Source organism: Paraburkholderia sp. GAS82, assembly GCF_050436285.1.
GTDB classification, from domain to species: domain Bacteria; phylum Pseudomonadota; class Gammaproteobacteria; order Burkholderiales; family Burkholderiaceae; genus Paraburkholderia; species Paraburkholderia phenazinium_B.
Genome location: NZ_JBNDLX010000011.1, coordinates 225,204 through 317,558 on the forward strand (window position 1 = coordinate 225,204; position 92,355 = coordinate 317,558).

General features: G+C 62.2%; 82 protein-coding genes, 1 pseudogene and 1 riboswitch (1 of these 84 cut by a window edge). Of the genes and pseudogenes, 36 read left to right on the top strand and 47 right to left on the bottom strand.

Annotated elements, in window-relative coordinates:
* The 15 genes from tagF to tssB all read right to left on the bottom strand — a co-directional run.
* On the bottom strand, positions 1-105 hold the 5' portion of the coding sequence (gene tagF, locus P3T17_RS30415) for a type VI secretion system-associated protein TagF (RefSeq protein ID WP_429410383.1). The gene continues 1,269 nt to the left of window position 1, outside the view; the window shows 105 of its 1,374 coding nt (coding positions 1-105); it begins with the start codon at positions 103-105; its stop codon lies off the left edge, out of view.
* Complete coding sequence (gene tssM, locus P3T17_RS30420) at positions 102-3,686, bottom strand: type VI secretion system membrane subunit TssM (RefSeq protein WP_429410254.1); 3,585 nt, start codon at positions 3,684-3,686, stop codon at positions 102-104. The genes tagF and tssM overlap by 4 nt, the downstream gene beginning before the upstream one ends.
* A 4-nt stretch (positions 3,687-3,690) precedes the next feature.
* A complete protein-coding gene (gene icmH / locus P3T17_RS30425) occupies positions 3,691-5,094 on the bottom strand; it encodes a type IVB secretion system protein IcmH/DotU (protein ID WP_429410256.1) in 1,404 nt (467 codons plus the stop codon).
* A complete protein-coding gene (gene tssK, locus P3T17_RS30430; RefSeq protein ID WP_429410258.1) occupies positions 5,091-6,428 on the bottom strand; it encodes a type VI secretion system baseplate subunit TssK in 1,338 nt (445 codons plus the stop codon). Before tssK ends, icmH begins: the two co-directional genes overlap by 4 nt.
* Before the next feature lie 108 nt (positions 6,429-6,536).
* Positions 6,537-8,090, bottom strand: a complete 1,554-nt coding sequence (gene tagH, locus P3T17_RS30435) for a type VI secretion system-associated FHA domain protein TagH (protein WP_429410260.1) — start codon at positions 8,088-8,090, stop codon at positions 6,537-6,539.
* Positions 8,087-8,635, bottom strand: a complete 549-nt coding sequence (locus tag P3T17_RS30440) for a DUF6931 family protein (RefSeq protein ID WP_429410262.1) — start codon at positions 8,633-8,635, stop codon at positions 8,087-8,089. The genes tagH and P3T17_RS30440 overlap by 4 nt, the downstream gene beginning before the upstream one ends.
* A 2-nt stretch (positions 8,636-8,637) precedes the next feature.
* Positions 8,638-10,524: a type VI secretion system tip protein TssI/VgrG gene (tssI, locus tag P3T17_RS30445; RefSeq protein WP_429410264.1), complete on the bottom strand. Its 1,887-nt coding sequence runs from the start codon at positions 10,522-10,524 to the stop codon at positions 8,638-8,640.
* A 132-nt stretch (positions 10,525-10,656) separates the two neighbouring features.
* A complete protein-coding gene (locus tag P3T17_RS30450) occupies positions 10,657-12,186 on the bottom strand; it encodes a hypothetical protein (protein ID WP_429410266.1) in 1,530 nt (509 codons plus the stop codon).
* Between the two features lie 63 nt (positions 12,187-12,249).
* Positions 12,250-14,952: a type VI secretion system ATPase TssH gene (gene tssH, locus P3T17_RS30455; protein WP_429410268.1), complete on the bottom strand. Its 2,703-nt coding sequence runs from the start codon at positions 14,950-14,952 to the stop codon at positions 12,250-12,252.
* 84 nt (positions 14,953-15,036) lie between these two features.
* Positions 15,037-16,053, bottom strand: coding sequence for a type VI secretion system baseplate subunit TssG (tssG, locus tag P3T17_RS30460; RefSeq protein WP_429410270.1), 1,017 nt, complete (start codon positions 16,051-16,053; stop codon positions 15,037-15,039).
* Entirely contained in the window at positions 16,017-17,903 is a 1,887-nt protein-coding gene (tssF, locus tag P3T17_RS30465; RefSeq protein WP_429410272.1) for a type VI secretion system baseplate subunit TssF, read from the bottom strand. The genes tssG and tssF overlap by 37 nt, the downstream gene beginning before the upstream one ends.
* A 5-nt stretch (positions 17,904-17,908) precedes the next feature.
* Entirely contained in the window at positions 17,909-18,412 is a 504-nt protein-coding gene (tssE, locus tag P3T17_RS30470; RefSeq protein WP_074268806.1) for a type VI secretion system baseplate subunit TssE, read from the bottom strand.
* Between the two features lie 59 nt (positions 18,413-18,471).
* Positions 18,472-18,975, bottom strand: a complete 504-nt coding sequence (locus P3T17_RS30475; protein ID WP_074268807.1) for an Hcp family type VI secretion system effector — start codon at positions 18,973-18,975, stop codon at positions 18,472-18,474.
* 107 nt (positions 18,976-19,082) lie between these two features.
* Entirely contained in the window at positions 19,083-20,576 is a 1,494-nt protein-coding gene (gene tssC / locus P3T17_RS30480; RefSeq protein ID WP_429410274.1) for a type VI secretion system contractile sheath large subunit, read from the bottom strand.
* 9 nt (positions 20,577-20,585) lie between these two features.
* Complete coding sequence (tssB, locus tag P3T17_RS30485) at positions 20,586-21,104, bottom strand: type VI secretion system contractile sheath small subunit (RefSeq protein ID WP_429410276.1); 519 nt, start codon at positions 21,102-21,104, stop codon at positions 20,586-20,588.
* Between the two features lie 318 nt (positions 21,105-21,422).
* On the opposite strand from tssB, the gene P3T17_RS30490 reads away from it, so the two are divergent.
* Genes P3T17_RS30490 through P3T17_RS30500 form a run of 3 tightly spaced genes read left to right on the top strand, consistent with a single transcriptional unit; the run spans position 21,423 to position 24,699 of the window.
* The gene (locus P3T17_RS30490) at positions 21,423-22,367 is read left to right on the top strand and encodes a hypothetical protein (RefSeq protein WP_429410278.1); all 945 of its coding nucleotides are present in this window, start codon (positions 21,423-21,425) and stop codon (positions 22,365-22,367) included.
* Positions 22,364-23,254: a c-type heme family protein gene (locus P3T17_RS30495; protein WP_429410280.1), complete on the top strand. Its 891-nt coding sequence runs from the start codon at positions 22,364-22,366 to the stop codon at positions 23,252-23,254. Before P3T17_RS30490 ends, P3T17_RS30495 begins: the two co-directional genes overlap by 4 nt.
* A gap of 14 nt (positions 23,255-23,268) precedes the next feature.
* The gene (locus tag P3T17_RS30500; protein WP_429410282.1) at positions 23,269-24,699 is read left to right on the top strand and encodes a serine/threonine-protein kinase; all 1,431 of its coding nucleotides are present in this window, start codon (positions 23,269-23,271) and stop codon (positions 24,697-24,699) included.
* An 11-nt stretch (positions 24,700-24,710) separates the two neighbouring features.
* Here P3T17_RS30500 and P3T17_RS30505 read toward each other — a convergent pair whose 3' ends face one another.
* The gene (locus P3T17_RS30505; RefSeq protein WP_429285786.1) at positions 24,711-25,550 is read right to left on the bottom strand and encodes an oxidoreductase; all 840 of its coding nucleotides are present in this window, start codon (positions 25,548-25,550) and stop codon (positions 24,711-24,713) included.
* Between the two features lie 279 nt (positions 25,551-25,829).
* On the opposite strand from P3T17_RS30505, the gene P3T17_RS30510 reads away from it, so the two are divergent.
* The gene (locus P3T17_RS30510) at positions 25,830-26,378 is read left to right on the top strand and encodes a carboxymuconolactone decarboxylase family protein (RefSeq protein WP_074268813.1); all 549 of its coding nucleotides are present in this window, start codon (positions 25,830-25,832) and stop codon (positions 26,376-26,378) included.
* Between the two features lie 146 nt (positions 26,379-26,524).
* Here the strand turns inward: P3T17_RS30510 and P3T17_RS30515 are convergent, their stop codons facing one another.
* Both P3T17_RS30515 and P3T17_RS30520 read right to left on the bottom strand, forming a co-directional pair.
* Positions 26,525-27,025, bottom strand: a complete 501-nt coding sequence (locus tag P3T17_RS30515; protein ID WP_429410285.1) for a GNAT family N-acetyltransferase — start codon at positions 27,023-27,025, stop codon at positions 26,525-26,527.
* 28 nt (positions 27,026-27,053) lie between these two features.
* The gene (locus tag P3T17_RS30520; RefSeq protein ID WP_429410287.1) at positions 27,054-27,824 is read right to left on the bottom strand and encodes an SDR family oxidoreductase; all 771 of its coding nucleotides are present in this window, start codon (positions 27,822-27,824) and stop codon (positions 27,054-27,056) included.
* 109 nt (positions 27,825-27,933) lie between these two features.
* Between P3T17_RS30520 and P3T17_RS30525 the strand changes: the two genes are divergently transcribed.
* Positions 27,934-28,341 (top strand): winged helix-turn-helix transcriptional regulator, encoded by a 408-nt coding sequence (locus P3T17_RS30525; RefSeq protein ID WP_074268815.1) that lies wholly within the window; start codon positions 27,934-27,936, stop codon positions 28,339-28,341.
* Positions 28,338-29,129, top strand: a complete 792-nt coding sequence (locus P3T17_RS30530; protein ID WP_429410289.1) for a phosphate/phosphite/phosphonate ABC transporter substrate-binding protein — start codon at positions 28,338-28,340, stop codon at positions 29,127-29,129. Before P3T17_RS30525 ends, P3T17_RS30530 begins: the two co-directional genes overlap by 4 nt.
* 20 nt (positions 29,130-29,149) lie before the next feature.
* Here the strand turns inward: P3T17_RS30530 and P3T17_RS30535 are convergent, their stop codons facing one another.
* The 4 genes from P3T17_RS30535 to P3T17_RS30550 form a co-directional block, all read right to left on the bottom strand.
* Positions 29,150-31,171 (bottom strand): acetyl/propionyl/methylcrotonyl-CoA carboxylase subunit alpha, encoded by a 2,022-nt coding sequence (locus tag P3T17_RS30535; protein ID WP_429410291.1) that lies wholly within the window; start codon positions 31,169-31,171, stop codon positions 29,150-29,152.
* 81 nt (positions 31,172-31,252) lie between these two features.
* Positions 31,253-32,038 carry an enoyl-CoA hydratase/isomerase family protein gene (locus tag P3T17_RS30540; RefSeq protein ID WP_429410293.1) on the bottom strand — a complete coding sequence of 262 codons (786 nt, stop codon included), beginning with the start codon at positions 32,036-32,038 and terminating at the stop codon, positions 31,253-31,255.
* Between the two features lie 31 nt (positions 32,039-32,069).
* Entirely contained in the window at positions 32,070-33,677 is a 1,608-nt protein-coding gene (locus tag P3T17_RS30545; RefSeq protein ID WP_429410295.1) for a carboxyl transferase domain-containing protein, read from the bottom strand.
* A gap of 103 nt (positions 33,678-33,780) precedes the next feature.
* Complete coding sequence (locus P3T17_RS30550; RefSeq protein ID WP_429410297.1) at positions 33,781-34,962, bottom strand: isovaleryl-CoA dehydrogenase; 1,182 nt, start codon at positions 34,960-34,962, stop codon at positions 33,781-33,783.
* A 209-nt stretch (positions 34,963-35,171) separates the two neighbouring features.
* Between P3T17_RS30550 and P3T17_RS30555 the strand changes: the two genes are divergently transcribed.
* Positions 35,172-35,930, top strand: a complete 759-nt coding sequence (locus P3T17_RS30555) for a TetR/AcrR family transcriptional regulator (protein ID WP_429410385.1) — start codon at positions 35,172-35,174, stop codon at positions 35,928-35,930.
* Positions 35,931-35,943: 13 nt separating this feature from the next.
* On the opposite strand, the gene P3T17_RS30560 is transcribed toward P3T17_RS30555, so the two are convergent.
* Together P3T17_RS30560 and P3T17_RS30565 are read right to left on the bottom strand one after the other, a co-directional pair.
* Complete coding sequence (locus P3T17_RS30560) at positions 35,944-37,116, bottom strand: 4-hydroxybenzoate 3-monooxygenase (protein WP_429410299.1); 1,173 nt, start codon at positions 37,114-37,116, stop codon at positions 35,944-35,946.
* 177 nt (positions 37,117-37,293) lie between these two features.
* Positions 37,294-37,935: a glutathione S-transferase family protein gene (locus P3T17_RS30565; RefSeq protein ID WP_429410301.1), complete on the bottom strand. Its 642-nt coding sequence runs from the start codon at positions 37,933-37,935 to the stop codon at positions 37,294-37,296.
* 257 nt (positions 37,936-38,192) lie between these two features.
* Between P3T17_RS30565 and P3T17_RS30570 the strand changes: the two genes are divergently transcribed.
* Positions 38,193-39,002 carry a DUF72 domain-containing protein gene (locus P3T17_RS30570; RefSeq protein ID WP_429410303.1) on the top strand — a complete coding sequence of 270 codons (810 nt, stop codon included), beginning with the start codon at positions 38,193-38,195 and terminating at the stop codon, positions 39,000-39,002.
* On the opposite strand, the gene P3T17_RS30575 is transcribed toward P3T17_RS30570, so the two are convergent.
* The gene (locus tag P3T17_RS30575; protein ID WP_074268824.1) at positions 38,991-39,869 is read right to left on the bottom strand and encodes a LysR family transcriptional regulator; all 879 of its coding nucleotides are present in this window, start codon (positions 39,867-39,869) and stop codon (positions 38,991-38,993) included. The genes P3T17_RS30570 and P3T17_RS30575 overlap by 12 nt on opposite strands.
* A gap of 223 nt (positions 39,870-40,092) precedes the next feature.
* Here P3T17_RS30575 and P3T17_RS30580 point away from each other — a divergent pair.
* From P3T17_RS30580 to P3T17_RS30600, 5 genes and pseudogenes are all read left to right on the top strand, one after another.
* Positions 40,093-40,554: pseudogene (locus tag P3T17_RS30580) on the top strand (alkene reductase); the annotation flags it as partial.
* A gap of 61 nt (positions 40,555-40,615) precedes the next feature.
* Positions 40,616-41,605: a zinc-dependent alcohol dehydrogenase family protein gene (locus tag P3T17_RS30585; RefSeq protein ID WP_429410305.1), complete on the top strand. Its 990-nt coding sequence runs from the start codon at positions 40,616-40,618 to the stop codon at positions 41,603-41,605.
* Between the two features lie 278 nt (positions 41,606-41,883).
* Positions 41,884-42,513 carry a DUF3331 domain-containing protein gene (locus P3T17_RS30590; RefSeq protein ID WP_429410307.1) on the top strand — a complete coding sequence of 210 codons (630 nt, stop codon included), beginning with the start codon at positions 41,884-41,886 and terminating at the stop codon, positions 42,511-42,513.
* Between the two features lie 390 nt (positions 42,514-42,903).
* Positions 42,904-43,650, top strand: a complete 747-nt coding sequence (locus P3T17_RS30595; protein WP_429410309.1) for an SDR family NAD(P)-dependent oxidoreductase — start codon at positions 42,904-42,906, stop codon at positions 43,648-43,650.
* Between the two features lie 250 nt (positions 43,651-43,900).
* The gene (locus P3T17_RS30600; RefSeq protein WP_429410311.1) at positions 43,901-44,296 is read left to right on the top strand and encodes a DUF427 domain-containing protein; all 396 of its coding nucleotides are present in this window, start codon (positions 43,901-43,903) and stop codon (positions 44,294-44,296) included.
* Between the two features lie 105 nt (positions 44,297-44,401).
* Here P3T17_RS30600 and P3T17_RS30605 read toward each other — a convergent pair whose 3' ends face one another.
* The 3 genes from P3T17_RS30605 to P3T17_RS30615 form a co-directional block, all read right to left on the bottom strand.
* Positions 44,402-45,157 (bottom strand): SDR family oxidoreductase, encoded by a 756-nt coding sequence (locus P3T17_RS30605; protein WP_429410313.1) that lies wholly within the window; start codon positions 45,155-45,157, stop codon positions 44,402-44,404.
* A 65-nt stretch (positions 45,158-45,222) separates the two neighbouring features.
* A complete protein-coding gene (locus P3T17_RS30610; RefSeq protein WP_074268830.1) occupies positions 45,223-45,624 on the bottom strand; it encodes a nuclear transport factor 2 family protein in 402 nt (133 codons plus the stop codon).
* Positions 45,625-45,763: 139 nt separating this feature from the next.
* Positions 45,764-46,681, bottom strand: coding sequence for a LysR substrate-binding domain-containing protein (locus P3T17_RS30615; RefSeq protein ID WP_429410315.1), 918 nt, complete (start codon positions 46,679-46,681; stop codon positions 45,764-45,766).
* A gap of 287 nt (positions 46,682-46,968) precedes the next feature.
* A riboswitch (glycine riboswitch) is annotated at positions 46,969-47,082 on the top strand.
* Positions 47,083-47,123: 41 nt separating this feature from the next.
* Between P3T17_RS30615 and P3T17_RS30620 the strand changes: the two genes are divergently transcribed.
* The 3 genes from P3T17_RS30620 (at position 47,124) to P3T17_RS30630 (ending at position 50,278) form a co-directional block, all read left to right on the top strand.
* Positions 47,124-48,356, top strand: coding sequence for a D-amino acid dehydrogenase (locus tag P3T17_RS30620; protein ID WP_429410317.1), 1,233 nt, complete (start codon positions 47,124-47,126; stop codon positions 48,354-48,356).
* Between the two features lie 99 nt (positions 48,357-48,455).
* A complete protein-coding gene (locus P3T17_RS30625; protein WP_429410319.1) occupies positions 48,456-48,989 on the top strand; it encodes a MarR family winged helix-turn-helix transcriptional regulator in 534 nt (177 codons plus the stop codon).
* Positions 48,986-50,278 (top strand): MFS transporter, encoded by a 1,293-nt coding sequence (locus tag P3T17_RS30630; protein ID WP_429410321.1) that lies wholly within the window; start codon positions 48,986-48,988, stop codon positions 50,276-50,278. Before P3T17_RS30625 ends, P3T17_RS30630 begins: the two co-directional genes overlap by 4 nt.
* 25 nt (positions 50,279-50,303) lie before the next feature.
* Here P3T17_RS30630 and speB read toward each other — a convergent pair whose 3' ends face one another.
* From speB to P3T17_RS30645, 3 genes are all read right to left on the bottom strand, one after another.
* Positions 50,304-51,269 carry an agmatinase gene (gene speB, locus P3T17_RS30635; RefSeq protein ID WP_429410323.1) on the bottom strand — a complete coding sequence of 322 codons (966 nt, stop codon included), beginning with the start codon at positions 51,267-51,269 and terminating at the stop codon, positions 50,304-50,306.
* A gap of 133 nt (positions 51,270-51,402) precedes the next feature.
* Positions 51,403-52,890, bottom strand: a complete 1,488-nt coding sequence (locus tag P3T17_RS30640; protein ID WP_429410325.1) for an aldehyde dehydrogenase — start codon at positions 52,888-52,890, stop codon at positions 51,403-51,405.
* A 91-nt stretch (positions 52,891-52,981) separates the two neighbouring features.
* Positions 52,982-53,533, bottom strand: a complete 552-nt coding sequence (locus tag P3T17_RS30645; protein ID WP_074268837.1) for a cupin domain-containing protein — start codon at positions 53,531-53,533, stop codon at positions 52,982-52,984.
* Positions 53,534-53,954: 421 nt separating this feature from the next.
* Between P3T17_RS30645 and P3T17_RS30650 the strand changes: the two genes are divergently transcribed.
* From P3T17_RS30650 to P3T17_RS30720, 15 genes are all read left to right on the top strand, one after another.
* Positions 53,955-54,176, top strand: coding sequence for a hypothetical protein (locus tag P3T17_RS30650; RefSeq protein ID WP_429285803.1), 222 nt, complete (start codon positions 53,955-53,957; stop codon positions 54,174-54,176).
* Between the two features lie 303 nt (positions 54,177-54,479).
* Positions 54,480-55,271, top strand: a complete 792-nt coding sequence (locus P3T17_RS30655) for a gamma-glutamyl-gamma-aminobutyrate hydrolase family protein (RefSeq protein WP_429410327.1) — start codon at positions 54,480-54,482, stop codon at positions 55,269-55,271.
* Positions 55,272-55,302: 31 nt separating this feature from the next.
* Complete coding sequence (locus tag P3T17_RS30660) at positions 55,303-56,637, top strand: glutamine synthetase family protein (RefSeq protein ID WP_429410329.1); 1,335 nt, start codon at positions 55,303-55,305, stop codon at positions 56,635-56,637.
* Positions 56,638-56,672: 35 nt separating this feature from the next.
* A complete protein-coding gene (locus P3T17_RS30665; RefSeq protein ID WP_429285805.1) occupies positions 56,673-58,109 on the top strand; it encodes an aspartate aminotransferase family protein in 1,437 nt (478 codons plus the stop codon).
* A 79-nt stretch (positions 58,110-58,188) separates the two neighbouring features.
* The gene (locus tag P3T17_RS30670; protein WP_074268842.1) at positions 58,189-59,322 is read left to right on the top strand and encodes a polyamine ABC transporter substrate-binding protein; all 1,134 of its coding nucleotides are present in this window, start codon (positions 58,189-58,191) and stop codon (positions 59,320-59,322) included.
* A 204-nt stretch (positions 59,323-59,526) separates the two neighbouring features.
* Positions 59,527-60,693, top strand: a complete 1,167-nt coding sequence (locus P3T17_RS30675; RefSeq protein ID WP_074268843.1) for an ABC transporter ATP-binding protein — start codon at positions 59,527-59,529, stop codon at positions 60,691-60,693.
* Positions 60,690-61,646 carry an ABC transporter permease subunit gene (locus P3T17_RS30680; protein WP_429410331.1) on the top strand — a complete coding sequence of 319 codons (957 nt, stop codon included), beginning with the start codon at positions 60,690-60,692 and terminating at the stop codon, positions 61,644-61,646. The genes P3T17_RS30675 and P3T17_RS30680 overlap by 4 nt, the downstream gene beginning before the upstream one ends.
* The gene (locus P3T17_RS30685; RefSeq protein ID WP_074268845.1) at positions 61,643-62,554 is read left to right on the top strand and encodes an ABC transporter permease subunit; all 912 of its coding nucleotides are present in this window, start codon (positions 61,643-61,645) and stop codon (positions 62,552-62,554) included. Before P3T17_RS30680 ends, P3T17_RS30685 begins: the two co-directional genes overlap by 4 nt.
* Before the next feature lie 37 nt (positions 62,555-62,591).
* Positions 62,592-64,175, top strand: a complete 1,584-nt coding sequence (locus P3T17_RS30690) for a DUF3138 family protein (protein WP_429285808.1) — start codon at positions 62,592-62,594, stop codon at positions 64,173-64,175.
* A gap of 69 nt (positions 64,176-64,244) precedes the next feature.
* Positions 64,245-65,537: an NAD(P)/FAD-dependent oxidoreductase gene (locus P3T17_RS30695; protein WP_429410333.1), complete on the top strand. Its 1,293-nt coding sequence runs from the start codon at positions 64,245-64,247 to the stop codon at positions 65,535-65,537.
* Complete coding sequence (locus P3T17_RS30700) at positions 65,537-66,841, top strand: NAD(P)/FAD-dependent oxidoreductase (RefSeq protein ID WP_429410335.1); 1,305 nt, start codon at positions 65,537-65,539, stop codon at positions 66,839-66,841. Before P3T17_RS30695 ends, P3T17_RS30700 begins: the two co-directional genes overlap by 1 nt.
* Before the next feature lie 178 nt (positions 66,842-67,019).
* Positions 67,020-68,039 carry a DUF2891 domain-containing protein gene (locus tag P3T17_RS30705; RefSeq protein WP_429410337.1) on the top strand — a complete coding sequence of 340 codons (1,020 nt, stop codon included), beginning with the start codon at positions 67,020-67,022 and terminating at the stop codon, positions 68,037-68,039.
* Between the two features lie 133 nt (positions 68,040-68,172).
* Complete coding sequence (locus P3T17_RS30710) at positions 68,173-68,517, top strand: hypothetical protein (protein ID WP_429410339.1); 345 nt, start codon at positions 68,173-68,175, stop codon at positions 68,515-68,517.
* A 140-nt stretch (positions 68,518-68,657) separates the two neighbouring features.
* A complete protein-coding gene (locus tag P3T17_RS30715) occupies positions 68,658-68,792 on the top strand; it encodes a hypothetical protein (RefSeq protein WP_429285813.1) in 135 nt (44 codons plus the stop codon).
* A 427-nt stretch (positions 68,793-69,219) separates the two neighbouring features.
* A complete protein-coding gene (locus P3T17_RS30720) occupies positions 69,220-69,456 on the top strand; it encodes a hypothetical protein (protein ID WP_074268851.1) in 237 nt (78 codons plus the stop codon).
* A 43-nt stretch (positions 69,457-69,499) separates the two neighbouring features.
* On the opposite strand, the gene P3T17_RS30725 is transcribed toward P3T17_RS30720, so the two are convergent.
* Genes P3T17_RS30725 through P3T17_RS30740 form a run of 4 tightly spaced genes read right to left on the bottom strand, consistent with a single transcriptional unit; the run spans position 69,500 to position 75,865 of the window.
* A complete protein-coding gene (locus P3T17_RS30725; RefSeq protein ID WP_429410341.1) occupies positions 69,500-71,650 on the bottom strand; it encodes a heavy metal translocating P-type ATPase in 2,151 nt (716 codons plus the stop codon).
* Positions 71,647-72,849: an SPFH domain-containing protein gene (locus P3T17_RS30730; RefSeq protein ID WP_429410343.1), complete on the bottom strand. Its 1,203-nt coding sequence runs from the start codon at positions 72,847-72,849 to the stop codon at positions 71,647-71,649. The genes P3T17_RS30725 and P3T17_RS30730 overlap by 4 nt, the downstream gene beginning before the upstream one ends.
* Positions 72,846-73,919: a protease modulator HflC gene (gene hflC, locus P3T17_RS30735; protein ID WP_429410345.1), complete on the bottom strand. Its 1,074-nt coding sequence runs from the start codon at positions 73,917-73,919 to the stop codon at positions 72,846-72,848. Before hflC ends, P3T17_RS30730 begins: the two co-directional genes overlap by 4 nt.
* A gap of 50 nt (positions 73,920-73,969) precedes the next feature.
* Entirely contained in the window at positions 73,970-75,865 is a 1,896-nt protein-coding gene (locus P3T17_RS30740; protein ID WP_429410347.1) for an SPFH domain-containing protein, read from the bottom strand.
* Positions 75,866-76,381: 516 nt separating this feature from the next.
* Here P3T17_RS30740 and P3T17_RS30745 point away from each other — a divergent pair.
* Positions 76,382-76,660, top strand: coding sequence for a hypothetical protein (locus P3T17_RS30745; protein WP_074268854.1), 279 nt, complete (start codon positions 76,382-76,384; stop codon positions 76,658-76,660).
* A gap of 66 nt (positions 76,661-76,726) precedes the next feature.
* Here the strand turns inward: P3T17_RS30745 and P3T17_RS30750 are convergent, their stop codons facing one another.
* The 11 genes from P3T17_RS30750 to P3T17_RS30800 all read right to left on the bottom strand — a co-directional run bounded on the left by P3T17_RS30750 (position 76,727) and on the right by P3T17_RS30800 (position 88,270).
* Positions 76,727-77,071 carry a superinfection immunity protein gene (locus P3T17_RS30750; RefSeq protein ID WP_074268855.1) on the bottom strand — a complete coding sequence of 115 codons (345 nt, stop codon included), beginning with the start codon at positions 77,069-77,071 and terminating at the stop codon, positions 76,727-76,729.
* A gap of 109 nt (positions 77,072-77,180) precedes the next feature.
* On the bottom strand, positions 77,181-77,459 hold the full coding sequence (locus P3T17_RS30755; RefSeq protein WP_074268856.1) for a hypothetical protein: 279 nt from the start codon (positions 77,457-77,459) through the stop codon (positions 77,181-77,183).
* A 167-nt stretch (positions 77,460-77,626) separates the two neighbouring features.
* Positions 77,627-78,286: a glutathione S-transferase family protein gene (locus P3T17_RS30760; RefSeq protein ID WP_429410349.1), complete on the bottom strand. Its 660-nt coding sequence runs from the start codon at positions 78,284-78,286 to the stop codon at positions 77,627-77,629.
* A 142-nt stretch (positions 78,287-78,428) separates the two neighbouring features.
* Positions 78,429-79,670 (bottom strand): ATP-binding protein, encoded by a 1,242-nt coding sequence (locus tag P3T17_RS30765; RefSeq protein ID WP_429410351.1) that lies wholly within the window; start codon positions 79,668-79,670, stop codon positions 78,429-78,431.
* Between the two features lie 256 nt (positions 79,671-79,926).
* Positions 79,927-81,351, bottom strand: a complete 1,425-nt coding sequence (locus P3T17_RS30770) for an MFS transporter (RefSeq protein ID WP_429410353.1) — start codon at positions 81,349-81,351, stop codon at positions 79,927-79,929.
* A gap of 137 nt (positions 81,352-81,488) precedes the next feature.
* Positions 81,489-83,132, bottom strand: a complete 1,644-nt coding sequence (locus P3T17_RS30775; protein WP_429410355.1) for an FGGY-family carbohydrate kinase — start codon at positions 83,130-83,132, stop codon at positions 81,489-81,491.
* Positions 83,133-83,134: 2 nt separating this feature from the next.
* Positions 83,135-83,863, bottom strand: coding sequence for an SDR family oxidoreductase (locus P3T17_RS30780; RefSeq protein WP_429285822.1), 729 nt, complete (start codon positions 83,861-83,863; stop codon positions 83,135-83,137).
* Between the two features lie 138 nt (positions 83,864-84,001).
* Positions 84,002-85,285, bottom strand: coding sequence for a sugar ABC transporter permease (locus P3T17_RS30785; RefSeq protein ID WP_074268861.1), 1,284 nt, complete (start codon positions 85,283-85,285; stop codon positions 84,002-84,004).
* Between the two features lie 14 nt (positions 85,286-85,299).
* Positions 85,300-86,103: an ATP-binding cassette domain-containing protein gene (locus P3T17_RS30790; protein ID WP_074268862.1), complete on the bottom strand. Its 804-nt coding sequence runs from the start codon at positions 86,101-86,103 to the stop codon at positions 85,300-85,302.
* 73 nt (positions 86,104-86,176) lie between these two features.
* Positions 86,177-87,235: an ABC transporter substrate-binding protein gene (locus P3T17_RS30795; RefSeq protein ID WP_074268863.1), complete on the bottom strand. Its 1,059-nt coding sequence runs from the start codon at positions 87,233-87,235 to the stop codon at positions 86,177-86,179.
* A 78-nt stretch (positions 87,236-87,313) separates the two neighbouring features.
* Entirely contained in the window at positions 87,314-88,270 is a 957-nt protein-coding gene (locus tag P3T17_RS30800; RefSeq protein ID WP_429410358.1) for an AraC family transcriptional regulator, read from the bottom strand.
* Between the two features lie 297 nt (positions 88,271-88,567).
* On the opposite strand from P3T17_RS30800, the gene P3T17_RS30805 reads away from it, so the two are divergent.
* From P3T17_RS30805 to P3T17_RS30815, 3 genes are read left to right on the top strand one after another with little or no spacing between them, the layout of a single operon-like run.
* A complete protein-coding gene (locus P3T17_RS30805) occupies positions 88,568-88,918 on the top strand; it encodes a hypothetical protein (RefSeq protein WP_429410360.1) in 351 nt (116 codons plus the stop codon).
* A gap of 28 nt (positions 88,919-88,946) precedes the next feature.
* Complete coding sequence (locus tag P3T17_RS30810; RefSeq protein ID WP_429410362.1) at positions 88,947-89,204, top strand: hypothetical protein; 258 nt, start codon at positions 88,947-88,949, stop codon at positions 89,202-89,204.
* A gap of 32 nt (positions 89,205-89,236) precedes the next feature.
* On the top strand, positions 89,237-89,761 hold the full coding sequence (locus P3T17_RS30815) for a ThuA domain-containing protein (protein ID WP_429410364.1): 525 nt from the start codon (positions 89,237-89,239) through the stop codon (positions 89,759-89,761).
* 254 nt (positions 89,762-90,015) lie between these two features.
* Here P3T17_RS30815 and P3T17_RS30820 read toward each other — a convergent pair whose 3' ends face one another.
* On the bottom strand, positions 90,016-90,321 hold the full coding sequence (locus P3T17_RS30820; RefSeq protein ID WP_074268876.1) for a DUF4148 domain-containing protein: 306 nt from the start codon (positions 90,319-90,321) through the stop codon (positions 90,016-90,018).
* A gap of 1,381 nt (positions 90,322-91,702) precedes the next feature.
* On the opposite strand from P3T17_RS30820, the gene P3T17_RS30825 reads away from it, so the two are divergent.
* On the top strand, positions 91,703-92,355 hold a 653-nt coding region (locus P3T17_RS30825; protein ID WP_429410366.1), incomplete at its 3' end, for a hypothetical protein.

Consider the following 92,355-nt stretch of genomic DNA (forward strand, 5'->3'; position numbering starts at 1 on the left):
CTGGAAATGCCGGTCCCAGTCATCGATGAAGGCCGGGGCCAGCCGTCGCTGGACAAAATCGCCTGCACCCGGCAGCTTGCCGTAAAAGCCGACGCCGCCTGTCATCGCGGACACCTGAATTCCCGTACCTCGCCGTTGAGGAACGGGTTCTCGAGGCTCGCCGGCTGGATCGGCAGTTTCACCGTGTGCCCGTCGAAATCAAAACTGGCGAGATAGCGCAGATCGCCCTGCTTCTGCAGATGCGCAGCATCGAGCGCATGGAAAAAGGCCCAATCGCCGTCGTACTTCAACGGTGCACCGACCGGCTGGCCAGATGTATCGAACGCCGTCACGACCACGTGCCCAGGCTGCGGACCGGGCCACGTCATCGTCATGCTGGCCGTACCGTTGGCGGAGTAGTCATACTTCTGCCCGTCGATCTCGATCGAAAGCTTCGCGATGGACGGATCCAGTTGTGGCGCGAGCAGCGTGAAGCCAACCGCAGGCTGTGCACCGTTGCGGAAATAGATCTGGCGGATCGCGTCAGCAGCCTGCGCTTCGCTCAGCACCGAAGCGGGACCCGCCAGCACGCCGGGTTTCCAGCGCCATGCCCGCCCGCTCGTATCGACGAATTTCGCCAGCGTCGATTTGAAGAAGCCGTCGAAGCGGCCACCATTGCCGAACAGATCGGTGAAATTCTGCAACGGAATGTCCGAGGCGCCGTTCGCCGCGAACGGATAGCGCCCGTCCACCATGCGCGTGCAGTCGTTGCCGGCCGCTGCGCGGAACTGATCGGCAAGCGCCGCACTGTTGCCGCTCGCAACAAGCGACGCGCTCTTCGTCGCCACACCCGATACCAGCGAGGCGACCTGCGGTGGCAGCTCGCCCGTCTCCTGGCGCGCTGCGAGGACCGCAGGGTTGTTCTGCGTGGCGGGGTCGCTCAGATCGGACATCGATAGCAAACTCTTGCTCAACTGGTCGAGCACACCGATCGTGTGGTCGAGCGGTGTCGAACCGGGCGTGCCCGCGCTCAACTGGTTCAGCTGCGCGAAGTGCGCCTCGATGGCGGCGCCCGGCCGGGTGCCGCTTGTCCCGCTCGCCGTGTCCACGCCGTTCGCCGCGACAGCAGGCGTGCCATTGGGCAGCGTGGCGCCAGCGCCGCGCAACTCGCTGCCGAGGCGCGTATTGAGCGCCCTTCGCGCCGCGAGGTTCTCCCCGACCGTCTTCGCCTGCGAAGCGGCTGCAGCCTCGGCTGCGCCCGATGCGGCCTCATCATGCGCCGGACTCCGCAGCATGTCGCTGGTGTTATCGCGCACCAGCTGCAGCAACGCCTTGAGCGGCGAGCCAGGACCAGACAGTTTCGCGGCCACGGCACTTGCGCTCTGGATATCGCTGACCGGTTGCAGTTGCAGGTCGTCAAGCAGGGCATCCCATGCCTTGATGTAGTCCTGCTCGTACAACGCCAGCACCTGCTGGGCATAACGCGAGCGCGCCAGCGGCTCGACGCGGCCCGCATTGAATACCCAGTAGTCCTTGACGAAGCGATCTACCGACTGATCGATCCCGCCGTTCACTTCGGCCGCGAAATACGGCTGAGTGAAAAGCGCCGGAAACGGCTGCGATAGCGGCGCACCGCTCTTGCGGCGAAACACGTTGCCGAGCAATCCGAGCGTCTGATCGAGCCGCACCGGCGGCACGCCGGAATGCGCGGCATCGAGCTGGACGCTGCCGTACACGAGGGTCGCCAGATCGGCGGTCTTGAGCGTCGCACGCGCCTGATCGATCAGTGCAGTATCGAGCGTCAACGCGCGCGGCTTCTGCGAATCGTCGACCAATGCCGAGAAGTGCCGGTCGAGTGCGCTCTGGATCGCGGGGTCCTGCGGGAACAGACGCCGCCATTCGATGCTCGCAAGCGCCGCAAGCTCGCCCGGATCCAGATGCTGTGGCTGACCCAGCATCAGATAGCCCTTCAGATAGTCGTAAAGCGACTGCGGGTCGTTGGCGCTGGCACTGAGACCTTCGCGGAACCGGACGCCGACACCTGGCAGCAGCGTGCCGTTCAGCTCGCGCAGATACGCACTGTGAACCTGCGCATACAATGCATGCCCTTCGAACAGACCGAAGCGCATCAGCAGCGGAACGTGCCCCTGGTACTGACCCGCGACGTCCTGCGCGTCTGCAATGACCTCGAGACGGCCGAGCGCACGGGCAAACCAGGCCTTCAGATCGGGCGCGCCCGCGAGGCTATTGCCGGGCGGCAGATCCTTCAACTGATCCTGCACCTCGTCGACGTAGAGGCGGTTGCGCTCGTAGCTCGTCGCGAAGCCTGTCACCAGCAGCGCGGTCAGCAACGCGATGCCCGCATAGATGGCCGCCTGCATCGCGATCTTCTGCCGCTCCAGCCGCGGATTGGTGCCAGCGAGGCCCGACTCGCGGAACAGCACATCCTTGAGCAGCCGTTCGACGAAGAACGTGCGGCGCTGCGTCGAGCGGCCCTGCACGCGGCCAGCGTCCACGCCGAAGGTACGTGCGACGGCGCTCAGCATGCGGTCAATCGGCGCGCCCTCCTGGGTGCCCGAAGTCAGGTACGCGCCGCGCAGCAGCGGCGTCGCGCCGTATTGAGAATTGCCGAATGCGCCTTCGACGAATTGCCTGGCAATCTCGCGAAACGCGCCGAGCTGCTGCGGAAAACTGAGCACAGCGGCGCGGCGGCTACGGTCGCGCTGGGCGTGCAGACGCTCGATCACGCGTGTGTTCAACTGCTCCAGCAACAGGTCGAATTCGCCCGTAAAGCGTGTGCTGGCGGTGCCGTCGAAACTCGAATCGACCGGGAAGGTCATGCCCCAGACCTGGCGGCGCAGGTCTGGTCCGAGGTCGTCGAAGAACTCGCCAAATCCCGCGACCAGGTCACACTTGGTGAACACCAGATACACCGGAAACGCCACTTTCAGATGCTCCGACAACTCATCGAGACGGCGGCGTACCGCGCGGATGTGCTGTTGGCGCGCGTCGTCGTCGAGTGTCAACAGATCCGATACGCTCATCGTCACGATCACGCCGTTCAGCGGCCGGCGCTTGCGATAACGGCGTAACAGCCCGAGGAACGACTGCCACGCCGAGCCGTCGGCGAGCGCATCGGAGTCCTGAGTTGTGTAGCGGCCGGCCGTATCGAGAAACACCGCTTCGTCGGTGAACCACCAGTCGCAGTTGCGCGTGCCGCCAATACCGCGGATCGCATCCTTGCCAAAGCGTTCGGCGAGGGGGAAGTCCAGTCCGGAATTCTGCAGGAGGGTGCTCTTACCCGAACCAGGCGGCCCGATCACGACATACCATGGCAAGGCGTACAGGTTGCCGCCATTGCGCCGTGTTTTGCGCAAGGTGTCGACCGCCTCGCGAAAGCGCTGCTGCAATTGCGTGCTCTCGGCGAAATTGCGCTCGTCAGCAGCAGACGATGCGTTCTGTCCGGCAAGTTCGCCCGGCAGTTGCGCAGTCTTGCGCTGCATCCGCCACTGCATCACCTGCATGCACAACAGCCAGATCAGCACGAGCGCAAGGATCAGGGCGACGCGCGATGCAGCGCTCGCGAGCGGCTGCCGGTCGCCGATGCCGAGATACGGACCAGCCAGCCAGATCAGTGCTGCGATCAGCAACATGCCGGCTGCGATCGCAAACCATCGGGACGTCGCCCAGGTTTTTAGCGAATTCATGGGCTCAGTTCTCCGGGATGTAGAGGATTTCGACGCGCCGGTTGCGCGCCCGGTTAGCGGGCAGATCGGCCGGCGTGGCGATCGGCTGCGACGAACCTGCGCCGTTCGACTCGAGCCTGCGCGGATCGTCAAGGCCCTGCGCGAGGATCTGCGCGGTGTTCTGCGCACGCGCCGTCGACAATTCGAAGTTGTCCTTGAATTTCAGGGAGCGCACGGGCTGGTCGTCGGTATGGCCGACCACGACAACCCGGCCTTGCACCTGATTCAACGCCCACGTGATACGGTGCAGGAGCGGCACAACCGCAGGGGCGATATCGGCACCGCCGGACGGGAACAGCTCCGCCGCAGCCAGACGCACGGTGTCGCGGCCGTCGGCCTGCTCGTCGACGCTTAGCTGCCCCGCCTGCTCCTGTGGTGCAAGCAGTTGCTTGAGCGTCAGATGCGCGGCCTTGGGCGTCGCGACCGTTTGTGGCGGCGCGGCCTCCTCGAGGCCGATCGTGGCAAGCTGCGCGCTGACGGGTGCAGTAAGTACGTTGAGCCGCGTGAAGAAGAACAGGAACGTCCCCAGCACGATCAGGAGTGCTGCGGCGCTTGCCACCCACAGCGGCACGTGACGCATCACCGGATTGCGCCGGTCTTCGACACCGCGCCAGTGCGGCGCCAGTTCGTCAGCGGGTGCTTCGCGAAGCCCGCGGATGCGGCGGTACAGGTCGTCCTGAATGTCGGCCAGACGCGCGAGGCCGCCCTGCTCCACCAGATAGCGACCGCCGAAACCCAACGCCAGGCAGATGTACATCATTTCGATCAGGTCCAGATGACGCGAGAAGTCCACGCTCAGTCGATCGAGGATCTGAAAGAACTTGGCGCCGCCGTAGGTTTCGCCGTGGAAGGTTACGAGCAATGTTTTCTGGGTCCAGCCACTCTGGTCGCTCCATGGCGCGTTGTTCACAGACTCGTCGAGCATCGTGCACAGCACGTAGCGCGCGGCCATGATCGTCTGCGTGTTGATTCCCGCATCTTGCGTATAACGCTCAAAGCTTCGCACGTGCGCTACGGCCTGCTCGCGCAGACGGCCGATGTCGACCGGTGGCGCCACGCTGTGCCGCAACTGCACCGCCAGCAGCAGTAGCGGATTGGCGGCGCGAACGAGCGGATTAGCGACGCCGCTAAGGAAGTCGCCCAGTTCGGCGCGCAGTGCGGCCCGCCTGGACGGCTGGGCGAATTGACCGGGTTGCGTTGTTTGTGTGCTTTGTGCGGCACGCACGGTTTGCGGGCGCGGCGACATGATGCGTGTCGCGTCGTCGGCGTTGCCTGTAGCCGTCGCACCGGTCATGTCCAGCGAGTCACGCGGACGCACGAGGGTCGCGTCGGCGCGCACCGAGTCATTGGAGCGGTTGCCGGTATTCATGCGCGCACCGCCCACAGTTGCAAATCGAGCCCGGCAAAACCGCTGCCGAAGTGCATCGCGATGCCTCCGGATGTCTTCAGCATGCGCCACATCGGCGAGTTCCGGTCGCACTCGAAGTACAGGAAGCCAGACGTGTACGGCAGTTGGCGCGGCGCCACTGCCATCGGCGATACGCCGATGCCTGGAAGTTGCAGATTGACCAGGTCGCGGATCTTTTCGACCGGGCCGATCTTCGACTGCGTCGGTAACTGCCGGCGCATGTCCTCGGACTTCAGATCTGCTTTCGCCGCCAGCACAAAGGTTGCCGTATCGAGCAGCGTCAGATCCGGCACGACACCCACCCAGACACCGTACTTGCGTTGCTGCAGCGGAATGGCCACGGCGTTTTGCTCGAGCACCGCGCTCAGCGCGAGGCGCAACGCCGCGATCACCGGCTCGAAGCTCTCGCGCAGCGCCTCGTGGCGGTACGGCGGAAAGGCTTGCACGCGCTTTCCGGGCGACGTGAAGGTGGCAAGTTCGCCAGCCAGTTCGAGCAGCAGCCCGAATAATGCTTCAGGGTGCAACAGCGGCGCTTCGGCCAGATGCGCAACGAGCGGCTGATATCGGTTGATGACCTGCAGCATCAGGAAGTCGGCGATCTCGGCGGCGCCGCCACGATCGGTTTCGGCGACACGGCCCGCGAGTGCCTCGCCGCGCTGATGCAACAAGCCGAGCAGTTCGGAAAGGAACGTCACCAGCCGCCTCGCCGCCTCGGTGTTGAGCGCGCTCGGCATAAAGCCGTCATCGAGAATCACGCGCCGGTCGGCCCGGCATTCGACCACCCGGGCAAGGGGAATGCTCATCAGGCCTTCGGCGGGCTGCGACTCCGGCAACAGACGCGTGCTCATCCCCGCCACTTCGAGTGCCGTGACCCCTTCCATGCTGCCGGAGGCATCGAGCACTTCGGTTTCGCGCACCCGATAGCGAAACAGCTGGTCGGAGCCCGCGTCAAGCCACGCGCTGTCAGGTTGGGTTGGCGAGCGCAGCGGCAACGTCAGATGCACGACCTGGTCGCGCCAGTTCGCGTCGATGTCGAGCGGTGGCGGCAACGGATCGTCTCCAGGCATCGCGAACGGCGTGCCATCGGGAAACACGCCTCGCGCGCGCTTGATGCCGAGCTTGCCGATCGCGAGCAGCTCGCTTTCCAGCTCGAGCTCCTGGAAGCCCCAGCCGTGCGGACGCAGCGCGCCGGTGCGCAGTTGCACGTAGCGTTCGAAGTAGCGCTCCTGCTGCTGCATGTGCTGCGGCCTGAGAAACAGGCCTTCGCTCCATACCACCTTGTTGTTCTGAGTCATGTCGGAATGCCGGGTAATGGTTCTTCAAGCGTCGTGCGCGATCGGTCGCTCACGACGGCGGGTGATAGCCTGGAATGGTTCGTATCGCGATAGGCCCGCGGACGGCCTTCAGTTGCGCCGCTTTTTCAGGCGCCCTAGCTGCTCTTCATAGGCGCGAGCGAATTCGTCGCCAAACAGTCTTCGAAAGCATTCGTCAGGATTCCTTGTGACTGCTTCGAACTCTTCCTTGTAACGCTCCCAATGTCGCGGCCGGCCGCCAAACGGCAGCCGCCGCGTGCTGCCTTCGTTGAACTGCTCGATTCGTGCGGGGTCGAAGTGCGCAAGCATCGAATCGAAAGCGGAACGTACGCCAGCTAGCATCGCCATCTGGTGATTGCGGATGTCTTCGGCGGCATCGGCGAGAGCGGCGCTACCCGAGAGAAATCCGCCGTCGGGCGGCGCGAGCAGCCGTTTGACCGCCTCCTTCGCGGTCGGCGCGAACTTCAGCGGGTTGTTTTCCGAGCGCTGGATCAGTGTTGCGGGTAGCCGGAAGCTGTTTTTCAGTTCTGCCCGGGCGCGTAATACGTCCATCATCGCGTCCACGGCAATCTCGAACATTGCGTCGAGTCCGGATGAGTTTGGCTCAGCGACAGGCGCCTGTACTGGGGGCGTGGGTGGCACTGCGAGTGGGACGGCGAGCTCGGCCGACGGCGCACCATCGTCCGCCATACCCACGCCTGGCATCGGCGTGGCAGGGGTTTCCGGCGCTGACGGTGCGCACACGGGTGGCTCCGTCACTGTCTGCAATGCATCTGCGCCGGCGTCGGTGGCTGGCGCCTTATCCGGCGACTCGAATGCCATCTCCGTCGACACCTCACCTTGACCCACGTCCGCCGCCTCAGCATGCACCGCGGCCCGATAGCCGGTTGCGTCCCAGTCGTCCGGGAGCATCGGCGCATCGACGCGCGCGGCCTGCGGTTGCGGCGGCCGATAGCGGTCGGCAACCGAGGGCGTGTGGTTCCAGTCCTGAGCCGGCGGCGCGAGCGGCGGCGGTTCATCCTGATACGAAGACGGCGCGTCGAACAGCGCCAGCGGATCGAGGCTCGAGTCAGGAGCAGGCGACGTAGCGCCCGGTATCAAGCCTTCGGCTTCGCCCCCAGCGTCTGACCCGCCATCACGCGCCGGGCGAAGCAGCAGACTCAGGTCCAGCGGATTCCTGTTTTCATCCGCAGCAAACGCGGGACGCGCGAGCACCGCGGACGCGGGTGCAGATGCAGGTGCGGGCGTGGCTGCCGGGAGGGGCGCCGCTACGGGCGTTGCGACAGCACTCTCGCCCAGGCCACCGAAGCGCGTTTCATCTTCCCGGCTCAACCGCACGCTCACCTCGAAGGTATCGATCTGCAACCGGTCACCCTCCTTCAGTGCAGCCGGCTCCCCCTTGCGCAACGGCGCGCCGTTCAGCAGCATGCCGTTGGTACTCCTATCCTCGATGAAGTAAATGCCATTCAGGTAACGCACGACAGCGTGGAGGCGCGATACGCCTTCCGAGCCGAGCATCCAGTCGCACTCCTCGGAGCGGCCAATGCTGCCATCGCGGCAGTCGAACAGCTGTTCACGGCGACCGTCGAAACGCTGCGCGCGTTCGCCTTCCAGCGCGAGGATCAAGCCAGGCGCGACACTCATTGCAACCCTCCATCGATTCCATCAGGAATGCTCAGCAGATTCAGGGCGTCGCGCACAAATGCCGTGCGGCGCGCATCGAACTGCGCCGGTTCCAGCGCAGCCATGTAGGCGACTGCGGTACTCGCCGCAATCGCGCTCAGATGCGCAGGCGGCGGAGTCGGCCGCTCATGGTCGGGATTCAGATTGCCGCCCGACCAGCCTGCGGCAGCGGCGATCCACGCTCCGATCGTCTGATAACGATGCGCTTTCGCGAAGGCGAGCGCGGCGGCCTGTTGAGATTCCGCGGGCTCACGCAGCCATGCCTCCGCCAGCGCGAGACCGGCCTGATCGTGCTCGGTCAGCGGCTGCCGGCGCCCACACTGGCAGGCCCACGCCACCGCATACCGGCGTGGCAACACACGGGCCAGCAGCCGCAGCGCATCGCTCCGGTGCCCGCCGTCGAGGAGTGCCTGCACGGCCGCACGCGCAGACCCAACCGGTCGCACACAGGCGATCGCCTGTTCGGAAAGCCGCATCTGCCGGGCTGCATCGAGGATCGCGATCATGATTACAGGATCATCGGAGCAGCACCGCCGAGCACCGCGGTCGCAGTCCCGATCAGTTGCAGATTGGTGGACTGAACGAGGCAATCGGCCTCCGACATGATTTCCATCGCCGCGACCGAACTCATGTTCAGGTTCGCCTTGGAGTTGATCTCCATGGCGAGGTCCGAGGTCATCGTGACGTTCATGTCGCCGTTCAGGGTGAGATTCGTGCCCGAGATCACGATCTCGCCAGAGCTGTTCATCGTGATGCTCGCAAGCCCGGTGACAAGCCTGATCTGGCTGGCCGCAGTGAGCGTGTAGTCGTTGCCCACCTGTACGTCATGGTCGTGCTCCGATTCTTCGCGCAGATCCTTCTGTGCATGGATGAGCACCTGCTCGCTGCCCATCCGGTCCTCGAAGCGGATCTCGTTGTAGTCCTCACTACCGCCGCCCTGATGACTGCGGCTCTTCACACCGCTCTGCGTCTTGTTGTCGGGCAAGCCATACGGCGGCATGTTGTCGGCGTTATAGACACTGCCGATGATGAGCGGGCGGTCCGGATTGCCGTCGAGGAAACTCACCACGACTTCCTGCCCGACGCGTGGAATGAACTGCGCCCCCCAGCGTTTGCCGGCCCACATCTGTGCGACCCGCACGGGACATGAGTTTTGCGCATTGGGCTTGACCGGGCGGTTCCAGAAGAACGTCACCTGCACGCGGCCGTATTTGTCCACGGAGATGTCCTCGGGCGTATCCCCATAGACCACCGCCGTCTGCAGGCCCGCAATCACCGGCCGCGGCGTCGACGGGACCGTGCGAAACGGCTGGCGGCTGCGGATTACCTTGAAGTCGCACTGGAACGGCTCTTCGCCGTCGTCCCCTCCGCCACCCGACGCATAGTCCGGTTCCACAAGACGCGTCGTGGTGTCGATCACGAGGTATTCCTGGTTGGCTTGCGTAAGCGGAAAGTCCTGGAGCGTGAAAAGCACGCCGGTCGCGAGACCGCACGCATCGGTGCTGCCCACACTCATCGCGAGCGGCACGTTTAGCGCGTCGGCTCGCACCTGGGCGTAGCGCTGTCCATCGGAGAGACGCTCGTCGTAACCGACGTAGTCGTATGCGTAGTCGTAGATGTCGAGGCCGCTCACGTTGTGCACGTCCTCCGTGTCGGTCAACTCTTCGGTGGCGAGCAGCGATGCCTTCGGCTTGAGGTAGTCGTAGTCGTCGAGCTGTACCTTCGTCGTGTTCACCGCATGGGCAGTTTCCCAGTCGCTGATCGACGCTTTCATCCGCTTGCCACGCTCGATCGGCGGGGCATACGGTATCTGCTCGAAGCCGGGCACCGTCGAGTGCGCGCCGAGCGCGTCCGCTAGCACCATCGTGTGCGTGCTCTGCGTGTGCGTGAAGTAGTAGTAGATGCCTTCCTGCTCCATCAGGCGGCTGATGAAGTCGAAGTCGCTTTCGCGGTACTGCACGCAGTAGTCGCGCGCCGGATAGCTGCCGCTCAGACTCTGCTTCAGATCGCTATAGCCGACATCGCCAAGTACCGACTGGATGATCTGCGGCACGCTCATGCTTCGGTAGATGCGGCAGTCGCGCCGGCGCGTGGCGAGCCAGGGCTTCGGCACGAGCCTGAACGTGTAGACCGCATAGCGCACGTTTTCGATGTTGACGAACCCGCCCTGCTCGCCTTCGCAGACAATCCCGTTGAAGTAGCGCGTATAGCCTTGCGGAGAGACGAGCTTCACTGTCATCGGCGTGCCCAGCAGCGAGCGTAGATCCACTTCGACGTTCTTGCTGATCGCTTCCAGCTGGTACGAAAACAGCTTGCCGAGCGACTCGCTAGCCGTCATGTTCGCGAACAGAAGGCTCGAGCCGAGCGTGGAGGTGAGCGTGATTGCGTGTGCCATGAGTTGAGTTGCGTGCCGAGGCGCATGAGTCGTCGTGTTGTTACTTAGAACGACTGGGCTCCGCGTTTATTCCGTCGCTACGCACTTCGATGTCGGAACACGCCAGACCCGTTCAAGATGCACGCGGTCGTATCATTCGGCGCCTACCCCCGTTTGCACTCCAGAGATCAGTCTGGCAAGGCCTGATGCCTGAGCGCGCTTTGCGGGTTGCAGGTAAATTTCAAACTCCGGCACGGTGCTGGAAATTTCAAATCCCGTTTGCTCGAGGTATTCCGACGAGAATTCAATTAACGTTTGCAGGTGCGCTACCGCTGCATCAAAGACAGACTGATCGACGACGGCATCGTCCTTGATCAACTGGTAGAAGGAGACCTTGTCTACCAGGATGCCACTGTTGAGAATGACCGCCGCCACAGCCGGAGTCCTGCTAATACTGTCTGCAAACCAGGAATTGAAATCTCCCAGTGTCAGCACGTCCTTCTTCTGATACAACGCCTGAGCATCCCTGAACATCTGGTTCATCCGTTGGATCTGGAAATACCGCCTGATCATTTGCCACAGAATCTCCAACGCCGACAAAATAATCGAATAGACAGGGGACGCAAGCGCCGCCGATTTTGCGTCAACCGCCAGTTTTCCTGAAGTTTTGGCAATGTTGTACACCCCTTCCGCAATGTCACTTGTCATCTCCTTACGGAGAGTGCTGGCGAGCATCTGGCTGATGCCGGGTTTTATTGAAATTTTTCTCTCGCGAGCCCGCTGCTCGATTTTCACCAGCGACGCCGCCGCTGTATCGAGCAAGCTATCGAGCACATCGAAAGAATCGGTCACCACTGCCCCGACAATGGGACACAAAAAAGTCACCAGACTTTTAGTCAGATTGCGCTGGATCTGCCCGGCTTTCTCAAACCGTTCATCGAGATCGATAGTGCGTAAGCGGACAGGCTGACCAAACTCGGCGCGAAAGAATTCCTCGATCGATTTGGCTCTGGCTTCAACAAACTGGGTAACCTTGGTGACCAGCGCCTGGTTCATGGCCGGCAGGGGGCGCGAAGCAAGTTGCAGCACATCTTTTGCCGACATCGACTTCGTACGCTCGACCAGCCGGTCCAGTACGCGCTCCTTGAGGTTCAGGTTATTGAAAGTGCGTCCCGCTGCATCGATAGACGAGGCCACCGTCTGCGCCTGCAACGAGGCAGCATTGTTGGCAAAATCGAATAAATTATCTATCACGCCGTCCGTTATGAACTGGTAACTTGACTGCGAGCACTCCAACTTGGAGAGAAACATCAGAATGGTTTCCCGCGTCTTCTTTTCGTATTTAAGATAATTGCTCTCTCCAAATATCTCCTGCATGACCGAAACGAGGCTGCCTTTCTTTGAAATATTCCGCCTCGATTTACTCCAGTTCTCGTAGCTTTGCTCCTTCAGCCTTTTCCATTTCTCAAAGGCCGCAATCAAACGGTCGTAGCGATCCCTCGCAACCACAAAGGTATAATTCTCGATGCATAGATTCAGCGCGACCAACTCAGGACTAGCGGGACGCGCCATTGCCATTATTTTTTGCGTCCGGTTCGCATCTTCCGCAGGTTGGCCCGTTTGCTCCAACCATTGCGCGTATGTGAAAGGCAGTACGGGAAGTGTTTTGTCGAGTATTTGCATTATTTCCTCAGAAGCGTCTTCGCACGAGGGATTAAAAAAAAGTGGCGCTTGCGGAATGCCCCATCACGACGTTGCGGCGGCCATGTCGATAGCAACCTGCTCAACCGTATCGAAGCGATAGGCAAATTCACCGTCCTCCACGCTGACGTCCACGCACTCCACTTCCTCGCCTCGCATCGTCCGCGCCAAAAACTCGCGGCTGATTTCCGGCAGCAGGGTATTGGTCAGAATCGCATCGATCATCCGCCCGCCTGATTCGCTCTCGGTGCAACGGCTCACCACCAGTCCCACTACTGCGTCGTCATACTCGAACGGCACGCGATAGCGATCTTCCACACGCCGCTTGATGCGCTCCAGTTGCAGCCTCACGATCTTCGCAAGCATGTCGCCGCTCAGCGGGAAATAAGGCACCGTCACAAGCCGCCCCAGCAATGCAGGTGGGAACACGTCCAGCAATGGCTCTCGCAAGGCCTTCGTGAGGTCTTCAACGTCCGGCAACCGTTGCGGATCCCTGCACAGCGCGGCAATCAGATCCGTGCCCACATTCGTGGTGAGCAGGATCAACGTGTTCCTGAAACTGATCGAGCGCCCTTCGCCGTCCTCCATCACGCCCTTGTCGAAGACCTGGAAAAAGATCTCGTGCACATCGGGATGCGCCTTTTCGATCTCGTCGAGCAGCACCACCGAGTACGGCTTGCGACGCACGGCTTCGGTCAGCACGCCGCCTTCGCCATAACCGACGTATCCCGGCGGCGCGCCCTTCAAAGTCGAGACCGTATGCGCTTCCTGAAACTCGCTCATGTTGATGGTGATCAGATTGTGCTCGCCGCCGTACAGCGCTTCGGCCAGCGCCAGTGCGGTCTCGGTCTTGCCCACCCCCGACGTGCCGGCCAGCATGAACACACCTATCGGTCTCCCGGGATTGTCGAGACCGGCACGAGACGTCTGGATGCGCCTCGCGATCATCTCCATCGCATGGTCCTGACCGATCACACGCTCGCACATCACGGACGCGAGATTCATTACAGTCTGCAGCTCGCTGCGCAGCATCCGGCCCACCGGGATGCCGGTCCAGTCCGCGGTCACCGCAGCGACGGCCTGGTAGTCGACGTTGGGCAGGATCAGTGGGCTTTCGCCCTGCAATTCGACCAGTTGCGCCTGGAGTTGCCTGAGTCCGGCGAGTGCGGCGGCTTTTGCGTCGCCGTCCATCTCAGGGTCTTCGCTTCTCAATCGCGCTCGCAAGGCCAGAATCTGCTCAACCAGAGCTTTCTCTTCCGCCCACCCGGCTTCGAGATGCCGCAAACGCTCACGCTCACTCGCGAGCATCGCGGCAGCTTGCGGCTCGCGCTCTCCAACGTCGACTCCAACCGTCTTCTCGCGCGCAATGATGGCTTGCTGCGTTTCCAGAGCCTCGATGCGCTTCATCGCATCGTCGATCTCCGCGGGTACCGCATGCTGGCTGATCGCGACGCGCGCACAAGCCGTATCGAGCAGGCTCACGGCCTTGTCCGGCAATTGCCGCGCCGGGATGTAGCGATGCGACAACTTGACGGCCGCTTCGAGCGCCTCGTCGAGGATCTGCACGCGATGGTGCTGTTCCATCACGTTCGCGACGCCGCGCAACATCAAGATCGCCTTGTCCTCGCCTGGCTCGTCGACCTGCACTGGTTGGAAGCGGCGCGTTAGCGCCGGATCCTTTTCGATGTGCTTACGATATTCGGCCCAGGTGGTCGCACCGATCGTGCGCAGGTTGCCACGCGCCAGCGCGGGCTTCAACAGATTCGCCGCGTCGCCAGTGCCCGCGGCACCGCCCGCGCCCACCAGCGTATGCGCCTCGTCGATGAAAAGGATGATCGGCTTGGGCGAGGCCTGCACTTCGTCGATCACCTGACGCAGCCGGTTTTCGAATTCGCCCTTCATGCTTGCCCCGGCCTGCAGCAGACCGATGTCGAGCACGCGCACCTGCACCGCTTGCAACGGCGGCGGTACGTCGCCACGCGCGATGCGCAACGCGAAGCCCTCGACTACCGCCGTCTTGCCGACGCCGGCCTCGCCGACCAGCATCGGGTTGTTTTGACGCCGGCGCATCAGCACGTCGACCAGTTGACGAATCTCGCCATCGCGGCCCACTACCGGATCGATCTTGCCGTCGCGGGCCTGCGCGGTCAGATCCACGGTGAACTGGGCAAGCGCCTGCTGCTTGCCCAGTTGCGCGGGTGCCAGCGCACCGCTGCTCTCGCCGGGCGCGACCTGATCGGCCCGAAAGCCGTCAGCGGCATGTTGACCGTCTTCCGGCGACCCCGAGACAATGCCTGCGAATTCATCCGCAAGGGTTTCGGCGCGCACCTTCTCGAACTCGCTGGACACGTTAAGAAGTGCGTGGCGCAGATGGCGCGTTCGCAGCAACCCAACAATCAGATAGCCGCTGCGCACCTGGCTTTCGCCAAACATCAGCGTGGCGAAGACCCAGCCGCGCTCGACGGCCTCTTCCACTTCGGCGGACAGATCGGAAATGCTGGTGCTGCCACGCGGCAGCCGTTCGAGCGCGCCGGTCACGTCGCGCGCAAGATGCGAAGGATTCAGTCCGAAGTGACTCACAATGCGATGCAGATCCGAATCCTGCAACTGCAGGATCTGGTGAATCCAGTGCGCCAGTTCGACATACGGGTTGCCACGCAGCTTGCAAAACACGGTGGCACTTTCGATAGAGCGGTAGGCAAGCGGATTGAGCTTGCCGAACAGCGCGCCGCGACTGATTTCAGCCATGGTTTCCGATCCTGTATAACGTGAGGCAGCCGACGTGCGGCCGCCGTTGGGTTGAACGATGCGCGCGCCAGTGCGGCGCGGACTTTATTTCACGGGCCTCAGTACGACTTCGTCCGCATCGGCGGGCTTCGGATAACGACCCATCCAGGTGTTGAAGCCCATGCGGCCGGCCTTGCCGAGGTACGTCAGCGGTACGTCCTCTTTCTTCAGGACGAGTTGCAGATCCCATCCCTTCTCGTCGCCGACATACATCCTCACCGCGGCCACCAGTTGCCGTAGCGCGTCGCTGCCGGGCAGGAAGCGGTTGAATTCGTTGCGGTCCAGCGGCCCGATACGCAGCCGGAAACGCTCTTGCGCGCCTCGCACATGTGCGCCAAGCAGTGCGTCTCTGCCCAACGAAGCCATGCCGCGCCCCATGTGCAGACAGGCATCGCGCGGCAGCTTCATCCAGCCCGCGACAAACTCGATCACACGCACAGGCACGCCGAAGTAATGCTCGAGAAAGCTCATGAGTCCCTCGGCGTTGCGCGACTGCGCGACAAGGCGCCCAGCGAAGAAGCGCTTGTACTCATCGGGCAATGCATCGCGTTTCTCCAGATGCGGCGTAGCGATGCCGATCAGCGCACCGATATAGGTGCGAAAGCGGTCCTCTTCCGGACGATCCATCTGCACGGTCGGTTGCGCATCGGCCCACGCGCGATAGAAGAGACTCAGCATCCGGTGATGAAACACGTCGGCAAACGCGACCAGCGTGCGATCTTTCGCGTTGCGCTCGCGGTCCACGGCATGTTCGGTCAGATGCAACGGCAGGGGTCCATGCGGACCGAACAGGCCGAGAAACAGCCCATAAAGCCGTCCAGGCCGATCAGCGGTGCGTGTTTCGAAACGCTCGATGCTGCGCGACGGAAATTCCAGCGAAACCGCATGACCCAGGCGCACCGGATCTTCGGCCGGCCGCGCGGAGTGTCCGAGCCTGGGCAACGCCGGGTATGCACATTCGAGAAGCCGCATGGCCTCGAAGAACTCGAATGCTTCGGGCCGCGCGCGCAGCGCCGCCTCGAGCGCTAGAGGATCGGCCGTTTGCCGGGATTCGCGTGCCATCGGGCAACCTCGTTTCGTTCGAGTGTGCGCAACACTGTCTCGACAAACGAATTCAGCGAAACGTAGCGCGCAAAGAAGTGCTGCAGAACCGACGCAAGCAGAAATGCGCCGCTGCCCTCGAAGGCCGCATCGTCGCAGGTCAGCGTGACCTCCAGGCCGCGGCCATAAGTGACCGGTCCCGGCACGGGAATGCGGCGCGTGACCGGCACGGCCGCAACGTGTTTGATGCCTTCGATCTGGCGGCGCGTGGCGGCATCGAACTGGTCGTGATACAGACTGAGCATTTCGCGCAAGGCAGTTGCACCCGCTTCGCCCTCCTCATCGAGCAGCGACAGGTAGTTCAACTGCAGATGGCTGATCAGACGCCAGGCGGATTCGCCTGTCGCGGTGGGCGCACGCGGCCGGGTCGGCCCGGCCACGCAGCGGATCGACGCCACCGGCGCATCCGTATCCAGCGTGAAGTCCGTGTACGACTTGCCCACTGGCATATGCAACGGCAGATCGCGATTCGTGCACAGCAGGCGCAAGCCCAATTGACGCAACGAGGTCGCATAGGGCGCGTCGTTCGCGTCCACCAGCGCGATAAAGGTCTCGCTGCCGACATAGCTGGAGCGCGCGCCCCGCTGCTTCTGACGGCTCGATAGCACGCGCGGCTCGCGACGTAGCGTATAGAACGCGGACTGCGGACTGTGCCATGTCCGCGCGGTGCTGTCGTAGAACGGCCGGAAACTTTGCTCGGGCTCCTGACGATCGCCGTAACCCTGCACGTCCAGCACGCTATGCACTTCGAAGTCCATCGGGCGCGTCCGGTCCCCCAGCACGTGATATTCCGTGGCCCCCTGCTGAAGATGGATACGGTCTGCGCGGCGTTCGAACAGATTGACTGCCGGTGTGCAGAAGAGCCGGAAATTGCTGGCATGGATGGCGTTATGCAGACGAGCGACGCTGCGGTCGAGCCACACCACGATCTCGAACTCGTTGCCGGCGGCACGCGCAAGCAGCGTGCGCAGGCCGGTGAACTCGACGAACAGGAAGCGCTCCGGACAGGCAAAGTATTCCTGCAGCAGACGATAACCGCTGAACGAACGGCCTCCGTACGGCAGCAACGCCTCATCCTCGTCGAAGCCCGCCGCGCGCAGCGCAGACGCCTCGCGATGCACCTCGACGGCCGTCCCGTCCTGCGCAGCCGCACGCACCGTATATCCGGCGCCATTGGCCAGAAGTTGCTCATAAACCAGACGCGGCAAATCGTCGGCTCCGCCGAGAAAGACGGGCAAGCGATCGAGCGCGAGGGCCTTCGCCGGCACACCCGAGAGCGTCCTGAACTTCAACCGCAAACCCGCGCGCGCCTGCGTGCCGGGTGGCGGCGCGAGCCCTGCGGCGGCCAGCGCCGCGGGTGTGTCGAAGTATCTCGCCTCGGCAATCGCGAGTGGCCACAGCCTGACCTCGTGCGCGGTACGGTACTCGCAGGCTGTCCGCTCGCCGAAGCCAGTTAGGCTGCGCATCACGGTATGCCGCGCGATCGGGTGGCCGGCCGCCGGCAAGTCTTCAGCCTCATCCGGATGAAACTGCACTACTGCCATCGACGGTACCGGCGTCAGGTAGTGCGGGTAGATCATCTCCAGCAAATGTTGCGTGAACACCGGGAACTGCGCGTCGATCTTCAACTGCACGCGTGCAGCCATAAACGCGAATCCTTCGAGCAAACGCTCGACATACGGGTCCGCGCATTCGAACCCTTCCAGCCCGAGCCGCCCCGCGATTTTGGGGTGCTCGCTCGCGAATTCCGCACCCATTTCCCGGACATGCTGGAGCTCGCGGTTGTAATAGCGTAAGAGTCGTGGATCCATTACATTCAGCCGAAAAGTTGCGAGACGTGAAACTCGCCGGTCTCGAGATCGACGTCGGTGCGCAGATACAGGCTAAGCGGCATCGGCTGCGCCCACATGTCCGCTTCGATCCGGAAACGCAGCGAGCGGCTGTCCATGCGGGCATGGTCCGGCTCGACACTGACCTGAACCGTACCGGCGATCAGACGCGGCTCGAAATCGCGCAGCGCCGAGCGGATACGCTCCTGCAACAGCGCGATGTCGATGCCCGACAAGGCCGTACCGGTAAGATCAGGAATCCCGAAGTTCAGAACCGACTTACCCGCGTGCGTGAAACCTGCGGATTCTTCGCTGCTCCATTGGCGTGTGCAGTTGAGCAGCCAGGCGATATCGCGAGTCACGTACTCGCGAAGACGCAGCGCGGTGATAACACGCTCCTCCCGACTCTCTTCACGCTGCGCAGGAGCAAGGTCGGTCAACCGGTCGAGCAGCGAAGGCTGCAGACGCTCCTGGGGTGTCAGCTCTGCCATGCGGCGGGCTCCGTAACATTAGGGGATCCGGACGGACCCGCGGTATCGCGCCGGCTGGCTTATTCCTTGGTGACCTGCTGGATGTCGTAGGTGAAATCCTTGGTGCCACCGCTCGCCTTGCCCGTATCGTCCTGGGGCTGGAACGAATACTTGAACTTGCCGAAGTGCAAGGTGATGTTTTCGGTCAGCCGCTCGTCGCCGCCGCTGCCACCGGTCGACACCGACGTGACCAATACACCTTCGCTGAGCTCGATGGTCACGTAGTCGGTCTGCTGACCGGTTGCGTTCGTCACGTATAGATAGGCGGTATCGATTCGCGCACCCGTGCAGCACGCCTGCAACAGCGCGTTAGAGCAGGCGTCGACGTACTTGGTGACGGTAATGTCCTGGATGTTTGCCTTGCCGCCCGACGCATAGCCGGCGCCGGTGTGCAGGTTGCCGGTATTGCTGCAGCCCCAGGACCAGGCGATGATGGGTACCTGGTTCTTGTGCTTCGAATGGGCGGAGGCGCCCTGGATCGTCACCGCGCCAGAGCCGAATTTCAGGTGCATGTCGAATGCCATATATTCCTCTACTTGTGTGCTGTAAAAGTTTGCCTGCCAGGCTGACAGGCCTTTGGACCCGGAGCATTGCCCTCCGGGTAGCGACTAAAAGCGACTTACGTGTGAGCTCAGGCCGCCTGCGCAGACGGCAAGCGCGAGACGAGGCGCAGTGAAACGGTCAACCCTTCGAGCTGGTAGTGCGGCTTGAGGAAGAACTTCGAGGTGTAATAGCCGGGGTTGCCCTCCACTTCTTCCACCACGACTTCCGCGGCAGCGAGCGGCTTGCGGGCCTTCGTCTCTTCACTGGAGTTCTTGGGGTCGCCATCCACGTAGTTCATGACCCAATTGGAAAGCCAGCTTTCCATCTGCTCCCGCGTGCTGAACGAGCCGATCTTGTCGCGCACAATGCACTTCAGGTAATGCGCGAAACGGCAGCAGGCAAACATGTAGGGCAAGCGGGCCGAGAGATTCGAGTTGGCCGTGGCCGAGGGATCGTCGTACTCTTCCGGCTTCGCGACCGATTGCGCCCCGATGAACGCCGCGATGTCCGTGTTCTTGCGGTGCACGAGCGGCATCAGGCCCATCTTGTCGAGTTCTGCCGAACGTCGATCGGTAATCGCGATCTCCGTGGGACACTTCATGTCCACGCCGCCATCGTCACTGGGGAAGGTATGAACCGGCAGGTTCTCGACTGCACCACCCGACTCGACGCCGCGAATCCGCGTGCACCATCCGTAGTACTTGAACGAGCGGTTAATGTTCACCGCCATCGCATATGCTGCGTTCTGCCATGTGTACTTCGACGAATCCGCGCCTTCCGTGTCTTCTTCGAAATCGAATTCTTCGACCGGATCGGTCTTCGCACCATATGGCAAGCGAGCCAGGGTACGGGGCATCGTCAGCGCGAGATAACGTGCATCGTCCGTTTCCCGCAGTGAACGCCAGGCGGCGTAGTCGGGCGTCGTGAAAATCATCGACAGGTCACGCGGGTTGGCGAGTTCGTTCCAGTTCTCCATACCCAGCAAAGAAGAGCCGGCCGCCGATATAAATGGGGCATGCGCTGCCGCCGCGACCTGCGCGATGCCGCGCAGCAACTCCACGTCCTGCGGACCGTGGTCGAAATAGTAGTCGCCGATCAGACAGCCATACGGCTCGCCGCCTAACTGGCCGTATTCCTCTTCGTAGATGCGCTTGAAAACAGGACTCTGGTCCCACGCGACACCCTTGAAGCGCTTGAGATTTTTGGCAAGCTCTTTCTTCGACACGTTCATCACCCGGATCTTCAGCAGCGGATCCGTTTCGGTGTTGGTGACGAGATGATGCAGCCCGCGCCACGCGCCTTCCAGTTGCTGAAACCCGGCGTCGTGCAGAATCTGGTTCAACTGCTCACTGAGCTTGCGATCGATTTCGGCGACGTATGCATTGATAGTCTGCGTCAAATCGTCGGATACGACGTTCGAATCCTGAAGCACGTGCTCAGCCAGCGTGCGTACCGCGGCTTCGACCTCTTCCCTCGCACGCTCATTCTTGGGCTTGAATTCCTTGCTGAGCAGTGCCGAGAATTCGCTGACCTCGGTGAGGGCGCCCTGTACACCTTGCTCGATCTGGTTCTGGCTTTCCATGACTTTCCCTCACTCCTTCCCGGATTCATCAGCGGCTTTCGGTACCCCACCCAGTGCCTGCAGCAGTGCCGGATCCTTGATCGCCTGGGCAATCAGCTTTTCTGCGCCCGACTTGCCGTCGAGATACGTGCCCAGATTGGCTAGCTGCGTGCGCGCCTCGAGCAACTTCCTGAGCGGTTCGACCTTGCGCGCCACCTCGGCAGGCGAGAAGTCATCCATGCTTTCGAAGGTCATGTCGACTGCGAGATGGCCTTCGCCCGTCAACGTGTTGGGCACACTCAGGCTCACCCGCGGCTTCATCGACTGCATGCGGCTATCGAAGTTGCTGACATCGAACTCCAGCGCCTTGCGTGCTTCAATCGCAGGAAGCTCGGCGGCATTGGCACCGGACAAATCCGACATCACGCCCATCACGAACGGGAGCTGTACCTTCTTCTGCGCCCCATACAGTTCGACGTCGTACTCGATCTGCACGCGCGGCGCCCGGTTGCGCCCAATAAATTTCTGACTGTTCTGTCTCGTTGACATTGGCTGCTTCCTTTCAGTGTTGACCATGTGATGGATTCGACGATGCGCTCGATCTGTACGGTGAACGCTGTCCGCACCTACAAAACGCTCGGCGTCGCGATCTATTCCGTCTAAATTTTTCCGCGTTCGTCAGGTGCTGTGCTTGCCGGCGTGATCCCCGCCCGCTGGCTACACAACGCCCCAGAGTTGGGGGATATTCCGCAACCACTTTAAATTTGCGCGCTTTGTCATTCGCGGCGGCCACGGAATAAACCGCGCGTTCGAGCGTTTTATGGGGACGCCTTCTCGTACTTCGTCGATGTCATGGCGCTTCAGGACATGAAACTCTCAACTCAACCCAGCAGCGCATTGCGTGGCAAACAGACCTTGTTGGCCCTGCTCGTCTTCGTCGCGATTACGTCACGGGCGCAAGCGGCGTGGCAACTCGTGCGTGCCGATGCACGCCCGGTCGCCATCCACGACACGGGGCTGTATCAGCCGGACATCGGGCAACGCTTCGGGACGGGCGACATCGTCGAGACACCGGCAAGCGGCGGCATACAGATTCAGGACGAAGCAGGGAACATCGTTGCGCTGGGTCACGACACGCGTGTGATGTTGTCGCGCGACGCGCATATCGTGTTGCTGCAGGGATGGATGAAGGTGCGCAATGCGTGCAACACCAAAGATTGCGCAGCACCGGTTATCGAAACAGAGCGCACGCGATTTTTGCCGGCAGCCGATACGGCGCTCGTGATTGCGGCGAAAGCCGCGGGCTATCAGGACACCGACGCGGTGTTCTGCGAGAGCGGCACGGCAAGCGTCAGCGCAATTGCAGGTTCGCACGGCAAGCCGGTGTCATTACGCGTCGACGCGCACGGCTTCGCCACGCACTCCACGGCACAGGAACCCGTCACTCTCGCGACGCGACCCGATTCCGCATTTATAGCGTCGATGCCGGTCGCCTTTCGCGACGCGTTGCGCACCATCCCTGCGCTAACCACCGCGCACAACGATCCGCCCAAAGACATGCGTCCCGTCGCTTACGCCGATGTGTCGGACTGGCTCGCAAGCAGCCTGGCAGTGCGTACTGCGCCGCCCACACGTTTTACGGCGCGGTTCCGCGCACGTCTTTCCGATGGGGCGTTTCAACACGCCATCAAGCAGAACATCCGCGAGCTGCCCGACTGGCGTCCACTCGTTTATCCGCCGCCGCATGTCCTCGCGCGCAGCACAGCGTTCCAGCAGCGATCACCTTATTCCTCCGACTCCGTACACCCATGAAGATCTCGCTCGCCATCAAGTTCAATCTCGTGTTTATCGCGATCTTCGCGATCGGACTCACGGCTATCGGTCTCGTCGCCGATCGGGTTCTGCAACAGCAGGCGCTGGAGGAAACACGTCACGATGCCGACGTGCTGTTGAGCGCCGCCGGCGCCGTGCAAAACTACACCGCCCAGCACATCACGCCATTGCTCTCAACGCAGATCCAGTATTCATTCGTGCCAGAATCGGTGCCGGCGTATTCTGCAATCGAGATGTTGAATACGCTGCAAAGCGCGTTTCCAAACTTTTCGTACCGCTCGACCATGGTCAACCCGACCAATCCGCGCGACCGGCCCACTGACTGGGAAACCGAGGTGATCAACCACCTTCACGACCATCCCGAACTGAAGGAAATCACGGGGCAACGCCGCACGCCTGGGGGCGAACAGTTGCTGTTTCTCGCGCACCCCAGCAGCATCACCGATTCGAGTTGCATGCAATGCCACAGCACGCCCTCCGCGGCCCCGCGCACGATGCTCGACAAATATGGTCCGGCGAACGGCTTCGGCTGGTCCATGAACGAGGTCATTGGCGCGGAGTTCGTCTCAGTGCCGATGTCGGAGTCGATCGCTCGCGGTCACGCGGTGTGGCGCAGCCTGATGGTGTCATTGAGCGCGGTGTTCGCGGTTGTGCTCGTCGTGCTCAACCTCATGGTGCACTTTCTGGTGACGCGCCGTCTGCAGATGCTGTCACGCGCGGCCGACGAAGTGAGTCTTGGCAAGTTAGGAGACGTTGCGTTGCCGGCAGGCGGGCGCGATGAAATCGCATCGTTGGCCGTTTCGTTCGGACGGATGCGCACGAGCCTCATTGCAGCCTTTGAGATTCTCGAGGAAGGTCAACGGTAACCGGGCGACGCGTCATGGACCACGAAGATACTTCGCGCACGGCCAGCTTGCCACGGCAGATAGGCCGCTATCAGGTCGAACGGGTGCTCGGCCGCGGCGCAATGGGCACGGTATATCTCGCCACCGATCCGCATATCCAGCGGCAGGTGGCGTTGAAAACCATTCGCTCTGCACTGCTTGACGACACAGGAACCGGCGACGATCGGCCTTCCGGCAGCGAATTGACCGAACGCTTTCTCAACGAAGCGCGCGCCGCCGGGCGTCTCGTGCATCCGCACATCGTCAGCGTATTCGACTACGGGGAGACCCATGGCGTCGCATTCATTGCGCTGGAATACGTGCCCGGCGAAACGCTCGCGCAACGTCTTTCCCGGCGTGTCCGCAGCGGAAGTGCAATACCGGTGCTCGAGGCGCTGAGCTGGTTCGCGCAACTGCTGGATGCGCTCTCATATGCCCATGAGCTTGGGGTCATCCATCGTGACATCAAGCCCGCCAATCTTCTGATTACGCCGCGCGGCGATTGCAAGGTGACGGATTTCGGCATCGCCCAGCTCGATACCGGGCGTCTGACCCAGGCAGGCATGATGATCGGAACGCCGAGCTACATGTCGCCTGAACAGTATGCGGGTGGGAATATCGACGCGCGTAGCGATCTCTTCTCCGCCGGTGTCGTTCTCTACGAAATGTTGACGGGTAAGTGCCCATTCAGCGGAACGTCAGCGGCAATGATGCACCAGGTCATCAACGAGATGCCGTCGCCTCCGTCCAGCCACGTGGCAGATCTTCCTGCTGAACTCGACGCCATGGTGATGAAGGCGATCGCCAAGCGCCCCGAGCAGCGCTTCGCGACTGCCCTGAGCTGGCGGAACGCATTGCTTGTCCTGCACGACACCTTGAAGGACACGCTCGATCCTGACCATACTGTGATCGCTGCGAAGCTGCCGCGCAAGGCGCTCGAACCCCTGCCGGTAGCCGCGTCCGACCTGTCAGGCAGCTTTCTCGCTACATTAGAGGAGCGGCTTGCCAGCCACGTTGGGCCGATCGCCTCGCTGCTGGTGCGGCGCGCCGCATCGCAGGCGACCGATTCACGAGCGCTCGCCGCGCAGTTGGCCCGACATCTGCCCGACGAAGCGGCTCGCCGCGAATGGGGCACCATGCTCAAGCAGCATCTGATGGAGTCAGGGCAAGGCTCTTCGTTTCAAGTTGTGAGCGAGACACGGGCCTTCGAAAGCGCGCACGCAGCGACCGCGACGCTCGATCCCGCTCATATCGAAGCCGCCACGCGACAACTGGCGGTGCACGTGGGCCCCATTGCGCGGATTGTCGCAGGACGCGCAGCACGAGGCGCGGACACAGCCACCTTCCATGCGCGTCTCGCCGATGCGCTGCCGTCGTCAGTGGATAGAGAGGCTTTCCTGCGTGCACTTGGCGAGTCGGCCACGTGACCTTCATCGACTTACCTGAAGCTCGTGCTTCTCGTCAGTTCTTCCCATGTATCAAGCTCGCGACCCAGGTCGTCGAGCTTGCTGCGAATCAGATCGAGCGCGTCGCCACCGAGCACCAGATGCAATGGCGGCTTATCTGCTTCGAGCGCGGCTATGATCGCCTTGCCGCCGAGCACGGGATCGCCCTGCTGCTTGCCGTGCGCAGCCGTCACGCCGTCGCGCGCCTTACCGACGGTGTCCGCATAGGCCGCAAGACGCACGTTCGATTGCTTCATCGAGCCGCCGCGGAAATCGGTGCGAAAAGCACCTGGCTCAACGACGGTCACCCCCAGGCCAAAGGGAGCGAGCTCTTTGGCCAGTGTCTCTGACAGCCCCTCCACTGCGAACTTTGCCATGTGGTAAAACCCGACGCCCGGGAAGGTTGTCAGTCCACCTACCGAACTGATGTTGACAACATGTCCACGGCCACGCTCGCGCATACCTGGCAGGACGGCCTTTATCATGTTCCAGGTGCCGTACACGTTCGTCTCGAACATCGCCCGGACGTCGGCATCCTCGCCTTCCTCGATCGCGCCGAGGTATCCATACCCGGCATTGTTGACCAGCACGTCCACCGCGCCAAACTGGCGCTCAGCGGCACGGACGGCGGCTTTCGCCTCGTCGGGTTTCGTGACGTCGAGCTGGACAGCCAGCGCGACGGCCGGATGCTCCTTGACGATGTCTTCGACAGCGGACACATCCCGTGCACTCACGACAACCCGATAGCCCGACTCCAAAGCCTGTCGCGCAAGTGCACGGCCCAAACCCTTCGAGCATCCAGTAATCAGCCAGACCGCGTTCTTTCCGAGCATTGTCAATCTCCTACGTTATCAGTTCATCGCCGCTTGACCCGCAAGCCACACCCCGGCTCGCTCGCGCCTAAACCCGGCACCTCTGGGCTGAGTATAGAAAGGGTTTCGCTTCTTATCAGGCTGGATAACCAGGATGAATCATGCGATCTGATCGAACAATCGCAGCCGCGCTGCCGCTATTACTTCGGAGGTAGTTGGCGCATTGCCCGCACAAACTTAATCTACATCTGTCGTGCGATCACTACTTAACGTACGCGCTTAACTCTCAAGGAAAAAACCATGGCTAAGTTTCCCGTTTATACGCTTGAATCCGCACCCGAACAGTCGAAGCCGTCGTTGCAGGCACTCGCGCAAGCGTTTGGCATGGTGCCCAATATTGCCGGCGCGATCGCCGGATCGCCGAAGCTGATCAACGGTCTGGTCGGCGTGTTCCAGCAGGTTCATACCGGCAGCTTTACGGAAGCACAGATCCAGACGCTTCTGCTGACGAATGCCGTCACGAACGGCTCCACCTGGGCGGTCGCCTTCCATACGTTCCTGGCACTCAAGGAAGGCCTTCATGAAGCAGACGTTCAGGCGATCCGTACGCGCGGCTTGCCGCAGGACAGCAAGCTCGCCGCGCTTTCGCGTCTTGCACGTACGTTGATCGAAAAGCGTGGTCGTCTCGACGATCGCGATGTCGCCTCGTTCACGGCTGCCGGATTCGACCAGTCTCTGGTGCTCGAAGTCATTCTGGTCGTGGCCGCATCGACCATCACCAACTATGCCGGCAGCGTCGCCAATCCTCCGCTGGAGGAAATGTTCGGCGAATACGCCTGGACTGCCTGACTATAAGTGGATCGTCGAACCTGTTGTTGAGTGGTGAGGCATTCGTCAATTCGGATGCCTTACTAGCTCCTTGATTGACGAAGTCACTCCGAAGTCCGCGCGGTGAACGGTCTAACGACCGGCCGCGCTATCGATACCGATGCGGTTCACGCCAGAGGCAACTTATAAAAGAGCGTATCGATCTCGGCCGCAAACCGCTCAGTGGGAAGCACACTACGTGGCACTCTCTGGAAACCATTTTTTTCGTAAAACCGCTGCGCAGCGACGGTTAGTTCGATGGTACCGAGGCATAGAGTTGTTGCGCCACTCTGACGAGCATGCTGCACGAGATGGTCCAGAAGACGTTGCGCCGTGCCTATCGTGGTGCCGCGGAATTCCTTGAGGACATAGAACCTTTTCACCGCAATCAACCCGTCACCGAGGTCTTTCAAGGAAGCGGTACCGACCACCCGGCTGTCGCTGATCGCAATCCAGAACCCGCTGGCACCCTCTTGATAAGCGTGGGCCAGATCGCCAAGATCACTCTCCGCGCGTGGGTCGTCGTGAATACCGAATTCCGCCCAGACTTGCGAAATGAGCGACCAGACATCGCTCTCCCAGGACTGGGAGAATCGTTCGATCTGAACAACGGCGATGTCTGATCTCATGGTTTGAGCCCGATCTGATACAACACATCTAGCTGCCAGCGAAGTGATCGTTCAAGCCGGCAAACTGTTTTGCATAACCTTCACTTCCCTGCTCGGCCGCAAAGCGCAGCGGGAGCACACGCTTGACCAGCACTTCGTGCGCGTCAGGCTGCGACTCCAGAATCGACATGACTTCGTCAATATACTCCGTAAGCGGCATCGCGTTGGGGTCGCTGGCCTGTTGCTCGCCCATCAGTTCGGTCTGCACGTAAGGCGGCGCGATTTCCACAACATCCACATTCGTGCCCTTAAACTGATAGCGCAGCGACTCGCTAAACGAGTGGATTGCTGCCTTGGTGGCGCTGTACGTCGGCGTGATGGCGAGCGGCAGGAATGCCAGTCCCGACGACACGGTCAGCACCGTCGACTTCGCCTGCTTACGCAGCAGTGGCAACAATGCAGCAGTGAGACGAATAGGGGCGAGCAGGTTCGTGGCGATCGTCGCCTCGGCGATACTCGTATTCACATCGGCCGCACGCCAGTCTTCAGGCTGCATGATGCCAGCATTGTTGAGGAGCGCGTTCAGCGTGGGATAGTCGCGAACGATCTGCGCCGCGAAGCGGGCAATGTCTTGCGGATCCGTGAGGTCCAGCGTGGCTGTCTCGATGCCTGGATTGGCCTCGCGCACAGCATCGAGTGCGGACTGGCGGCGCCCCGCGACGATGACCTTGTTGCCACGGCGATGAAATGCTTCCGCGAGCGCGCGCCCAATGCCCGAACCGCCGCCGGTGATCAGAATCGTGTTTCCGCTAATTTGCATGGCTGTTCTCCTGTATGAGGTTGTGCTAGCGTATGGCAAGCACTCTCATTCGGGAAGTAGGCACCGGTTTGTGTGGTACGAACATCAATGTGCGTAATGCGGATTCTCAATGGCGAACGGCAAAAAAGAAAATCGACGGGTCGTATTCAAATCGACGACCGGGCACTCGTCCTCAGCGGAACTCGATGCACTTGTGCTCGACGTGCTCGGCCGCGTCGCGGACAAATGGACGATGTGCGTCCTTGAGGTGCTCAATCAGAATGGCGTAGTGCGCTTTACGCGCGTCGGCGAACTGGTCGGCTCGATCAGCCAAAGAATGTTGACGAAGACGTTGCGACAAATGGAGGCCGACGGACTCGTGTTGCGTACCGTGCATCCGGAGGTTCCCCCACGCGTCGAATACTCGTTGACTGAACTGGGAACGAGCCTGTGCGCAGCATTCTGCGAAGTGTGGCAATGGGCCGAAAGACACGAACCGGAACTACGCGAATTGCGCAAGAAAAGAGAACCCTCATGAACCGCGTCGCCGCCCTTCCGATGTACAACGTCACGCCCGCGCTCGCCGCCGAGTGGCGCGCATTCCTTGCTGACGTTTTAAAGGCAGTGGACCCGCATGCCGCCCTGATCGATCCGGGCGAAGACCTGCATGCGCTGTGGCGCCGCCCCGACCTCCTGATATCGCAGACCTGCGGCTATCCGCTTGTCAGCGGTTTGCAGCGTCACGTTCAATTGATTGCGACGCCGCAATTCGACGCGCCAGGCTGTGCGGGCGCGAACTACTCGAGCGCGTTGATCACCCGAGCGAACGCACCGTTCGACTCTCTGGACGCATGCCGCGGCACACGCGCTGCCTATAACCAGGACGATTCGAATAGTGGCATGAATGTATTCCGACATGCGGTGGCGCCGCTTGCAAAGGATGGGCGATTCTTTAGCGAAGTCATCCGCACCGGTTCGCACCTCGGCTCGCTGCGAGCGGTGGTGGAGAACCGCGCGGATGTTGCCGCAATCGACTGTGTCACGTTTGCGTTCATGTGCGACGAGTTGCCCGAACTCACGCAGCAGGTGCGAGTGCCAGGCTGGACAGCGGCATCGCCGGGCTTACCGCTGATTGCCGCGAACGATGTGCCGCAGAGCACCGTCGAATCGATGCGCGCGGCGCTGGACGACGCCCTCGCTTCACAACCCATGCGTGCGAAGCGACTGCGTCTCAAGGGATTTTCACGCCTATCGCTAGGCGACTATGCGCGCATCAACCAGATGGAAAGCGAGGCGCGGGCGCTGGGGTATCCGCACCTTGCCTGAGCGGTCTGGACTACGCGCAATCAGCCGACATCCAGCACCAGCAACTGCGCACCGTCCGCTACCTGATCGCCCACCGCGTACAGCACCTCCGATACCGTGCCGGCCGCCGGCGCTCCGATGGTGTGCTCCATCTTCATGGCTTCCATGACGATCAGCGGTGTACCTTTCTCGACAACCGCACCCGGTTCGACAAGAACCGCGATCACCTTGCCGGGCATCGGCGCGGTGAGGCGCCCTTCGCCGTGTTCGGCATCGGCCGCGTGTGCGAGCAGGTTTTGCCATTCGAAAGCCAACGCCTCGCCCAGACAGAACACATGGAACACGTCGCCATCCACGAAGACGCGCCCGGTGACGTGCGAGTCGCCGATCATCGCGCCGAACTCATGTGCACCTGTCCCGCTCCACCATGTAAAGCCGTCGCGCTGACCATCATGTTCCAGTGTCTGCACGCCGCCATCGCGAGCAAACGTCACCGCAAAGGCGCTTTCGTTTTCGACGTCGCGCCATGCGAGGGTCTGCGTATAACCGCTATTTAACCGCCAATGCGACAGCGCATCCCACGGCGATGCGCCATGGGCCGTACCGCCTTCACGCGTTAGCAAGGCCGCACAGGCCAGCGCCACGGCTTCGCGAAATGGCTTTTGCACCGGCGCAAACAACGCAGCGTGATGCCGCTCGATCAGGCCGGTATCGAGATCGCCACTGGAAAACGGCTCGCTCGTGACGATACGCTGCAAAAACTCGACATTGGTATGCGGACCCACCACCTCGCAAGCGCGCAACGCCCGGCTCATCCGCGCCAGCGCCTCGGCACGCGTCGCACCATGGACGATCAGCTTCGCAATCATCGGATCGTAGTACGGCGTAATCGTGTCGCCTTCGCGCACGCCGCTATCGATCCGCACCGCAGCGCGCGAACCGGCTACCCCTGGCGAAACGATCGCAAACTCCACGCCCTCAGGCATGCGCAGATGCTTGAGCGTGCCCGTCGACGGCAGGAAGCCGCGTGCCGGATGCTCGGCGTAGATACGCGCTTCGATGGCATGACCATCGAGTTTCAGTTGCGTTTGTGTCAGCGGCAACGGCTCGCCGGACGCTACGCGCAATTGCCATTCCACCAGATCGAGGCCCGTTACCATTTCGGTGACCGGGTGCTCGACCTGCAGGCGCGTATTCATCTCCATGAAGTAGAAGTCGCTCGCACCGGTCATGATGAATTCAACCGTGCCCGCGCCGACATAGTTCACCGCACGCGCCGCCGCGACCGCCGCTTCGCCCATCGCACGCCGCAACTCGGCGGCAAGGCCCGGCGCTGGGGCTTCTTCCAACACCTTCTGATGGCGACGCTGCACCGAACAATCGCGGTCGAACAGATATACGGTGCCGCCCTGCTGATCGGCGAACACCTGCACTTCGACATGGCGCGGCCGCGTCAGATACTTTTCGATCAGCACACGATCATTGCCAAAGCTGCTTGCGGCTTCGCGCTTGCACGATGCAAGCGCCGCCGCGAAGTCTTCGCTGCGCTCGACCACGCGCATGCCTTTGCCGCCACCACCTGCGCTCGCTTTGAGCAGCACCGGATAGCCGATCGCATCTGCTTCACGTTGCAGCAGTTTGGCATCCTGATCGTCGCCATGGTAGCCCGGCACCAGCGGCACGGCAGCAGCATGCATCAACGCTTTGGCAGCCGCTTTCGAGCCCATTGCCGCAATCGCTTCGACCGGCGGTCCGATGAACGCAATGCCTGCGGCTGCGCACGCCTGGGCGAAGTCTTCGTTTTCCGACAGGAAACCGTAGCCCGGATGCACCGCCTGTGCGCCGGTTGCGAGCGCCGCCGCGATGATGCGTTCGTAGCGCAGATAGCTCTCCGCCGCAGTCGCGCCGCCGATGTGTACCGCCTCATCGCACGCCGCGACATGCTTCGCGTTGGCGTCCGCATCGGAATACACCGCTACGCTCGCGATGCCGAGACGCTTGCAGGTTGCGGCGACCCGACAGGCAATCTCGCCGCGGTTAGCGATCAGAATCTTGTTGAACATGAGGTGTCTCGATGAAGTGTCCCGTTCAGGACCGTTGTTCTGCGGGTAATCGTGGCGTCCGGCGGCATCTTGCCCAAGGCCTCATGTGCGCCACGACGGCGTGCGCTTTTCGAGGAACGACGCCACTCCTTCGCGACCTTCCGCACTGGCGCGCACGCGCGCGATACGCGAGGCCGTGTCCGCGATCAGTGCTTCATCCAGTTCGCGCCCCGCGATGTCCTGCACGAGTTGCTTGCAGGCTCGCACGGCGTGCGGGCCGTTGGCGCACAGCGTGTCGGCCAGTTGCTGCACGGTGGCGTCGAGTTGCTCTTCGCTGACCGATTCGCTGACGAGGCCCAGGCGCAGCGCCGTTGCGCAGTCGAACAATTCCGCGGTGGTGAAGTAGCGACGCGAGGCCTGTTCGCCAAGCGCGCGGATCACATACGGCGCGATGGTGGCGGGAATCAGACCGAGGCGCGCTTCGGAGAGGCAGAAGCGCGCGGTATCCAGCGCCACTACGATGTCGCACGCGCAGATCAGGCCCATGCCGCCCGCGTAGGCGTCACCACTGACGCGAGCGATCACCGGCTTGTTGCAGCGGTAAATCGCCGACAGCATGGCGGCGAGGCGCATCGCGTCGGCACGGTTCTCCTCGTCGGAGTAACCGGCCATCTTTTTCATCCAGTTCAGATCCGCGCCCGCGCAAAACGCCTTGCCGTTTGCCGCCAGCACGACCGCTCGCACGTCGTCGCGCCCGTCGAGCGCCTGGAACGCCGCGGTCACTTCGGCAATCATCGTTTCGTTGAATGCGTTGCGTACATCGGGTCGGTTCAGCGTGACTGTCGCAACCTGACCGGCTGTCGTCAGGATCAATGTTTCGTGTTGCATATCGATTCGCTCCTTCCGTCGAGCTGCCGCGTTACATCCTGAACACGCCGAAACGCGTGTCTTCGATCGGTGCATTCATTGTCGCGGACAGTCCGAGGCCGAGCACATCGCGGGTCTGCGCCGGGTCGATCACACCGTCGTCCCACAGGCGTGCACTTGCATAGTACGGGTGCCCTTGATGCTCGTATTGCTCGCGGATCGGCTGCTTGAACGCCTCTTCCTCCTCCGCACTCCAGGAGCCGCCCTTGCCTTCGATCCCATCGCGTTTAACGGTGGCCAGCACGGAGGCCGCCTGTTCTCCGCCCATCACCGAGATGCGCGCGTTCGGCCACATCCACAGGAAACGCGGAGAATACGCGCGGCCGCACATGCCGTAATTGCCTGCACCGAACGAGCCGCCGATGATCACGGTAAATTTCGGCACCTTGGCCGTCGCGACGGCCGTCACCATCTTCGCGCCGTTGCGTGCGATACCTTCGTTTTCGTACTTGCGACCCACCATGAAGCCGGTGATGTTCTGCAGAAACACAAGCGGGATCTTGCGCTGGCAGCACAGCTCGATGAAGTGTGCACCCTTGAGAGCCGACTCCGAAAACAGAATGCCGTTGTTAGCGATAATGCCGACCGGATGGCCCCAGATATGCGCGAAGCCAGTGACAAGCGTCGTGCCGTAGCGGGCCTTGAATTCGTCGAAAGCGGAGTCGTCGACGATACGCGCGATTACCTCGCGGATATCGAACGGCTTGCGCGTATCGACAGGGATCACGCCGTAGATGCTCTGCGCGTCGTAACGCGGCGGTTTCGGCTCCTGCAGCGCCAACGGAACCTGCTTGGTACGGTTCAGATTACCGACGATGCTGCGAGCAATCCCTAGCGCATGCGCGTCGTTTTGCGCCAGATGATCGACCACGCCCGACAGGCGCGTATGCACGTCGCCGCCACCGAGGTCTTCCGCGCTCACTACTTCGCCGGTCGCGGCTTTCACGAGCGGCGGCCCGCCGAGAAAAATCGTTCCCTGGTTCTTGACAATGATCGACTCGTCACTCATCGCCGGCACGTAAGCGCCACCCGCCGTGCACGACCCCATCACCACCGCGATCTGCGGAATGCCGGCTGCGGACAGGTTCGCCTGGTTGTAAAAGATGCGCCCGAAGTGATCGCGATCGGGGAACACGTCATCCTGATTCGGCAGATTGGCGCCGCCCGAATCCACCAGATACACGCACGGCAGATGGTTTTCAGCGGCAATCTCCTGCGCCCGCACATGTTTCTTCACGGTGACCGGATAGTACGTACCGCCTTTGACGGTGGCGTCGTTGCAGACAATCACGCATTCCTGCCCCGCGATGCGGCCAATACCGGTGATCACGCCGGCACCCGGCGCATCGTCGTTATACATGCCGAACGCCGCCAGTTGCGACAGTTCCAGAAACGGCGTGCCCGGGTCGAGCAGTTGCGCGATCCGGTCGCGCGGTAGAAGTTTTCCGCGTCCCACGTGCTTGTCGCGCGCGGCCTGCCCGCCGCCAAGCGCAAGTTTCTCGACTTTGGCGCGCAGGTCGGCAACCAGCACCTCGAGCGCAGCCGCGTTGTTGCGGAAATCGTCCGAGCGGGGATTCAGCTTTGTTTCGATGATCGGCATTGCTTGGCTCTCCTGAGCGCCGCTGTTCTATGCGCCGCCCGGTTCGACCAGGCGGGTTGAGTGGCAACTGAGTGGCAACTGAGTGGCAACCGGGTGCCACCGGTCAGGCCGTTTCAGCAAACAGTTCGCGGCCGATCAGCATACGGCGGATCTCGCTGGTGCCCGCGCCGATCTCATAGAGCTTCGCATCGCGCCACAGACGGCCCACCGGGTACTCGTTGATGTAGCCGTTGCCGCCGAGGATCTGGATCGCTTCGCCGGCCATCCACGTGGCCTTTTCAGCGGTGTAGAGAATCACGCCGGCGCAGTCCTTGCGCATCTGGCGCACGTGTTCGGAACCCATTGTGTCGAGTTGACGACCCACCGCGTACAGATACGCACGGCAAGCCTGCAGCGTGGTGTACAGATCGGCCACCTTGCCCTGAATCAGCTGGAATTCGCCGATCGACTGGCCGAACTGCTTGCGGTCATGAATATACGGAACCACCGCGTCCATCACCGCGACCATGATGCCGGTCGGGCCGCCTGCCAGCACGGCGCGCTCGTAATCGAGCCCGCTCATCAACACCTTCACGCCGCCGTTCAACTGGCCGAGGATGTTTTCTTCCGGCACCTCGACGTTCTCGAACACCAGCTCGCCCGTGTGCGAGCCGCGCATGCCGAGCTTGTCGAGCTTCTGCGCCACCGAGAAGCCCTTCATGCCCTTCTCGACGATAAACGCCGTGATGCCGCGCGGGCCGGCTTCGAGATCGGTTTTCGCATAGACCACCAGCGTGTCGCAATCCGGACCGTTAGTGATCCACATCTTGGTGCCGTTCAGCACATAGTGGCCGCCCTTCTTGTCCGCGCGCAGCTTCATGCTGACCACGTCCGAGCCGGCGTTCGGCTCGCTCATGGCGAGTGCGCCGACGTGCTCGCCGGACACGAGCTTCGGCAAGTACTTGCGCTTTTGCGCCTCGGTGCCGTTGCGATGAATCTGGTTCACGCAGAGGTTCGAATGCGCGCCGTACGACAGACCCACCGAGGCCGACGCCCGCGAGATTTCCTCCATGGCGATCATGTGGGCCGTATAGCCCATATTGGCGCCGCCGTACTCCTCCGACACCGTCATGCCCAGCACGCCCAGGTCGCCGAATTTCTTCCACAGGTCCATCGGAAACTGGTCGGTGCGGTCGATTTCAGCGGCGCGCGGCGCGATTTCTTTCGCCGCAAAACCCGCGAGGCTGTCACGCAGCATTTCGATCTCTTCACCGAGCGGGAATTGCAAACCGGGCAGGTTACTCATTGCAGTGTCTCCAGGAATACGTGGGATTAGCGAATTTCACGCTAGATTTACGTATACGTCAATAGGTATTTTTGAGTGATACTCAGATACGGGAAATGTACTCCAAAGCGCCGTTTCAGCATGCTAAACTCGCCCACACCGGTAGCCTCCAAGGCTCAAAACTGAACTGGACTCATATGATGGCCGCATCGAAGCCTGCACCGACCGCCATGGCGAGGGCCACACCCAGGACAGAGGCGCTTGCGTCGCGCCGCGAGCCGGCAGGGCGTAAATCGCAGCAACGCGTGAAGGAAATCCTTCAGGCGGGCCGCGACGTGTTCTCCGAAAAGGGTTACGAACGTGCGACCACGGCAGAGATTGCGCAACGGCTCGGCATCTCCGAGGCGACCGTGTTCAGTTATTTCCGCGGCAAGCGCGAGTTGTGCGCACGGGTGATCGGCGACTGGTACGACGAAATCATCGGTGCAATTGAAACGGGTCTGCCGCGCGACGGCAGCGTGAGGCAGCAATTCGCGTTCATCGTCCGCATGCATCTTCGTTTGATGCTGGTGAACGGCACGGATCTGTGCGCGCTGGTGCTTTCCGAGGGACGCGCGCGGCATCACGAGTTGAGCGAAGCGTTGACCGATCTGCAGCGGCGCTACACGGCACCGCTGATGCGCGTGCTCGCCCATGGCCAGGAAACCGGTCAGATTCGTGCGGATGTGCCGTTACGGCTGCTGCGTTCGATGGTGTTTGGACCCATGGAACACGTGCTGTGGGATGCGACGCTTGCCAATCGCCGCACGGATATCGAAGCCACTGCCGACAGTCTGATCGAGGTGCTGTGGGCGGCATTGCAGCCGCCCGATGCGGCGCTCGCCGCCCTGGTGCAGTTCCGGCATGAGGTGGGTGAAGCGAGCCGGCGGCTGGAAAAGGCACAAGCGGCAGAAGCGGCGAAGGCAGCACATAAGGTCACCAGCGCCTAGGAATGCGCGAGGTTCACACCGGCGCCACGCCCACGTAGTTCTCCGCCATCGCGGTAGCCGCTGCCCGCGAGGTAGTGACATGCTCGAGCTCCGCCACCTGAAGTTGCTGCTCGAACGGTGAGGCATCGTCGAGCCGGTGCATCATGCGCGTCATCCAGTACGAGAAGTGCTCCGCCCGCCAGACGCGTTTGAGCGCGGTAGCGCTGTAGTTATCCAGCAGATCCCGGCGGTTTTCCGCGTAAAAGGCCAGCAAGGCAGCGGTCAACACACGCACATCGGCGATCGCCAGGTTCATGCCCTTGGCGCCCGTCGGCGGCACGATATGGGCCGCATCACCAGCCAGAAAGAGCCTGCCGTGCTGCATGGTGGTCGAGACAAAGCTGCGCATGGCAACAATGTTCTTCTGGAAGATCTTGCCGTCCACCACTTTCTGACCGTCGGAAGAATCGACCCGCGCGTGCATTTCGGCCCAGATGCGATCGTCGGACCAGTTGTCGACGGAGTCCTTCGGGTCGCACTGGAAATACATCCGTTGCACGTTCGCCGAACGGGTACTGACCAGCGCGAAACCCCGTTCGTGGCGCGCGTAGATCAGTTCGTCGGAAGACGCCGGCCCTTCGCACAGGATGCCAAACCATCCGAACGGATAGACGCGCTCATAGTCCTTGCGCAAGACTGCAGGAATCGACGCTCGTGACACTCCTTGCGACCCGTCGCAGCCAATCACGAAGTCGCACTGAAGCTCGCACGCCTCGCCTTGATGGCGAAAGCGGATCGAAGGCGTATCCGTATCGATACCGTGAATCGAAGTATCCGACACGCTGAACAGCAAGGTGCCACCCGCCTCCAGCCGCGCCGCCACGAGGTCCTTGATGACCTCGTGCTGGGCATAGACGGTGATCGAGTGGCCCGTTAGTCCGGTCAGGTCGATCCGGCGGCGCTTGCCCTCGTAAGCGAGTTCAAAGCCATGATGCAGCGCGCCCTCGGCCTTCATGCGCGCGCCGACACCGGCCTCGCAGAGCAGGTCCATGGTGCCCTGTTCGAGCACGCCGGCGCGGATGGTGGATTCGATCTGCGCGCGCGTGCGCGATTCGAGCACGACGGACTCGATGCCACGCAGATGAAGCAGATGGGAAAGAAGCAGGCCTGCCGGCCCGGCGCCGATGATGCCGACTTGGGTACGCATAGATGTCTCCTGTCGCGGTCGGTGAGGGTTGGCGCTTTAGCGCCGACGCTCACCCCATGCAACGCAGTTGCGATTGGCGGTAATTGATTTGTGGATCAAGTGTGCCGACCGCGGACCGTATCGCGCAACGCTATATGACAGATAACAACTATGCCGTTTTGAGATAAGGCCGTGACTTCAGGTCAACATCGGCGTCAAGTCCGGATCGCCTTTGGCCATCGCCCGCTGATAAGCAGGTCTTGCACCGATGCGCTGCAGGTACGCGAGTATGTTGGGATAAGGCGTGAGATCGAGAGGATGGAACAGGCGCATCGTGGTCAGCGAGAAAACGCTCATGATGTCGGCTGCGGTGAATTCGCTGCCCGCGAGATAGTCGTTATGCGCGAGGCGCGTCTCGACCAGTGCCAGCACTTTTTCAAGGCGATCGAGCGACGACGTTTGAACCGGATGGTCCGGCGCCAGTCCGCAACGTCCCACAGTCATGGTTCGAAGCATGACCGGCTGCAGATTGCCGTTGGCGAAGTGAAACCAGTAGAGATACGAAGCAAAATCCGCATGGTCCGGTGCGTGCTGCAAACGTCCATGACCATAGCGGGCGAGGATGAACTCGACGATAGCAGCGGACTCGGCCAGCAACATGCCGTCGACTTCCACAAGCGGCGCCGCGCCAAGCGGATGCAGCGCCTTCAGCTCCGGCGGCGACAGGCGCGTGACGGAGTCGCGCGTGTATTTTTCGAGCTCGTAGGGAACGCCGAGCTCTTCGCAGAGCCACACGACCCGTTCGGATTGCGAGTGGCCCAGGTGATGGATCTTCAGCATGTAACTTTCCTTGTAAGAAGCGTGGCGGTGATCAGGCGGAGTTCAATGGACAAGCGTGCCACCTCGCGTTTCAGGTTCCATGTAACCTGAATTCCAATACGTTAGCGTGAAAGTCGCCACTCTTGACATGGTCGCGCTCGCAACTCATGGACACATGCAATCGGATTTGCCAGGATAAGGGAAGGCATCGAACTTACTGAGCCCCTTGGAAAAGTCGTCGCACCACGCGGCACCCCAAACAACGAGGACAACCGCATATGGCAACGCGCACGAAACCGCAGATCAGGGTCGGCATTGGCGGCTGGACGTACGCCCCATGGAGAGGCGTGTTCTATCCAGAGGACCTGACGCAAAAGCGCGAACTGGAATACGCGAGCCGCCAGTTGACCACCATCGAAATCAACGGCACCTTCTACGGTTTGCAAAAACCCGAGAGCTACATGAAGTGGCACGACGAGACACCCGACGATTTCGTGTTCTCGCTCAAGGCGCCGCGCTACGCAACCAACCGGCGCGTGCTGGCAGAAGCCGGTGACAGCATGGAGCGCTTCTTCGCCAGCGGCCTCACCCACCTGAAAAACAAGCTCGGGCCGATCAACTGGCAATTCGCCACAACCAAGCAATTCGATGCAGAGGATTTCGAAGCATTTCTGACGCTGTTGCCCAAAAATCTGGACGGGCTCACGTTGAGGCATGCGGTCGAAGTCCGGCACGAGAGCTTCCGTAGCGAGGCCTTTGTCGCGCTGGCGCGCAAATACGGCGTCGCTATCGTGCTCGCGGCGGACGGCGAGTATCCGCAGATCGCCGACCTCACCGCGCCCTTCGTGTACGCCCGGATCATGGGGACTTCCGAAAAGCAGGCCCAGGGCTACTCGAAGAAGGCGCTCGACACATGGGCGGAACGGGCCAGCCAGCTCGCCGCGGGCACAGTACCGGACGACCTCGAACCGGTCGCAGCAGACACCGGCACGAAAAAGGGACGCGACGTATACCTCTACGTGATCAGCGGCTTCAAGGAACGCAATCCCGCCGCAGCGCGAGGGATCATCGAGCGACTACATCAATAACTCATCCGCCCTCGAAAGAAACAGCTTCAACACCGCAGACGTATTCGATTTGCTGTAGCCAATCACCAGATCGATCGTCGGCGCCTCGCCTTCGAGCGGACGGCTCACTACCGACCATGGCAGCAGATTGTTCGCGTACTCGGGCATCAGCGCCAGACCGCGCGTAGAGGCTACTAACGACATCGCCATCGCGAGGTTGTCGACACCATGTTCGGGCGCGACCTCAATCGCCTTGTCCTTCAGATACTTCAAGATCACCTGATGCAGCACCTTGGCCTTGTTGGTCGCCATGATGAAAGGCTCACCCGCGAAATCCCCGGGGCGGATGGTGGCCCGCTCAGTGAGGCGGTGATCGCTCGGCATCAGCACGACCAGTTTCTCCTGGCTCACGACGCGATAGTCGAGATCGAAGCCCGGTTCCGCGCGTAGAAACGCGAGGTCGAGCTTGCCGCGCGCGAGGGCGTCCGCCAGATCCGGCGAGTAGTGGCTCGACACCGTCACGTCGACCTTCGGCAATTCCTCGCGCAGCACCTGCATCGCGCGCGGCAACCACGTCATTTCCTGCCCAGTCAGAAAGCCGAGCGCAAAGACCGGCTTGCTCGGCTGCGCCGCGCGCCGCGCCGCTTCGCCCGCTGCATCCACCTGCGAGAGCGCGAGCCGCGCGTGATCGAGAAACGCCTTGCCTGCGGCCGTCAGTTCGACCCCGCGCGCGCTGCGGCTAAACAGGTCGGCACCGACCTCCTCCTCCAGATCGCGGATCTGCCGGCTCAACGACGGCTGCGAAGTGAACAGCCGACGCTCGGCCGCGACCGTCAGGCTGCCAGTCTCGGCAACCGCAATGAAATACCGCAAATGGCGTAGTTCCATAGACCCTCAAATTCGATCCATGCCTGATAGGCATGCCTGCCAGCTTACAAAGTCTTTTAGCTTTCGACAAGACCTCACTACATTACCGATCAGGCGGCGACGGGACGGCGGTCCACTCAGGATGGCGACCCGGAGCCGATTTCAATCCATGCTTGCAATATATATCTACCCAGCAAAGGAAAGATCATGGCTCACCTGTTCACTCCCGGGAAAGTCGGCGCTTTCGGTGTTCGGCTCCGGGCGCTCAGGTGTACGGATCTCGCCGTCCGGCGAATGGGGCGGTATCTCCGATAGCAACCCGGAAGCCACCTTTAGCTACGTGGCTAAAGTACTCGACGGTTACGGTTTGGCCTATCTTCACGTGATCGAACCGCGCATCAAAGGAGACGACACGTTGCATGAAGGTCACGCACCGGTGGCGGTGAAGTATCTGCGCGCGCACTTCTCAGGTCCGATCATCGCCGCAGGCGGCTTCGATGGCGCCAGCGCCGAAGCGATCGTCGCATCCGGCGATGCCGACCTGGTGGCTTTCAGTCGTCACTTCTCGTCGAACCCGGATCTGCCCTATCGCCTGCAGCACAACCTGCCGCTCACGCCATACGTGCGCTCCGCGTTCTGGGGCGGCGACGAAAAGCACTACTCGGACTTCCCGGCTTACGAAGAAGCCGAGACGGTGTGCTCCTGAGCACTCGCCGTAACGCTCAACGCACGACACCACCAGCATCCACTCACATCACGAGGTTTCTATGTCACGCATAGTTCAGTTTGCCAAAGCCGGCGCTCCCGAAGTGCTCGAATTCGTCGAGCATCAGGTGCGCGCCCCCGGCCCGCATGAAGTTCGCATTAAAGTGAAGGCAATCGGCATCAACCGCGCCGAATCGATGTGGCGTCTCGATGACTATATCGAGCCCGTCAAGTTTCCGGCCGTTCTGGGGTACGAGGCCGCCGGCGTCGTCGATGCGGTGGGACCGGAGGTGAACGGCATCGCGGCCGGCGACGAAGTCAATGTCATGCCGTCGTTTTCGATGAACAGCTACGGCACGTACGGCGAAATCGTCATCGTGCCGGAACATGCGGTCGTGAAGCATCCCAAGTCGCTGTCCTACGCTGAGGGCGCCTCGGTGTGGATGATGTTCGTCACCGCGTACGGCGCGCTGATCGAAGACGCCAAGGTCACGAAGGGCGACTTCGTCATCATTCCGGCGGCCTCGAGCAGCGTGGGCCTTGCGGCGATCCAGATCGCCAATTACGCGGGCGCAACCTCGATCGCGCTCACACGCACCTCGGAAAAGCGTCAGCAGTTGCTCGACGCCGGCGCAGCACACGTGATTGCCACGGAAGAAGCCGACCTGGTGCAAGAGGTCAAGCGCATCACGGGCGGCAATGGCGCACGTGTCGCCTTCGACCCGGTCGGCGGCCCGACCTTGACCAAACTGGTCGAGGCGTTGTCCTTCAACGGCATCCTGTACATCTATGGCGCGCTCAGCACCGATGTCACGCCGCTGCCGATCCTCGACATGATCGCCAGGGTCATCACCGTCAAAGCTCACAACATCTGGCTGACGAGCGGTGATGAGGCGCGGCGCAAGGCCGCGGTCGAATATGTCCTGAAGGGGCTGGAAAGCGGCGCGCTCAAGCCGGTGATCGACCGCACCTTCAAGTTCGACGAAATGGTTGAGGTGCACCGCTATCTGGAGAAAAACGGCCAGTTCGGCAAGATCGTCGTCACTGTCTGAGCACAAGGGGCGCCTCGCAGCGCCCCTTCATTGTTGGCCGAACCCAAACATTGTTTTCAGCGAACGCGCATTTATCTCGCGTGAGCCGGCCGATAAGATGCGTTCGAGGGTGTCGCCAATGACACCAGCTTTCCGCCTTCAGCCCCGTTGTGCCGCATGCCGTCACGACGGGCGTTCGCGTCTTTGCGACGCGTCGCGGGTTGCCGCGCTCAGCCGTCCCGACCCGTCGTGGCGGGCAGAAGCGGTCCCGGGGAGCGGAATCAGATAAAGGATTCGACGTGAACGTTACAGGACCCGAGCCAGACCTGGCAGCCACGATGAACGCACCCACGGGGCGCAGTCGGCACCTGAAGGCAGATGCAGCGCAGCGTAACAGTGTGGTTGAGCGTGCCTTTTCGACCGCTGGCGAGGCGCTTGCGCGTCCCCGCCTCGCAGATCCATGGGCAGTGGTGATTGCCGGATTGAAAGAAAGCGCCTTGTCCACGCAGGACGAGATGCCTGATAGCGATGTGGAAGAAGCGGCGGGTACGGGCCGCATGCAAGGTACGCCTCGCCTCTCCGCGACGCGCTCGGGTCGCGATTGCGCCAACCCGGCGCGCCGGGGTGCAGCGGCGGATCGTTCGCGCGGAAGGGCCGCCGACAACAAAAGCGCCGTGGTGACGTTTGTCGAGCGTTTCACCGCTAAATCGGTTTCGATTACGTGGCGCGACTCCACCGCCGCTAACTACTGCGAACAGTTGTGGATTCGCAGGATCGCGCGCTCGCAGGGCATTTGCGCCATCACGGGATCCAGCATCGTACGCGGCGACGCGGTTTATGGGCCTGCAGGCCGCACTGCGGCACGGCCGGCCAATGCCGCGCAAATGGTGCTCGCCGAAGCGATCGAGGAACTCGAAGCGTCGCTGTAACGCGCATCGAATCTGCAGGGTGGTTTTCCGGCCGCGCGCCGGTACAACAGCGCGGCCAGATCACCAGGCTGTGGCTGCCCGGGAGGTTTTTTTTGATCTTCCGGTCATGCACGCCCCAACATACTTTCATTTCCCCGACACCCTCCTATAGCAAGCCTCAATGGGCCACTCAACGCCCATCATGCGGCATTGCGTTTGCAGCACATGCCCACGAGGCATGGCCACCAGCCCACAAAGTCTTTTTCCTTTGTGCTGTGCACCCCTAAATTAGCTCTCATGGCAGCGACGCGAACGTCCACCCCTTCGCGTCACAGCTCTGAACTACCGGATGACGAACACGCATCCGAACTTCACAGGCACAGCAGCTTTTAACCTCACTGGAGATTGACCATGACTAGCCTGACTGGAAAAACCGCCCTCGTCACCGGCGCTTCGCGTGGCATCGGCCGCGCCAGCGCCCTCGCACTCGCCAGACAGGGCGCAGAGGTCCTGATTCACTACAGCAGTGGCGAGAAGGAAGCCGACGCTGTCGTTGCCGAGATCCGCGCAGCGGGCGGCAAGGCACAGAAGATCGGCGCCAATCTGCGCGCGGCAGACGGTCCGCACAAGCTGGCAGCAGCGGTGCGTGAAATGGTCGGCGAACGGCTGGACGTTCTGGTGGCCAATGCCGGCATCTCCAAGGCCGCGAGCATCGAGGACACCACCATTGAAGATTTCGACGATCTGTTCGCGGTGAATGTGCGGGCGCCCTACTTCCTCGTGCAACAGTTGCTGCCGGTGCTTGGCCAGGGCAGTAGCGTCGTGCTGCTGTCGTCGCTAGCCGCCCATTCCGCGGTGGGCGTGCTGTCGGCCTATGCCTCGACCAAAGGCGCGGTCGATACGCTCGTCAAGCATTTCGCCTCCGCACTCGGCGAACGTGGCATTCGCGTGAATGCGGTTGCGCCTGGCGTAGTCGCCACCGACATGTCGAACTTCACGAAGACGGATGCCGGTCGCGACATCACGCTAGGCATGCAGGCATTGAAGCGCATCGCGCAGCCCGACGACATTGCCGGTGCGGTCGCGTTCCTCGCTTCCGATGCAGCCCGCTGGGTCACTGGCGACACGCTGCACGTGGATGGCGGCTCGAAGCTCTGATTGAACAGTAATCCGGCGGCCGCCTGTGCTATTTCGCCGAACGTCCGAACGCGTATGGTCTAGCCTGTCTTCATGTGATCGAACCGCGTGTGACAGGCATCGAGACACTCGTGGAAGACCTGGCCACCGGTCGTGTCATCGTTCCTGCGCAAAATCGTCAAAGGGCCGATCATAGGGGCAGTGGCCCGCAACACCCGTCTCGCCGAGCGCGGCCCACGCTGCGCGGCGAATCAACCCAAGGAGTGTTTCAATGTCAAGCAACCCGAACCAGACAGGCAAGACCGTCAAGATTCCAGGCGCCGATCATCCGATCACCGTCGAGCCGAATCCGGCGCGCATCGTCGTCAAGCTCGGCGGCAAGGTGATCGCCGACACCCGCGAAGCATTGACGTTGCGCGAAGCGGCCTACCCTGCTGTCCTGTACATCCCCAGAAAGGACACGGACATGACGCTGCTGGAGCGCACCGAACATACGACCTATTGTCCGTACAAGGGCGATTGCTCGTATTTCTCGATCCCGTCCGGCGGAGAGCGTTCGGTCAATTCGGTCTGGACCTATGAACATCCGTACACGGCAGTCGCGGCAATCAAGGATCACCTCGCCTTCTATCCGGACCGTGTAGATTCGATCGAAGTGCACGCCTGAGCCGGCGAACTTCGCGACTTCATGACGGTTATGACTTACCGCGTGCGCAGCCTCCCGGCTTGCTCACGCGGTCCCTCTCTTCAACGATCTTCCACAGACGACCGCTCACCCGCCAAACACCTCGACCATCTGGGCATTGAACCCGTTCACGAGTTCATGTTCACCCGGCCCGGGATTGCCGCGGAACAGCACGGCCGCATCCACCAGCACCTCATCGGTGTCCGTACCGAGCACTGCGATAGTCTCGTTGATAAACGCATCCAGCGGCATCGCCTGTTCAGCTTCGCGGCTGTTCATCAGATCGGTGCGCACCCACGGCGGCGCGATTTCGAGGACTCGCACCGTGGTATCGCGCAACATGAAGCGCTGCGACATGATGTATGAATGCAACGCGGCCTTGGTCGACGAATACACTGCGCTCACGGCCAGCGGCACGAACGCCAGCACTGAGGTCGTATAAGCGACCACCGCATTGTTCTTCGTCTTGAGATGCCCGAGCAGCGCCGAGGTCATGCGGATCGGCCCGATCAGATTGGTCTCGACGGTAGAAACCAGCAGCACATCGTCGATCCGGCCCGCAGCGCTATCCGGTTGCATGATGCCGGCGTTATTGATCAGCACATTGAAGTCGGGATAGTCGCGGATCAGTTGCGCCGCGGCCCGCTCGATGCTTGCCGCGTCAGTCATGTCCAGCTCGATGGCGGCCATGCCGGGGTTGGCTGCGACCACCTCGTCGAGAAGGCCGCGACGGCGTCCGCTAATGATCACCTTGTTGCCGCGCTGATGCAGCGCCTCGGCCAATGCGCGCCCGATACCCGAGGTGCCGCCTGTGATAAAAATCGTGTTTCCTGTCAGTTTCATGATGGTGTCCTAAATAATGTTCAAGGTATCGTGGTTTCGAAGTCCAATGTTTCTGGACTAGGACTTCACTCCGGGAAACGGTCGCCGAACATCGGCAGACCGCTCGCGGATTGCTCCCTGGTTGCCTCGTCCTGCAATACGTCCCAGTGCTCGGCGAGCTTGCCGTCTTCGAAGCGGACCACGTCCGCTGCAATCCACGCGGCTGGCCTGCCGCTGCCGGAGAAACGGCCATGCGCGATCACGTAGTCGCCTTCGGCCACGATCAGCTGGTTCTCGTAACGTAGTGTGTCAGGCAGCGTGCGGATCAGACCGAACAGCCCGTCGCGCCCCGGTGCAATGTGTGCGCTGTGCTGGATATAGCGGTCCGACCAGAAGCGTTCGGCGGCCGCGTAGTCGCGCTTGTTGAAAAGCGTATCGAAAGCCTCGAGGACGAGGGCCTTGTTCTGCTCAGGCGTGGTTGTGCTCATGTCAGTCTCGATAGATGAAGGTAGATGAGTCGAAGCGCCGCCAGACGTCCCGGACGTCGACGGAACGCAGAGCCGGAACGGTTGCGTGGTGAAGTAAAGATAACGGCGGCTGAGCGGCAGCGGTAGCCGCTCTTTTTCGCTATCTCTTATGTATGCGGCGCATAGATGGCCGCGCTTCACGGCGCAGATCGGCCATGAGGTGTTCGACGACTGCGCGCCCTGCCGCGCGGGTCGCCCGGCCCATTGGAAAGTACGCATGCACTGGGACGTCGTCGGTCGTCCAGTCAGCGAGCAGCCTGACGAGCGAACCGTCGGCCAGCTCGCGCCGGCACGCCCATTCGGTCGTGGAGGTAATGCCGATGCCCCCTACCGCGGCAGCGACGGCGCCCTCGTTTTCGTTGGTCGAAAAATGCGCTTCGAGATCGACCACCACCTCTTCGCCCGCACGCTCGAATTTCCAGCCCGACGGGACCACCGACGCCGGCCCGCCGACGATGCGATGCCGCGTGAGATCCTCCGGCCTCTCCGGCGTGCCATAACGGTCCACATAGTCGCGCGAGGCGATGATCACGCGCTGGATCTGCGTAATCAGCGTGGCGGTTGCGCTCGAATCGACCAGCCGCCCGAGCCGGATAGCGACATCCACCGCATCCTTGACGAGATCCTGCGGACGGTCGCCCAGCAAAACCTGCAGACGTAGCTCCGGATGAAGTTCGAGAAACGGTGTTAGACGCGGGATGACCTCGCGAATCGCCACACTGGCCGGCATGCTCATGCGCAGCATGCCGCGCAGTTCGCCGCCATCGCGCACGCTGTGTTCGGCGTCTTCGAGCGCGATCAGGATTGAATCGAGGCGCGCGAGGAATTCGGCGCCGGCCTCGGTCAGCACGACGGCACGCGTGGTCCGCGTGAGCAGCCGCGCGCCGAGGTCGGTTTCCAGATCGGCGATGATGCGCGATACCTGCGATTGCGACAGCCCGCATTCGCGCGCCGCAGCGGAGAAGCTGCCAAGACGTGCGACACGGGTGTAAAGCTTGAGGGAGAGGATGTCCTTCACGGTGGCGGCTGTAGGTGGTTGCTGGAGGCGGGTGAGCCTGGGCAAAGGCTATACGATTGATGCATATTTCGCAAATGTCAGGCGAATCCAGTGCATGGTTGCCGGGTCGCGTGTCATCCTGATGTTCGAACCAGGTCGCATTACAAAAATCGCTTGCCCTATTTTTTGGGAAAGGCTACCTTTACGCCGTTCTACACGCTGTCGCGGGAGAGACTGTCACGCCGAAAGGCGGTGGCGGCGCCGACGGAGCAACCGCCCCGGAAACTCTCAGGCACAAGGACCGCCCAGCGGGAACATCTGGAGAGCGGCGCTTTCAGCGCCCACCGAAGGGGATTTCCGTCCGCCCGGCAACGGGGTGCGCACGGAAAGAAACTCTCAGGTACATGGACAGATGGGGCATGGAAGCCGGAAACGGCCGTGCTCACTCACTCTGGACCATGACATGTCACGTATCGCCATCATCGGCGCCGGCATTACCGGCGTCACGACCGCTTACGCCCTTTCGCAACGCGGCTTCAACGTCACCGTGTTCGAACGCCATCGCTATGCTGCGATGGAAACCTCTTTCGCCAACGGCGGCCAGCTCTCGGCCAGCAACGCGGAAGTGTGGAACAGCACCGCTACCGTCCTCAAGGGCCTGCGCTGGATGCTGACCCGCGACGCACCGCTCCTGCTCAATCCCCTGCCGAACTGGCACAAGTACTCGTGGATGGGTGAATTTCTGCGGCAGATTCCGCACTACCGCGCGAACACGATTGAAACCGTGCGGCTCGCGATTGCCGCGCGGCAGTATCTGTTTTCGATGGCGGAACGCGAGGGGATCGATTTCGACCTCGAACGGCGCGGCATCCTGCATGTGTACAAAACCCGCAAGGAGTTCGATGCAGCCGCGAAGGTGAATGCATTGCTCAAGGAAGGCGGTCTCGAGCGCGAGCCCGTAAGCGCTGACGAAATCCACCGGATCGAGCCCGCGCTCGACGGCACCTTCCACGGCGGTTTCTTTACACCGTCCGATTCGACCGGCGATATTCACAAGTTCACGCGCGGTCTCGCTCAGGCATGCGAACGCCAAGGTGTCGAATTCCATTACGACACGGAGATTGCTTCGATCACGCGTGATCAGACGGGCGCGTTCAGCATTGCGGCCACGAAAACGGGGCAGCCGTTTCAGCAGTCGTTTGCGCGGGTCGTGGTGTGCGCCGGTGTCAGGAGCCGCGAATTCGCCTCGATGCTGGGCGACCACGTCAACGTCTACCCCGTCAAAGGCTATTCGATCACCGTCTGTCTCGACGATGAAGCGAGCCAGCAAGGCGCTCCGTGGGTCAGCCTGCTCGACGACAGCGCGAAGATCGTCACCAGCCGCCTCGGCGCCGATCGCTTCCGCGTGGCGGGGACCGCTGAAATCAACGGCTTCAATCGCGATATCCGGGCCGAACGGATTGCGCCGCTGGTCGACTGGACGCGCCGTTATTTTCCGCAGGTGAATACGTCGCGCGTCATACCGTGGGCCGGTTTGCGCCCCATGCTGCCGAGCATGTTGCCGAAGGTGCGTAAAGGCCGTTTGCCGGGCGTGTTCTATAACACCGGCCACGGACATCTCGGCTGGACGCTTTCGGCGGCCACGGCTGCAGGTGTAGCGGACGTGATCGAGCAGACCAGCCGGCGCGCGGCCTAGCCCTCTCCGGCTGCTCGCGGGCGTTCAGAAGCAGCTTGCGCTCTCGCCTCAACGTGTGCATCATGCATATATGCACACTGCACACGTTGAGGCATCGCCATGACGCAGCGCACCGAAAACCTCCTCGGCGTACTCGCCCTGCTGGTGACAGACGAGATGAACGCGCAAAACACCGTGGCCGCCCTCGCCGGCCCCACGGCGCGCGCCATGCTCAATGCCGTTGGCCAGTACCCCGATTCGTCCATCGAAGTACTGCGCGATGCGGTGGACCTTTCGCATCCGGCGGCAGTCCGTGCGGTGGCGGGGCTCGTCGAAGCGGGCCTGATCGAGAAAAAGCCCGGCCCCGACAAGCGCGCTGTAGCGCTCGCCCTCACCGCCGCCGGCAAGCGTGAAGCAAAGCGCATGCAGGCCGCGCGCGAACGGATGTTGCAGCGCGTGGTCAGCCGTCTCGACGCGGACGAACGCATCGTGTTCGAAGACCTGCTGATCAAGATTCTCTGGCATGAAACGCGTGATCCAGCGCATGCCATGCAGCTGTGTCGTCTATGCGACGAGGGCCCTTGCCTGAAGGCAGGCTGCCCGGTCGAATGCCGTGACCAGGGCTTGCCCATGCCACAGCGGAGCGGCGCATGAATTCCGCGGTCTCTGCACGCTGGCGTGCGATTGGAGCGCTGACCGCCGTGTCGGCGTTCACGCAGATCGGCCAGTTCGGCATCGGCTTCATGGTCTTGCCTGTCTGGCTGGCTCATCAAGGGCTCGACGCACCGCGAGCCGGGCTCTTTTCCGCAGTTCAGTGGGCGGGCATGTTTACCGGGTTGCTTTCGGCGCCACGGCTGGTGGAGCGGCTCGGCGCCAGGCGCACCGTGTTGCTCGCGCTGGCGGCAACGGTCATCGCCTTCGCGAGCATCCGCGCACTAACCTGGCCTCTATGGATCGTCCCCGGATTTCTGATCGGGCTCGGCATGGGGCTGCGCTGGATCGCGAACGAGACCTGGCTTTACCGGCTGGTCCCTGCGGATGCCAGCGGGCGCGTGGTCGGCATGCACGAAGCGTTGATCGCCGTCGCGGGGGTGATTGGTCCAGCGCTTGCTGCGTGGTGCGGGGTCGACGGGCCGATCATTTTTATAGCCGGCGCGGCATGTACGTTCGCCGCGGCCGTCCCGCTCTGGCTGGCAGGTTCCGATGCCGCCGATGACGCAAACACACAAAGCAGCCAACTCGCTCGTGCGTCCGGGGTTCAGGAAGTTCCTGATGAAGTTCCTGAGGATACCGAATCTGACGAAGCCGCTGATACCCTCCAGGCCGCCCGGTCGGCTCAGTACGCCGCCAGCAGACAGGCAAACGGTATCGACTCGCTGATCGCCCTGGGCATGGTAGTCGTGGTGGTAGGCGGCCTGGGCGATGGCGCGCTATTCGGCCTCTTTCCCCTCTTCGCCAATGGCCGCGGCCTAAGCGTCACACAGACCGCCACACTGCTGACCTGTTTCGGCGTTGGCGGCATGGTCCTGCAGTTTCCAGTCGGCTGGCTAGCGGATCGCACTGGCCTGCCGACAGCGGTCATGTTTTGCGCCGCAATCAGTGCGCTATCGATTGTCTCGTTCGGACTCGCAGTGCCCGCTTCATGGCTGCTCAGCGCGAGCGCGCTGCTGCTAGGCGGTCTGAATAGCGCATTCCTCACGCTCGGCGTCTACGCCGCGGCCTCCAGCGCGAAAGCCGCACTCATCCGCAATATGCGGCTGATTTCGCTGACTTTCTGCGCCAGTTCGATTGTCGGCCCTTTGCTCGCCGGTTTTGCAATGAAAGCGCTCGGCAACGACATGCTGATATGGCAGTTGGCGCTGGCAAGCGGCGCACTCGCCGTCTACACGCTGGGTCTGCTCGAGGGCCGGCGTCAGCCGCGCGGAGCGTCCTCCACGAGCTAACGCCAACGTCAGTGCCGCTGAAGCATCAACGTGTACCGGCTACCTTGCGCTGCCGCCACAGGCACAACACATCGCACGCAATATGCGCCGCGGCAATCGCGGTGATCTCGCTCTGATCGTAGGCCGGCGCCACTTCCACGACATCGGCGCCAATCAGATTCACACCGGTCAGGCCGCGCACGATCGCCAGCCCTTGCGCCGACGACAGGCCGCCTGCGACCGGCGTGCCCGTACCCGGTGCAAAGGCCGGGTCGAGGCAGTCGATATCGAAGGTCAGATAAGCGGGACGCTCGCCGACAATCGACATGATCCGCTCCACCGCGGCTCGCGTACCGTGCTCGTGCACCCACGCGGCATCGAGGATATTGATGCCCATGAAGTCGTCGTTCCACGTGCGGATGCCGACCTGCACCGAGGTCTGCGGGTCGATCAGGCCGTCCTTGACCGCCTTGTAGAACATTGAGCCGTGATTCAGGCTGTCTGGGCTATCGTCGGCCCAGGTATCGCAGTGTGCGTCGAAGTGGATCAGCGACAGCGGCTTGCCATACTTCTCGGCATGCGCGATCAGCAGCGGATAGGTGATGTAGTGATCGCCACCCAGCGTCAGCATCTTCGCATCCGAGCGCAGGATCGTGCGCGCATGCTCGACGATTGCCGGCTTGATAGTCAGCGGATTGTGCGCGTCGAACCAGCAGTCGCCGTAGTCGGTCACGGCGAGATCGTCGAACGGATTGAAGCCCCACGGGTAAGGGTACAACTCGGACAACTGCACGCTTGCCGCACGCACCGCAGCGGGACCGAGGCGCGCACCGGAGCGAAAGGTGGTCGCCAGATCGAGTGGAACACCCGAAATAGCCACGTCGACACCGTCGAGCTCGCGCGTGTACTTGCGTCGCATGAACGACAGCACGCCCGCATAGGTGTTTTCGATCGAGGAACCGTACAGGGACGGACGGCGGATTGCACCGTCGCCATAGAGAAGTTCAGTCATGGGATGACCTGATAAAACATGCCGGCAACACGCGCGAGGTTTCCCGAGGTTGTACGCGTATCGCCCGGCTTCGGATTCATTGGGAACGCGACGGTGCCGTAATCGCGCACCGCCGCGCTGGCTTGCGAATCCTTTAGCGCAGCCGCACCAGCGTAGACTTCAGCTCGGTGTACTTCTCCAGTGCGTGCAACGACTTGTCGCGGCCGTTGCCCGATTGCTTGTAGCCGCCGAACGGGAAATTCATGTCTCCCCCTTCGTCGTAGCAGTTGACCCATACAGTGCCGGCCCGCAGGCTACGCGCCATTTCGTGAGCGGTGGTCAGATTCGAAGTCCAGACTGCGGCAGCCAGGCCGTATTCACTATTGTTCGCAATCCTGATGGCCTCTTCCGCCGTATCGAACGTGATGACCGACAGCACCGGTCCAAAGATTTCTTCACGTGCAATTTTAGCATCGGCCTGGGTGTCGAAAATGGTCGGCTCGATATAGTAGCCACCGCTCTCCTGCTTCACGCGGCCGCCCCCGAGCAGCAGCTTCGATTCCGCGCGGCCCGCCTCGATATAGCCCAGCACGCGGTCCAGTTGCACCTGGTCGACAATTGCGCCCATCGAGGTCTTCGGGTCCAGCGGATTGCCCGGTGTATAACCGCGTGCAGCGGCGATCAGCTTGTCGAGGAACACGTCCTTGATGTCGCGATGCACGAGCAGGCGCGAACCAGCCGTGCACATCTCGCCCATGTTGTAAAAGATCGCGCCCGCGGCGGCGTTGGCGGCGCGGTCGAGGTCCGCACAGTCCGGCATCACGATGTTGGGCGACTTGCCGCCGAGTTCGAGCCATACGCGCTTCAGATTCGACTGCCCGGCGTACTGCGCGATGAGTTTGCCCACGTTGGTCGAGCCGGTGAAGGCGAGACAATCTACGTCTGGATGCAGCGCGAGCAGCTTGCCCGGTTCACCGGCGCCCGGCACGACATTGAACACGCCCGCCGGAATACCCGCTTCGTGGGCAAGTTGCGCGATACGGATGGCCGTCAGCGGCGACTTCTCGGAGGGCTTCAGCACCACGCTATTGCCGGCCGCCAGCGCCGGGCCGAACTTCCACGACGCCATCAGGATCGGGAAATTCCACGGCACTACCGCTGCCACGACGCCGATCGGCTCACGCGTGACCAGCCCCACCAGATGATGATCGGCCGGGGCCACTTCGCCACCGATCTTGTCGATCGCCTCGGCAAACCATTCGACGCAGTACGCGGCGCCCGGCACGTCCACCGAAGTCGTATCGCCGATCGGCTTGCCGGCGTCGAGCGTTTCGAGCAGCGACAGCTCGTCGAGGTGCTCGCGCATCAAGCCGGCCCAACGCAGCAGGACAGCTTTGCGCTGGCGCGGATTCAGCCCGGACCATACATGCGAATCGAAGGCGCGGCGCGCCGCCGCAACCGCCGCGTCGACATCGTCCGCCGCGCTATCGGCCACCTTGACGAGCAGCTTGCCGTCGATCGGGCTCAGGCAATCGAAGGTGCGCCCGTTCGCGGCATGGCGATATTCGCCGTCGATAAACGCGCGGCCTTCGATCGAAAGCGTTGCGGCCTTGTCCTGCCAGTAAGCCAGAGTCTTTTCCATCAGGATGCCTCAATGTTATGCGTTCGACGTCCAGCGTGAGAGCCGCCCTCGCAGCCATCACGAGCGTCGCAACGACGTTGACGCGGAAAGTCTAGAAGCTCGGTGGCGAATTCGCCGAGACGATTTCGCAGACGTGTTCCGCGCTGGGATTGCGAAAACGGTGCGGCAAGCGGCTTTCGAAGTAGTAGCTGTCACCGGGGTCGAGCAGCCACGTAGCGCCGTCCACGGTCAACTCGATCTGACCGCTGACGATCACCCCGCCCTCGTGTCCGGTGTGCACGAGCATCTCCGGTCCGGTGTCCGAAAGCGGTTGATAGACTTCGCGCAAGATGCCCATGTTGCGGTCTTTCACACCCGCACCGGCGAGATAGAACTCGATCGACTCGTTGCCGAGATTCGGCATGTCGGCGCGGCGCGACACCACGGAGCGGTCAGCTTCCACTTCGAACGTGAAGAATTCGGCGAGGCTCATCGGTATGCACTCGAGCAGCTTCTTGAGCGACCCGACTGAGGGACTCACGCGATTTTGTTCGATCAACGAAATAGTTCCGTTAGTGACGCCCGCCCGTTTGGCCAGCTCGCGCTGAGACAGGCCATTCTTCTTACGGATGTACTGCAGGCGGGACGCAACTTCGATGGACATCGCTGCACTCTCAGAGTGGATGAACCCGTGTAAGGAATCAGCAGGATCGCGTCGGGTCTGCGCGAGTGTTGAATATTCTAATCACTTTAAGGCTGCCGCTGCTGGGGAAAACCCTTTGATGCATTCGAAATACCGGCTATTGCAATACGCATACCCAACCCGCGGGTTTTGGCCTATTGCCTCGGGTAAGCCCTGATAAATCTTTTATAAAAATGATTTGACGGCAATATTGGCTCGTATATGCTGGTTCACAGGCGGTCGTCATGCCAACGTCACAGATCCTCCAGCGAGTGTTTTGCGACGAAGCGAAGCAGTTTCGCTGCGGCACCAGGCGATCAACCCGCGTCACGTTTCTTTAAACGCCCTGTGCGTTTCTGAACGAGGCGTTCAATACTTTCAACGTCGCTAGTCGAGTGTAATCGTGAGAGTCCGAGGCCCTTTGGTTAGGTGGGAACGCAGTCAGGCGAGATGTCTTCGTCCTGAAGGCACCATCGCCGACGGCAGCAACGGCAGCCTTGCGTTTCGCCGCTTTCTGTCCGTCTTCACGATCCTGTCCCGCCGTTCTGTCCGACGCCACAATTCCGTCTCTGCGCGCGCTTTCATCGCCGTACGCACCGACGAAGTCGCTTCCCTGCTGCCCTAGCGCCTCTCTATTTACCGTTCGGTTCACCTGTTTGCCTGAGCGTATGCGTGTGCCTTTACCGGCGCCAGCGCTTGTGCGTGCATCGTTTCGTCTGTTGTCTGCGCATTCGTATCCGTTGCGCCAGGTAATGGGCTGAACCGAACGGCTTTCCTGATAGCAATGCGCGGCATGGTCCGCTAACGACCTCCGCCTGCACTTCCGGTGGCTTTGCGCCCTGCGCACGGCTGCGGAATCGTGCCGCGCCTGTTTTAACGTTGTTCGCGCCGCGTCCCGCGGGGAATAAACACGTCCATTCATTTAGTCATGCGAACCAGACCCCTGGTCGGCATTAGCGCCGACAGAACGATGACGGGAGTGCACCCGTCGCACACGGTCGGCGAGAAATATATCGCCGCTGTCGTCGACGGCTCACACGCGCTGGCGATGCTGCTGCCCGCGCTCGGCAACCGTCAGGCCGCTGCCGAGATTCTGGCGACGGTCGACGGCTTGCTGTTTACCGGCAGCTATTCGAATGTCGAGCCGCACCATTACGGTGGCGAGCCCAGCGTACCGGGCACGCTGCACGATGCTGCACGCGACGCGACGACGCTGCCGCTCCTCGCCGCAGCGATCGACGCCGGTGTGCCGGTCCTCGCCGTCTGTCGCGGCTTTCAGGAAATGAATGTGGTGTTCGGCGGGACGCTGCATCAAAGCGTTCACGCGGTGGCAGGTTTAAACGACCACCGTGAGAACAAGGAAGACGAACTGGACGTGCAATACGCACCGTCGCATTCCATCGCGCTGACCGAGGGCGGCCTGCTGCAGCGCCTTGCAGCGGGAGCGAATGAGGCACGTGTGAATTCCTTGCACGGACAAGGCGTCGAGCGGCTAGGCAACGGCCTCGTGGCCGAAGCCACTGCGCCGGACGGACTGATCGAGGCGGTGAGCGTCAGGAATGCGCGTGCCTTCGCTTTGGGTGTGCAGTGGCACCCCGAGTGGAAGCACGCGAACGACGCGCTGTCCACCGCGATCTTCCGGGCGTTCGGCGATGCATGCCGCGATCGAATGCGCACCAGGGCCGGCCATGGCGCGGCATCCGCCGCCACGCACGCCTGAGCTGGTCCGCGCAAAAACTGAGAGAACAATCATGCAAGACATCGACGAATTTCTGAAGCAACACCGCATCACCGAGATCGAAGCAATCATTCCCGACATGGCCGGGATCGCGCGCGGCAAGATCATTCCGCGCAGCAAGTTCGAATCCGGGGAATCCATGCGCCTGCCGCAAGCGGTGATGATCCAGACCGTCACAGGGGACTATCCGGAGGACGGTTCACTGACCGGCGTCACCGATCCCGACATGGTCTGCGTTCCCGACGCTTCGACCATCCGCCTGATTCCGTGGGCAGTCGATCCCACCGCGCAGGTGATTCACGACTGCGTGCACTTCGACGGCACACCGGTCGCCATCTCGCCGCGCCGGGTACTGCGCCAGGTGCTTGAACTGTACAAGGCCCGCGGCTGGAAGCCGGTTATTGCGCCGGAACTCGAGTTCTACCTGGTCGACATGAACAAGGATCCGGATCTGCCGCTGCAACCGCCGATCGGCCGGACCGGCCGTCCGGAGACGGGCCGCCAGGCGTACTCGATCGAAGCGGTCAACGAATTCGATCCGCTGTTCGAAGACATCTATGAGTATTGCGACATTCAGGAGCTCGAAGTCGACACGCTGATCCACGAGGTCGGCGCGGCGCAGATGGAAATCAACTTCATGCACGGCGACCCGCTCAAGCTCGCGGACAGCGTGTTTCTGTTCAAGCGCACGGTGCGCGAGGCCGCGCTGCGTCACAAGATGTATGCGACGTTCATGGCCAAGCCGATGGAAAGCGAGCCGGGTTCGGCGATGCACATGCATCAGAGCCTCGTCGACGAGGAGAGCGGGCACAACCTGTTCACTGGCCCCGACGGCAAGCCCACGCAACTATTCGACGGCTATATCGCCGGCCTGCAGAAATACACGCCCGCGTTGATGCCGATTTTCGCACCGTACATCAACTCCTACCGCCGCTTGTCGCGTTTTATGGCGGCTCCGATCAACGTGGCGTGGGGCTACGACAACCGCACGGTGGGCTTCCGGATTCCGCATTCGGGGCCGGCTGCACGGCGCATTGAAAACCGCATTCCAGGCGTGGATTGCAATCCCTACCTCGCCATTGCCGCAACGCTTGCGGCCGGCTACCTCGGCATGACGCAAAATCTGCGGCCTACCGAGCCGCTGATCAGCGACGGCTACGAACTGCCCTATCAATTGCCGCGCAATCTCGAAGAGGGCCTGACGCTGATGGGCGGGTGCGAACCGATCGCCGAAGTGCTCGGCGAGAAATTCGTCAAGGCCTATCTGGCATTGAAGGAAACCGAGTATGAAGCGTTTTTCCGCGTGATCAGTTCGTGGGAACGCCGGCACCTGCTGCTGCACGTTTAAGACGTGCGTAAGCCAAGAGAACAACTGGAGGCAACATGAGCTACAGAACAGAAGAAGTCGCGTACGTGCAACCGGCCCAGCCGGCGGCGTTCGCGCAGGTATCGCAACAACGCAGCACTGCTGAGTATCGCGCGCTCGACGCGGCACACCATATTCACCCGTTTTCGGACATGGGTTCGCTCAACAAGGCCGGCAGCCGCGTGATCGTCAAGGCCAAGGGCGTGTATGTATGGGATTCCGAAGGCAACCAGATCATCGACGGTATGGCGGGTCTGTGGTGCGTGAACGTCGGCTACGGCCGCAAGGAACTCGCCGACGCCGCCTACCGGCAGATGCTGGAGCTGCCCTACTACAACACCTTCTTCAAGACCACGCATCCGCCGGTGATCGAACTGTCGGCGCTGCTCGCGGAACTGGCGCCGGCTCCGTTCAATCACTTCTTCTATTGCAACAGCGGTTCGGAAGGCAACGACACCGTGCTGCGCATCGTCCATCAGTTCTGGGCCACGCAGGGCAAGCACGCGAAGAGGTACGTGATTTCGCGCAAGAACGGCTATCACGGTTCGACAATCGCCGGCGGCACGCTCGGCGGCATGGGCTACATGCATGAGCAGATGCCGTCGAAAGTCGAGAACATCGTTCACATCGACCAGCCGTATTATTTCGGCGAAGCCGAGGGCAATCTCACGCCGGAAGAATTCGGTCTCGCCCGCGCACAGCAGCTGGAAGCCAGGATCCTCGAGATCGGCGCGGAGAACGTCGCCGCGTTTATCGGTGAGCCTTTCCAGGGGGCGGGGGGCGTGATTTTCCCGCCGTCGACTTACTGGCCGGAAATCCAGCGCATCTGCCGCAAGTACGACATCCTGCTGGTGGCAGATGAAGTGATCGGCGGTTTCGGGCGCACCGGTGAATGGTTCGCACATCAGCACTTCGAGTTCGAGCCCGACCTCATCACGCTCGCCAAGGGCTTGACGAGCGGCTATGTGCCGATGGGCGCGGTCGGCCTGCATGACCGCGTCGCCAAAGTCATTGTCGAAAACGGCGACTTCAATCACGGCCTCACCTACTCGGGCCATCCGGTTGCGGCAGCGGTGGCGGTCGCCAACCTGAAGCTCTTGCGCGACGAGAAAATCGTCGAGCGCGTCAAGACCGACACCGGTCCGTACTTCCAGAAGCAGTTGCGCGAGGCCTTCGCGAACCATCCGATCGTCGGCGATATCTCCGGCGCTGGGCTGGTAGCCGGTCTGCAACTCGCGCAGGAGCCTAAAACGCGCAAGCGTTTTGCCAATGGAGGTGAAGTCGGCACCATCTGCCGCGACTTCTGCTTCAACGGCAACCTGATCATGCGCGCTAGCGGCGACCGGATGCTGCTGTCGCCACCGCTCGTGATCACGAAGCAGGAAATCGACGAGATCGTGTCGAAGGCGAAAAAAGCCATCGACGCGACCGCACAACAACTCGGAATTTCGTAACGGCAGTTCTTTTCCGGCCCGGGCGCAACAACCATGACACGCGCCCATGCCGGGATTCTAACTTCAAGGGAAAAACGCCATGAGCGCTAGTCATACTGGACGTCATCTTCGACATGCGGTTGCGGGGGCCGCGCTTCTCGCCGTCACGAGCTTTACTGCGCTGTCGGTCTCACCGGCGCTTGCGGCCGACACGGAACTGAACGTGTACAACTGGTCGGACTACATCGCCAAAGACACGATTCCGAACTTCGAGAAGCAGGACGGCATCCACGTGAAGTACGACAACTACGACAGCGACGATACCTTGCAGGCCAAGCTGCTCGCAGGCAGCTCGGGCTACGACATCGTGGTGCCGACGTCCAACTACATGGCCAAACAGATTCAGGCCGGCGTCTACCAGAAGCTGGATAAATCCAAGCTGCCGAACCTGGCGAACCTCGACCCGGTTCTGATGAAGATGATTACCGACGCCGACCCCGGCAACCAGTACGGCGTGCCCTGGGCATACGGCACCGACGGCATAGGCTATAACCTGCAAGCCGTACAGAAGGCACTCGGCGCCGATGCGCCGGTGGATAGCTGGTCGCTGGTGTTCGATCCGGCCAACCTCTCCAAGCTGAAGGGCTGCGGCGTGTCGTTCCTCGACCAGGCTGTCGACGTGTTCGCTGCCGTGCTGCAATACATGCACAAGGATCCGAACAGCACGAACCCGGCTGACTATCAGGCCGCCTTCGAAGTGCTGAAGAAAGTCCGCCCGTATATCACCCAGTTCAACTCCTCCGGTTACATCAACGACCTCGCTAACAACGACATCTGCGTCGCCGTGGCGTGGTCGGGCGACGTCGGCATCGCCAGCCGCCGTGCCGCTGAAGCGAAGCGCTCGTACACGGTCAAGTTTTCCAACGTCAAGGAAGGCGGCCTGCTGTGGTTCGACGTGATGGTGATCCCGAAGGATGCGCCGCACGCTGAAGCCGCACTGAAGTGGATCAACTACATCGAAGATCCGAAGGTCAACGCCGCGATCACCAACGAAGTCTTCTACCCGACCGCCAACAAGGCTGCACGTCAGTTCGTGACGCCGGGCGTCGCTCAGGACACCACTGTTTATCCGGGTGACGACGTATTGAGCAAGATGACGCTGATGAAGCCGATGCCGAGCGACATTCTGCGCCTCGAAAACCGTCTTTGGGCTCAGCTCAAAACCGGCCACTAATCTTTAGACACCGCATATCAGCGGATATAACCGCGGAGCAGGGATCGCTCGATCCCTCTCCGCCTGAATCAGGCAATAAGGCAGTCAGCCTGCGCCTTGCAAGCGCAGTCCCATGTTTCCCGATCGCAGCAGACCTTTGTGAGCCGCCCCGCGCGCCCCACACGGGGACGCTTACGCCCGCGATCCGCAAGGAATGGTTACGCCATGAACTCGACGACCTCAAATAGCGCCGCCCAGGCGGCGCGTAATGCTGCAAAAGCCGCGGTTACGACTAAAAGCAAGTCCGACGAATTTGTCCGCATCGAAAACGTCGTAAAGAAATTCGGCGACAGCACCGCTGTCGATAACGTCAATCTGACCATCGCGAAGAATGAACTCTTCGCACTGCTCGGCAGCTCGGGCTGCGGCAAGTCCACGCTCCTGCGCATGCTCGCCGGGCTGGAAACGGCCACCTCGGGACGCATCTTCGTCGACGGCGAAGATCTCGCGGCGATGCCGCCGTACAAGCGCCCGGTCAACATGATGTTCCAGTCGTATGCGTTGTTCCCCCATATGAGCGTGGAGTCGAACATCGCCTTCGGCCTCAAGCAGGAAGGCACGCCGAAGAACGAAATCAAGGAACGCGTTGCCGATGCGCTGCATCTCGTGCAGATGAGCCGGTTCGCAGGCCGCAAGCCGCACCAGCTTTCGGGTGGCCAGCAGCAGCGTGTGGCGCTGGCCCGCTCGCTCGTCAAGCGTCCCAAGCTGCTGCTGCTCGACGAGCCGATGTCCGCGCTCGACAAGAAGATCCGCCAGAAGACCCAGCTCGAGCTGGTCAACATCATCGAGAAGGTCGACGTGACCTGCGTGATGGTGACCCACGATCAGGAAGAAGCGATGACCATGGCCGGGCGCCTCGCCGTGATGAGCGAAGGCCGCATCGTGCAGATTGGTACGCCCTCCCAGGTTTATGAGTTTCCGAACAGCCGCTTCTCGGCCGAGTTTATCGGCACGACCAACATGTTCGAAGGCGTGGTGGTGGAGGACGAGCCCGATCACATCTTCGTCGAAAGCGAGGATCTCGAAGCACGCATGTATGTGAGCCACGGCATCACGGGTCCGCTCGGCATGCCGGTGGGCATCTCGGTACGCCCGGAGCGCGTCAGGGTTTCGCTCGAGAAGCCGGGCACGCCGCACAACTGGGCTCGTGGAGTCGTCTCGGATGTCGCTTACATGGGCAGCTATTCGCTGTATCACGTACGCCTGCCGAGCGGCAAGACCGTGGTGTCGAACCTGTCCAGCTCGCACCTGATGAGCGAAGGGGCGCCCGCCTATAACGACGACGTGTTCGTCCATTGGTCGCCGGCGAGCGGCGTGGTGGTGACGCAATGACACCATCCGTCTCCACCTCCTCCGTGGCGCCCGGCACCCTCACCCGGCTGCTGAAGCGCCTGAGCGCCCTGCTTCCGTCGGGCCGCACAACGGTGATCGGCGTACCGTTCATCTGGCTAACGCTGTTCTTCGCACTGCCCTTCGTGCTGGTACTGAAGATCAGTTTCGCCGATCTGCGCCTGAGCATTCCACCGTACTCCGACCTCGTCAGCATGAAAGACGGTGTCGTGCATCTGGCGATCCAGCTCGGTCACTACGCGTTTCTGCTGCAGGACGACCTGTATATCGCGACCTACATCAGTTCCCTGAAGATGGCGGCCATCTCGACCTTCTTCTGCCTGCTGATCGGCTATCCGATCGCGTACTACATTGCGCGTTCGGAGCCGGCCAAACGCAATCTGCTGATGATGGGCGTGATGCTGCCTTTCTGGACCTCGTTCCTGATCCGCGTCTATGCATGGATAGGCATCCTGAAGGACGACGGCCTGCTCAATCACACGCTGATGGCGATCGGCATGATCCACTCGCCGCTGCGGCTATACCACACCGATATCGGGGTCTATATCGGCATGGTCTATTCGTATCTGCCGTTCATGGTGATGCCGCTGTATGCGCACCTGGTGAAGATGGACCTGACGCTGCTCGAAGCCGCCTACGACCTCGGCGCCAAGCCGTGGACCGCCTTCACGCGCATCACGTTGCCGCTGTCGAAGAACGGCATCATCGCCGGCAGTCTGCTGGTGTTCATCCCCGCAGTGGGCGAATACGTGATCCCCGAACTGCTCGGTGGCGCAGACACCCTGATGATCGGCCGCGTGATGTGGGACGAGTTCTTCAACGATATGGACTGGCCGATGGCGTCCGCCGTCACGGTCGCGATGGTTCTGCTGCTGCTCGTGCCGATGGCCGTCTTCCAGTACTACCAGGTCAAGGAACTGGAGGGCGCGAAATGATCCGGCCGAACAGAAAGCTTTCCAACACCGTCCTGACGCTCGGGTTCCTGTTCCTTTATATCCCGATCATCAGCCTCGTCGTGTACTCGTTCAACGAGTCGAAGCTCGTCACCGTGTGGTCCGGCTTTTCGCTGAAATGGTACGGGGCGCTGCTGCAGGACGACGAGTTGCTCAGCGCGGCGTGGCTGTCGCTGAAGATCGGGCTGTTGACGGCATGCGCCTCGGTCGTGATCGGCACGTGGGCGGGTTTCGTACTCGCGCGCTTCGGGCGCTTTCGCGGCTTCACGATGTTCGCCGGGATGATCAACGCGCCACTCGTGATTCCTGAAGTGATTCAGGGCATCTCGCTGCTGCTGCTGTTCGTCGCGCTCGAACAGATGCTCGGCTGGCCAAAGGGCCGTGGCCTGTTCACGATCTGGATCGGCCACGTGATGTTGTGTGTCTCCTACGTCGCAATCATCGTGCAGTCACGCGTCAAGGAGCTGAACAAGTCGCTCGAGGAAGCCGCGCTCGATCTCGGCGCAACGCCGTTCAAGGTGTTCTTCCTGATCACGCTGCCGCTGATCTCGCAGGCGCTGATGTCCGGCTGGCTGCTGTCGTTCACGCTCTCGTTCGACGACCTGGTGCTGTCCGCGTTCCTTTCCGGTCCCGGTTCCACCACGCTGCCGCTCGTCGTGTTCTCGCGAGTACGTCTCGGTCTGAATCCGGAAATGAATGCGCTCGCAACGATCTTCATCACGGTTGTAACGATCGGTGTGATTGCAGTGAACCGCTGGATGCAGATTCGCGAACGCAAGCGCACCCGCGATATGCAAATGGCGTTTGCCGTTGCCGAAGCCGCCGATGCAGCAACCGTTACCCCTCAACCCGCCGCCGTGCGCAAGTCGCTCGGTACCGTCCGAGTTTAAGCAGTTCCTGGCAATACGACCAACAAGGAGAATGTGCATGAGAAAGAAACTCATCTGCCTGCTAGTGGCGGGGAGTCTGCCTGGCGTTGCCATGGCGGACGCCACCAGCGATGAGATCAAGGCGCTTCAGGCCCAGCTGAACGCCTTGCAAAAAGAAGTGAAGCAATTGCGCTCGGAGGTCGCAGCCAAACCCAAGGCGGTAGCCGCCGCACCGGCGCCAGCGCCGGCCGCGGCACCTGCCGTGGCCGCAGCCCCGGTGGACATTTCGTCGCCTGACTACGGCAAGTCGCAAGCGACGCTGACCAACGACCAGGTCGACTCGATGAAGCAGCAGATCGCCAACCAGCAGCTGAAGGTCGATTCGCTGGTGGATGCGCAGAACACCGGTCCGATCGCAGGTCTCTCGATCACCGGCTATATCGATCCGACCTATGTCTATAACCGCGCGCCAGGCACCTCGTCGTTCCTGTTCGCGAACCACGAAAGCAGCTACAACTACTTCAACAGCACGTTCGGCGATCTTTACCTCGACATCAAGAAGACTTTCGGTGTCGGCCCGATGGCGCCGTCGGCCGAAATCACGCTGATGCCGAACCGCGGCAACGGCATTACGCTGCTGCAGAACGAGCACGGTACGATCAGCGACAACATCCTGAACACGGCAGTCGTGACGGTACCGGTGACGGCGACGACGACCTTCGTGGCCGGCTTGATGCCGAGCTTCGGCGGCTATGAAGTGCAGCAGTCGAACCAGATGACCACGCTCACGCACAACCTGCTGTATGACTTCTCGGATCCGGGCAGCTATGTTGGCGTAGGTGTGAACTACACGGGCGACGGCAGCAACTGGGCGTGGAAATTCATGCTGGGCAACGAACAGTACCGCACGTATGGTTCCGTGGTGCAGACGGGCACCAACGCGTTGGGCGATCCGATCACCAGCAGCAACAAGATCCCCACTTTCACGGCACGGGTCGACTACACGTGGTCTAGCGCGCTGGATCTGGGCGGCTCGTTCAACATCGGCCGGCAAACGCTCGCCTCCGGACTCGACTCCAACGGCAATCCGGTGTACGGCGTGGGCGGTGCAGCGCCAAGCGCCTTTGGCACTTTCTTCTTCGCTGAAGCCGATGCCGCTTACACGCTCGCGGACGTCCAGTACAACGCCGAGCTCGACTACGGTCAGCAACAGAACGCTGCATTCAACGGCGGCCAGGCGCAGTGGTACGGCATCTCGCTGCTCGCGCACCGCAAGTTCACTTTGCCGACGGTGGGCCGCATGGGTGTGACGGCGCGTTACGACCTGCTCGCCGACACCAAGAACGGCGGCGGCGGCGGTGGCATCGCGCTGAACTCGAACGGTATGGACACGGCAGACGGTTTTGGCATCGGTGCAAGCTGCCTCGCGAATTCGAAGGCGAACGGTGGCCTGGGCTTCGAGTGCAAGGGCGCCGTCCACCAGGACGTCGCACTGGACCTGCTGTTCTATCCGACCCAGCAGATCACGGTGAAGGTGGAATACCGGCACGACTGGGCCACCCAGGATACGTTCCTGCGCAACGATGGCTCTTATAGCAAGTCCAACGACATGCTGGCCACGCAGTTCATCTACGCGTTCTAACCTGTACCGCCGAAGCGCGATTGCCTGCCTCGAGGTGTCGCGCCTCGGCCCTTATTGTGTTTTCTGCCTATGCTCCGGTTCTCGAACCAGCCCCATGCCGCGTCGTACTACGCCGCGACGCTCAACGATACGACCCGTCATGCCCCGCTCGACGGCACATTGAAGGTGGATGTCTGCGTGATCGGCGCCGGCCTCACCGGCATCTCGACCGCGCTCAACCTCGCGGAACGCGGCTATTCCGTTGCGGTGCTCGAAGCCTCGAAAGTCGGTTGGGCGGCGAGCGGGCGCAATGGCGGCCAGTTGATCGGCGGCTTTGCGTGCGATATGGATACGTTCGCGAAGCACATGCCCGCCGAAGACGTCAAACGTATGTGGGAGATGGGACTCGAGACGCTGGATATCGTCAGGGATCGCGTCGCCAGACATCAGATCGACTGCGATCTCAAGTTCGGCTATTTTCATGCGGCGAACAAACCGCGCGATGCCGCAGCGCTAAGGCAATGGCGCGATGAAGCACACACGCGCTTCGGTTACGACCGTTTCCGTTACATCGAGCAAGACGGCCTGAGCCACTACGTGCAGTCGACACGCTATCTGGGCGGCCTGTTCGATCCGGACAGCGGCCATTTGCATCCGCTCAATTACACGCTTGGCCTCGCGCGTGCGGCGTGCGCAGCGGGCGTGCAGATTTTCGAAGACAGTTGCGTGACGCAGATGCGTAGCGAGGGCAATGGACATGTGATCGAAACCGCTCATGGCGAGGTGCAGGCGCAATTCGTTGCGCTCGCCTGCAACACCTGGCTGGGTGCGCTGGCACCTGAGCTCGCGCGCAAGATCATGCCGGTCGGCACGTATGTGATTGCCACCGAGCCGCTCGACCCCGCGCGTGCGCGGGCCTTGATGCCGGCGCAAGCCGCCATCTGCGATAGCCGGTTCGTGCTCGACTACTTCCGCCCCGCGCCGGATCACCGCGTGTTGTGGGGCGGCAAGGTCAGTTATTCGACCTTTGCGCCGCGCGATCTGGGCGAAGCAATGCGGCGCGATATGCTGAAGACTTTCCCGCAACTGGCCGACGTCAAGGTCGACTATGCGTGGGGCGGTTTCGTCGATATCACGATGAACCGCGCGCCGCATTTCGGACGCCTCTCGCCCACTGTGTACTTCGCGCAAGGCTTCTCCGGTCACGGCGTCAATACCACGGGACTGGCAGGCAAGCTGATCGCCGAGGCGATCGACGGCCAGGCCTCGCGTTTCGACCTGTTCGGCAAGATTCGCCACCGCGATTTTCCGGGTGGCGCTACACTGCGCACCCCTGCCCTCGTGCTCGCGATGGCCTGGTACCGAATGAAGGACCTGCTTTGATGGCTGACAGTCTCGACCGCCGTGCGGATGCACTGATCCGCGACTCCTATTACGAAGCGAGCGCCGTGCGCCCATTCGCGGATGATCCGATGCTCGATGCCGCACTCGAAGCCGACGTCTGCGTGATCGGCGCGGGTTTTGCCGGGCTCTCGGTTGCGCTCGAGTGCCGGGCGCGCGGCATATCGGTGATCGTGCTCGATGCGCACCGTCCCGGCTGGGGTGCGTCGGGGCGCAATGGCGGACAGACGCTGGTGGGTTTCGCCAAAGACGAGATCATCGAAAGGCAGCTCGGGCTCGATGGGGCACGCGCGGCCTGGGCAATGTCCGTGGAAGGCGTGGCGCTGGTGCGCGAGCGCATCGAACGGTATGGGATCGATTGCGATTTCACACCGGGCTATCTGACCGTCGCGACCAAACCGAAGCGCGTGCCCGATCTGCGCTCGTGGATGGACGATGCTTCGTCGCGCTGGGGCTATACGAAGCTTTCGTGGATCGACACCGACGAGATCCGCGCCCGCGTCGCATCGGAGCGTTATCTGGCCGGCGTCTATGATCCGTTCTCCGGGCATCTGCATCCGCTGAAATATTGCCTGGGTCTTGCCGAAGCGGCGCGGCGCGAAGGGGCGTTGCTGTTCGCGCATTCGCCGGTGGTTGAAGTGGTGCGCGGCGAACGGCCGGTCGTGCGGACTGCGACTGGTGAAGTGCGTTGCCGCTTTGTCGCTGCGTGCGGCAACGCGACCATCGGCAATGTGCTGCCCGCGGCGGTCGCGGCGCGGATCGCGCCGATCGCGTCGTATATCGTCGCCACCGAGCGGCTCGGGCAAGCGCGTGCGTCCGCCTTGATCGCCAGACGGGAAGCCGTGTGCGACAACAATTTCTTCCTCGACTACTTCCGCATCTCGGCAGATCACCGTGTGCTGTTCGGCGGCCGCGCCAGTTCGACGGGTGCGTCGCCTGCGCAATTGTCCGAGCAGATTCGCAAGCGGATGGTGGACGTGTTTCCGCAAGTGGCCGATGCGCGGGTCGAATATGCTTGGGGCGGCTTCGTGGATGTCACGCGCAATCGCGCGCCGGATTTCGGCTCGATCGATCCGAATTACTTCTATGTGCAGGGATTTTCCGGGCATGGCGTGGCGTTGACCGGGATTGCCGGGCGCGTCATTGCTCAGGCCATTGCCGGTGAGACAGCGGCATTCGATCTGTTCGCCGGGCTGCGTCATACGCGCTTTCCGGGTGGGCCGGCGTTGCGCGGACCGGCGCTTGAGCTTGGGATGCTGTATCACCGGATTCGCGAACTGCTGTAGCTGTCACTCGGCAAAACGGACCCGCGCCCCCATTGGCGCGGGTCGCCTCGCTCGAACTGAAGAACCGGAACGGCGTGATCAAGGCACAATGACGTACCGCACTACTGCTGTTGACCGTCAACACCGTGCTGATGTATCTCTTCATATTCCGCTTCCGACCCGCTACAGGCGAGACGCCATGACTGCCCAACTCACCCCCGCTATCGCATCCAGATTCGCCAATCTGGCGCTGGATCACCTCACCCGCGAGTATCCGAACAAGCTGACGCATTCGCTTGAAGGTCCGCAAGACGTCCAGGGACCACGCGCACTGCACCCGATCTTCTACGGCAGCTACGACTGGCATTCCTGCGTGCACGGCTACTGGCTTATCCTCCATCTGCTCGAACGCTTTCCCGGATTGCCCGAGGCAGCGCGCATCGTCGCCGTCGTCGACGAGCATTTCACCGAAGCCAATGTAGCCGGCGAGCGCGCCTATCTCGACCTGCCGCAAAATCGCGGCTTCGAGCGGCCGTACGGCTGGGGCTGGCTGCTGGCGTTATCCGCACAGATCGACGCGCTGAAGCTGCGCAAGCATCCCCACGCCGCGCGCTGGAGCGAAACCTTCGCACCGCTAACCGAAGTCTTTATCGAACGCTTTGAAGAGTTTCTGCCCAAGGCCACCTATCCGCTACGCGTGGGCACGCATTTCAACATGGCGTTTGCGCTCGCCCTGACGCTCGACTTCGCACGGCAAACCTCACATGAATCGCTGGCGGCGCTGGTGATCGAAACCGCGCGCCGCTGGTATCTGGATGACGTCGCGTGTCAGGCGTGGGAACCGGCGGGAGATGAATTCCTCTCGCCGTCGTTGATGGAAGCCGAGTTGATGCGGCGCGTGCTGCCGGGCGCGCAATTCGCCACATGGTTCGACGCATTTCTACCGGAGCTCGCCGCGCAAAAACCGGCCACCCTGTTCGAACCGGTCACCGTGACCGATCGCAGCGACGGCAAGATCGCTCACCTCGACGGCCTCAATCTGAGCCGCGCATGGTGTCAGCGCTCGATCGCCCGCGCGCTGCCGGACGACGACGCGCGTCGCACGCTGCTCAACGAAGCGGCCGAGCGGCATCTGGACAGCGCGCTCGCGCATGTGGCCGGCGACTACATGGGAGAGCACTGGCTCGCAACCTTTGCGACGCTCGCGCTCGAAGCGTAATGAGTGCCTTGGCTCCGGCGCACTGACACACCCCCCTCACGACCCACGTCCACTGTTTCTGTAAACGGTGGACACAATTGTTCTGGAACTTGGCGAGCGCGTTTCTTTCTTAAGAGAATCGAGGGAGACAATCATGCTTCGCCTAATTGCGGCGCTCGGGGTGGTGGCAGTTCTGGCCGGCTGCGCCGTCGCGCCAGGTTACGGATATCCGTACTACGACGGGCCGGCCTACCCGGACTACGGACAAGCCTACTATCCCGACTACGGTTATGGGTACGGCTATGGATACGCACCGGCCTACGGTTCGGTCAGCATCTGGGGTGGCGGCGGCGGTTGCTGTTACTACGGGCATGGCGGCCGGTACTGGCATGGCGGCGGCGGCTGGCACGGTGGCGGTGGCTGGCATGGTGGCGGTGGCCACGGCGGTGGCGGCGGTAACTGGCACGGTGGCGGCGGCGGACACGGTCAGGGGCATTGAGCCGTTCGGCCCCTCTTGCTTCGGCCGGCCATGAAGCCGGCCGGTCAGGTTTTTGCAATTCCTTAACATTAACGTTCCACAACTGGGGCTAAGATAGCGGGCCGTTCACCAACAAGGTCGATCTGACCCAGGAAAACCCCATGAAGAAAATTTTGCTTGCCATCACGCTCGCCGCCGTCACTATTGGCGTCATCGCTCCGGCTTCCGCCGAGGAACACCATCCGGTGTGCCACAAAGTAAAGGTTCATGGCCACTGGCAAAAGCGCTGCCACTAAGGCGCTGCCTGAGCCGCGGCTGACGCCGGGGCTTGCTGCCGCCGGAAACTACAGCGGCTGCGCAAACCCGGCAGCAAAGAAAAAAATGGCCGCAGATTGCTCTGCGGCCATTCCATATGCGCGGCTTCACTTCACCACGTTCTCATCAGTGTGCGCCCAATCTGGCGCGGCCCCGTTAATCATCCCCGTAATCAGAATTAGCAACACTTAGTTACGTTTGGTTACAGTCTAGGCGTTTTGGGAAAGCTTTCTATCATGGTTTTCCTTAGTATCCCCGCGACCCGCCACAGCCCGGCCGCAACCGCCCGTAGCGCTTTCCTGGCGCTTCATGCAGCTTGCCATCCTGCCAATTTGAGCTAGAGTTTTAATTAGACAAAACAACAAAAAGCTGGCGCAGACCAGGTACAAACCACCGCGGGGGCGGAAGATGCTTACACTAATCGATCAGGACATCGCGCATATCACGCGCGTCATGAAGCCATCGGTGTGCGGGGATTTCGGCGGATGCATCCTGCCACCGGACTACTGGCGCAAGCGTCTGTTCAGACTGCTCGACGCCCATCACGTCACCAAACCCCAACTCTGCTCAATCGACGACTTGCTGTTGCAACTCGATGAGCTCGATGCGGCCATCAGGCACGGCAAGGTGACCGCGGATACGTAGCTCCATCGCTTTACTGCAGTCCCGCTCAACCCGTCGCTGCGCTTCAATGCGGCGCGGCGGCGGCGTGCGCGTCATTCACATGCGTGTCCCGGCTCGGCTTCGATGCGGAATCCTCGTCGATCCGCAGCAGCCGTCCCGCGTTCGCGATCACGATGAACGTGCCGACGTTGTGCAGGACCGCCACCCACACCGCTCCTAGCAAACCGAGCGCAGCAAGCGCCATGATCTCGACAGTCCACAGCAATCCGATCGCCGCATTGATGCTGGCGGTTCGGCGGCAGCGCCGGCCAAGCCGGATGCAGGTGGGGATGCGGCGCAGATCGTCGCCGAGCAGCACGATGTCGGCAGAGGCCACCGCGATATCGATCCCGCGTTCGCCCATCGCGATGCTGGTCGCGCCAGCCTTGATCGCCAGCACGTCGTTCAGGCCGTCGCCGACCACGAGCGGATGATGGCCCGCTTCGAGTTCGTGCATCACGTAGTCGAGCTTGTCGTGCGGCAGCGCTTGGGAGACGACCGTCTCGATGCCGACCTCGGCGGCCACCTTGCGCGCCACGGCATCGCGATCGCCCGTCAGCAGGGTTTGGCGCACGAGGCCAAGCTCGCGCAGTTCGGCGAGCGCACCGGCGGCTTCGGCGCGCAAGGCATCGGCGAAGCCGAACCAGGCGAGCAGCTTACCGTTGAGCGCGAGGCCGACGCACGGGCCGTCGATGGAATCGGGCGCCGGTTGCAAGGCTGTTACGTGGTCGCGCAGTAATTCCGCGCGACCGAGCACGGCGGTGCCGTCCGGCGTTTCCGCGACGACCCCGAGGCCGCGCAATTCGCGGGTGCGCTCGAACGGCGTGGCGTCGTGCCCGGTGGCTGATGTGGCTGAAGTCGCTGACGCGGATGATGTGGGCGATGTAGCCGACGCAGTAGACGCGTCCAACGCCGCATACCGCGTCAACGCCCGGCTCACCGGATGTGCACTTCCAGCCCCCAGCCGCGCCGCCAGCGCAACAGCCTCCGCTCGCACCACGCCGGGCTGCGCGAACACATCCGCCAGGCGCAGTTCTCCATGCGTGAGCGTGCCCGTCTTGTCGATCACCAGCGAATCGATCTCGGCAATCCGGTCGAGAAATGCGGCGTTCCTGAACAACACGCCGTGCCGCGCACCCACCGCGATCCCAGCAATCGCCGTGGAAGGCGCGGCCAGCACCAGCGCGCACGGACATGCAGCGACGATCACCGCCAGCATCGCCGACGCATTGGCCGACGCGAACCAGACAATCGCCGCGATCAGCAGCACCAGCGCCAGATAACCGCCCATGTAGCGTTCGAGCACCTGGGTGATCGGCGGCTTCACCTGTTCTGCGCGTTGCAGCAGTTCGATGATTTTGCCGAGCGTCGAGTGCTCGCCCGCATGGGTCACTTCGATGCGCAGCGGGCCGTCGAGATTCAACGCGCCACCGAACACCGCGGCGCCTTCATCCACATCGAGCGGCAACGACTCGCCGGTGATCGGCCCGTTGTCGACGCTCGAGCGGCCGCGCCGCACCAGGCCATCGGCGGGAATCCGCGAACCGGCGGCCACCTCCACCATATCGCCGGCGCGGATCGCCTCGTAAGCCACTTCTTCGATCGTGCCATCGGTCCTGACGCGCCGGACATTGCCCGACGTTAGCCGGCCAAGCGCGCGGATCGCCTCTTGCGAACCCAGCACGCTGCGCTCTTCGAGCGCATGTCCGAAGGTCATGACGATCGGCAGCAAGGCCGCGGTCGTCATGTCGCCGGTCGCCCACGCTGCCAGCATGGCGAGCGCAATCAGCCGGTCGGTGACGCCATGCAGACTCGGCGACTTCAGGCTGTACCAGGCGCCCGTGAATACTGGCCCCGCCACCAGCAGCGACGAGAGTCCCGCCAATACTTCGGCGAGCTGCGCGCCGCCGGGTGCGAAGTAGCGCCATGCCATCGACAGCAGCAACAGGCCGCCCGCCAGCAAAGCAAGCGCGATCTGCCGCGTGACGATGCTCCGTTCTGTAGCTGAGAGCGCGATGCCCGGTCCATCGTCATCGTGCGAATGAGCGGCGTGCGGGTCGTGGTCGTGGCTATGGCCGTGTTCATGCCCGGCGCCGTCAGCGCCATGGGCACCATGCGCCACATCACCCGCCCCACCGGGCGCAGCACGCTCAACCGGATCGATATGAGCGCTCATTGAATTTTCCCCGGCAGCACCAGACTCGACGCATCGTGCGGATCGATCGTCGTCACGCGTCCAGCTTTCGACAGGATCTGCTGGATCCGGTCGCGGTACGCACGCGCCAGCAAGCCCGGATCGCTGTTCGCGTCGAGCGGCGTTTCGAGTTGCAGGATCGTGGTGGTTTCAGCCTGCGCCGTCGCGACACGCTCGCTGGCGCTCGCCTGCGCGCTCTGCAGAATCTGATCCGCTGACTGCTGCGCGCCCTGGCGGATGTTCTCAGCCGTCGTGCGCGCATCGGCGATATTGCGGTCGGCGGTCTGCAGCGAGGTGAGCACCGAGTTGAACGCATCGACCGCCGTTGCCGGAAACTGCGCCTGCACGTCCATGCGCGCTACCTCGATACCGAGACCTGTATGCGCAGCCGCGAGCGCATTCAAATGGCGCTGCACCGCCTGCGCCATGTCGCCGCGCAACTGCTCGCGCTTGACCGCCATCTGCTGGTCGGACGACAGCAGTTCGGGACGCGCCACCAGAATCGAATCGAGGTCGCGCCCCGCCGTCACTTCGACCACCGCCGCTGCAACCACACGCTGTAACGCCGATTCGAGGCGCTCTTTTTGCAGCACGTAGGCGTACGGATCGACGACGCGGTAGTAGAGCGTCGCGCTCAGTTGCACGACGCCTTCGTCGCCGGTCAGCACATAGCCTGAGCCGGCCAGCGCATCGGGCAACGTCGGGCCGGCGTTATCGGGCGAGCCGGCGTCGGAGTCGGGCGAGGCAGAGCCGAGCGATGTAGCCTCTGATGGGATTCCTAACGAATTGGCCTCACCAGGCGGCAGCGGCATCGTCTGACTGGATTGAGCCGATTGACTGGATTGCGTCGTAGCAACCGGATCCGCAGCGCGAGCGCGCGGGTCGCGATCAAGCGAACTGATGCGCTGTTCCAGCACACGCGCGCTGCCGGGAATCAGCAGCACGGTTTCGAACGGTTGCGGCATCGCCACCAGCAACCCCGCGTCCTGTGTGCGCACGAAGGCGCCGAAACGCATCACGACAGCCCGGCTATCCGCGGGAATACGGCGGATATTCGAAGTGGCCCACACCCCTGCCGCGAGTAGCGCAATCACCACCACGAACCAGAACGCAAGACGTACGGCTTGTGCGCCGGGTCCGAGCGACGGTGTTGGCGACGACGTCTCCGTGGCGGTACTCATGGGGTGTGCTTGCCCTTCTTCGACGGCGCAGGAGCTTGCGCTTGCGTCTGCGTCTGCTCGGCTTGCGTCACACCGAGTCCTGCGGGACCCTGCACGAGCACATTGAACGGCGCGGCGTCGGTGCGCAGGATCAGGTTCGTATTGGTGTTGACCACGCCGTTCAGCGTATCGAGCGAACGCAGCATCGTATAGAGATGCGGGTTGCCCGCATAACTCTTGCCGTAGATCGCCGCCGCATCCTGGCGCGACTGCGCCTCGATCTGCGCAGCCTTGACGTTGGCATCGGCAATGGCAATGCGCGCATCGCGATCCGCATCGGAACGAATCTGCGCGGCTTGCCGTTTGCCATCCGCGGTGCGTTGCGCAGCCACTGTTTCACGCTCGGCCCGCATGCGCTCGACAGTCGCCGAGAGCGTCACCGCGGGCAACGTCAGTTGCTCCAGTCCGACCTGCACTACATGCACGCCATACGCCTGATAGAGCTGCGAATCGACCTGACGGCGCAGTTCATCTTCGAACGCAGCGATTCGCACCTGGCCCGGATTGGTGTTCACGAGCGAAGCGAGATCGAAGTCAGCCGAGGTGGTCTGCAACGCGGAGCCGAGCAGCGAACGAATCTGCCGCGCCGCCTCATCAGGTTCGTTGCGCACGGCACGCACAAAACGGCCGACGTCGCTCGCGTTGGCCGGCACACGCCACGCCACATAGGCTTGCACGATGATGCGCAAGCCATCGCGTGTGCCGACATCCTGCAGGCCACTCGAGGTCGTATGCAGACGCAGGTCGACCGGCACGGCGGCTTCGATCGGCGCCGGCAAACGCCACGCGAGGCCGGGTTCGAGCAGCACTCGAACCGGTTCGCCGAAGCGCGTCACCACGGTAGCCTGACCCGCCTGGACCTGAATGAAGCTCGCGACCGCAAACGCGATCACGACGCACAGCGCCGCCAGCGCCACACGCCAGTAGAAACCGGGGCCGCCGGTTGCCGCACCGCCGTGGCCGTGCGCATCACCGCCGTGGTGGTGATGCGCGTGACCATGCGCGTGCGCATGCGAATGATTCAAACTCACAATATCCCCCGAAGCCGTCTGTCCGATGCCACGCGGCGAGTACGTCGCCGTCAATAAACCCGCCGCGCCCCTGCCGCATCGCCCGCACCGTATGAGCGCAGATCGATCGTGGCGCGGTTGCCGTCGACGAGCCGGTCGTCGATCACCGTGATATGGGCGTTCTGCAAACCCTTCTGCAAACTATGCAGGTAATACTCGAGCACGAACGCCGGGCCGCCTGCCTGGGCTGCGATCACGTCGGCGCTGAAACTGGTTTGCTGGACTTGCGCGGCCGACGTGATATCGGCGGCCTGCGCGGTGGCTTGCGCAACCGCGGTCTCGGCCTGCTGCTGCGCATCGCCGAGCGACTGCGCGGCAAGCCCGCGCGCCTGCGCGACGCTCGCCTCCGAGCGGATCTGCGCTGCCTGCACGCTGTGCCACGCCGCCGATGCCCCCGCCGGCGGATGCACGCTTTCGATCACCACTGCCACCACATCGATGCCGCTCGACAGGCGATCGAGCTGGGTTTGCACCGCCCGCCGCAGCGTGTCGGCCATCACGGTCTGCCGCGTTTCGAGCAGCGAATCGATCGTATGCGAGGCGAGGTAGCGCACCACTTCGCGATTGGCAATGGCCCGCACGGTGCTGGGTACATCCTCGGCGCGATATAGCGAAGCACGCGCGGCGGCGTCCGAGAGGCCAATGCGGTAGTCGAGCCGCACGTCGGCACTGACAATCTGAAAATTCTGCCGGTCGCCACTCGCGCCGGCGATCACCTGGCTCGTCTCGCCCTGATGCACGACGTCCCACAAGCGGTTCACCTGCTCGGGCGTCTGCGCGTCGGCGGGCACCAGCGGCGACGCGGCCGCGCTCTCTTCCGGCGAACCGGAGACGATCAGTTGATGGACCGCGCCGTTATCGATTGCGCGCGCCTTGCCGAACGGCCACGGCAGCGCCACATGCAGCCCCGGTTGCCAGACCGCGACCGGCGCGCCGAATCGCTCGTAGACTGCACGTTGCTCGGGTCCGAGGATCACGATGCCCGTGAGCAGCCAGGCACATACGACGATCGTGCCGATGGCCGCGGGCAGCAAACGCACCACGCTTTGCAAGACCCAGTTCTGACGCAGATCGATGCCGTAGCGATTGCGCAGTTGTGCGCTGAAGCGGGCCAATGGCGAGGGCCGCAGACGCAGCAGACTCGCGATGAGACTGTCGGGCACGCTGGCGTCGCCGCTGCGCATATGGGGCGGCGCGAACCACGAGAACACGGCACGCAAGGCGAATTCAAGAGCGATGGCTGCGTTGAAAACCGCGAGGGCCCGCACCGGCCACACCGCGGCGATTTCCGCATAGGCAAGCAGCACGGCGCAGATCGCTGCGACCATCGCGCTCAGGAGCGCCACGCGCAGCACATTGGCGAGCGAGCCCCAGGCGCGGCCACGCGCGGCGTGCATCGCAAAGTACAGCTCAGCGACCAGCGTGCCGAAGGCCAGCGCAAAGGCGGCGAGGCCAGCGATCAGCGCGGCGCTGGGCGGCCGCAGCACGGCAGCGAGCGCAAACTGGACCGGCGCGCGCCACGCGAGCGAGGCGACGGCCACGGAAAGCGCCGCGCACAGCAGCACCGCGAAGGGCTGCCAGCGAATCGCGCGCAACGTCGCAAAGATCGTGTTGCTTAACGCGCCCCACCACGCGCGTTGCCACACATGGAGGCCTTGTGGACGGGGTGTTTTTTCCGCGGCGCGCGAACCGCCGGTATGAGCGAGACGGGCCGCCAACGCGACCGTAAACACATCGAGCCATGCGCTCGACAAGGCGGCACACCAGCGGATATCGAACCAGCCGCCCTTGATGAGCGGCAACGCGGCGAGCACGAGAGCCAGCACCAGGCTGACCGAGGCGATCCGAGTGGCGGAAACCGGATAGCTGTGCGGTGTTTCTTCGTCGCTTTGCATCTGATGCAACATCGCTATCCTTGGATGACCCGCGCCGGGCCCCTGAACCCGGTCAACTAAAAACTGTATGTATTTCGTCAGGATTTTTTGGCAGCGCCGGCGGCGTGCGAGGCGAATTTAACGCGTCGGGATTCGAAACTCAAGCGAATCATGAACCTGGTGTGTTTAACGGCCGGCACGCTATTGCTGGATTGCATCCGGCGAATATCGACTTTCAAACAGGCTTGAAAACGATTTACGCTGCCGGTTTAGTGACTGCCCCCGCAAACCCATTGCAGGCAGCAGAATCCGCAACACGCCTGCCCTGAAAATAAATAATCTGAAAAGCGAGGGCTTTTAAGGCGGTGGCGTCGTGGCTTGTCCGGGTTTTATGCGCGCGGTATGATTCTTCCTGAACGCCTACGAGATCATCTACGCAAAAACGGCCACCCAGGGTGGCCGTTGGTTTTTCTACCGCTTAATCGACGCCCAACACCCGGGCGTGCGCGCGAGCTCAACTCAAGCGCGTCAACTTTCTTCTTCGCCACTATGGACATCAACAAACAACTCGCCGCTCTCACCACGTCCGAACTGCAGACGGCCGGCGCCAGCCAGGCGACCGCCATCGCCGTGAGCGTGCTGCTTCGCCACTTTCAATCGCCCGCGCTTTCGAAGCTGCTGACAAATGCGTTCGAAAATCATCAGGCCGTGATGCTGCAGACGCCGTGGCCCGATCAGATGCTGCAATCGTTCGAAGCGACACGGCGCTTTCTCGAAGGCGCCGCTAAACCGGCCGCCAGCGACGACACTGCGCAAAACGCAGGCTGAAACTAACGCGGCTGAAACTCACCGCGCAAATGCGCCGGCCGAAACTCGCCGGCCGGCGCCAGCACATTACGACTGACGAGCCACCACGGCACGCGTACGCACGCGAAGCTTGCCGACCATCTGGCTCTGCAACGCGGTGCGGCTTTGAGCGTGCGCCACCAGCTTGTCGATCGTCACGCGCGCCACGGCCCGATGCGTGCGCCTGACCAGATGGGTCAAACGCTTTTCGGTGGCTGGGCGACGTGCCCACATGAAAGCCGCAAGCCAGCCGATCACCGTCCAGCCAAGCAGCACATTGACCATCGTGATCGCAAAAGCGTCGTCGCGGTTATGCGCGTCCGCTTCGATCGACGGGATCATGTAAAGCGTAAATGCGCCGAGAACGGCTATGCCTTCAAGTATTTGCGTCATGACATCACCTCATTTTTCTGCCGCTCTAGTGCGCGATGACGTGACGGGCGGACCGGCTGCCTTGAGCCTTCAGGCCCACGCACACGTCCGACACCGTCACGCGACGCAATCAATGACCTGCGTACAGGCTGCGCGTCGTGGCCGAGAACTGACGGCTGCCCGATTCCGACGTAGCGCTAGCCACGCCGCCGTATGAGCTGTCTGCCGTTGCGTTGCCGGTGCTGTCGCGTTCGGCGGCAACCACTTGTGCGCTCTGGCCGCGTTGCGAGACCGGTGCGCCGACCGACGGACGATAGAACGGTGCCGGGCCGTAGCCGCTGGCAAAAGCCGGAGCAGCCACGGCTGCGGAAACGGCGACGAGCAATGCTGCGATCAGTTTGGTTTTCATGATGAACCTCCAATGTGCTTTCGAGTAACGGGGTGCGCTGCGAACTGCCCTGTGCAGCGCGACATTGGAAGGTAGTTTAGGGGAACCCTATCGAAAGTCTATGTCGATAGGGCGAAATCACAATTTTCAGATTTCGAACAATTCCGCTGGGCAACCCTACTGGCGAGTCAATCTCGGTCCGGTGCGCCGAGCGGGAAGTACGCGCGGTATGGACGCGCTTCGTCGACGGCGCGCGCGAAAGACGGTCGCGCAAGCAGGCGTCGACGGTAGGCCAGCACATTGGCAAACGAAGCATCGATCCGATGCGTCCAGTCCGCGTAGAACAGAAACGGCGCAGCGGCGCAATCGGCCAGACTAAAGGTATCGCCTGCCGCCCATTCGCGGCCGGACATGGCCTTGTCGAGCCATGCGTAGGCGGTATCGAGCATGGCGCGGGCATCGGCCACGCCACGGGGATCGCGCTCGGCTTCGCCGCGCAGGCAGTCGCCAACCACCTTTTGCTGCGGCGTCGAGATGTAGTTGTCGAAAAAGCGGTCCATGCTGCGGACCTCGAGCGCCGCGCGCGGATCCGTCGGCAACAGCGAGACTGGCCCAGGATGGTAAAGGCCCAGATATTCGATGATGACAGTCGCCTCCATCACCGGACGGCCAGCGTCGACGAGCACCGGAAACTTTCTGAACGGCCACAACGCCGTGAGCTCTTCCATCACCTCCGGTTTGTCGTGGGACAGTTGGCGGAACTCGAACGGCGTGTGGTTTTCGTACAGCGCGACCAGCACCTTCTGGCAATACGAGGAAAAGGGGTGAGCGTAGAGCTTCAATGTCATCGCGATCTCCGGGCGTCAGGAAAGCTGCCCGGGCAAGGATAGCCGGGAAAAGCAGCTTTACCCTACGACGAACCACGGTCGCCTGAATCGACAAGCACGCCAGGCTGAGCGCGCCTGATGGCGAACGCCCGACGAGACACCCTCAATTAGCCGGCAAAACAAGCCGCACCCACAGACCACCATCGGGATGATTACCCAGTTTCAGACTGGCGCCGCAACTACGCGCCAGTCGCGCGACCACCGAAAGCCCCAGGCCCCAGTGCTGGGTCAGGCTGTGTGTCTCGTTCAGACGCACGAACGATGGCGTCGCGCCCGGCATCTGGCTCGCGCTGATGCCAGGGCCATGATCGCGCACGCTGAGGTGCCAGCCGTGCTGATCGCGTGACGTCCTGATCTCGATGGGCGGCTCGCCGTGCGCGAGCGCGTTGTCGACCAGATTGGTCATCAGGCGTTCGAGCAGCGGCCGCGACATCATGAACTGCGGCCCCGCCTTCAGATCGCAGGCGAACAATGCGCCGTCCATGGTGCCGATCATCGAAAAGCGGTCGCGCAGGAAACTATCCACGGAAACCTGTTGCTCTTCACTGTCGCCGTGTCCCGCCACGTCGAGCAGTTGTTGTGCGATGTCGGAAAACGAATCGATATCTTCGACGAAGCCCACCCGCTTGTTCCACTCGCTGACTTCGAGCGCACGGGTTCGCAGGCGTGCAGCCTGGTACTCCATATGCCGCGCGAGTCCCGCAAGCACCGCGGCCTGCGCTTCGATCGCCTCGTTGCGGCGCCGGGCCATTTCGTTGAAGGCGCGCACCACGTGACGCAATTCGCTCGGTCCTTCCTCGCGGACGGTTGGCGCGACGCGGCGGCCACAAGCTGTTTCGCGCGCGGCGTGTGCCACGTTGCGCAGCGGGCGCTGCACGCGCCAGAGGCTCAGACACGCGAGGATGAGCATCACGAGCGACATCACCCACTCCGCGACCGCGAAGCGCGAGTCCAGCGGCGATGCCGGAGCATCACCGGCGAAAGGCGAATCGTCACGAAGTCCGTTCGACGAACCCGGCGTCGACGGCGCGGCGATGTCCATCAAGGCGCCGGCACCGGGTACTTCATAGACGGCCGGGCGAACATCGACAATCCTCGGCCTGGCTGCTAGATCGAGCTTCATCGTTGCCGGCACCAGCGAGACGGGCGCCACCGGCGCACCCCACGTCCCGCCGGCGTTGTCCAGCGGATCGTCGGCGAAAGCGCGCCCGGTGAAGACAGCAGTCTGCAGAGCACGGTCGTCGCTACCCGCGGCCGGATCGGAAACCAGCAGCGTGACGCAGGCATGGACCGAAATCAGCACCAGCATCGACAGCAATATGGTTCTTACAAACAAGGTATTCAACGATTCCTCTTCGTTGTCAGTCGAAGGTCACTCGGGCCGGATGGGGCGCCGGGCAAACGGGAGGTTTGGCGGTCAGGGTAAAGAATCTGCTTTTGCGTCCGTTAACCTTAAGAGAGACGGTAGTGTATGGATGCGAACCGCACGTACGAACCCGTACCCTGATAGTCCCCCACTCCGGCCACATTAAAACCTGCGAATAAGCCCCTGCGCGCGACAAGTCCTTACACAATATTTCCCAGACTTTCAAAAAGTAAGGTCAGCGGGAGATTTTCTCCAGCTCCAGGCCCTTGGTGCGCGGGCCCATCAGACCAATAGCCAGCATCACGACCAGCATCGCGCCTGCGATAAGCACGAATACGCCCGTGGTACCGAACTCCTTGAGCACCGCGGCGATCAGAAAAGCCGTAAAAATCGCCGAGAAGCGGCTCCACGAATACACAAAGCCGACGGCCCGCGCACGGATGCTGGTCGGAAACAGTTCCGACTGGTAAGCGTGGAAGCTATACGACATGACGTTGTTGGCCAGCGTCAGGCCCACGCCGAGGCTCACCAGCAGCACGGCTTCCGAGACCTGACTAAACCACAGCCCACAGACGGTGTTGGCCGCCGCCATCACGACGATCACCGTCTTGCGCTCGAAGCGGTCGCCGATAAACAGGCCGATGATCGGCCCGATCGGCGCCGCGAGCGCGATCACGCTCGAATACATCAGGCTCGTGGTCACCGTGATGCCCTGCCTGATCAGCAGCGTGGGCACCCAGTTCGCAAAACCGTAGAAACCAACGGTCTGAAACACGTTGAAGATCGTCATCATCAGGGTGCGGTTGCGGTACGGCGGCACCCACATGTCGCGAAAGCTGCCGCGCGGAGCAACCGGCATCGGCGCAGCGGGCGGCGGCAGTTCGCGGCCATATTCGCTGCGCACGCTGGCTTCGAGTTCGCTCATCACGCGATCCGCTTCGGCGAGCCGCCCCTGCTGGGCAAGCCAGCGCGGACTCTCCGGCAAGGCGCGGCGGATCCACCAGACGAACAGCGCACCATGCGCGCCGATCAGCACCACCCAGCGCCAGCCGTCGAGACCCAGCAACGTGTGCGGCACGAGCAGATAAGAAAGAAACGCCACCACCGGCACGGACACGAAGCCGACCGCCTGCTCGCAGGCGAAGGCCCGTCCACGGATTTCCTTGGGCACCAGTTCAGAAATGTACGTCCCGATCGTGACAAGTTCGACGCCGATGCCGACGCCCGCCAGGAAACGCCAGAAGTTGAGACCCGTAGCGCTCTCCTGGAAAGCCATCACGACGTTGGCGACGGTGTACCACAGCAGCGAATACGTGAAGACCGCGCGGCGGCCGAAGCGGTCGGCAAGAAAGCCGCACGCGATGGTGCCGATAAAGAGGCCGGCGAACAACGCGGCGATAAAGCTCGCGACACCGGTCGTGCCGAACAGGCCATGGGTCGTAGCCGTCAGCAACCCGCTTTTGACGAGACCCGGCGCGACGTAGCCGGTGTAGAGCAGATCGTAGAGTTCGAAGAAGAAGCCGAGGCTCAGCAGAACCACGAGCTTCCAGATGGAACGCGTGGCGGGCAAGCGGTCGAGGCGCGCGGAAATCGTGCCGGCATCCAGCACCGCTGCGCCGTGCGCGGACGTGACGGACCCGGACGGGTCGGGGCTTGCCATGAGGTCTCCTTCTTCGGGTATGAGGCCGGTCTTGAGCCGGCGCCCCGAAGCAGGAGTGCCAGGCCAAAGACCCGGCGAGCATTCTAGCCGCGTGCGCGCTTCACGTGTTCGAAGGATGCGATCTCGTCATTGCAGACCTAGCGGATTTCTCTCGCCACGTTCTGCAACTGCTTGAACGCGCGGAACCGGGCCTCGTGCCTTGCTGCGACGTCGCCAGTGGCCGGCTCGTAGGTCTTGCTGATCTGCGACATCCGCGCCATTGCCGTGCGCACGTCGTCGAACTGTCCGCCCGCCACGCCGCCCAGCATGGCTGCGCCGAGCAGGACGGGCTCTTCCGCCTGGATGGCGAGAACGGGCTTGCCCGTCGCATCGGCGAGCAGCTGGCGAACCAGATCGAGCCGCCCCGCTCCACCGCTGATCACCACGCGCTCGATCGGCGCACCAGCCGCAGCCTGCACTTCGATGATCTGGCGCAGACCGTAACCGATACTGCAAATGCCGGCAACGTAGAGAGCAACCAGGCTGTCCAGGTCGTCTTCCATTCCAAGGCCTGCAATCACGGCTCTGGCGTGGGGATCGGCGAACGGCGCACGGTTTCCGAGGAACTCTGGAACGACATGCAGGCCGGCGGCCAGCGATACCACCCCGGACAGGTTGTCCGCCGCCTGCGCGGCAAGCGAGGCCAGCAAGGTAGGCAAGGATTGGCCCTCCTGCTCCGCACGGCTTCGGGCATCGGAGGCCGCGGGATGCATCGAAATCAGCCGTTCGATCGCGGCGCCTGCCACCGATTGACCGCCCTCGTTAAGCCATGCGTTCGGTACCATCGCCGAAAAATAAGGCCCCCATACGCCAGGCACGAACACGGGCGTGCGGGTCGTCGTCATCGTGCATGATGAGGTGCCGAAGACGTAGGCGAGACACGACTCGGGCGCACCATCTGCGCCCACCGTGCCGATGCCACCGGCATGCGCATCGATCACGCCCGTGGCAACCGGCGTTCCGCTGCGCAGGCCGAGCTCTGCCGCCGCCTCTGCCGTCAATCCGTTGCCCAACGGCGTCCCCGCGTCGACGACACTCTGCCCGATACGCGCAAAGCCCTCGTCCGCCAGCACGCCCAGGCCGACGCTGCGGAAATAGCTTTCGTCCCAGCGCCGCTCGTGCGCCAGATAAGTCCATTTGCAGGTGACAGTGCAGGTGGAACGCGAAAGATCACCGGTCGCGCGCCAGGTCAGGAAGTCGGTCAGATCGAAGAACTGCCATGCGGCCGCGAAGACCTGCGGCCTGTTCTCGAGCAGCCAGAGCAGCTTCGGCGTCTCCATCTCCGGCGAAATCTTGCCACCGACAAACTTCAGCACCTCGTGGCCGCCCGCGTTGATGCGCTCGGCCTGCTCAACCGCACGATGGTCCATCCACACGATGATGTCGCGCTCAGCCTGCTCCGACGGCCCCACGGGCAACGACTGCCCGCTCTCGCCCAGCACGACGAGCGAGCAAGTGGCGTCAAAGCCGATCCCGGCGATCCGATCGGGCGATACCGCAGCCTGCGCCAGCGCCTCCTTCACGGAATCGCAGACGGCGTTCCAGATCTCGGCGCTCGACTGCTCGACAATCGAGCCGCTCGCGTGAAACAGCGTAATGTCGCGTTTTGCCGTGGCCACCATGTGGCCGGCGAGGTCGAAGATGCCGGCCCGGGCGCTGCCCGTGCCCACGTCCACGCCGACGAGGTAGCGCGCGGCGTGCGCGCTGCCTGCCGCGCTGGAGGTTGGATTGTCAGAAGTCATAGTCACAGATCGACGCTATTCGGAAGTATCACGATATCGCGAATGGTCACATTGCGGGGCCGCGTCAGCATGAAGAGCACCGCTTCGGCGACCTCGTTCGGCTGCATCAGGCTGCCGGAGGCGAGCGCCTCGTCCATCTTCGCCTTCGGCCAGTCGTCGAGTAATGCCGTGACGACCGGACCTGGCGCCACTGCACCGACCCGCACGCCATGCTTCGAGAGCTGGCGCCGGGTTGTATGGACGAAGGCCTGCACCGCGAATTTGGAGGCCGTGTAGATCGGCTCCCACACTACCGGGACGATCCCAGCGATCGAACTGGTGAAGACGATATCACCCGATTTCTGCGCGACCAGATGCGGCAGCACGGCGTGCACCGAGCGGAAAGCGGCATTGATGTTCAGGTTCAGCATGCGGTCCCACTCGTCGGGATTACCGTCCTTGATTTCACCGCCGACGTAGGCGCCGGCGTTGGCGTGGAAGATATCGAGGCCGCCGGCGAGGTCGAGGATCTTCGGCAGCATTCCCGAAACCTCTGCGGGCTGAAGCAGATCGACGACTAGCGGAAAAGCGTTCGGTCCCAGTTCGGCGCAGAGTTGTGCGAGCCGGTCCTGTGCCCGATCGATTAGCACGACTTTCGCGCCTTCCGCGATGAGCGCACGCGCGCATGCGAGGCCGATACCCGAGGCCGCACCTGTGATGGCGGCGACCTTTCCTTTGATGGATTCAGACATTGATTACTCTCCGGTGTCGACCGGAGTTAGCGCTTTAGCGCTTACTCCGGTCCCATGCAGTTGACTGCGGTCGACCAGCGTTCGCGCTTTAGCGCGTTACTCTGGTCCCGCGCAACGAAGTTACAAAATTCTCTGGATTTACGCGCGGCCATGCGAAACGCGGGACTGACGCGCCAGCGAATCGACGATCACCGCAATCGCCAGCACCGCGCCAGTGATCATGAAACGCAGCGACGACGACAGATTCAGCAAGGTCAAACCACTCGCAATCGACTGGATCACAATGATCCCCAACACCGCCGAATACGCGCTGCCGCGTCCGCCGAACAGACTGGTGCCGCCGATCACCGCCGCCGCAATAGCGTTCAGATTGACGTCGCCGGTGCCCGCCTGCTGACTGGCCGAAGCCAGCCGTGCCGCGGTCAACACGCCGCCGAGCGCGGCAAGACTCGCGCACAACACAAACGCGCTCGTATAGATAGCGCCGACATTGATACCCGCCCGCCGCGCCGCCTCGTGATTACCACCGACCGCATGCATCGAGCGGCCCCAACGCGTCCTCTTCAGCGCATAGTCCATGGCGACCGCTATGCCGAGAAAGAGGCCAAACATCAACGGAACACCTCGTCCGCGGTTAAGGTAGGCCACAACAATCTCCAGCAACACCGTGATGGCAAGCGCGCGTATGACGAGGCTACCCACCGACGGCGCCGAAAGATTCGACGCCTGACGCCGCTCCCGCGTACGCAGCCCAAGCACCAGCATCACCGCACCCGGTACCAATGCAATGACATACGAAACGACGGCGGGAATGACGATCAGTTGACCGAGGTTCACCATCGCGGTGTCGTAAGGCAGATTAATCGACCCGCTGGCACCAAGCACGTAGAGCTGCATCCCGAGTATCGCGAGCAGGCCAGCCAGCGTCGCCACAAAGCTTGGCATGCCTAACCGGTTGAGCAGCAGCGCATACACCGCACCCACCACCGCGCCGACGACAATGGCCGCGAGGATAGCCAGCAGCACTGGCCAGCCGTGATTGACCCACAGCATCCCGAGGAGGGCCGAAGCGAAACCGCTCATCGAACCTACCGACAAATCGATCTGCCCCACCATCAGCACGCAAACAATGCCTAGCGAAATCACGCCCACGGTGGAGCAGTCGAACAGGAGATTGACCAGGTTATCGGCCGATAGAAACACCGGGTTCAGGCTAGTGAACACGGTCCAGATAATGATGAGACCCGCGACCACCGGCAGCGATCCGAGATCGCCCGAGCGCACCCGCTCGACGAACGCGGACACGGTGCCGCCGATCCCGCTGGCATGCTTGACACGCACGTCGCTGCGATCGAGCAGCGTGGCAGGCTTCACCGCGCCCTGCGTGTCGGACTGTGGAGCGCCTTGCAGTTCTTTGCTCATGATGGTTCCTTTGTCTAGGCGCCCTGCTCGGCCTGGCGCCGTCCGGCGCGGCGCGACACAGCGTTCTCGGTGGCGCCGGTAATCGCCGCCACCAGTTCCTGATTCGACGAGTCGGGATAGAACACGCCGTTGTTGCGTCCAAGACGCAGCACGACGATCCGGTCCGCCACCGCGCGAACGTCCTCCATGTTGTGGCTGATCATGATCACGGCATGGCCACGGTCGCGGACCCGCTCGATCAGGTTCAGCACCTCGGCGGTCTGCGCTACGCCGAGCGCCGCCGTCGGTTCATCGAGCATGATCAGCTTCGGATCCAGTAGCAGCGAGCGGGCGATCGCCACCGTCTGGCGCTGGCCGCCCGAAAGCGACGCGACCACATCGCGCACACTCGGGATGCGGGCCGATAGTTCGTTCAGCAACGTCCAGGCCTTGACCTCCATTGCAACCTCGTCGAGGCGCAGCGGATTCATCTCGCGCCCAAGGTAGATGTTCGCGACGACATCGAGGTTCTCGCACAGCGCGAGGTCCTGAAACACTGTGGCGATGCCGAGATCGAGCGCCGCGGCCGGATTGGTCAGCGCGACCTCCTTGCCGCCGAAGGTGATCGTTCCGGAGCTGGGTTGATGGACACCGGCGAGTACTTTCACTAGCGTCGACTTGCCGGCACCGTTGTCGCCCACCAGGGCGACGACTTCGCCGGCATGCACGTCGAGTTCGATGTCCGTCAGAGCCGAGACCGCTCCGAAGTGCTTTGAGACGCCACGCAGGCTCAGCACCAGCTCGCCTCGCGTGGACCGTGTGTTGGAGTTGTCAGTCATGGGACGGATACCTCATCAAAAGTAGCCGGATCCGGCACGAGCCGGATCCCATCCAGCGTCTGCTTGCGCTGGATCAGTTCGCTATACCGAGTTTCTTGCACCCGTCGGCGTAGCGGTCGGTGCACAGATCCTTGGCGTTCGCGAACCCCTTGTCGACCACCTCCGCCTTGAGGTTCTTCGCCGTGATGACAGCCGGTTTGAAGAGTTGCGTCGGTGTGTTGAAGAGCGTCGTTTCACCCTTCGGCGTCTGGCCGTTCAGGAAGCCAACGGCCACCTTCGCTGCCGCTGCCGCGACGATCTCGCTCGGCTTGAGAATCGTGTTGTACTCGTCGCCTGCGATGATCAACTGCAGCCCGGCGAGCGTTGCGTCGTTGCCCGTCACCGGCGGCACCGGGTTGACGCCAGCCGCCTTGAAGGCCGCGACGGCCCCGCCGCCCGTGCCATCGTTGGCCGCCACCACGCCGACGATCTGCGAGCCGAAGCGCGTGATCTGACCGCTGACCCACTGCTGCGCCTTCGGCGGCGCCCAGTCCGGCGTGTCATATTCGGCGAGCGTCTTGTAACCGCTGCCCGCTAACCCGGCGTGGATGCCCTTCTTGATCAGCCCTGCCGCTGCGTCAGTCGGCGAACCGTTGACCTCGAGCACACCGCCCTTGCTCGTCGGCACATTGGTTTCCTTCAGATGCTCGACGAGCGATTGCGCAATCGCCTTGCCGATACCTTCGTTGTCGAACGACACGTAGTAGTTGGCCGGTGTCGATGGCACCGGGCGGTCATACGCAATCACCTTGATGCCCTGCCCCTGCGCCATATGCACCAGCGAAGCGGCGGCCGTCGAATCGACCGGGTCTAGCACGATCACCTTGGCACCCTGTGCGATCACCGAGTTGAACTGTTGCTGCTGCGTCGCGACGTCGGCATTGGCGTTCTGATAGAGCACCTTGCAGTCCGGACAGAGCTTGCTCATTTCGGCCTTGAAGCCGGGGAAATCATGTTGCTCGTAGCGGGTCGACGCCTGATCGGGCATCAGAAAGGCGACCGTGCCGCTGGGCGCGGCGAACGCCGCCGTGCTGCCGAGCATGCTCAGGGTAAGTGCGCTGGCGCCGATCAGTTTGTTAGGAAAGCTATTCATTGAGTGTCTCCGTTTATTAGAAAAATTCCGGCGCTATTGCTGCCGTGGTGGGGCGTAAAACAGGTGCTGACCGAACGCCTACGAGGCGTGCGCGGCCTCGGGCGATTCCTTGGCGCTTGCAGCGTTGAGTTGCTGATACGCGCGCCATCGCGACGGCGGCATTTCCTTTAGCAACAGGAACTGCCGGTTAAAGTTCGAGAGGTTGTTGAAACCGACCTGATAGCAGATGTCGGTGATACTCAGTTCGCCCGCCATCAGCAACTGGCACGCGAGATTGATGCGCAGCCGGTTGACGTACTGCACGAAGGTGAGGCCCGCGTGCCTGCGGAAGTATCGTGAGAAGGCGCTCACGCTCTGCCCCGCGAGTTCGGCTAACTCTGTTTCCCGCAACTCCTGCGACAGGTTCTTGCCAATGTAGGCAAGCACGTGATTGATATGCGTCTCGACGTACGAGGCAGGATCCGAACGATAGGCGGCGCTCGCCAGTTTGACCTGGTCGGTGCTTTGCAGAAGCACATCGAGCAACGCAACGAACAGCGTGATGCGCCGGATGCCTTGCGCGCCGAGCATCTCGCGCATGATCGGTTCGGCCGCGATGCCGGTTTTCGGCGTGAACAGGACACCCCAGCGCGAGGCGTCGAGCAAGGGCTCCACGCGCTTGAGTTCGGGGAAAGCCGCGATGGCACGCGCAGCGAATTCGGCATCGAACTGCAGGACCAGACAGCGTTCGTCCACACGCGTCTCTTGCGGCACACTGCTCACCCAGTTGTGCGGCAGGTTCGAGCCTGTCATCACGAGATTGCCGGGCTCAAAGCTACCGATGTGATCGCCGACGAAGAATTTCCCTGTCGTCGCTGTGATCAGATGAATCTCGTACTCGGGGTGGAAGTGCCAGCGCACGGTGCGATAGGGATACCCGTGCGACCAGACCTTGAACGATTCGTCGCGCGGCACGGCGACCAGTTCCAGATCGGGCTGGGCGATATTGGCGCTGCGGGCATCCGCGCGCGCCGTGGCACCCCGGGTGGTGTGCATCTGTCTTCCTCCTGAGTCTCTTTTCAGCCAGTCCGCGTACGCTGCACCGCGCCCAGCCATGACTGAAAATTAACCCTCTTGCAGATGTTCCACCACTGAAAATCGGGCCGCTAACCGATACTTTCTTGCATTCGGGTTAGCCCGTACGACATGACGATTTCAGGCGGGAGAACACGAACTGGTAGTGGTAACCCTTGGCGGCGAGAACGCGCGCCATGTCCTCGTTGGCCGCGGTCCAGTCATGCATACCGTCGGCAAGCGGCGCGACCGGCCATCCGGATCCTTCGTCAACACCACATGCGCATTCTGTTCGACACGCGGCAACACCTCCTGCTCGACCCATTCAGCATAGGTGCCGGACACCGCGTCATATTCGCGGCCCCGTTCGGCACCATGCGCATCCTGTCCGCCGGCGCCTATACCGATCGCTATCATCGGCGGCAGTTTGTGCGCGTGGATGAGATTGTCCAGCACGTTGAAGAGCTTCTGCACCTTGAAGAAGCCGTGCGGGCCGCCGTCGCCTTAAACGATGAAGGGTGCTGCCGTACCTGGGACGTAGCCGGCCGGGACATAGACATCGACCTCGCGACTCCAGCTGAGATGACGCTATCTGCCGAGTCCATGATGAAAGTATGGACCGTGCCGTGAGGCACATCGGCTTGGGCAACGATCTCTGGTGACGGCTGATGCGTTCGGCGCGAGTCTGGAATCGCTGCATCATCTGGCGAAGCGCAAAGGCTTTGAACTGGTGTGTTGCGACGACATGGGCAACAACGCGTTTTTCGTAAGACGCGACCTGTACCCGCTTCCCGGCATCGTCAGCGACGATCCATCAGTCCTGTTCCGGCCTGCCATGTACAAGCGGCGCTACGTCGGCCACAACACGTTCCTGAGCGGCCATCCTTGTCGCTACGCACCAGTTGAACAGATCTGAATGGACCAACCGCACGCCACCTTCGCCGCGATTTGCGAGGCCTATGCGCTAAAGCCAGGCGGCCCGGCACGCCGGATCAGCGAGCGGGTCTGGCATTTGCCAGCCAATCGCGGCGAGTTCGAGCGGTTCGCGGCGGTGTGGGTTTCGGAGGCTGGCATGGCGGCGCCGGCGACGCGTTCCGTGCGAACCCCGACTACCAGTTCATGGTGGGGGGCCAATGGGTTGCGCATCCCGGCAACATCGTGGACTACACCGTTCAGATCACGGCACCCGATGATCCCGTTATGCACGGTCTCGCCGATTTCTCGATGCACTCAGAGCAGTACTTCATGCATTTTGATCCGAGCAACGAGGTTCTTGCGACGACCTGCTTCGACGGGCCGTATGTTCGGGAACATGAGCCACAGGTAACGGGTGTCGTCATGCCGGTCGCGTGGAAACGCAAGTGGGGCAAAGGCAGGGTGTTCTATTCTTCGCTGGGGCACGTCAACGCCGATTTCGAGGTCTCGCAAGCGCGCGAAATCATGTTGCGTGGACTGCTTTGGGCCGCGCGCTGAATAGGGTGACGCGGTTGCCCGGACGTGAACCAGCATTGATGAATAACAAAAAGCGCCCAGACCGTGAAGGCCTGAGCGAAGCCATCGGGAATCCGACGGCGGAGGTGTTCAAAACAAAACCGGCTCGCTACTGCGGTCCAACCCGCTAGCGAGCCAGTTTCGTGGATGGTGACGTGTCGCGGCGCAATGCCTTGACTGCACGGTATTCGCTATGCCGACGCGTCAACATCGTTCAACGTGTGCCTAGCTAAACCTTAGTGGCCGTACATCTCGTTCCACTCAGCCTTCGAAATGGCCCGGTGTCCTGTATCCGACGAACCGTTTGCGACGCCGCCGACGTCAGTTGCACCGTTTTGTGCAGCGACTTTGGCTTCTGCAGCCTGCAGGTCAGCCGGGTACGTGGCATTGTCGGCCGAGGCGGGGTTATAACCGGCCTTTTCCAGTTGCACCAGTTGACTGCGCACTTCTGCACGCGTCAAAGGTTGGTTCGATTGAGCAAATGAAACCACCGGAGCGGAAAGAGCGACAGCGATGGCGACAGCCTTGATGATCGAGTTCATGATTAAAACCTCCACAAATTGTTTTACACGGCGCTGCAAACAGGTTGGTGTGCAGCAGGTGAATACAGTCTATGAGGCGAGCAGCCCAGGGTAAATACCTAAGTTTGGAAATGACTTTTCTCGGAAATCTGACAATCGGGACGCCCGCTCGGCGCAATGCCGACGGCCGCGGGCAGCGGGGCCGGATCAACACGTCGCCCCGGACCCTGCGCTCAGCCCACTCGCGCGCGAGAAGTCGGTCGCCCGCCGCGGCGGCAGGAATGCCCGCTTCAGATGCGAACTCGAGTCGTCGTTATGGCGGAACAATGTGCCCTTCAGCGGGCCTTTTGACAGACCACGAACGCTCACCATCCAATTTGAATTGGTGTCCGAACTATCAGTCTTGGCCATCCGTGCCTGCGTATTGCTGCCGTCGGACGCGATGCTCGAACAGGCGCCGAAACGCGCGCGTGTAAAACATCCGAAGCACATCGAACTACACGTCAAAGCTGACATCGAAAAACTCGAAGCGTGAGGCGCGAACAACCTACTACGAATGCTCTGAGCCATGCATCGCTCATCTCATTCCCAGGTTTACCCTCGGCCGCCCTTGCATCAGCGGATGGCATTCACGCAAATTCGGTCGTTTTTGCAGCATTTTTCTCGCCGAGGAAATTTTTTACTCTCGATCAATGATCAGATGAGAGTGTCTCCCAGATTCTAAAATCCCCTCACCGCCAAATCTGTATGACCGACGTTTGACGGAGAAATCGCATCGGCCTCTGCGGGCGCAATCCCCTCTATCAACGCACTCCCATCTGTTTAAAACCAGCACGTTTAATTCGGATTCCATATTGATTGTCAGAAAATTCCATTTTCATTTTAGCCCGGTAAATCTAACGCTATTTGACAGTTTTTAACTTCGTATTACGAGTAAATCCGCTCGCATCTGCTCTATGCGTGTGGTGCCGAACAGTGTGTCTGTACCTGCTCCACTACCTTTCATTTGCGTCTGTATCAACGGGATGCATCCCCTTTGCGTCGGGTATAGAGGTGCACGCGCCACGCGCACGGATCACATTCCGTCATATCCAGATCTGTTCTACGAGCGGACTTCGGGGAATGGTTAGGAGACCCACGATTCCGCCTGACACGGTCACGAAGACCCGGCCTCTGTAAACGGGAGGACTTTGAACGGCTCCCCAGGAACCGGCTTCGAATAGATAATTAGGGGTACGATATGAAAAGATATAAAAGTGCATCCGGCTCGATCGGAATGTGCAGGATAGCGATTGCAACCGCAGTGACCTTATATGCGGGAATGGCTTGTGCCCAATCGAATCCATACGCCGCGCAAACTGCGCCACTCTGGAAGAGCGAGAGTAGTCCCCCGCAATTTGTGTTGGCTCAAGACCCGACACAAGATTGTCCCCAGTCAAGCACGCATGGATGCCGCAAGGAGGACGGTAATGGCCTGCCGGCGTTGCTTAGTGGCCTGCAAGATTCGGATACCGGTGGCACGGTAGGTCCGCAAAGCGCATTCGGCGCGGGTACCCCGTCGAGTGGAACGAATGGCACGGCGTCCGGAAGCCAGGGATCAGGGAGTAGTGGAACCGGCAATGCCGGGGCCGGGGCTGCGGGTGGTGGTGGTAAAGGTAGCGGTGGTGCGGGTAGCGGGAGTGGTGGGTCTGGGAGTGGTAGTTCGGGCAGTGGTGGATCCGGTACGGGTGGATCGGGTACCGGTGGAGCGGGTACCGGTGGCTCGGGCACCGGTGGTTCGGGCACCGGTGGTTCGGGCACGGGCGGCTCGGGCGCTGGTGGTTCGGGCACGGGAGGCTCGGGCACGGGCGGCTCAGGCACTGGCGGCTCGGGCACTGGTGGTTCGGGCACGGGCGGCTCGGGCACGGGCGGCTCGGGCACGGGCGGCTCGGGCACGGGTGGCTCGGGCACGGGTGGCTCGGGCACGGGTGGCTCGGGCACCGGCGGCACAGGCACGGGTGGCTCGGGCACCGGCGGCACAGGCACGGGTGGCTCGGGCACCGGCGGCACAGGCAC

Coding starts and splice junctions, on each gene's coding strand:
- tssM (WP_429410254.1), bottom strand. CDS start 3,686: ATGAATTCGCTAAAAACCTGGGCGACGTCCCGATGGTTTGCGATCGCA.
- icmH (WP_429410256.1), bottom strand. CDS start 5,094: ATGAATACCGGCAACCGCTCCAATGACTCGGTGCGCGCCGACGCGACC.
- tssK (WP_429410258.1), bottom strand. CDS start 6,428: ATGACTCAGAACAACAAGGTGGTATGGAGCGAAGGCCTGTTTCTCAGG.
- tagH (WP_429410260.1), bottom strand. CDS start 8,090: ATGAGTGTCGCGCCTGGCTTGATCCTCGCGCTGGAAGGCGAACGCGCG.
- P3T17_RS30440 (WP_429410262.1), bottom strand. CDS start 8,635: ATGATCGCGATCCTCGATGCAGCCCGGCAGATGCGGCTTTCCGAACAG.
- tssI (WP_429410264.1), bottom strand. CDS start 10,524: ATGGCACACGCAATCACGCTCACCTCCACGCTCGGCTCGAGCCTTCTG.
- P3T17_RS30450 (WP_429410266.1), bottom strand. CDS start 12,186: ATGCAAATACTCGACAAAACACTTCCCGTACTGCCTTTCACATACGCG.
- tssH (WP_429410268.1), bottom strand. CDS start 14,952: ATGGCTGAAATCAGTCGCGGCGCGCTGTTCGGCAAGCTCAATCCGCTT.
- tssG (WP_429410270.1), bottom strand. CDS start 16,053: ATGGCACGCGAATCCCGGCAAACGGCCGATCCTCTAGCGCTCGAGGCG.
- tssF (WP_429410272.1), bottom strand. CDS start 17,903: ATGGATCCACGACTCTTACGCTATTACAACCGCGAGCTCCAGCATGTC.
- tssE (WP_074268806.1), bottom strand. CDS start 18,412: ATGGCAGAGCTGACACCCCAGGAGCGTCTGCAGCCTTCGCTGCTCGAC.
- P3T17_RS30475 (WP_074268807.1), bottom strand. CDS start 18,975: ATGGCATTCGACATGCACCTGAAATTCGGCTCTGGCGCGGTGACGATC.
- tssC (WP_429410274.1), bottom strand. CDS start 20,576: ATGGAAAGCCAGAACCAGATCGAGCAAGGTGTACAGGGCGCCCTCACC.
- tssB (WP_429410276.1), bottom strand. CDS start 21,104: ATGTCAACGAGACAGAACAGTCAGAAATTTATTGGGCGCAACCGGGCG.
- P3T17_RS30490 (WP_429410278.1), top strand. CDS start 21,423: ATGAAACTCTCAACTCAACCCAGCAGCGCATTGCGTGGCAAACAGACC.
- P3T17_RS30495 (WP_429410280.1), top strand. CDS start 22,364: ATGAAGATCTCGCTCGCCATCAAGTTCAATCTCGTGTTTATCGCGATC.
- P3T17_RS30500 (WP_429410282.1), top strand. CDS start 23,269: ATGGACCACGAAGATACTTCGCGCACGGCCAGCTTGCCACGGCAGATA.
- P3T17_RS30505 (WP_429285786.1), bottom strand. CDS start 25,550: ATGCTCGGAAAGAACGCGGTCTGGCTGATTACTGGATGCTCGAAGGGT.
- P3T17_RS30510 (WP_074268813.1), top strand. CDS start 25,830: ATGGCTAAGTTTCCCGTTTATACGCTTGAATCCGCACCCGAACAGTCG.
- P3T17_RS30515 (WP_429410285.1), bottom strand. CDS start 27,025: ATGAGATCAGACATCGCCGTTGTTCAGATCGAACGATTCTCCCAGTCC.
- P3T17_RS30520 (WP_429410287.1), bottom strand. CDS start 27,824: ATGCAAATTAGCGGAAACACGATTCTGATCACCGGCGGCGGTTCGGGC.
- P3T17_RS30525 (WP_074268815.1), top strand. CDS start 27,934: ATGGCGAACGGCAAAAAAGAAAATCGACGGGTCGTATTCAAATCGACG.
- P3T17_RS30530 (WP_429410289.1), top strand. CDS start 28,338: ATGAACCGCGTCGCCGCCCTTCCGATGTACAACGTCACGCCCGCGCTC.
- P3T17_RS30535 (WP_429410291.1), bottom strand. CDS start 31,171: ATGTTCAACAAGATTCTGATCGCTAACCGCGGCGAGATTGCCTGTCGG.
- P3T17_RS30540 (WP_429410293.1), bottom strand. CDS start 32,038: ATGCAACACGAAACATTGATCCTGACGACAGCCGGTCAGGTTGCGACA.
- P3T17_RS30545 (WP_429410295.1), bottom strand. CDS start 33,677: ATGCCGATCATCGAAACAAAGCTGAATCCCCGCTCGGACGATTTCCGC.
- P3T17_RS30550 (WP_429410297.1), bottom strand. CDS start 34,962: ATGAGTAACCTGCCCGGTTTGCAATTCCCGCTCGGTGAAGAGATCGAA.
- P3T17_RS30555 (WP_429410385.1), top strand. CDS start 35,172: ATGGCGAGGGCCACACCCAGGACAGAGGCGCTTGCGTCGCGCCGCGAG.
- P3T17_RS30560 (WP_429410299.1), bottom strand. CDS start 37,116: ATGCGTACCCAAGTCGGCATCATCGGCGCCGGGCCGGCAGGCCTGCTT.
- P3T17_RS30565 (WP_429410301.1), bottom strand. CDS start 37,935: ATGCTGAAGATCCATCACCTGGGCCACTCGCAATCCGAACGGGTCGTG.
- P3T17_RS30570 (WP_429410303.1), top strand. CDS start 38,193: ATGGCAACGCGCACGAAACCGCAGATCAGGGTCGGCATTGGCGGCTGG.
- P3T17_RS30575 (WP_074268824.1), bottom strand. CDS start 39,869: ATGGAACTACGCCATTTGCGGTATTTCATTGCGGTTGCCGAGACTGGC.
- P3T17_RS30585 (WP_429410305.1), top strand. CDS start 40,616: ATGTCACGCATAGTTCAGTTTGCCAAAGCCGGCGCTCCCGAAGTGCTC.
- P3T17_RS30595 (WP_429410309.1), top strand. CDS start 42,904: ATGACTAGCCTGACTGGAAAAACCGCCCTCGTCACCGGCGCTTCGCGT.
- P3T17_RS30600 (WP_429410311.1), top strand. CDS start 43,901: ATGTCAAGCAACCCGAACCAGACAGGCAAGACCGTCAAGATTCCAGGC.
- P3T17_RS30605 (WP_429410313.1), bottom strand. CDS start 45,157: ATGAAACTGACAGGAAACACGATTTTTATCACAGGCGGCACCTCGGGT.
- P3T17_RS30610 (WP_074268830.1), bottom strand. CDS start 45,624: ATGAGCACAACCACGCCTGAGCAGAACAAGGCCCTCGTCCTCGAGGCT.
- P3T17_RS30620 (WP_429410317.1), top strand. CDS start 47,124: ATGTCACGTATCGCCATCATCGGCGCCGGCATTACCGGCGTCACGACC.
- P3T17_RS30625 (WP_429410319.1), top strand. CDS start 48,456: ATGACGCAGCGCACCGAAAACCTCCTCGGCGTACTCGCCCTGCTGGTG.
- P3T17_RS30630 (WP_429410321.1), top strand. CDS start 48,986: ATGAATTCCGCGGTCTCTGCACGCTGGCGTGCGATTGGAGCGCTGACC.
- speB (WP_429410323.1), bottom strand. CDS start 51,269: ATGACTGAACTTCTCTATGGCGACGGTGCAATCCGCCGTCCGTCCCTG.
- P3T17_RS30640 (WP_429410325.1), bottom strand. CDS start 52,890: ATGGAAAAGACTCTGGCTTACTGGCAGGACAAGGCCGCAACGCTTTCG.
- P3T17_RS30645 (WP_074268837.1), bottom strand. CDS start 53,533: ATGTCCATCGAAGTTGCGTCCCGCCTGCAGTACATCCGTAAGAAGAAT.
- P3T17_RS30655 (WP_429410327.1), top strand. CDS start 54,480: ATGCGAACCAGACCCCTGGTCGGCATTAGCGCCGACAGAACGATGACG.
- P3T17_RS30660 (WP_429410329.1), top strand. CDS start 55,303: ATGCAAGACATCGACGAATTTCTGAAGCAACACCGCATCACCGAGATC.
- P3T17_RS30665 (WP_429285805.1), top strand. CDS start 56,673: ATGAGCTACAGAACAGAAGAAGTCGCGTACGTGCAACCGGCCCAGCCG.
- P3T17_RS30670 (WP_074268842.1), top strand. CDS start 58,189: ATGAGCGCTAGTCATACTGGACGTCATCTTCGACATGCGGTTGCGGGG.
- P3T17_RS30675 (WP_074268843.1), top strand. CDS start 59,527: ATGAACTCGACGACCTCAAATAGCGCCGCCCAGGCGGCGCGTAATGCT.
- P3T17_RS30680 (WP_429410331.1), top strand. CDS start 60,690: ATGACACCATCCGTCTCCACCTCCTCCGTGGCGCCCGGCACCCTCACC.
- P3T17_RS30685 (WP_074268845.1), top strand. CDS start 61,643: ATGATCCGGCCGAACAGAAAGCTTTCCAACACCGTCCTGACGCTCGGG.
- P3T17_RS30690 (WP_429285808.1), top strand. CDS start 62,592: ATGAGAAAGAAACTCATCTGCCTGCTAGTGGCGGGGAGTCTGCCTGGC.
- P3T17_RS30695 (WP_429410333.1), top strand. CDS start 64,245: ATGCTCCGGTTCTCGAACCAGCCCCATGCCGCGTCGTACTACGCCGCG.
- P3T17_RS30700 (WP_429410335.1), top strand. CDS start 65,537: ATGGCTGACAGTCTCGACCGCCGTGCGGATGCACTGATCCGCGACTCC.
- P3T17_RS30705 (WP_429410337.1), top strand. CDS start 67,020: ATGACTGCCCAACTCACCCCCGCTATCGCATCCAGATTCGCCAATCTG.
- P3T17_RS30710 (WP_429410339.1), top strand. CDS start 68,173: ATGCTTCGCCTAATTGCGGCGCTCGGGGTGGTGGCAGTTCTGGCCGGC.
- P3T17_RS30715 (WP_429285813.1), top strand. CDS start 68,658: ATGAAGAAAATTTTGCTTGCCATCACGCTCGCCGCCGTCACTATTGGC.
- P3T17_RS30720 (WP_074268851.1), top strand. CDS start 69,220: ATGCTTACACTAATCGATCAGGACATCGCGCATATCACGCGCGTCATG.
- P3T17_RS30725 (WP_429410341.1), bottom strand. CDS start 71,650: ATGAGCGCTCATATCGATCCGGTTGAGCGTGCTGCGCCCGGTGGGGCG.
- P3T17_RS30730 (WP_429410343.1), bottom strand. CDS start 72,849: ATGAGTACCGCCACGGAGACGTCGTCGCCAACACCGTCGCTCGGACCC.
- P3T17_RS30740 (WP_429410347.1), bottom strand. CDS start 75,865: ATGTTGCATCAGATGCAAAGCGACGAAGAAACACCGCACAGCTATCCG.
- P3T17_RS30745 (WP_074268854.1), top strand. CDS start 76,382: ATGGACATCAACAAACAACTCGCCGCTCTCACCACGTCCGAACTGCAG.
- P3T17_RS30750 (WP_074268855.1), bottom strand. CDS start 77,071: ATGACGCAAATACTTGAAGGCATAGCCGTTCTCGGCGCATTTACGCTT.
- P3T17_RS30755 (WP_074268856.1), bottom strand. CDS start 77,459: ATGAAAACCAAACTGATCGCAGCATTGCTCGTCGCCGTTTCCGCAGCC.
- P3T17_RS30760 (WP_429410349.1), bottom strand. CDS start 78,286: ATGACATTGAAGCTCTACGCTCACCCCTTTTCCTCGTATTGCCAGAAG.
- P3T17_RS30770 (WP_429410353.1), bottom strand. CDS start 81,351: ATGGCAAGCCCCGACCCGTCCGGGTCCGTCACGTCCGCGCACGGCGCA.
- P3T17_RS30775 (WP_429410355.1), bottom strand. CDS start 83,132: ATGACTTCTGACAATCCAACCTCCAGCGCGGCAGGCAGCGCGCACGCC.
- P3T17_RS30780 (WP_429285822.1), bottom strand. CDS start 83,863: ATGTCTGAATCCATCAAAGGAAAGGTCGCCGCCATCACAGGTGCGGCC.
- P3T17_RS30785 (WP_074268861.1), bottom strand. CDS start 85,285: ATGAGCAAAGAACTGCAAGGCGCTCCACAGTCCGACACGCAGGGCGCG.
- P3T17_RS30790 (WP_074268862.1), bottom strand. CDS start 86,103: ATGACTGACAACTCCAACACACGGTCCACGCGAGGCGAGCTGGTGCTG.
- P3T17_RS30795 (WP_074268863.1), bottom strand. CDS start 87,235: ATGAATAGCTTTCCTAACAAACTGATCGGCGCCAGCGCACTTACCCTG.
- P3T17_RS30800 (WP_429410358.1), bottom strand. CDS start 88,270: ATGCACACCACCCGGGGTGCCACGGCGCGCGCGGATGCCCGCAGCGCC.
- P3T17_RS30805 (WP_429410360.1), top strand. CDS start 88,568: ATGCGCATTCTGTTCGACACGCGGCAACACCTCCTGCTCGACCCATTC.
- P3T17_RS30820 (WP_074268876.1), bottom strand. CDS start 90,321: ATGAACTCGATCATCAAGGCTGTCGCCATCGCTGTCGCTCTTTCCGCT.